Below are 115,343 nucleotides of genomic sequence, written 5' to 3' on the forward strand. Positions count from 1 at the left end.
TGGAAGCGGTCGACGCCAAACTCCCGCTCGTGATCTGCATCACCGAAGGCATTCCCGCGCTGGATATGGCGAAGGCATGGCCGGTTGTGAAGGGTTCGCAGTCACGCCTGATCGGACCGAACTGCCCCGGCGTAATTTCGCCTGGTAAGGCGAAGATCGGCATCATGCCCGGCCGCATTCACAAGGAAGGCAGCGTCGGTATCGTCTCGAAGTCGGGCACGCTGACGTACGAGGCCGTCTACCAGCTCACGACCCGCGGCATCGGCCAGTCAACGGCCATCGGCATCGGCGGCGACCCAATCATCGGAACCACGCACATCGATGCGCTGAAGCTGCTGCAGGACGATCCGGAGACCGAGGCGATCATCATGATCGGCGAGATCGGTGGATCGGCCGAAGAGGCAGCCGCAGCCTTCATCAAGGAACATGTCACCAAGCCTGTGGTCGGCTTTATCGCCGGTCAGACGGCGCCTCCGGGACGCCGTATGGGCCACGCCGGTGCGATTATCTCCGGCGGCGAGGGAACGGCGCAGAGCAAGATGGAAGCCATGCGTGCGGCCGGCATCCACGTGGTGCAGTCGCCCGCAGAGATGGGCGAGATGATGGCCAAGGTGCTGGGTAAGGCTTAGTTCCGGTAACAGAGTCAGGTAAGGGCGGCTTCGGCCGCCCTTTTCATTTTGCGCGGTGCAATGTCAGGAACATCGTTTTGGACTACACTTCCGTCGGTACGGTTACTTAACGGACCGACTTCGCTTTGGAGAGAACGAGATGACAACGTCAAACCGCATTGCCCGGTTTTTCTTCCCCCTGCTCCTCGTACTGCCCTTTGCCGCAACTGCTGTGGCGGATGCACAGAAGTCGCAGTGGTCTAACGAGGATGCTTCGCGGATTGCGAGTGAGGTGCAAAAGCAACTTCTGCGATTGACCAATTACAGCGTCTTCGACAGCCTGCACTTCGGTCTGCGCGGCGGTGTGGTGACGCTGGGCGGCTATGCCAGCAGGCCCACGTTGAAGGACGATGCGGCGCGCGTGGTGAAGAAGATCGAGGGCGTGACCGAGGTCGATAATCAGATCGAGGTTCTGCCGAATTCGCCCAACGACGATCGTATCCGTATGGCGGTCTATACCAACATCTACAGGCAGCCTGCGCTTCGCAAGTACACGTCGAACTTTCCGAACGCGGCGCTGACGCCTTCGATTCCGCGTGCTGCCGGCGGCATCACCTGGGATCCGCCGCTCGGCTATCACGCCATCCACATCATCGTGAAAAACGGCAACGTGATTTTGGCCGGGGTGGTGAATAGCGAGAGCGATTCCATCATTGCGCAGATGCAGGCAAACTCCACGCCGGGTGTCTTTGGTGTCGAGAACCAGCTGATTGTGCCTGGGCCACAGAAGAAGAAAGAGAAGTAGCAAGTACCAGGTAATCTGTAGGGCGGCGGCTTCGCGCTAGAGCGTTTTCCCTGTGGGTGTCGTGTAGGGTTTCCTTATCTATGGGCGTTTTCCGCAATGAAAACGCCGCTACACTCTCTTCCGGGATATCCAGCAACAGGGAAACGCTCTATGCTTGCAAACATGATGCAAGCTGACGAGTCCCGCCGCCGCTTTCTTGGCGTGTGCGCCAAAGCTGGTGTGGGCGCCACGTTGTTTCCTGGTGCACTGTATACGCTGGCCGCTCAGGCACAGCAGGGTGCAGGGCCTGGTGCTGATCTGGCCACCTTTGCGAAGATCAGTCCGGAGATGATCGACCAGGCTGCCGCCATGGCGGGGCTGACGATCACCGAGGAGCAGAAGAAGCAGTTGCTCGATGGTGTCGTCGAGCAGCGTGATTCCATCCGCCAGCTTCGCGATCTGCATCTTCCAAACCGCGTCGCGCCGGCGTTCTCTTTCGATCCCGTGCCTTCGGGGATGAAGCTTGAGACGGCGAAGAAGCCCGCAGTGCTGTCCACTGTGCCCGATGTTAGCGGGCTCTCTCTGAGTAATGAAGAGAAGCTGGCTTTTGCCACAGCGCGCGAGTTGGGCGAGCTGGTGCGGACCCGGAAGATTTCGAGTGTCGATCTGACCAAGATGTATCTGTCACGCCTCAAGCGCTTCGATTCACAACTGCACTGCGTTATTACGTTCACTGAAGAACGTGCGTTGCAGCAGGCGGCGGAGGCCGATCGGCAGATCGCGGCGGGTAAACATCTGGGACCGCTGCATGGTGTTCCATGGGGTGCGAAAGATCTGCTCAGCGTAAAGGGTTGTCGCACGACCTGGGGCGCCGCCGGTTTTGAAGAGCAGCAGTTCGATACCACGGCGACAGTTGTTGAACGGCTCGACAAAGCCGGAGCGGTGCTGCTCGCCAAGCTGAGTATGGGGGCCCTGGCGCAGGGCGATCTGTGGTTTGGTGCGCGTACACGGAATCCCTGGAATACAAAGCAGGGTTCAAGCGGATCGTCTGCCGGTTCAGGCTCGGCGGTGAGCGCTGGCCTGGTGGGCTTTGCTATCGGGACAGAGACACTGGGCTCGATCTCGTCGCCTGCAACGCGCTGCGGTGTCACGGGACTGCGTCCGACGTTTGGTTTTGTGCCGCGCACGGGAGCGATGGCGCTGAGCTGGACGATGGATAAGATCGGTCCCATCTGCCGTAGCGTTGAGGACTGCGCGTTGGTAATGGACGTCATTCACGGCCCTGATGGACAGGACCGCATGGTCAAAGAGGCAGCCTTCTCCTGGGATGCGCGCTTTGACTGGAAGAAACTCCGTGTTGGTGTGTTGTCGGCGGCGTTTGAGACGCCGAAGTTCGAAGAACCGAAGCGCAAAGAAGGCGAGGCGGATGCAGCGTTCACCGAGCGGGTGGCGATGGCGAAGCGAAACTATGAGCGGTCTGTTTATGACAACCATTACGACCGGGTATCGCTGGATGCATTGAAGAAGATGGGCGTGACCTTGATCCCAGTAGAGCTGCCGAAGCTTCCCTGGGGAGCGATTACTCCGGTTCTGGAGGTCGAGGCGGCAGCCGCGTTCGATGAGCTCACCTTGAGCGGCCGCGATCGTCTGCTGACTGGGCAGAGCTCCGGCGACTGGCCCAACACCTTCCGCATCGCGCGTTTCTACTCCGGGGTGGATTATGTGCAGGCGATGCGCGCACGCACTCTCGGCATCGAACAGATGGCGGAGCTCTTTGCGAAGGTGGATGTGATTGTGACTCCCTCCGGCGGGGCACAGCTTCGTGCCACCAATCTGACGGGGCATCCGGCAGTGATCGTTCCCAATGGCCTGCGTGGTGACGATGCGCCGCTGCCGTGGAAGACTGGAGACGGTGACCCGGGGAATAACGGCGGTCCGGGTACGATGACGAGTATTACGTTTCTCGGTCAGCTTTACTCCGATGCACGGCTGGCCGCACTTGCTCGCGCGTACCAGGAGGCTACCGGCTTCCACAAACTCCATCCAAAGCTTGCCTGATATGTCTTTTGTCATCGCTCAGAACCTCGTGAAGGAGTACCCGGCGAAGAACGCCGCCGGTAAGGTGCGTGTTGTGGACGATGTCTCGTTGACGATCGAGCGCGGCGAGACCCTTGGGCTGGTGGGTGAATCGGGCTCGGGTAAGAGCACGGTGGCCCGCATGCTGCTGCGGCTGGTGGAGCCGACGGCGGGCTCTGTGCACGTGGATGGCGTCGACGTGCTGGCGGCGGGACGCGCGGGCATGCATGCTCTGCGGCGCCGTATGCAGGTGGTCTTTCAGGATCCTTACTCCGCGCTGAATCCGCGGATGCGTGTGCGGCAGATCCTGCTGGAACCATGTGCGATTCATGGTGCGCCGGAAGGCATGCGGCCGGAGGAGAGGGTACGGCAGCTATTGCATGAGGTTGGGCTTGATGCGTCGGCACTGGACCGCTATCCGCATGAGTTCTCCGGAGGACAGCGGCAGCGCATAAACATTGCCCGAGCATTGATGCTAAGGCCGGAGTTTTTGGTGCTGGATGAGCCTGTGAGTGCGCTGGATGTGTCGGTGGCTGCGCAGGTGGTGAACCTGCTGCGGGAGCTGCAGCGGAGCTATGGGCTGACGTATCTGTTCATCTCGCATTCCATGCCGCTGGTGCGGTATCTGTGCGACCGTGTGGCGGTGATGCAGCGCGGAAAACTGGTGGAGATTGGGGAGGCGCTGGAGGTGTGCGATCACCCGCGTGAGGCGTATACGCAGCAGTTGATTGCTGCTACGCCGGAGCTGCCTGTGTGATCTCGCCTCCTGCCCGTAATTTGCCGGTAGAGAAGCAGATTTCTCCGCTGCCGCTACGAAATGACAAAACAAAAAAGACAGAGATCAGCTCTGAATCGGTCCCCGTTTTGCACAACCTTTGCAGCAGTACCATTCCGGAATGACCCAGCACCACGTTGGCCGGCTGGAGGTGATCACCGGCCCTATGTTCTCCGGAAAGAGCGAGGAACTGATCCGTCGTTTGAAGCGCGCCAAGATTGCGAAACAGCGAGTTGCCTGCTTCAAGCCTGATATCGATTTGCGGTATCACCGCACGGCGATCGCATCGCACTCCGAGCAGACACATGACGCCGCCGTCGTTACGCCGACCTCCGAGCGGCTGAAGGCGACACTCTTTGAGAACGATCACATTCACGAGGTCGATGTCATCGGTATCGATGAGGTGCAGTTCTTCGATGAGGCGGTGATTCCGCTTGTGATGGAGCTGGTGCATCTGGGCAAGCGGGTAATTTTGGGCGGTCTGGATACTACCTTTGCCAATGAGCCCTTCGGTCCGGTGCCGAATCTGATGGCGCTTGCCGACGAGGTGACGAAGCTGTCGGCGGTGTGCATGGTCTGCGGGAATCCGGCGATTCACACGCAGCGGCTGGGACAGAGCCAGGAGCTGGTAGTGGTGGGAGCCGCCGGGCTGTATGAGGCGCGCTGCCGCGAGCACTTCCAGCCCTTTATCGATGAGAACCACAGCGAGCAGATGGAGCTGCCTGCGGTTGCCCGGTAGGCCACGTTTTGCATGGTGACGCATCCTATACGTATCCTGCGGGATATAAGGAGATTCACTATGCGTCTTGCATCCGTTGCTGCGGCTGCCCTTCTGGTTGCCGTTCCCGTTTTTGCTGCCGCACCCCAGCCCGTCAAGGTCATGTTGAAGGACGCGAACGGCAAGGACGCCGGTTACGTCACCTTCTCGCCGGCTAAAAGCGGTGTGAAGGTCATGGTTATGCTGGCGAACCTGCCCGCCGGAGAGCATGCCGTGCATGTGCACGCCGGGGCGACCTGTGAGGCTCCGAGCTTCCAGTCCGCGGGCGGTCACTTCAACCCTGAAAACAAGCACCACGGTTTCAAGAACCCCGAGGGACATCACGATGGCGACTTCCCCGAATCGGTAACGATGACCGGGGGCATGGGCCACAAGACCTTCGACGCGGACTATCTGTCGCTGGACCCGTCGGCGCCGAACTCCATCTACGGCCACACGGTGGTCGTGCATGAGAAGGCCGACGATCAGATGACTGACCCGGCTGGAAACGCCGGTAGCCGGCTGGCCTGCGGTGTGATTGAAAAGCCCGCGATGTAGAAGGGCAGTATCGGGCAGAAAAATAAAGGGGCTGGAGACGTTCTGTCTCCAGCCCCTTTGCTTTTGCTGGCCACGGAATCTTTCTGTTTGTCATCCCGTAGGGATCTGCTTTTCCTTTCGTCAGGATTGAAGTCTGGGTAGAAAAGCGGATTTCTCCGCTGGCGCTACGAAATGACAAAGGGACACGATCTTGCCTCTTACCGTGGTGTTGTCGCAGCTGCCGGCGGTGTTGGTCTGCGTACCGCACCTTCCGGCAGCGGCTTGCCCTCGGCCAGCAGCTTCATGTTTTCGAGCATCTGGGTAAACCGTGTGCGGCGGTTTTCGATGTCCTTCTGCTTTGCGGCGTCGTCCGGCAGTGCGGAGTTGTCGTAGAGCAGGGTGTAGTTCAGGCGGGTGGTGGTGGCGGTCAGGGGCTCGGCTTCGAGGTCGCCGTGGTACATGATGTAGTTGCTGCCGGCTCGTTTCGGTTGCGTGTAGATGTAGCTGTACTTTGTCTTGCCGACAAGCACCTCGTTGCCGATGGTGCGAATGGCGCCCAGCTCTCCGTCTTTGCCGGAGGTGATGGTGCAGCCGGGGAAGCCCCATTCGCCAATATCGCAGTACTTCCCGATGCGGGCCCAGACTTTGTCTGCCGGAGCGTTGACGTCGATGCTCATGGGGATGGTGACGTAGTGCGGCTCAGCCACCAGCCAGGGCGCCGTCGAGAGCACTGGAGGAGGCGCGGTCGGCTTTTCCAGTTTGCCGCCTTCGGACAACGTCTTCATATTCTTCAGGAAGCCGGTGAAGCGCATCTTCCGGGTGGCAATCTCAGTGTTACGAGCGGCATCGTCCGTGAGCATGGAGTTGTCGTAGAGGAAGCTGTATTCCAGCCGGGAGGTCTTCGCCGTGACCGGAACCACCTCCAGCGTGGCGTGGTAGAGGTTGTAGGTCACTCCCTGTCGCGGAGCCTGGGCGTAGGTGTAGCTGTACCTGGTTTTGCCGACCATCACCTCGTTCTGGATCGACCGAACGGAGCCAATCTCATTTCCTGGTCCCTGGAGGATGGTGCAGGGAAATCCCCACTCACCGATGTCGCAGTATTTGCCAACCCGGGCCCAGACCGTGTCGGCTGACGCATTGACATCCTGGGTCAGAACGAACGAGACGTAGTGCGGGTTGGGGCTTTCCAGGGGCGGGGGTGCCGGGCGTGCGGCTGGGGCGGCCGCCGGCGCCTGGGCCAGGGCGATGGCCGAGCAGGCCAGCAGAGCACAGGCAGACAGGGAGAGATGGACCTTGAACATGGGTCTCCTTGAAACGGGTGGAAATGAGTGGGTTTGTGCTGCAGGAGCATCAGACTCCGGCGAACTGACCACTGTCAACGCGCGTCCCTCTTTTGGGTCAGATTTTCCAGGACATCCCGGGGAACTGCTCAGATACGTTTTTCGTATAGAAACACATGGGCGTTTTACACATGGCGATTCCCGCGCACGGCTTGCCGGTCATACCGGTAAAGCGGGCCATGCTGCTGGGACCGGATCCTCGAAAGGGCCAGGTTCCACCCTCCGCGCCTGTGCCGCAAGTTACACTCGATCAGACAGATAAGCAGGCTGAGGAACGTATTGTGGAGCGCACGCCCGAGCAGGAGGCGATGGAGAAGCTGGTTCGTCAGTGCATGGCGGGGGACTCCCATGCCTGGCAGCAGCTCGTTGCCTCACAACACCGGCGGATTTACGCCATCTGCTACCGCTTTACGGGATCGCCTACAGACGCCGAAGATCTGACGCAGGACGTTTTTCTGAAGCTATACCGGAACCTGGACAGTTTCGATGCCTTCAAGGGCAGCTTCCAGACCTGGATTACGACGCTGGCGCGCAATCTGCTGGTGGATCACTTCCGCCGCACGCGTATGGACCGGGTCTCGGATTCGATGGATGCAAGTTTTGACGGGGAAGACGACGGACCGACCTTCGCCGATCGGCTGGCCGATACACGCAAGACCCAGCATGAGCATGTCGCCGGTCTGGAGCTGAAGACCCGTATCCAGACGGCGCTGAAACAGCTCTCGCCAGAGTTGCGCGAAGCAGTTATTCTGCGCGATTTGGAAGACATGGATTACAAAGAGATTGCGGCGGTACTCAAGGTGCCCGAGGGCACCGTCAAAAGCCGCATCAACCGCGGACGCGGTGAGTTGGCAAGAATTCTAGGAAAAACCGAAAGGCAGGTGGTGTAAGTGGCGGAGATGAACCAATTCGGAGCGCAGAACCCGGGCAGCCGCGCCGGAGGGATGGGGTGCGCCGAGTGTGAGGCTATGCTGACGGACGCAATCGACGGCCTGCTTACACCAGAGCAGCGGGCTCGGTTCGATCTTCATCTGCTGGGTTGCGAAGACTGTGCGATGGCGTACGAAGACGCCCAGCGGGGTGCAGCCTGGCTGGAGATGCTCAAAAGCGATCGTCCGCAGCCAACGGCAGACCTGATGGCTCGCATCCTGGCTCAGACCTCGGGTGCGCAGATGGCTCAGCCGGCTTACGTGGCCGCAGTGGAGCCGGTAATGGCGCCGCCGATCGCGGCACGGTGGTCGACCCGGGTACGCGCCTTTTTCAACCTGAAGAATCTGGGACACTCGCTGCTGCAGCCGCGCCTGGCAATGACGGCGGCGATGGCATTCTTCTCGATTGCCCTGACGATGAACCTGGTCGGCATCCGCATTACCGATCTCAAGGCAAGTGATCTGAAGCCCAGCAGCCTGAAGCGGACCCTCTACCAAACCAACGCGCGTGTGGTGCGTTATTACGACAACCTGCGAGTGGTCTATGAGCTGGAGTCGCGCCTGGGTGAGTTGCGGCGCAACGACGATACACCGGCGGGAAGCAATAATAACCAGAACCAAAACCAGAACAACGCCCAGCCGAAGAATCAGCAACAGAATCAACAGCAGCAGAAGAACGAAGAGAAGCGGCCGCGCAACGGATCGAGCCTGAAGGAAAACATTCGTCCGAGCTATGTGCTGACCGCTCAGGTCGAGCTCAACCTGATCGACTCAAATCAGATCGATCCGAAAGTTTTGCAGTACAACTCCCATGGTGTAGTAGCCAACGCCGTCCGCGCGGGCGGTAAAACGGAAAGAGGCACGGTATGATGTGCGCCAACCATAACGATCGCGAAAACGTGGCGTTTTGCCAGAACTGCGGCAAACCGCTCTGCCAGGAGTGCACACGTACCGTCGGCTCGGCTGTCTTCTGTGAGCCCTGCCTGGCGGCCAAGCTGAGCGGTGCTGTTCCCCCGCCACCTGCGGGTGCGGGCTGGCAGCCAGTCTCAGGCGGTACGGCCTACACCGCCGTTCCGCCGGTTTCCAGCGGGCCGAATCCCGGTCTTGCGGGGCTGCTGGGTGTGATTCCAGGCGTTGGCGCCATGTATAACGGTCAGTTTGCCAAGGGCATCGTTCACCTCGCCATCTTTGCCGTTCTCGCCTCGATGAGTGACCACGTCAGCGGTTTCTTCGGAATCTTCGTTGCAGGTTGGATCTTCTACATGGTCTTCGATGCTTATCAGACAGCGAAGGCCCGCCGCGAGGGCACGCCGCTGCCCGATCCCTTCGGTCTGAACGACGTGGGTGAGAAGTTTGGCTTTGGAAAGGCCTGGCCTTCGAACAATGCCACCGGCCCTACCGGTCCGGTTCCTCCGCCGCCTCCTGTGGAACCGGCAGCACCGCCGCCGCCCCCCTCCGGTTGGAGTAGCTCCCCCTACCCGCCCGCCGCGAGCTACAGCGTGCCCCCGGTGCCTCCTGCGCCTCCCGCCACTCCTGCGTATGACCCGAACTGGCAGCCTGCCCCGGTCAACCGTTTCCCTACGGGAGCGATCTGGCTGATCGGCCTGGGTGTGATTTTCCTGATCGGCAGCTCCGGGATTCTCGGCGAGATGAGCATGAACTACCTCTGGCCGTTCCTCATCATCGGGTTCGGTGTCTGGATCTTCCTCCGCAAAATGACGGAGAGCGGCTTGACGCTGGGTGACGATGGCAGTCTGGGATATCGCCTGCGGGTGCTGCGTGCGCTCCGCGGCTCAGTATGGATCATCCTGGTGGGTGTGCTCTTCTTCCTGAACCAGGTGCACGTGCTGACCTGGGGACATAGCTGGCCGATCTTCCTCATAGTTGTCGGTCTGCTGGCGATTGCCGAGCGTGCCGCCTACTCTGACGCTGCGGCGGCGCAGTACTACACGCAGCCTGCTGCCCCAGGTACGACAGCCGCGGCTCCGGCCGGGACCCCCACCGTGCCTTCTTCGGGTACGGAGTCTGTGGATCACGAAGGAGAGGCCAGGTAAGAGCATGGCTACGATTCCTCCCATCGATCCTCGTTTTCAGCGTGAGCAGTGGCGTCAGCAGCAGCGTATAGCCCGCGATCAGGCAAAAGCGCAGCGGGATGCATGGCGGGCTCAGGCCCGGTTACAGCGTGAACAGATGCGCTGGCAGATGCGGCAGTATCGCCGGGGATCCATCGTCGGCCCGCTGCTCCTGGTGGCCATCGGCATCGTCTTTCTGCTGATCCAGACGGGACGTATTGCAGCGAACCAGTTCTGGAACTGGTATGGACATTTCTGGCCGCTGGTACTGATTGCGATCGGTGTGCTGATGCTGGCCGAGTGGGCTGTGGACCGCTACTTCCGGGCTGGAGATGCTCCGCCGGTGCGGCGCAGTGTAGGCGGCGTAGTCTTTCTGGTGATCCTGCTGGCGTTTGTCAGCCTCGCCTATACCGACTCGCGCCGCGTCAATGGATGGGTTGCTCGCAGCTTCCATGTCAGTAGTGATAACTGGGACGAGTTTACGGGTGACAAACACGAGAGCGATCTGACGCCGGTGGAGCAGGCTTTTCCTGAGGGCGGAACTCTTACCGTCGACAACCCGCGCGGCGACCTGACGATTGCCGGCACCAGCGATGACGGCAAGTTGCATATCAGCGGTCACAAAGAGGTTTACTCCGACAGCGACTCCGAGGCTGAGCGCAAGGCGAAGGCGATCGATCCCAATATTTCCGCCAGCGGCAACAGCGTGGTGGTGAATATCGCGGCGGAGAAGGGATGCAAGCTCGACCTCGAGATTACGGTTCCGGCCACTGCGCTAGTGACCGCAACCGCGAATCACGGTGAGCTGCATGTCCGCAATCTGAAGGCTCCGGTGAATCTGACGGCCAATCACGGCAACGTCGATATCTCGGCCATTACCGGAACCTCGAACGTGCATATCAACAACAACGATTCGTCGCTGAACGCACATTCTCTGACGGGTTCACTCAATATTGAAGGCAAGATCGACGAGCTCAGCATCTCCGATGTGAATGGGCCGGTGCAGATGAATGGAGACTTCTTCGGTGCGGGGCGCATCGAGCGTGTCCAGGGGCCGTTCCAACTACGCACCAGCCGCACCGAGTTCCGCTTTGTCCGCCTGGATGGACATGTCGATATCGATCCGGACCACGACATGACGGTGGAAGATGTGCTGGGTCCCGTCGTTCTGAATACGCGCAGCCGCGACATCGTCATGAACCGTGTTGCCGGCGATGTGACGGTAACCAACAAGAATGGCACCGTCGAGATCGGTGTTGCGCAGCCCGTTGGCAATGTTACAGTGACCAATCGCAGCGGCGATGTGAAGCTTACGGTGCCGGAGAAGGCTGGCTATACCATCTCCGCTGAGACGAAGAACGGATCGACCGATACAGACCTTCCGCTGGACCGGAACTCGAGCGGGGATCGCCGGACGCTCTCAGGCTCCATCAACGGCGGCGGCAAGCAGATTCGCATCCTCAACTCTGAGAGCGATATCTCCATCAATCGCAATACGCTGCCGCCGATTCCGGCTACTCCGCCGGCGCCACCGAAGATCACCATGGAAAAGCCCGAGGTTCCGGAAAAGCCCGAGCGTCGAGAAAGGCCCGAGCCTCCGGCTCCTCCGGCAGGAATAGATATCAGAGACGCGAACGGCACCCGTGTCATCATTAATCAAAACGGTGTGGTTGTTCATGAGGGCAGTAAGACGGCCTCGAAGCAGAAGAATAAAGAAAAGAATAAGAGCAACGACAACGATTTCTAAGGAACGAGTCAGGTCGATGCGATTCGAATCAGTCGTCTGCCGTAGTTTTCTAGGGGCGGCGATGCTTGTAGCCCCGTTGGCATCTCCAGCGCAGAGCGCCATCCATCGCTTGGATGGTACGACGCTCACGGCAACGCAGGCAGAGGCTATGGTGCGTACGACGCTCGCCACAGGGAATATTCCCGGAGCGCAGATCGCCATTCTGAACCATGGCAGGCTGGTGTGGGTGGAGAGCTTCGGTCTGCGAAACGTGGCGCAGAAGCAGGCCATGGACAACGATACGGTGATGTGGGCGGCCTCCATCACCAAGAGCGTCTTTGCGACCTTCGTCATGCAGATGGTGCAGGCGCATGAGCTCGACCTGGATACGCCAATCGCAACCTATCTTCCAAAGCCGCTGCCCGAGTACGAGAAATACAAAGATCTTGCAGATGATCCCCGCTGGCAGAAGATCACACCGCGGCATCTCTTATCGCATACAGCCGGGTTCGCTAACTTTGCCGCGCTGGAGCCGGACCACAAACTGCACATCCACCACAACCCCGGGACACGCTTTGCCTACTCCGGTGAGGGACTGAATCTCTTGCAGTTCACCATCGAGCAGAAGACGGGCCGCAGCCTGCGCGAGATGATGGAAGAGCGCCTGTTTATACCGCTCGGCATGACGCGCACCGACATGAGTTGGAAGGATAGTTTTGCTTCGGATGTGGCTGATGGATACACCCCTGACGGTAAGCTGGTCCCACATACGCATCGCACCAATCCGCGTGCCGCGGGGTCGATGGATACCGACATCAATGACCTGGTGAAGTTCACCCAGGCGCTGCTGGCCGGCAAACTGCTCAACGGCGCGGTTCAGGCGCAGATGCTTTCGCCGCAGGTCCAGATCCATACGGCGCACCAGTTTCCCACCCTTGCAGAAGAGACCTCGGAAGAGCCGATGCAGGTAGGTCTGGCGTATGGCCTGGGGTGGGGTCTGCTGACGAATACGAAGTATGGCCGGGCGTTCTTCAAAGAAGGTCACGGCGACGGCGCACAGAACTACATGATCTGCTTCGAGAAGACGGAAGACTGCATGATCATGCTGACCAACAGCGAAAACGGCGAGTTTGCCTTCAAGCCGTTGCTGGAGAAGCTGCTGGGCGATACGGTGACGCCATGGGAGTGGGAAGGCTATACGCCGGAGCGAATCCGCGCACAGCAGATGAATGAGCATCCCGAGCTTGCTCCGCCTCCGCCTGCGAAGCCCCAGAAGAAGAGCTGGGTGCGCAAGGAAGCGGACAAGCTGAAGAAGCACGTGCCGAAGTAGGGGGCATGCACCTTCGATAACCATACGTGTAGTTCCCGGCAGCATCGGCATCCTTGCGTCTGCGATACAGTCAAAGCTTGGCGAACCTACCTCCGGTAGTGGAACCCGTACCGCATCTCCCCGATGTCCTCGCGGAGAATCTCGATGCCGTGTTCTGCGGCATCAATCCTGCGCTGAGTGCCGCCATCGCAGGTCATCACTTCTCCAATCCCAGCAACCGCTTCTGGCGGACCCTGCACCTGGCAGGTTTCACGCCACATCTCATCCCAGCAACGCAGGACTACACCCTGCTGCGATACGGTTATGGCATCACGGCCGCGGTAGCTCGTCCCACCGTCAGCGCCGGTGACCTGGCGCCACGCGAACTACGAGCCGCAGTACCGGATCTCGAGCGGAAACTTCTGTACTACCGTCCTCGAGTGATCGCGTTCCTTGGAAAACCGGCCATCAGCGCCATCGTCCGTAAGCCAGCCGTTGCATGGGGACAGCAGGCATTCACCTTTGCCGGATCCTCTGTGTGGGTGTTACCCAATCCCAGTGGTCTGAACCGGGCTTTTTCGCTCAATGCACTTGTCTCCGCCTATCGCGAACTTCGTGAGGCCCTCTAAGGGGCATTCACGCTAGACGAACTGTTTTGTCATTCCGTAGTGAGCGGGCTCCGACCAACTCGCTGGTTGGGGGAGTACAGCGAAGGAATCTGCTCCTCTACTCTTGAATTTGTAGTGCGAATCGTACAAAAGCAGATCCCATCAGGTATGACAAAAATAAGATCGAACCACGCCCGATCCCACCATTCCGCTGCATCCTTTTCCCCCTCTCAAACGTCCTCTCATCACGTGCAAAAGAAGGTTCATCGGCTCCCCGATCCCCGCGGGACAACTCGCGCGCCTTCGTCTGCCCAACCCGCACTGCCACCTCTGATTCAGGAGATTCCATGACGCACGTGTGTGCCATGCGCCGCGCCTTTATCGCGGCCACTCTTTTCGCTTCCGCCGCAATGATGGCCGCTCAGCCGCCCCAGGGGCAGGGCCGCCGTCCGCAGATTCCAGATACCGGCGGACGTTCCGCCACATATGACCCGCTGAAGACCTTTGCACCGTATGCCATGCCGCAGCCGGTCACGAGCTATCGGGGCGCAGATGGCGCCCCCACGCCGACGTACTGGCAGAACTCGGCTGACTACGAGATGCACGCGACGATCGATCCGGGGACCAAAACGCTCTCGAATATAGAGACCATCACCTACACCAACAACAGCCCGGTAGCCCTCAACAGCCTATGGCTTCAGGTAGAGCAGAACACGTATCGTGCCGATGCCCGTTCGCGTGCCTTCTCTGGCGGCAGCCGCCAGCGGCCGGAGAATATCAACACCGACGGCACTGTCTTCGAATCGATGGAACTGCTCTCAACGGTGAAGAGTGCGAAGCCGGTGAAGGCTGAGTATGTCATCAGTGATACGCGGGCACGGATCGATCTGCCTACACCGCTGCCGCATGGAAGTAGCATCAAGATTCTGATCAAGTACCACTACACGGTTCCCGGCATTTGGGGCGGACGTACCTCCGTCGATGATGTCAAGGATGGGCCGATCTATGACATCGCGCAGTGGTATCCGCGGATGGCGGTCTATGACGACATTCACGGCTGGGACACGCAGCCCTTCCTGGGCAACGAGTTCTATACCGAGTTCGGCAACTACGACTTCTATGTGACCGTGCCCTCTAACTATCTGGTCGCCGGTACCGGCTACCTTGTGAACGGGACGGAGGTGCTCACCAAAACGCAACAAGACCGCCTGAAACAGGCTGCAACAAGCGATAAGACGGTCTTCATCCGCACGCAGGATGAGGTGCACGATCCCGCCAGCCGGCCGAAGAAAGACGGCACCCTGACCTGGCACTATCACATGGACCACACCCGCGATGCCGTCTTCTCTGCTTCGCCTTCATTTATCTGGGATGCCGCAAAGATCAATCTTCCCAGTGGAAAGACCTCGCTGGCGGAGAGCTTCTATCCGGCTGAGGCTGCCGGCGATGACGGATGGGGACGGTGCACCGAGTATCTGAAAGATGCCGTCGAGCACTTCTCGCAGGACTGGTATGTCTATCCGTATCCTGCAGGCATCAACGTTGCCGGCTTCTCTTCCGGAATGGAGTATCCGGGCCTGGTCTTCGATGGCATCCGGTCGAAGGGCAAGGGCCTCTTCGTCGTCACCGCACATGAGATCGGTCATACCTGGTTTCCGATGGTGGTGCAGTCGAACGAGCGCCGCGATGCCTGGATGGATGAGGGCTTCAACACCTTCATCGACATCTACGAGTCTGACCAGTTCAACCATGGTGTCTGGGGTCCAAAGCGCGATGGTGAGTACGCTCCCGGTGGCGGATATCCAGCGGACGAGATCGCCAAGGTCAATGCCGATCCGGAGGCTCCGCCGATCCTGATGCGCTCTGACGCCATCCGGGAGAAGTATCGCCACCCCGTAACCTACTTCAAATCGGCAGAGGGGCTGTATCTGCTACGCGAAGAGATCCTGGGCCACGAGGTCTTCGACCGAGCCTTCCGCAAGTACATCAACGACTGGGCCTTCAAGCATCCCACGCCGTCAGACTTCTTTCGTGAGATGGAGAGCGAGGCCGGAGAAGACCTGAGCTACTTCTGGCGGGGATGGTATGAGAACAACTGGACGATGGATATGGCCGCAAAGGATCTGAAGTACAACGATCCTTCCGATCCGTCGAAGGGGGCCCACGTCATCATCGAGCAGAACGGACAGTTGGTTCTACCGGCGTGGGTGCAGGTGAAGTACGACGACGGTACGGACCTGAAGATCAAGCTGCCGGCGGAGACCTGGATGCAGAAGGCGACGTACACCATGCCTCTGCCGACGACGAAGAAGATTGCCGAGGTCATGATCGATCCAGAACACCGCATTCCTGATGGAAACCGGGCGAATAATACGGCGAAGCCGTAGTCGTTGCTATGTCCTAAAGGCAAAGGCCGCACGAGATGTGCGGCCTTTCGCATTCCGCAAGCGCCACAAAGACTCTATAAATGGAGGATGACAAGATCGTTTGTTGCGACGACAGGTTCGGGACTCGTACTGAAGCGTCTCCAGCCCTCGTCTGAGTTGGAGTTCAGCGATCTGCTCAGCCTCTATGAGGAGGCGTTCCCAAGCTCCGAACGTAAGCCGGTGGCGGTACTGCGCCGCATGCTTTCTGTGGAAGAGTACTATTTCCTTCTTGCAACGGAGAATGAAGTAACAGTCGGTTTCGCGATCGTGCGTGTACTTTCCGGCGGCACAGCGGCGCTGCTGGAGTACATGGCCGTTGCGCCGTCAGAACGGCGCCGCGGGATTGGCGGTCAGATCGTTCTTGCTGCCGCTAGGGCCGCGAATGCACCTTCGGTAACGCTTCTGCTGGAAGTGGAATCCGATCGTATTGAAGATGAGGACAGGCTGCTGCGCACGAGGCGGAAGCAGTTTTACCGTTCGTTGGGTGCACGCGAGCTTTGCGACCTTAACTGGATCATGCCCCCGGTCATAGCAACACTGCCTCCACCCATGGAGATGATGGCTTTAGGCAAGATAGTGAGTTCTGTTCCACGGCATCAGGTACAGCAGTGGTTGACGGAGATCTACGTGGATGTCTACGAACAGAGCGCGGACGATCCACGCATCGAAGCGATGGTGAGGGAGCTTCCGGGTGAGGTGAGATTTGTCTGAGCCGGCAGTCGTAGGAACATCAGGGGTTTTAGCTATCGCTTTGAAGTTAGTCGAGGACGACGATACCCGTTCTATAGAACGGGCCTTCAGCCCTAAATCGTCTCTTTGTGCTTGAAACCTGGGGCTGCGCCCCAGGCTGTTATAGAGCGCATCTTTGGTGCTTTCTAGAAGCCACAAATCCTTTGTTTGTCATTTCGTAGCGCAGCGGAGAAATCTGCTTTTCTACCGATAGTCTTTCAAGCGATCGAGCTCCGCTCGATACCCCACGCTAAGCCCCTGCGAACTAGCTCGCAGGGGACCCCATTCTTTCGCTTGCAGCGAAAGAATGGGGCGACGAGACCGTGGCTCTTACAATGCGTCACTACTTCTTGTTCAGCTCGTTTTCGATTGCACTAATCACTTCAGGGGAGTCCGGCTTGATTGCCGGCTCGAAGCGATTCACCGGTGTCCCGTTGCGTGCGATCAGGAACTTGGTGAAGTTCCATTTGATATCGCCGCCGATAGCCGGATTCGCGGTCTTGTCCGTCAGGTAGTGATACAGCGGTGTCTGATCTGCGCCGACGACCGAAACCTTCGACATCATCGGGAAGGTCACGTGGTACTTGCGGTTGCAGAAGGTCTTGATCTCTGCTTCGGTGCCGGACTCCTGGTTGGCGAAGTTGTTTGCTGGAACGCCAACGACGACCAGTCCCTTGTCCTTGTACTTCTCATAGATGGCTTCCAGCGCGCTGTATTGCGGGGTGAATCCGCATGCGCTTGCCACATTCACGACCAGCAGAACCTTGCCCTTGTACTTAGCCAGTGAGGTAGGCTCACCATCGATCGTCTTCAGACGGTAGTTGTAGACCTGCGTTGCTGTTCCGGCAAATGCCGCGATCGTAAAGCAGAGCAGGGACAGTATCAGTCGTTTCCGCACAGGCTTCTCCATTCCGGTGGCCAAAGATGGCGTGTGCGGCCATTATAGAGATTGCGTTATAGGGAGATGTCACAGGCTGATCTTCCAGCTTTGCTCTTTGCGCAAACGATCCAGCTTTTTCTGAACTGCATCTCCTTTCGCTCCCAGCTTCAGAGCCTGTTCGAAGGCGGCAATTGCTCTTTTGCGATCCTTCTTCTGGAGATAGGCTTCCCCAAGGTTGTCGTAGGCATCCGCTGATTGCGGATTCTCCCGTACGATCTGGAGAAACACAGGTAAGGCATGGCTGTAGTTGTCGACCTTCAGAAGTTCGTATCCCAGCCAGTTCATGTCATAGACCACGTCGGCATCTTTGCCTTCGGCGCTGCCGCGAAAACTGCTGTAGGTGGCCATCATCTGGCTGGGAGTGTCGTGGTTTGCCTGTTCGAGCATCTTCAAGGCAATGGCGGTGATGCCCGATGGATGAACTTCAGGCGCCTGAAAGATTGCAGGATCGTTGAGGGTGTTTGCTTCGATGGAGGTCCATTCCACGCCGTCGATGACTTCGCCGGTGTTGAAGTTCACCTCTTCCTCCCGTGAGAGGAGGCGAACGCCGTTAACCTCAAGGCTTTTCGTATAAACAGCAACGGTGTCGACGGCATCGCCACGCGCGTGAATCGGAAGCTTAGCCCGCGTCATGCGAATGGCATAGGTCTGCGGATCGAAGTAGTACAGCATGCCCGATCCGCAATCCGGCCGGTCGATCTGAATGGTTTCGACATCCATGCCAAGAACGTGCTGGGTGCCGAGATAGGTTGCATGAAATCCTCGCTCTTTGTAGTCGATGAAGAGATAGTCGAAGGCAGCTCCGCAGTGCAGGGCGTGTTCAGCTTTATTGACAGTGCGCACCAGCCGTTGCTTCGGCCAGTTGAGCTCCCATCCACGCTGACCGTCGAAGCCTTCGACGATCCTGCTCCACTGTCCGTGGCACTCGGGTATCTCTGGCCTGCACCCAACCAGGCGCAGTCCGGGGCGCATGCGCACCATTACAGAACTTGAGGTCTTGGTCTGCACATATTCCTGCTGATAGCTGCCTTCGTAGTGGAACCCGCGATAGATAAGGCTGTGCAGAGCATGAATCTTCTCGAAGCCGCCCATAGCGGTGATCGCCTCCCGGACGACCTCATCCGCCTTCGTGTCCTGTGCCATCATGCATGGCGCCGCGAACAGGATTGCTGCGAGCATCCACAACCGTGCCATCGTCGTCTCCCGTGCCACTTAGACAAGCGGCGGGTGCGCCGGTTAGGGAAGAAAGCGGCGTATGACGATAAACTGGAAGTTCCGCACGCGGAACCTGCATGCCTGCTGAAATCATCCTCCAGCAAACTCCGGACGCCGCCGCCCTGCTCGACAGGCGCGAGCAGCTTGCCGGCGTTCGCTCCAGGCTGGCCGAGTGCGAATCGGAACTGGCGCAGCTCCGTGCCCAGCTCAAGGCGTTCGAAGGCCGCTATCTCCGCCAGGTTGGCATTCTTTACGCGGAACTCGATGATCTGGAAGCGCGCATCGCTGAGCGTGAAGTCGCTCTGTATGACTCGGACTCGGCCCGCCAACGTGCCCAGGAGGCTCGCCAGCGAGCGCAGGAGACGCACGATGCCGCATTCGGTGCAGCGCGCGAGGCGGAAGAGTTCGATCCGCCTCCCAATCTCAAGACCCTTTTTCGCGATGTCGCCAAACGTATCCATCCGGACTTCGCCCGGGATGAGGCCGAGCAGCAACACTTCACCTTGCTGATGGCCCGCGCCAACCAGGCCTATCGCCGCGGCGATACAGAGACCCTGCAGCGCATGCTCGACGACCATCTCGAGATCAATGCATCCATCGCGGGCGAGGACGCTGCCGCGGAGCTCCTTCGCATCAGCCGCCAGATCCAGCACGCAGAGCGCGATATCGCTGCCCTGGAAGCAGAACGGCACGCGCTGCTCGCCAGCGAGATCGCCCAACTATTCCTCGATACGGAGGTTGCAGCACGCGAGCATCGCGATCTGCTCACGGAGCTGGCCACCAGCCTTCAGGAGCAGATCGCTGACGCCAAGTATCGCTTTGAGTTTGTCAACCGCCAGATCAATGCCTATGGAAGATAAGACCAAAGGCGGTTTGCAACACGTCCCCACCGGAGCTGCGCTGTCGCTGCATTCCACGCGTTCCGGTTTGATTGCCCGTGGCCGTCGTGATGCTGCCAGTGCAGCCGCGAATCCTCACTACCAGCAGGCAATCATCGCCTACAAGGCTGGCAACTTCACTGAAGCCGCAGCCGGTTTTCGCCTTGCCGCCGAACAGGGCCATGCTGAGTCACAGTATCTCCTCAGCACCATGTATGGCGAAGGACAGGGGCTGGCGCAGGACGATGCGGAGGCGGCACTCTGGGAACGCAAAGCTGCGGAACAGGGCCATGCTTACGCACAGGCCAATCTCTCTTTTCGTTATTACTCCGCTGGAGACTTCGCGGAGGCCTTTGCATGGTGTCAGCGCGCTGCGTACAGCAGTCTTGCCTGGGCACAGTACAACCTCGGCCTGATGTATCAGAAAGGAGAAGGCGTTTCGCAAAGCAACGCTGAAGCTGCTCACTGGTATCGTCTGGCGGCCACACAGAATTTCCCCGACGCCCAGCAGAAGCTGGCTGGCCTTTACTACTTTGGCCAGGGAGTCCCGCAGAGCTATGCGCAGGCGGCTACGTGGTATCGCAGGGCTGCCGATCAGGGCAATGCCGAAGCGCAGTTCCAACTCGCTCATCTTTATGCCATCGGGCAGGGCGTTGAGCATGATTACGTGCAGTCTCGCTACTGGACGCGAAAGGCTGCTGAGCAGGGACACGAAGCGGCAGTTCGCGAGCTCAAGCGCCGTGAATATCGCGATCCATAGATATGTTTCAATCTCAACTGGATATTGGCGGTCCTAAGAAAAGCGGGTCCTTCGCTATGCTCAGGATGACACCGTTTGATGAGAACTTCCGGAACACCACACTAGATCCGCCTATCACATTTAAGGGGCGTGATCGCGGACCCGATTCCGACATTTCCTCACCGCAACTTCCATTAAGATCAGTCGAGGACTATGGCTGAATCGAAGTTTCCCGCGCTGGCTCTTCCCCTGTTGCAACACATCTCCAACGAACTCAATGTTTCGCTGCGCAGCCTTGTGGCTGTGATCGAACTGCTGGATGACGGCGGTACAGTTCCGTTTATTGCCCGCTACCGTAAGGAGGCGACCGGAAACCTCGACGAAGTACAGATCCGTTCGATCGAAGAGCGCGTGACCTACTTCCGCGAGCTGGTTGCCCGCCGGGAGACGATCCTCGCTTCCATCGCGGAGCAAGGCAAGCTCACCGACGATCTCAAGGCTCGCATTGAGGCCGCGATGGACAAGAGCGAGCTCGAGGATCTCTATCTCCCGTACCGTCCGAAGCGCCGCACCAAGGCCACCATTGCGCGCGAAGCCGGGCTGGAGCCGCTGGCAGAGTATCTGTGGGCGCAGCAGCGTGGCGAGCAGGATCTCGTCACTCTCGCCGCCACTTTCGTCGATGCAGAGAAAGGTGTCGCCGATGTGGAAGCTGCATTGGAGGGCGCTCGTCACATCGTTGCCGAGCGCATCAGCGAAGACGCTGATCTGCGCAAGGAGCTGCGTCAGGTTCTGTTCGATGAAGGCATGATCGTTTCGCGGAAGGTGATGGAGCTTGAGGGCGATGCTCCGAAGGATCCGCAGGAAAAGTTCAAGATGTATTACGAGTACCGCGAGCCGGTGAAGACGATTCCGTCCCACCGTATGCTGGCGGTTCGCCGCGGTGAAGAAGAGGGCGTGCTCTACTTCCTGATCGAGAGCGATCAGGAACGCATTCTGGCATTGTTGCGGGCACGCGTCCTGCGCGACCAGGGAGATTGGACCTCGCACATGACGCTCGCGCTGGAAGATGCGTGGACGCGCCTGATGAAGTCATCGATCCAGAGCGAGATACGTCTGGAGCTGAAGCGCCGTTCCGACAAGGAAGCGATCGAGGTCTTCCGCGAGAATCTGCATCATCTGCTGCTGGCTCCTCCCGCAGGTCCGCTTGCCGTGCTGGGCATCGATCCAGGTCTGCGCACCGGATGCAAGCTTGCCGTGGTCGATGAGACCGGCAAGTTCCTGGCGCACGATGTGATGTATCCGCACACCGGCAAAGCCCAGGTGGAGCAGGCCAAGCAGAAGGTCGCAACGCTGCTGAAGGGGCACAACGTGCGTGCCATCGCCATCGGCAATGGAACCGCATCGCGTGAGACCGATCAGTTTGTGCGTGAGTTCCTGCGCGAGCATCATCTGAACACCGTCTTCTCGGTCACAGTAAGCGAGAGCGGAGCCAGCGTTTACTCCGCATCGGACATTGCGCGGCAAGAGTTTCCTGACCTCGATCTGACGGTGCGTGGAGCCATCTCGATTGCGCGCCGTCTACAGGATCCTCTCTCTGAGCTGGTGAAGGTTGATCCCAAGGCGATCGGCGTCGGTCAGTATCAGCACGATGTCGACCAGAAGGCGCTGCAGGAGTCGCTGGAGCATACGATTGAGAGCTGCGTGAACCGCGTGGGGGTTGATCTCAACACAGCCTCATGGACCCTGCTGCGTTATGTCTCCGGTATCAGCGAGCGTACGGCACAGAGCATCGTGAATCACCGCGATAACAACGGCAAGTTTGTCTCGCGCCAACAATTGCTGGAGGTTTCCGGCGTTGGACCGAAGACCTTCGAACAGGCCGCAGGCTTCCTTCGCATTCGTGGCGGTGTGAACCCGCTGGATTCGACGGCGGTGCACCCAGAGAGCTATCGAGTCGTCGAGCAGATTGCTTCTGCCATCGGAACGCCAATTGAAGATGTCATCAGGAATCCACAGTTGCTGGAGAAGGTTGATCGCTCCCGCCTCGATGCGGGATCCTTCACCTTGAATGACATTCTGGAAGAGCTGCGCAAGCCTGGACGCGATCCGCGTGAGAAGTTTGTCGCTCCCAGCTTTGCTGAAGGCGTGAACGAGTTGAGCGATCTGCAAGAGGGCATGGTGCTGGAAGGTGTCGTCACCAACGTCACCAAGTTCGGCGCGTTTGTCGATGTTGGTGTGCACCAGGATGGACTGGTTCACATCAGTGAGCTCTCGAACAAGTTCATCAAAGATCCGCATGAGGCGGTGAAGACCGGGCAGATTGTGAAGGTCAAGGTGCTGGGAGCAGACGAGAAGACACGCCGCATCTCGCTGTCGATCAAGCAGCTTGAGGCTCCTGCCGGACCGAAGGTGAAGAATGGAAGTGCTGCCCCCAGCGGAAACGGACCGAATCGGGCAGCCGGCGGAGCCAGGCCTCCTGCAGGGAAGCCGCGTTCCGCTGCTCCTTCGCCACCGCAGACGATGGAAGAGAAGCTTGCTGCCCTCGGCGGCAAGTGGAAGACGCGATAGAGCATTTCCCTGTAGGTGTCGTGTAGGCCTTCCGCATCTATGGGCGTTTTCCGCAATGAAAACGCCGCTGCACTCCTCTTCCGGGATACCCAGAAACAGGGAAAATGCTCTAAAAAGTTAGGCCCGGCGAAATTGCCGGGCCTTTTTTGCGGAGAGAAACCTTGTCTTAGACGTTCAGCACGCCGCCGGAGACGAGCAGCGTCTCACCGGTTACCCAGCGGGCATCGTCGGAAGCGAAGAAGGTGACTGTCGGAGCGATGTCTTCCGGCTGACCGATGCGGCCGAGAGGTGTCTTCGCAACCACGTCCTTTTCAATATCGGTACCCAGGAAGTCTGCTGTTCCCTCGGTTGCCACCAGGCCGGGGTTTACCGCGTTCACGCGAATCTTCTTCGGCGCAAGCTCCTTGGCGAGTGAGAAGGTAATGGTATCGACTGCACCCTTTGTTCCGGCGTAGATGGTCGCGTTCGCAAGACCGGTGCGGACGACAGAGCTGATATTCACGATGCTTCCACCCTCTGCGGGGAAGAGCGGCACGGCCGCCTGCGTCACCTGTAGCAGGCCCAGGACGTTGGTGCCGTATTGCTTCTGGAAATCTTCAGCGGTGACGGCTTCAATGGGAGCGAATCCGTAGATGCCCGCATTGTTGACCAGTACATCTACGCGGCCGAACTGCTGCTTCACATCAGCAAAGAGCTTCGTCACGTCGTCCTTGTTCTCAACACGGGCGCCGATGGCGACGGCTTTACCGCCAGCCTTGGTGATGTCATTGACGACCTTCTCCGCGCCCTCGCGGCTGCTGGCATAGTTCACCACTACCGTCGCGCCCTCTTTGGCGAGATCTTTCGCAATCGCCGCGCCAATGCCTTTGGAAGCTCCCGTCACCACTGCTACCTTGTTCGCCAGACGTCCCATGATCTTCTCCTTTAATCGTCCCGTCATCATTTCAACGTTTCGATAGTCGTCTAAATGGATGGCGGGTTTGGGAAGAACGATTCAACTCTTTTTTCAAGTCTGACGGCGGCGCGGTATGCTCATGAAAAATTTCCGGTATCAGGAGCACTTCATGCACATCGATCGCAGATCTGTGGTTGCCTCTCTATCTACTCTCGGGCTTGCTCTGCTGGGTCCGTTTGCGAAGGCGGAGGCAGCCTTGCGTAAGAAGATCTTCAGCGCGAACCCGCCATCGACGCAGCCGGCGGTTTATTCGCCCGCGGTCGCGTATGGGAATCTGTTGTTTCTTGCCGGGAAGAGTTCACGCAGCGCTGCGCCGGGAGAGATTCACGCCGATGCGAAGTGGGTCTTCGACGAGTTGGAGAAGGAGCTGAAGAATGCCGGCTCGTCCATGGAGAAGGTTTTGAAAGTGAATGTAGCGCTCAGCGATATCAAGGACTACGCGGCCCTGAACGAGATCTTTGCCGCACGCTTTCCGAAGGAGCCGCCGGTGCGGACGACGATTGTTGCTGCCAATCCGCGGGGGACGACGGTTGAGATCGATCTGGTTGCGTACATTTAGGTCGTCTGTCGTCGCCCTCACCGAACGTACTATTCAACCATTCAACCGAAACAGAAAAGCCACCTCATTAGGTGGCTTTTCTGTCTTCAACGATTCAACTAGCTTTTACTTCTTAGCCTTCTCGAAGCGCTTGTTGACCTCGTCCCAGTTGACGACGTTCCACCAGGCGGCCAGGTAGTCCGGGCGCTTGTTCTGGTACTTCAGGTAGTAGGCGTGCTCCCACACGTCGTTGCCCAGGATCGGAAACAGGCCGTCGGTGAGCGGTGAGTCCTGGTTGGGCTTAGTGACGATCTCGAGCTTGCCGCCCTTGTAGACCAGGAAGCCCCAGCCGGAGCCGAACTGCTTCGCGGTGGTCTCATTGAAGGTCTTCTTGAAGGTCTCAAAGTCGCCGAAGTCCTTCGTGATCTGGTCGGCGATGGCGCCGGTCGGAGCTCCGCCGCCGTTCGGCTTCATGATCTCCCAGAACATGGTGTGGTTGACATGGCCGCCACCGTTGTTGCGGACGACGGTATGGATGTCCTCCGGCACGCTCGCCAGACCGGCCACAAGCTCTTCCGGCGACTTTGAACCCAGCTCCGGATGCTTCTCGATGGCGCCATTCAGGTTCGTCACGTAGGTCTGGTGGTGCTTGTCATGGTGCAGCTTCATGGTCGCCTCATCGATATGGGGCTCCAGGCCGGCGTAGTCGTAGGGAAGAGGGGGTAGTTCGTATGCCACGTGAGATCTCCTGTCGGGTCGTTTCGGTTCAGGGTTAGGATGCGGCGATTGAGCACTGCGATGCGCAGTACGTCACGGACTCTGATGATATCGCAGCGAGCCGAAGGTCTGCTTCGAGACGAAGTCAGAGGCAGAGGCAACAATATGCCTCAGAAATAGTGCGACTCGCACGCAAACCGGTCGACATTTTTCCTTCATTTGCGGTTACCTGCGTTCCAATGGTTTTTAATCAGTAACAATGAACGCTCTCTCCGCTGCGTATCGCTGGCTGGACGACCAGGGCATGGCCTTTGGCGCGCCGGGTCTTGAACCTCGCTGGACCTCCTCAAAAAAAGACGCAGTCTGTACGGCATATGCCGCTTCGTCGCGAGTCTGGTTTACTGTCTCGCACGGCACGCTGAATGAGGTCTACTACCCCACCATCGATCGTCCACAGATCCGTGACATGGAGTTTCTGTTCACCGATGGTGAGACCTTCTTCCACGAAGAGAAGCGTGACTTTGAGTACGACTTCCATTATGTGGACCCGGACGCGCTTGCTGTCCGCGTCGTTGCCACCGATCTGCAGGGACGATACCGCGTCACGAAGGAGTTTCTCTGCGACCCGCACCACCCGGTGGTGCTGGTCCGCGTGAAGATTGACGGGGAAGAAGACCTGCTGCAGCGCCTGAAGTGTTATGCCCTGCTGGCGCCGCACGTTGAAGGTGGCGGCGCGGGGAACTCCGGTCGATCGATTGAAGTTGCCGGTCAGCGTGCCCTGATTGCGTGGAAGAACGGAACGTCGCTGTCGATGGGCGCTTCCTGCGGATTTACACGTTCGTCCTGTGGTTTCGTCGGCTCGTCAGACGGCTACCAGGATCTGATCCAGAACATGAAAATGGACTGGCAGTTCGGGCAGGCTCTGAATGGCAATATCGCTCTGATGGGCGAGATCGATGTCGCCCGCAACCGTGAGTTCACCGTGGCCATCGCCCTGGGAGAGGGCCATCACGCTGCTCTTGCCGGAATGATGCAGTCGCTCTCGACTCCTTACGAAGCGCATATGAAGCGCTTTATCGAGCAGTGGTATCGCGCTCCCGCTCCCGAATATTTGGCCGGAAAGTCTACCGATGGCGGCCGGCTGATGCGCATCAGCCACAACGTTGTGCTGGCGCACGAGGATAAGACCTACACCGGAGCGTTCATCGCTTCCGCATCCATTCCCTGGGGAGCGTCGAAGGGCGATGACGATCTGGGCGGCTACCACCTGGTCTGGACGCGCGATATGGTGCAGTCTGCCAGCGCGCTGCTGGCCTGTGGACGCGTCGATACGGCGCGCCGGGCGTTGGTATATCTGGCCTGCTCGCAGCGGCCCGACGGCAGCTTCCCGCAGAACTTCTGGATCGACGGAACTCCGTACTGGACCGGCATTCAGTTGGATGAAGTTGCGTTCCCCATCATCCTGGCGTGGCGTTTGTGGAAGCTTGGAGGACTGGGCGGCTTCGATGTCTTTCCGTTTGTCGAAAATGCCGCGGCCTTCCTTGTGCACTATGCTCCGGTGACGCAGCAGGAGCGCTGGGAAGAGAACGCCGGATACTCGCCATCGACACTGGCCGCGGTGATCAGCGGCCTTATCTGCGCCGCCGATATCGCGCGTGGTCATAAGGCGCCGGAGCTGGCGGAGTTCCTCGAAGTCTACGCCGACTGGATTGAGTCGCATCTGGAAGAGTGGACGACGACGACCAACGGTGTCCTGCATCCGGACGTGAGATATCACTACGTCCGTGTTGTTCCCCCCTATCCCGGAGATCCTTTCTACAATCAGGCGATCGGCGATGGACGCCTGAACCTGGCTAATCGCACTCCGGGGGAGCAGTACAACTTCGCTGCCAACGAGATTGTGGACGCCGGCTTCCTGGAGCTTGTGCGTTACGGTGTCCGCCGCGCGGATGATCCGTTGATCGTTAATTCGCTGAAGGTCATCGACAAGGTATTGCGTATCGATACCCCCTACGGCCCCTGCTGGCGGCGTTACAACCATGATGGCTACGGCCAGCAGAAGGATGGAGGCCCGTTCCTGCATTACGGACAGGGACGCGCCTGGCCTCTATTGACCGGCGAACGTGCGCACTATGAACTGGCGGCGGGCAAAGACGTGACCCCGTTCATTACCGCGCTGGAGCGCTTCTCCAGCTTCGGCGGCATGTTGCCGGAGCAGATTTGGGACTACCATGACCTTCCCGAAGAAGGGCTGTTCTTCGGCCGGTCCGCCGGCGCGGCGCAGCCGCTGGTGTGGGCGCACTCCGAATATCTGAAATTATTGCGTTCCTCAACTGACGGTCAGGTCTTCGATCGCATCTCATGTGTCGCCGAGCGTTATGCAGCGCCATGTGAGCAGCGCAGGGGCGGCTGCCAGATTGAGATCTTCAAGATCATCCGTCCGGTGCATACCGTCGGTGCAGGAAAGCGGCTCAGAATTGTGGATCGCGACCAATTCCAGGTGATCTGGACAACAGATGGTTGGACCACTCGTCAGGCCGCCGATTCAAAATCGGCGGGCTATCCGGGTTTCTTCGCTGAGATTGCAACCCAGTCAGGACAGCAGGGCCACATCGAATTCACCCTCTACTGGCCGCAGCAGCATCGGTGGCTCGGCTATAACTTCACGGTGCAAGTGGGCTGACCATTCAGGGGAGGTCGGCAGAGCCTGTACACTGGAAGTGAATAACGAAAACCCTTACCAACACGAGCGCACTAGGGCTTTTGCCTGGTGCCCGAGGAATACATGAGCGACCTGGTTCAGAAGTCCATCAATACCCTTCGTCTTCTCGCAGTCGATGCCGTGGAAAAGGCCAAGAGCGGCCATCCCGGCGCTCCGCTGGCGCTTTCGCCGCTGACCTACCTGCTGTACCACGATGTGATGAAGCACAATCCCGCGGACCACAAGTGGATCGATCGTGACCGCTTTGTGCTGTCGAACGGCCATGCCTCGGCGCTGCTGTATAGCGTGCTGCATCTCTCCGGGTACGACGTTCCGCTGGATCAGGTGAAGAGCTTCCGTCAGTGGCACTCCATCACTCCAGGTCACCCTGAGTACGGTGAGACCCCCGGCGTTGAAGTCACCACCGGTCCGCTGGGCCAGGGCCTTGCGATGTCCGTCGGTCTGGCGATCGCTGAGAAGCACATGGCTGCTCGTTTCAACCAGCCGGAGATGAAGATCGTCGATCATCACACCTATGTGATGTGCGGTGACGGCGACCTGATGGAAGGTATCTCGCACGAGGCCGCGTCGCTGGCCGGAACGCTGAAGCTGGGCAAGCTGATCGTCTTCTACGACGACAACCTGATCTCGCTGGACGGACCGACCGAGCTTTCGTTCACCGAAGATGTGACCAGGCGTTTTGAAGGCTATCACTGGCAGGTGTTGCACGTTGCCGACGGTAACGATCTGGACGCCCTTCGTAAGGCCATCAAGGAAGCTCAGGCAGAGACTGAAAAGCCGACCCTGGTGCGCGTGCGCACGGTCATCGGCTACGGCAGCCCGCACGCCGGCACCAGCAAGGTGCATGGCGAGGCTCTGGGTGCTGAGAACACGAAGAAGACCAAGGAAGCTCTCGGCTTCCCGCCGGAGGAGTCGTTCTACATTCCTGAGTGCGCCGCGGCCGACTGGGGCACCATCAAGCCCAAGGGCGAGCAGAGCCAGGAGGAGTGGAAGGCTCTCATCGCCAAGTACAAGGTCGCGCATCCTGACCTGGCCAATGAGTTCGAGCGCACCGTCAAGGGTGAGCTGGCTGCTGACTTCGCCAAGAACATCAAGCCCTTCTCGATTGAGAAGCCGGTGGCAACCCGCAACGCCGGCCAGGTTGTGATGCAGGCTCTGTACAACACGGTTCCTGAGCTGATCGGCGGCGCCGCCGACCTCACTGCCTCCACCAAGACCATCTTCAAGGAGTCGACCAACTTCCACATCGACCCGAACGGCCGCAACATCTTCTTCGGCGTTCGCGAGTTCGGTATGGCTGCTGCTGTCAATGGTATGGCCGCTCACGGCGGTCTGATCCCGTTCGGTTCGACCTTCTTCGTCTTCTCCGACTACATGCGCAACGCCATCCGTCTGGCGTCGTTGATGAGCACGCACTCGCTGTTCATCTTCACGCACGACTCGATCGGCCTGGGCGAAGACGGCCCGACCCACCAGCCGGTGGAGCAGCTCATGAGTCTTCGTGCCATTCCGCAGCTCACTGACTTCCGCCCGGCGGACGCCAATGAGACCGCCGAGTGCTGGAAGATCGCGCTGCAGCGCAAGTCGGCAAGCTTCATGGCTCTCTCGCGTCAGGACCTGCCGGTTCTGGATCCTGAGAAAGCCAAGGGCGCCAGCAAGGGTGCATATGTGCTGGAAGACGCCGCCGATGCGCAGATCGTGCTCATCGCGACCGGTTCGGAAATTTCGCTGGCGCTGAAGGCCCTGCCGGAGCTGAAGGCCGCGGGCATCTCGGCCAAGGTTGTCTCCATGCCGAGCTTCCGCCTCTTCGATGAGCAGGATGAGGCCTACAAGGCCAGTGTTCTGCCCGCAAACCTGCCCAAGCTGGCCATCGAAGCCGGCGCCACCATGGGCTGGTACAAGTACCTGGGCGGCAATGGCGCTGTGATCGGCATCGATCGGTTCGGCGCATCGGCCCCAGCGCCAATTGTCTTCGAGAAGTTGGGCTTCAACACAGCAAACATCGTTGAGCACGCAAAGAAGCTCACCGGTAAGTAAAAGAAGGAAGGGAAGGGCCTCCGGGAACGGAGGCCCTTTCGCAAGACAGGCAAACGGGCATTGCCTTCCGGCTGGTTCAGGTTTCTTTGAAGACCGCTGCGACCTCCGCCTGCTCCGGAATACAAACTGCGCCGCAAGCTCCGCCATTGTTCGGAATGGTGGATGGGTTCCTCAAAGAGGCCTCTTGAACCGTCCTGCAGACGCAGAGCATCGAACGTAACGATGGGTGCGACTGGAGATAATTCAAAAACGTCTTAATGGTTGTGAATTCTTCGTACTGGTTTTACGGAAACATATAAAAATAAAGCTACGTTAGGAGTCGAGATGGAAATCGGCCTCATTGGTCTGGGAAAGATGGGTGGCAACATGGCGGAGCGTCTTCGCCTTGCCGGCCATAAGGTAGTCGGATTCGACTTTAACCCACAGGCAACCGCTAAACTGACGGCGACCGGGTCGGTCGGCGTAAATTCACTGGAAGATCTGGTAGCGAATCTGACGACCGGAAAGCGCGCCATCTGGATCATGGTTCCGGCAGGCGATCCGGTAGACGAGACCGTTGCCAAACTGAAGCCGCTGATGAAGCAGGGCGACATCTTTATCGACGGTGGCAATTCGAACTACAAGGACACCATCCGCAGGCACGATGAGCTGAAGCCGCAGGGCTTCGATTTTGTGGATGTGGGCACCTCAGGCGGCGTTTGGGGGCTGCAGGAAGGCTACTCGCTGATGATCGGCGGCGATGAGGAGCCTGTGAAGTATCTCTCGCCTATCTTTGAGGCGCTCGCTCCGGCTGCGGATAAGGGTTGGGGGCATGTCGGACCTACCGGTTCCGGCCACTTCACCAAGATGGTGCACAACGGCATCGAGTACGGCATGATGCAGGCCTTTGCCGAGGGTTTTGCGATTCTGAAGGCCAAGGAGAGCCTGAATCTTGACCTGGCGCAGATCTCCGAGATCTGGCGTCATGGATCGGTCGTTCGCTCGTGGCTCCTCGACCTCACTGCAGAGGCGCTGAAGGAGAATCCGAACCTGGAAGGTCTGGCGGCGTACGTTCCGGACTCCGGCGAGGGCCGTTGGACGGTTTTCGAGGCGATCGATCTGAATATCTCGGCTCCGGTCATTACAGAAGCCCTGATTCGGCGCCTGCGTTCCCGTGAGGACAATAACTACACGGACCGTGCGCTCTCCATTATGCGCAATGCGTTCGGCGGCCATGCCGTCAAGAAGTCTTAACCTCGTTTAGCCTTGAAGTAGTAAGGAGCTGGTGTAAGCCCATGGCGACTGCCGAAGTAACTGTATCTCCCGCGACCGTGAATGAACAGCGCAACGAGCGCAAGCCTGACCCATGCATCGTGGTCATCTTTGGCGCGTCGGGCGACCTGACCAAACGTAAGCTGCTGCCGGCGCTGTTCCACCTGGAACAGGAAGGTCTTCTGCCGGAGGAGTTTGCGGTGGTGGGGGTAGCCCGCCGCGACCTGTCGGCCACCTTTGCGAAAGACATGCGTGATGGCATCCTCAAGGGCGGAGGTGTGGATGACGACGACCCGAAGCTGAAGGAATTCGTCGACCGCGTCCACTACTTCACCACAAACTTTGATGACGATCAGGGTTTCCAGAACCTGAACGCCACTCTCTCCGATCTCGATACCAGGTACGGCACCAAGGGCAACCGCCTGTTCTATCTGGCAGTGGCTCCTGAGTACTTCTCCGACATCATTCACCGGCTGGGCAAGCACAAGATGGCCAAGCCGGAGAGCGATGCCTGGGTACGGGTCATCATCGAAAAGCCCTTTGGCCATGACCTGCAGTCGGCGCGCGAGCTGAACGACGAGGTCAACCAGGTGCTGGACGAAGATCAGATCTTCCGTATCGATCACTACCTCGGTAAGGAGACGGTGCAGAACATCCTCGTCTTCCGCTTCGGCAATGGCATCTTCGAGCCGGTGTGGAACCGTACATACATCGACAACGTGCAGATCACCGCGGCGGAGTCGATCGGTATTGAAGGCCGCGGACCGTTCTATGAGAAGGCCGGCGCATCGCGCGACATTCTGCAGAACCACATGATGGAGGTTCTCAGCTACGTTGCGATGGAGCCACCCGACTCGTTCGAGGCTTCCACTATCCGTGTCGAGAAGTTGAAGGTATGGCGCGCAATCGAGCAGTTGAAGCTCGAGGACACCGTTCGCGGGCAGTACGGCCCAGGCACTGTCGACGGCCAGCAGGCGATCGGCTATCGCGAGGAAGACCGCGTCGATCCGAACTCGCAAACGGAGACCTTCGCCGCTCTGAAGCTCGAGATCGAGAACTGGCGCTGGGCGGGCGTTCCGTTCTATATCCGTGCCGGCAAGCGTCTGGCCAAGCGTGAGACCGAGGTGACTATCACCTTCAAGCAGCCGCCGCTGCATATCTTCAAGGGAACGACCAATGACTGCGGCACGCAGGTCACGCCGAACATCCTGACCATGCGTATCCAGCCGGATGAGGGTATCAGCCTGCGGTTCGGCGCCAAGGTTCCTGGACCGACGACCAACATCGCTCCGGTGACCATGAACTTCAAGTATGCCGATGCCTTCGGCAAGTCCACGGCCAACGGCTACGAGCGTCTGCTGCTCGACGCCATGCTGGGCGATGCGACGTTGTTTGCGCACCGCGATGGCGTGGAGGCAACCTGGGCGCTGTTCACTCCGCTGTTGGAGAAGTGGGCCGAGACTCCGGTTTCCGACTTCCCGAACTATGATGCCGGAAGCTGGGGACCTGAGGCCTCGAACGAGCTGCTGGCGCGCGACGGCCGCTGCTGGAAGAGCTGCTAACCACCTGAGTAGAAGGAACTGAATGGCTCGTACGACCCTGGTAACGTTGGATGTCTCGCCGGATGCGGCGGCTGTGGCAAAGAAGGCGGCAGAGCACTTCGCCGCAACAGTTAAGCAGGCGGTAGCGGCGCGCGGAATGGCGCGCGTCGCTATCTCCGGCGGATCGACTCCGAAACGCATGTTCGCGGTGCTCTCACAGGAGCCTTTTCTCAGCGATCTTCCCTGGGACAAGCTTCACCTCTACTGGGTGGATGAACGCTGCGTTCCACCGTCGGACCCTGAGTCCAACTACGGTGTGACCAAGGAGTTGCTGCTGGATAAGGTCCCGCTGCCGGCTTCTCAGGTCTACCGGATGGAAGGCGAGCTCGACCCTCATGAAGCGTCCTCGCGGTACGAGGCGCTGATCCGCAATACCTTCAAGCTGGAGGGAGCGGAGACTCCCGTCTTTGACCTGGTGCAGCTTGGGATGGGGGACGATGGTCATACCGCATCGCTGTTCCCGCATACCGAGGGCATCGACGAGCTGGGCCGCATTGCTTTTGCAAATCATGTGCCGCAGAAGAATACGTGGCGCATCACGCTCTCGTGGCCGGTGATCATCGCCGCTCGCGAGGTGGTTTTCCTGATCGAGGGCGCCGCCAAGACCGAGGTCTTGGCGCGTGTGCTGACCGGTCCGAAGGATCTGGAGACGCTGCCCTCGCAATTGATTCGGCCCGCAAATGGTAAGCTGCTCTTCTTGCTGGATACGGCCGCGGCAGCGAAACTGCCATCGCCGCATGGCGGCACCATGGAGTGGGTTGGATGATTCTTGCAGGCGACGTCGGCGGTACCAAAGCACATTTAGCGCTGTTTGATTTCACGAGTGGACGCTTGCATATGCTGCGCGAGCATAAGTTCGCGTCGCGCGACTTCACTTCTGTCGAGGATGTCGTGCAGGCATTCATCGCCCAGGACAGCACGGGCGACACGCACGGCATTACCGCAGCCTGCTTCGGCGCTCCAGGCCCCGTGATCGATCAGCGCATGGAGCCCACCAACCTGCCCTGGAAGCTGGATGCGCGCGTCATCTCACGCACCTGCGATATTCCGCATGTGCTGCTGTTGAACGACCTGGAAGCCAATGGGTACGGTATTCCCGAACTGGAGCCAAAGGACCTGGTCACGCTCTACCAGGGCGATCCATCGGCGGTGGGCAATGCCGGTCTGATCTCCGCCGGTACCGGGCTGGGAGAGGCACTGCTGGTCTGGAACGGAAAGCGGCATATTCCCGTAGCCAGCGAGGGCGGCCATACCGACTTCGCCGCCCGCACGCCGGATGAGATTGCACTGCTGCAGCATCTGACAAAGAAGCTGAACGGCCGTGTCAGCTACGAGCGCGTGATCTCCGGGCTGGGGCTGATCAACGTGTATGAGTTCTTCCGTGACATAAAGAAGATAGACGAGCCGCAGTGGCTGAAGGATCGCATGGCGAAAGAAGATCCGAACTTCGTGATCGGAACCTGTGGCGAAGACGGTTCGAGCGAGCTCTGCGCGGCGACCTTAAATCTGTTCGCGGGTGTCTACGGCGCGGAGGCCGGCAATATCGCGTTGAAGGTGCTGGCGCGTGGCGGTGTGTACCTGGGTGGTGGCATGTCGCCCAAGCTGCTGAAGACGCTGCAGAACGGAACATTCCGTAAGGCCTTTCTGGACAAGGGACGGCTCTCCCCGCTCCTCGAGACGATTACGGTGCGCGTGATTCTGAATCAGAGTTGTGCGCTCCTGGGAGCGGCGGCCTATGCGGAATCGCGTGCGGCGGAGTTCTCCGGGATGAGCGAGCGCGCGGCGTCGCGGAACCAATAGTTTTGGGAAGGTGGGTCCCTGCGGGATTATTGTTTTTCAACCCGCAGGGATCTGCTTCTCTACAGTTTGGGTAGAGGGGCGGATTTCTCCGCTGCGCTCCAAAATGACAAGAATGGGTGGTTGCTCGGCCTTTTATAAGGTGTCCCGATACTGAATCAGCCGAAAAGTTTTTTGTTTGTCATCCCGTAGGGATCTGCTTTTTGCTCAACGGTGCGCACCGCTCTAGAATGAGAACCCATGGCGCGCGAGTACGTCTTTGATGTCTATATCCTCGCGAGCCGCTCCCGCACACTTTACATCGGTATGACGAACGGTATCGGCCGCCGGCAACGGCAGCATGCCATGAAGCAGCCTGGGTCCTTTACAAGCCGATATAACATCTACCGGCTTGTCTACTACGAGCGGCACCAGTATGTGCTCAACGCGATTGCTCGGGAGAAGGAACTCAAAACCTGGAGCCGACAGAGGAAGATTGAGCTGATTGAGAGGGAAAATCCTGCCTGGGTTGACCTGTCAGAGGCCTTTTATCGGAATTACAAAGGGGAGCGGATAACGTAAGGGGTCTGTGCTCCAGATAGGGGTTTGGTAGAGAAACGGATTTCTCCGCTACGCTCCGAAATGACAAAGGATCGTTGCAGCTGACAAGTGAGCTGCCCGGGAGTCTGGGTAGAGAAGCAGATCCCTTCGGGATGACAAACAAAAAGACTTCTCGACCAATTCAGCAGTCGGGACACCTTAGGCTATGTAAGTAGCCCATAATTTTGTCATTTCGGAGCGTAGCGGAGAAATCTGCTTCTCTACCAAACACTGAAAATCTTCCAGAAGCGCGAAAATTCCCAACAAGCGCAAAAATCCCCACAAAAAGCCGCGCCCGACTGAATAGGCGAGCGAAACCTGCCGATCTTTAGTATCGTCAACTCATTTAACAGATGCGATTTTGGCTTTCCCTCTTTGTTGCAGCACTTTCTCTCATCACCTCCGCACAGGCCCAGCGTCTCCCGTCGAACGTCCGTCCAACGCATTACGCGTTGGCCATTACGCCTGACCTGAAGGCCGCGACCTTTGCGGGCGAGGAGAACATAGATCTCACGCTGGATGCTCCCGCGACAGAGATCACGCTGAATGCTGCGGAAATCACATTTACGTCCGTACGCGCCGCCGGGCAGGTTGCTGGGGTGTCTCTGGACGATGCGAAAGAACAGGCGACGTTTACTTTCGAGCATGCCCTGCCCGCCGGGCCGGTTACGTTGCGGATCCGGTATACGGGCATCCTCAACGATAAGCTTCGCGGCTTTTATCTTTCGAAGACGCAGCAGCGCAGCTATGGTGTAACCCAGTTCGAACCTACCGATGCGCGGCGTGCCTTTCCCAGCTTTGACGAGCCGGCGATGAAGGCGACTTTTGATATCGAACTGGTGCTCGACGAGGGTGATACCGCGATCTCGAATACGCAGATCGTCAGCGATACCCAGTTCGGCAGTGAGAAGCATCGTGTGAAGTTTGCGACGACGCCAAGGATGTCCACGTACCTGGTGGCGTTTCTGGTTGGCGAGTTCGCATGTTCTACCGGGAGGGCAGACGGTGTGCCCATCCGTGCGTGCTCCACGCCCGACAAGGTGAAGTACACGAAGTATGCGGTGGATGCGGCTCAGTACATCCTGCACTACTACAACCAGTACTTCGGCATTCCGTATCCGATGCCAAAGCTCGACATGGTCGCGCTGCCGGACTTCGAAGCGGGCGCCATGGAGAACTTCGGCTGCATCACCTATCGCGAGACCGATCTCCTGGTGGACTCAAAGAACGGCTCCGTGCCGGCGAAGAAGAATGTTGCCGAGGTGGTCGCGCATGAGATGGCGCACCAATGGTTTGGTGACATGGTGACCATGCAGTGGTGGGACAACCTGTGGCTCAACGAAGGCTTCGCCACCTGGATGGAGAAGAAGCCGCTGGCGGCGTGGCATCCGGAGTGGAACATGCAGCAGGAGCGCGCGGCCGAGCTGAACGAGACACTCAACTATGATTCAGACTCCGCGACACGGCCCATCCGTGCTACGGCGAATACTCCCGATGAAATCAACGAGATGTTCGATGGCATCGCCTACGGCAAAGCTGGCGCTGTCCTCGCCATGGTGGAGCACTACGTTGGTCCCGAGGTCTTTCGCCAGGGAGTTCACAACTATCTGGCCGCGCATCTCTATGGCAATGCCACTGCGGAAGACTTCTGGACGGCACAGACAGAGGTGAGCCACCAGCCGGTCGATCGCATCATGGAGAGCTTCATCAACCAGCCTGGCGTTCCGCTGCTACGTTTTACCGACAAGGCAATGGATGCACCGCGGAGCCGCTTCTATCTCTCTCCACTGACGATGCGTGCGGCGCTGGCGGAGCAGGTTCAGAGGTGGGACGTTCCGACTTGCCTGAAAGGTGTCGCCGCCGATCTCTGTCGTGTGATGGAGCCGGATGGCGCGAATAACACAATCCCGTCGCCGTTCTTCTTCGCAAACTCCGGAGCTACCGGCTACTATCGCGCGACTTATTCGCAGCAGCAGTACAGCAGCATTCTGCAATTACTGGAGACGCGCTTCTCTCCGGCGGAGCGAATGTTGTTCCTGGGAGAGCGTGAGGCTTTGATGCGGGCGGGGCTGATCCAGCTGAGTGATTACCTGAACCTGCTGCGCATGGTGAAGAAAGATGACAGTGCTGCGGTTCTGGAGACGGCCGCCGGCGGCATCTTGGGTGTCGATGCCCGCATTGTCTCGGACGAGGATCGCGCACGGCTACAGGCCTGGATCTGCATGCAGTATCGTCCGGTCTACGATGCGCTGGGCAAACCATCGAAGCACGACAGCTTTGAGAAACAGAGCCTGCGGGCCACGCTCTTTGGTCTGCTGGGCTTTGCCGGTGACAAAGAGATCATTGCCGAGGCAAACGGTTTCATGGATCAGCTCTTCCGTGGCAAGCTCTCGATCGATCCAGCGATGACCGGCACCGCACTGGCCATCGCAGCACGTAACGGAGATCCATCGCTCTACGAGAAGATACGGAAGGCCTCGCAGATCGTGAGAGATCCAGGCTTGAAGACTGACTTTCTGCACACGCTGGCTCGCTTCACGAATCCGGCGCTGGTGGAGGCGACGTTGAAGTACGCCATCTCCGGCGAGGTGCGGACGCAGGATAGCTGGGTGCTATTAGCGATTCTGCTCTCGCGTCCGGAGACGCATGCACAGACGTGGGCTTTCATTCAGGAGAACTGGAAGCAGGTGCAGGCGACGCTGACAGAGAGCTCCGGTGCACGCATCGTTTCAGCTGTCGGGAGTTTCTGCACCCAGGATGAGCGCACGCAGGTGGAGCACTTCTTCGCCGAGCATAAGGTCGACGCCTCTGAACGCACGCTGAAGAAATCGCTGGAGTCGATCGATGCATGCATCGCCCTGCGCAAGAGTCAGCAGAGCGAGCTGTCGCGGTGGCTGGGAACAAATGCAAATTGAATAAGTGAATGATTGAATCATTGAAGAATGCCGCTCCGCTCCAATAGCGCAATCGTTATTCACTTATTCAATCATTCATTGATTCAATTGAGCTCAGCGTCAGCGGTTCCAATGCGTCCTGTCGCGGCCATACGCAATGTGAAGCGGACGCGCACAGCTTTGTCGTTGCGTTTCATGTGGTAACGCAGATTGAGTGGGCGCACCAGAGGACCGGTGGGTGGAACATCGCTTCCGGCTGAGATCTTCATGCTGCGAGCGTCACGGTCAATCTCTTTGCCTTTCTTGTCGAACTGCGTACACATCAGGATGAGTTCAGCGTGACGCGGCTCTGTATCGGTGGCATAGTTCCAGGCGACACCGCGTGCATCCACGTGTAGCAGGTACGTGTTGGACTCGGTCGAATCTTTTTCCAGCGTCACAGGAATGCCGTCGTAGACCATCTGGCTGTTTTCTGCAGCCACAAGGTCTGAGACCAGTCGGCGCGAGGGATTGGTAGGATCGACGCGGCCCGGACCGTAGGAGAGGTAGTAGCCCTCGCGGGTGAGGACCTTTGCTCCCGGATAGTTGACGGTGACCACGATCTTGCGGAACTTCTGCATGTCACGCGAGCTATCGGTCGGCCGGTAGGTGAGGGTATAGAAGGTCGCGCCGTCTTTGATGGCGGTGCCAATCTCGGTGTCGACATCATTGCGGCCATAGAGCGCGGCCCCACCGGTTGCCTTTGCCAGAGCGGAGAACTGGTAGTTGCCGCCCAGCGGATCGTTGAACGCAGCGGCGTTGCCATACTTGCCGGGATCTACCATCACACCTGCCGGATCGATGGTGTAGAGAGTGATCCGCGCATCTCGTAGTGTGTTGACCGCGTCCTGGATCGCGTTATCCACGCGGTGCTGCTGATCGACCGGGGCATTGACGAAGTTGAAGGGCGGGAAGCCACGGCCGACCCAGATCATATTCTTGTGGCCGAAGTGACCGGTGGTGGCTTGCGCGACGCGGCGCAGGGTGATGAAGGCGGTAGCGTAACGTTCGCCGATCCAGGAGTAGTTGTGTGTCTGCCATGGATACGCGACGAAGTGTTTATCCAGGGACTGCAGGATAGCCTGCTTATCCTGGGTGTAGTCCTTCAACACGGTGAAGTGCTGTAAATCGACCGCGAGCAGCATCGTGGGAACTTCGAGCTTGTCCGGCTGCTTCTCCAGGAACTTCTTTAGCGAGTAGCGCGCGAAGGCCATGTCTTCAAAGCGCGTATTGAACTCGTCGAGAACGATGATGTTCACAGGCGCGCGCGGCGTCAGCTTATCAAGCTCACCGGTCGAGTTAATGGTGACGGAGGGCGGCGGAATGGTCGCGCCTGCCTGCTCGAAGTTCAGCACCGTCTGCGGTTCGCCCATCTCGGAGACAGAAAAGTCTTCCTTTTTCAGGCCCGGGATGGGGTTGCCTTTGCCGTCGACAACGACAGCGTCGAGAATCACCAGGCGTGCATTGCGCTGAATGGTATAGGCGCCGTTCTGCTGCTGGGCAGTGACCGGACTTTGCTGCGAAGACGGCGACTGTCCAGCGGCAGATGGCTGGGGCGCCGGTTGTTGCGTGGATGGAGTCTGTTCCTGAGTGGGTTGGGTGTTGGTACCGGAGGGCTCCTGCCCAACGGAGATCGTCGCCGCTGTTGCCAGAACAGCAGCCCAAAGCATCGGTCGCATCGGTGTCACCTCTGTCGTGTGTTGCCGAGTGCCGCCAGGGGAACAGCGGCATCCTGAAGATGACACGAAAGCTGGGAAGAGGTTGCGATCTGATATGGAGATAGCGATTAATGCCGGCTATGTGTTTGAAACCATGACTTCTTCTTGAGAAGTGGTGGAGGACACCGGCGCAGAGGATTGAAAGAGCCACTGCTGCACGCCGATAGCCGCCAGTGCTCCCAGCACCTGAGCAACGATGAAGGGAAGAACATCGGCCGGACGGATTGAGGCGAAGGTGTCGGTCAGGCAGCGGGCAAGCGTTACTGCGGGGTTGGCAAAGGATGTCGATGAAGTGAACCAGTACGCGGCGGTGATGTATGCGCCGACGGCATAGGGAACTGCTGCCGGGCGGACGCGAGAGCAGCTGAGCACGACCATCAGAAGACCGAAGGTGGCTACGAACTCCGAGAGCAGTAATGCTGGTCCACTGCGGATATGGGTTCCGTGCTGCAGCAGAGACTGGCCGAAGATGGCATGCGCCAGAACAACGCCACAGCAGGCGCCTGCGGCCTGTGCGAGGACGTAGAGTGCAGCCTCTCTGCGTGGCAGTGAGCGATCGAGGACCGCTGCCATGGTGACGACCGGATTCATGTGAGACGAGAGATCGCCAAAGGTGAGGATCAGGGCAACCAGACCTGCGCCTGTAGCCAATGAGTTGGCGAGGAGCGCTATCGCCTCATTGCCCTGATCCAGCCTCTGACCCATGATTCCGGAGCCGACAACAACGGCCAGCAGAAGAGTGATACTGAGAAATTCTGAAACGGCGCGGCGGCCGAGAGTTGTGTTCACAAAGAACCTGCTTCGGATAGAGCTTCAGGTGTAATGGTCTTCAGGTCGAGCAGACGGTGGATGCGCCGATCGAGCGTGTCGAAGGCTTCCACATAAGCGTGCGCAATAGCCTCTTCACCGCCTTCTACTGCTGCGGGATCGGGAAGACCCCAGTGCGCGGTTGCGGGATGGCCGGGCCAGAAGGGACAGGGCTCCGCTGCAGCGTTGTCGCAAACGGTGAGAATGATGTCCATCTGCGGCCCGCCGGGCTGTGCGAACTCGTCCCAGCTCTTGCTGCGCAGACCCTTGGTGGCGATGCCTTCCTTCCGGAGCTGGCGTAGCGCGCCCTCGCGCACCAGGCCGGCCGGCTGGCTGCCGGCGCTGAAGGCGCGGAAACGGCCCGCTCCACGATGGTTCAAAAGCGCCTCGGCAAGGATGGAGCGCGCAGAGTTTCCTGTGCACAGAAAGAGAACGTTGATCATGCGTGTACTTCCGTTGGTTTGGTGGCACGCACGAAGGCGCTGACAAATTTGTCTTCCACCTGCGAGGCGATGGAGTCCACATCGACACCGGCTTCGGTGAGGAAGTGGCGAGCGTCTTCGATGCGATAGACGCGTGTGATTTCGAGGTCGATGCCGGTGAAGCCTGCAGCGGCGAGCTTCCCGCGATACTCCTGCTCTTCCAGAGCTCCGGCGATGCAGCCTACCCAGAGCAGCATGCTCTGCCGGATCTCATCAGGGACGTGTCCACGAACGACAACGTCGCTGACAGCAAGGCGGCCGCCGGGTTTGAGCACGCGGAAGGCCTCGCGCAATACACGGTCCTTATCGCTGGAGAGATTGATCACGCAGTTGGAGATGATGACGTCTACGCTCGCGTCAGGAAGTGGAATCGCTTCAATGTGGCCCTTCAGGAACTCGACATTCGTGACGCCTGCCTTCTGCTGATTCTCGCGGGCGAGCTCCAGCATCTCGTCTGTCATGTCGAGGCCATAGGCTTTGCCGGTGGGGCCGACGCGTTGCGCTGAAAGCAATACATCAATACCTCCACCCGAACCGAGATCAAGGACGGTCTCACCCGGTCGGAGGTCGATCAATGCCGTGGGATTGCCGCAGCCGAGGGAAGCCAGGACGGCCTTTTCCGGCAGAATGCCGTGCTGGTCGGAGCTGTAGAGGTTGCGGGTGATAGGGTCGCAGCACTGCATCAGCGGATCACAGCACGCGGGCTCATTTTGCTTAACGGCACGCGCAAGCGCGCCGTACTTGTCCTTCACGGCAGAGGTGGTATCCATCGGTTCCTCCCTACATATCTGCTTAAGCAGATGTATCTGGTTTGGACATATCTGTCAAGGCGGATATAATGAATTTGGCATGACGGCGAGAGGCAGAACGGAGCAACTGGCGCAGATCTTTACCGCGCTCTCTGACCCGACGCGTCTGCGCATCCTTAATCTTCTGAACGGGCGTGAGGTTTGCGTCTGCTATTTCGTTGAGATTCTCAACGAGCCGCAACCGAAGATCTCGCGGCATCTGGCGTATCTGCGAAGTGCGGGCATGGTGGCGACTCGCAAAGAGGGTAAGTGGGTGCACTACAGCATCGCCTGGCCTGAAGAGAAGGATCTTCGGAAAGCGCTAAGCGCGGCCCTGCGGGCGTTGGAAGATGACAGGAAGATGCAGGCGGACCTGCGGCATCTGGAGATGGCCTGTTGCTCTCCGCAGAAGTTTGTCACGCTGGAAGGTGCGCCGGTTCCGGCGCGTGCCGTGGAGTAAAGGCAAAACAATTCGCGCTTTGCGCGAACTCCCAGGTCCCAGAAACGGGACCCGGGGCACCCGGTACATCAATTCGTCATGCGGTATGGGGCCTCTATATTTCGAGGCGGGGGACAGTGACGCCGAGTTGGTCGGCGATAGCGGTTACGACGATTTCATGATCTTCCGGCTGCGTCAGGCCGCTGAGGACGATGGCTCCCAGGCATCCTGAGCCGCGGAGGGTAAGAGGGAATCCGCCTCCGTGCGCGGCGTACTCGGCGAGCGTGAGTCCCTGGCGCACTTCAAGGGTCGTGTTCTGTCTGGCCAGTTCCTTGCCGACGCGGAAGCTGGACTTAGCAAAGCGGACGACGGTGTTGCGCTTGCGGCGCACCCAATCTTCGTTGCCCGGAGCGACGTTGGGCGTCGCGGCGTAGAAGAGAGTCTGACCGCCCATCCAGATGCCGAAAGCGGTAGGACGGCTGTCTTTCACGACCAGGGTGCGCAGGCGGCTGCCCAGCTCCCAGGCTGTGTCGGCGTTGAAGGTGGAGAACTGCAGAGCGGCTTCCTGCTCGGTAATGATCCGGATCTCGTCGTCGAGTGTCATAGCTTCCTATAAAGTTATCTCGTGCCCGACAGTGTAACGACCCTCAGCCCTGGGATTTCCAGTGTGGCTGCCCCCGCTCCCGCTTCCAGCCCGGTGCGCCCTTCCAGTCCCGTGCGCCGCTGGCTGCCTGCCATCGCCATGCTGCTGCTGTCGTTTATCTCCTATGTCGACCGCAGCGTGTTGTCGATCCTGTCGCCGACCATTCTTGCCGACCTGCATCTCTCAGCGCAGCAGTACGGCGAGGCGATCCTGGTCTTCTCGCTCTGCTACATGGCGGCAAACCCCATCTGGGGATGGGTGATGGACCGCAGGGGCCTGTTCTGGACCTGCTTTGCGGCCGTTGGTCTGTGGTCGCTGGCTTCGGGAAGCCATGCCATGATGACCGGCCTGCTGACGATGAGCGTTTTCCGCGGCGTGCTTGGATTCGGTGAGGGAGCGACTTTCCCGGCGGGCCTGAAGACGGTGAGTGAAACACTTCCGGCAGAACAGCGGTCGTTCGGCCTGGCTCTGGCCTACAGCGGAGGCTCCCTTGGCGCGGCGCTGACGCCGCTGATCGTTACGCCGCTGGCAATCCATTACGGCTGGCGCGCTGCATTTGTCTTTACCGCCGTCGTCGGAGCGTTGTGGCTGGTGCTGTGGCTCGGCCTGCGTATCGCCGGAATCTATCCGCCGAAGCATGTACAGCCGGTGGAGGAGGCGGGTAGGCTCGTCGCCCGCTGGAACCGCGATCTCTTTGCTACGGCGGCAATTTATGGCCTTGGAGCGGCTCCCCTGGCCTTCGGACTGTATGCGACGCCCTTGTACCTTTCGAGGGTGCTCCACGTCTCGCAGGCGTCTTTGGGGCACATGCTGTGGGTACCTCCGGCGGGCTGGGAGGTGGGCTACCTGGTCTTCGGCCGGCTGAGCGACCTGCGTCGCCGCCGGACCACCTCGCGGCCGTTCGGTGTCTTTCTCTTCCTGATGGTGGCCAGCTTCCTGATCACGGTGGTGCCGATGTTTACCTCGGTGCCGGTAGTGTTGACGCTCTTCTTCCTGGAGATGTTCTTTGCCGGAGGCTTTGTAGTCTTTGCTCTGGCAGATGGCGCCAGCGTGCAACCGAAGCAGAATGCGGCCTTTCTGGCCGGATTTTCGATCTCGAGCTGGGCGCTGCTGACGGGGTTGTTGCTGCCCTGGCTGGGCCGTCTGTTCGATCAGAAACACTACTCGGCGACCTTGTGGATTGTGAGCCTGTGCCCGCCGGTGGGTGTGGCGCTGTGGCGGTTGCTACGGCGGGCTGAGGTGCATCAGTAGGGCGCTTATACGGTTAGGGTAGAGAAGCAGATTTCTCCGCTACTCTTCACCCCAGCTAGCAAAGCTGGCCGGGGACCTGAGCGTTACGAAACGACAAACAAACTGCGGTTCGCGCTTTCGCGCGAATACCCAGGTCCCAGAAACGGGACCCGGGGCACCCGCGTACGGGCATCAGGCCACTTTTCCACCCAAATGACCCCTTTTCCGAAGGCGGAACAGGCGTAATCTCAGCCGAGTGCGGTGTTAACCGGACTGTAAACTTCGCTTCTGGCGTGGCTTTTTGAGGACTTCCACAGCGAATTTGGGCTGATTTTGAGCCTCGGCCTGTTTCGGGCCGCGATTCGCGGGGTATTCACAAAGCAACTACAATAGATTGTATAAGCCGGTTGACATGCCCTACAGACAGCGTTACTTTCACAACTGCTTCCTCTTCAGGGGCCCCGGCAAGTCGCTAAGAAATAACGGAAGCGCGTAAGTCCGAAGATCTGTACAAGTACATCTAAAACGTCTCCTAGGAGTTCCCCTATGGCTGAAAATCGTAAGGCCGCTGCTGTCGCTGACTCTGTCGCCGCCTCGGCTCCCGTTGCAACCAAATCTTCCACCAAGTCTGCCCCCGGGCTGACCTGGCAGCGCTATTTCTCCAGGCCCGGCGTCAGCCCCTACGACGAAGTTGTCTGGGAGAAGCGCGATGCCGTGATCCAGGACTTCAAGGGCAAGACGATCTTCGAGCAGAAGGACGTCGAGGTTCCTTCGGACTGGTCGATGACGGCGACCAACATCGTTGCCAGCAAGTATCTGCACGGCCAGCTCGGAACTCCGGAGCGTGAGACCGGCGTGCGTCAACTGGTAAGCCGCGTAGCGGAGACGATCCGTGACTGGGGAAAGAAAGACGGCTACTTTGCCACCGATGAAGACGCGGCTGTCTTCCATGACGACCTGGCGCACCTGCTGATTCAGCAGAAAGCCGCCTTCAATTCGCCGGTGTGGTTCAACGTCGGCTGCGATCGGCTGGAGCCGAACTCCGACGCGCAGAACTGGCACTGGAATGCGCACACCTGCGCCATTGAGTTTTCCGTGACCGGCTACCGCAAGCCGCAGTGCTCGGCCTGCTTTATCAACGCCGTGAATGATTCGCTGGACTCCATCCTGACGCTGGCCAAAACCGAAGGCATGCTCTTCAAGTGGGGATCGGGCACGGGATCGAATCTGTCGGCCATCCGTGGTTCTATGGAGACCCTTTCAGGCGGCGGCACCGCCTCCGGCCCGCTGAGCTTCATGCGTGGTTTTGACGCCTTTGCCGGCGTCATCAAGTCCGGCGGCAAGACCCGGCGCGCGGCCAAGATGGTGATCCTGAACGTGGAGCACCCGGACATCATCGACTTCATCGAGTGCAAGCAGAAGGAAGAGGCCAAGGCCTGGACGCTGGTGCAGGCCGGCTATGACGGCTCGGGTCCAGACTCCGAGGCTTACTCCTCGATCTTCTTCCAGAACGCGAACAATTCGGTGCGTGTAACCGATGAGTTCATGCACGCGGTGGAGCGCGATGCCCAGTTCACCACGCTGACCGTGAAGGACCGCAAGCCGGTCAAGGAGTACCGTGCCCGCGACATCATGACCAAGATTGCCGAGGCGACCTGGCAGTGCGGCGATCCGGGCATGCAGTACGACACCACCATCAACCGGTGGCACACCAGCAAGAACACGGCGCGCATCAATGCGTCGAACCCCTGCTCGGAGTACATGTTCCTGGATGACTCGGCCTGCAACCTGGCCAGCTTCAACCTGTTGAAGTTCCTCACGCCGGGCGGGCAGTTTGATATTCAGGCCTACCGCGCGGCTATCCGCACGGTGATCACGGCGATGGAGATCCTGGTTGACAACTCCGGTTATCCGACTGAGGCGATCGCGAAGAACTCGCACGACTACCGTCCGCTGGGTCTGGGCTATGCCAACCTGGGTGCTCTGCTGATGGCCTTCGGCCTGCCGTATGACTCCGACGCCGGCCGCGACTTTGCCGCGACGCTTACCGCCATCATGTGCGGCGATGCCTACTGGCAGTCGTCCCGTGTGGCTGAGCTGTGCCAGCCTCTGGCTGCCGCGACTCCGCTGACGCAGTCCGCCACCCGTGAGGGCGGCGCCTGCCCGGGCTACTACGTCAATCGCGAACCGTTCCTGGATGTGATCCGTCTGCACCGCGCCAGCGTGAATGAGATCGGTACGTCGAAGACCTCGGAAGAGGGCTTCGTTGCTCCGCAGCTCGATGAGCTGATTGAGGCGAGCAAGGACTCGTGGGATGGCGCTCTGGCCCACGGTGAGAAGTTCGGCTACCGCAACTCCCAGGTGACGGTGCTTGCCCCGACCGGAACCATTGGCTTCATGATGGACTGCGACACCACCGGCATTGAGCCCGACCTGGCTCTGGTGAAGTACAAGAAGCTGGTCGGCGGCGGCATGATCAAGATCGTGAACAACACGGTTCCGTCGGCTCTGTTCAAGCTCGGCTACGACAACGACCAGGTGAACTCGATCGTCAGCTACATCGATTCCACCGGCACCATCGAAGGCGCGCCCGGCATCAAGCCGGAGCATCTGGCGGTGTTTGACTGCTCGTTCAAGCCGGCTAAGGGCACGCGTTCCATCCACTACATGGGCCACATCAAGATGATGTCGGCGACGCAGCCCTTCCTTTCAGGGGCAATCTCGAAGACGGTGAACCTGCCGCACGATGCGACGGTGGACGATATCGCCGAGGCTTACATCGAGAGCTGGCGTCAGGGCCTGAAGGCCGTGGCCATCTATCGCGACGGATCGAAGGGATCGCAGCCGCTGAACGTCTCTGCCTCCGACGGCAAGGCGAAGAAGGAAGGCATCGCCGACAAGGCGACGGCCGCCATCAACGCCACGGCTGAGCCGGCTGTCGATCCGGCCGTCGTTGCGGCGAAGGAAGCCCGCATCGCTACGCTGGAAGCGCAGATGGCGCACCTCATCGCGCAGTCGAACCAGAACACTGACGCAAGCGATGCCACGGCTCCGCCGCGCGCGGTACGGCACCGTCTGCCCGCCGAGCGGGCCTCGGTGACCCATAAGTTCTCCATCGCCGGCCACGAGGGCTACATCACGGTCGGTCTGTATCCCAATGGAGCTCCGGGCGAGATCTTCATCCGCATGGCGAAGGAAGGCTCGACGGTTTCCGGCCTGATGGACTCCTTCGCGACAGCGGTCTCGCTGTCACTGCAGCACGGTGTGCCGCTGAAGGTACTGAGCGAGAAATTCGCTCACACCCGCTTCGAGCCCTCAGGCTGGACGGGCAACGAGCAGATCGGCTACGCGAAGTCGATCATGGACTACCTCTTCCGCTGGATGCAGCTCCGCTTCCTCAGCGGCCAGCAGCTTGACCTCTTCCAGGGCCTGGCTCCGGCGAAGGCCGTGCCGGTGACGGGAGCGATCGAGGGCGAGCAGGCCACGGTAGTACCGAGCCTGTCGGCTGAGGTCTACGGTCCGCGCACCACGCCTCCGATTGAGGGCATTGCACCCGATCCGACGGCGATGGGCGCGGCTCCGGTGGCAAGCTACGGTGTGGAAGACCGCGGCATAGCGAAGACCGTTCACGCGGCCGATGCGATGAAGAGCATGTACGACATGGGCGATGCTCCGTCGTGCTCCACCTGCGGCGCCATTATGGTGCGGAATGGTAGCTGCTACCGCTGCATGAGCTGCGGTTCTACGAGCGGCTGCAGCTAGGGGACTGGCCGTCCAGGCAAAACGCGCTTCGCGCAAAACTAGAAAGCCCCGTCGTCAGGCGGGGCTTTGCTTTGGAGTGATAAAAGCCGTCCGTGCTTTGTACGAACGAAGGAGAGTGGGGCGGTTCTATTTCACTTCTTCGCCAGCGACCGTACGTAGATCACCATGTTCCATAGGTCGTCGTCCTTTAGTCGGTCACCGTCGCCGGGCATCTGGCCTTTGCCCGTTTTGATGATGGCGAAGAGGTCGGCATCGGACATGTCTTTGAGTGACGACGGATCGGTAAGGTCTTTCGGCGCCGGTTTCATAGCGATGTCGCCTTTGCCGTCTCCGGTCGGGCCGTGGCACATCGCGCAGTCGTAGCCGTACATCTTTTTCGCTTTGGCTTGAGACTCGGCTGTGGGCTTGACGGGGTTGGCCATATTCCCGGTTGCGGGCGCCGGAGTTGCGGGGACGGGTTGCTGTGGTGGAAACGCCAGAACCACCAAGGCAGGTAGAGCAAAGAAAGGCTTCAGCATTCGAGCCTCCTAATTAGGAGGCTGAATCGTACGCCGGGTGGTGGTTTGGAGGGAAGAAGAATTTTGGGGTGGTGTAGGGGAAGGTAACTCCGGGGATAGACTTTAGGGCTATAAGGGTGCTCGACGGGCCGAGGTCACTTTTGTTTGTCATCCCGCAGGGATCTGCTTTTCACAACCTTATGGGGAGAGAAGCAGATTTCTCCGCTCCCTTCGGTCGCTACGAAATGACAAACAAAATTGCGGCTGACTAGCCCAGAAGCTCGGCGTAGACGAAGCCGTCGCGTTCGACTCGTTCGCCGGGTTCGACCAGGATTTCTTTATGCAGCATGGGGCCGGCGGTGACGAAGGTGTGGAACTCGCCGTTTTCCCCGCAGGGGTCTACGCCTGCCGGGAGTGAGGAGATGAGGTCGCGGTCCCAGCTGCGGCCGGCGAGCTCTGCCGGGAGTTTCCGTGGGTCCAGGCAGGTGAGGCGGGCTTTGACGCCGGCAGAGAGCATCTCTTCGGCAAGCTGGTCGGTAGGGATGCCCCAGACCGGAAAGAGCGGCTGCAGGCCGGTACCAGCAAGCATGCGTTCACGGTAGGCGCGGATCTCTTCCAGAAAGAGGTCGCCAAAGGCCACGGCAGTAAAGCCCTCAGAGACAGCGCGTTCGCAGACTGCCGCCATGCGGCGCTCGTACTCGTCGTTCGGGCATGGCCAGGGAAGGGGAACCTTCCAGAGTGGGAGTCCGGCGGCCTCAGCCTGGCGGTCGAGCAGGTCCTCGCGGACGCCATGAATGGCGATGCGGCGGAAATGTTCGTTGACCGACGTAAGAAGGGCTCCGACCTGCCACTCACCCTGCTCGCGCAGCAGTTTTAAGGCCCAGGCAGAGTCTTTTCCGCCGCTCCAACTGAGGATGCACTTGACGGACATGACTGTTTTTCAGGTTACACAATCTGGTGCAAAAGGCGCGGAATTTCCAATGATTTCGGCCTTGTTAACGGAACATTCACGATTTCGTTAACGGGTCGTAACGGGGGCTGGCGAAGCTCGAAGATATATGAAACTCATCAGGCTTGCCCTTCTGCTTGCCATCTTCTGCATTCCGTCATTTGGCCAGATGACGACCGCCCGTCTGGTAGGTACCGTAACCGACCAGAGCGGCGCTGTGATTCCTAACGCAACCGTAGTCGTGAAGAACATCCGTACCGGCGAGAGCCGTACGGTGACGACCAATGAATCGGGTCTCTATATCATTCCGTCGCTCGTGCCCTCTGAGTATGAGGTGAAGGTCACGGCGAGCGGCTTCTCTGACGCCGAATCCAAGGGCGTGGTCCTTGCCGTCGGCCAGGAGCTGGTGAAGGACATCAGCCTGCCGGTAGCCGGCAGCGCAACCTCGGTGCTGGTCGATGCCGGCCAGCTCGTCGCTCTGGATACTTCTTCAGCACGTATCGGCGCCAATATCGCCAGCCGCGAGATCGAAGACCTGCCGATCAATGGACGCCAGGTTTCGCAGCTTTACCTTCTGGCTCCGGGCGCGACCAACGTCGGCTCAGGCAACTTCGGTGAGATCCGCTTCTCCGGCCGCGCCGTAGAGCAGAACATCCTTCGCCTGGATGGCGTGGAAGCTACTGCCATTATCGACGCCGCTCCCGGAAACTTGAACGGTGAAGCCAACTCGATCTTCCGTCTGCAGCAGTCGCTGGAAGCCATCCAGGAGTTCCGTGTCGACTCCAATAGCTACCCCGCCGAGATGGGTACCGGAACCGGTGGGCAGATCAGTTTCGTGACCAAGTCGGGTTCGAACGCATTCCACGGATCGGTCTTCGAGTATCTGCGTAACGACTTCTTCGATGCCCGTAACACCTTCAACGCCAAGAATGTCGCCAACAACTCGCCAAAGTTCCGTCTGAATCAGTTCGGCGGTTCGGTGGGCGGTCCGCTCATCAAGGACAAGCTCTTCTTCTTCGGTGTGTATGAAGGTCTGCGTCAGTATTGGAATGTCGCCTCGACCGGCAACACGATCTCGAACTACACCATCTCCCGCATTCCCGCCAACTCACCCATCCGTAATGTTGTGGGCGCCTATCCTTTGGATCGGAATCCGATCGCGATCGAGCAGCCAGGCGCAACTTTCAGCGACGGTACCGTCAATGGAGCCACCGGACGCGAGCTGGTCTCGGTCAGCCGCTCAGTGCCTTTCTCGCTGACGGAGAACTTTGCGGCCGTTCGTTTTGACTACCACTTCAATGAGAAGTATTCGTCCTACGTTCGTTTTAATCGCGACCAGGGTACGGCGAACCAGACGCAGGATCCGGCGCTGGGCCTGACGCAGAACAAGTATGTTCCGCAGAACGGCGTAATCGCGCTGAACCAGGTGCTTTCGGCTTCGATGTTCAACGAGACCAAGGTTGGCTTCAACTATGCCAAGACGCGCGTCAACGGCGTCAGCGGACCGAGCCCCAATGCGGACCTGAGCGCCAGCCTGTTCAGCATCGCCAATGCCGTCAAGCCGGGTGGTCTGGTTACGACCTCTTCCAGCTTTACCGGTCGTGGCGCGCCCTATACCGCGTGGAGCATCTCGCCGATCGACAACTTCTCGATCATCAAGGGCAACCACAACCTGAAGTTTGGCTTTGAGTCGCGCATCATCAAGATCTACAACGACCAGCTCGGCGGCACGCAGTACACCTTCAACAGTGTCAGCAACTTCGTGAACAATGTTCCGGACACGACTGCATTCAATGGTGACCTCAGCGCTCTGAGCCCGTTCAGCGGCCTCTCGGGTAATGCGCAGATGCGTCAGAACTACTACATCGGTTACGGTCAGGATGAGTGGAAGCTCCGTCCTACGCTGACCCTGGCCTATGGTGTGCGTTACGAGTACTTCCAGCCGCTGCACGAAGTCAACGACAAGTACGTCTTCTTCGACATGTCGACGGCTACGCTGTACTCCAGCGGCCGCGTCGCGGCATTCCCCAAGTACAACAAGAGCTGGTTTGGCAGCTCGACGAAGAACATCGGACCGCGTGTGGGCCTGACCTGGGCTCCTGCCGGTCTGCATAACAACACCGTGGTCCGCGTCGGCGCCGGCATCTTCTTCGGCCCCGGCCAGACGGAAGACCAGGTGCAGCCGGAAGCAAACGACCGCGTAGGCCGCAGCTTCTCCAACGGTGCACAGCCCTATCCGGTGAACACGTCGGCGCTGCTGTCGAGCTTCGACGCCAACAATCTGTCGGGCTTCCAGCCGCGTGCCTATGCCCCCTACTATCACCTGCCGGAGCGTGTGGCGACCTACACCTTCTCTATCCAGCAGCAGCTTCCGGGACAGATGCAGATGATGATTGGCTATGTCGGATCGCAGGGCCGTAACCTGTTCCTCCGTTCGATCACCAACCGCATCAGTGGTGTGACCACCAACGCTTCGACTGGCGCCGGCACCGCTATCCGCGAGTTCGGCAGCCGCTACGGCGAAATCGACTACAAGACCTCGGGTGGTACGAACCATTACCACTCCCTGCAGTCGACGCTGCAGCGCCGCTTCCGCCAGGGCCTGTCGCTGGGTGCGCAGTACACCTGGGCGAAGGAACTGGGCACCACCAGCGGATCGAACGAAGCCAGCACGGCGCAGAATCCTTACGACTTCAACACGGAGTATGGCCGTGGCAACTTCGATATCCGCCACAGCCTGAATGCGACGGTTCTGTATGATCTGCCGATCGGTCATGGCAAGTCGATGGACTTCGGCGGCATCGGCAATGCGCTGCTCGGTGGCTGGCAGGCTGGCGGTATCGTGAACTTCCGCTCGGGCCTCCCGGTGGATGTGCTGATCACCCGTCCTGACATCGCCTACGTCGGTACGCCGACCTCCGGCACCTATGCCGGCAAGGTCTACTCCTCGCCGGTGCTCTCCTCCTCGTGCCCGGCTTACTCCAGCGGCACCACGAATGTGAATGCGGGCGTCTGCACCACGGCTGTGGTCAACGTTCCGGGCGGCGGTAATACCCGTAACATCCGTCGTGTGAACCTGGTGCCTGGCGTCAATCCGTATATCAACGTCGGCAAGCAGTTGCTGAATCCGGCGGCCTTCACCATTCCGGCCCCCGGAACCTTCGGCACCCTGCGCCGCAATGCTCTGAACGGAGCCTCGCTGGCCCAGCTGGATATGACCCTGGAGAAGACCTTCACGATCACTGAGCGCGTAAAGTTTGACTTCAAGGCGGAGGGCTTCAACATCCTCAACCACCCGAACTACGCTGTTCCCGGCGCCATTCGCCTGGTGCAGGGCATTGGGACCGGCGGCAACACTGCTTCGCCGACGACGCCGACGATTGCTCCAGGTGTACAGCCTGGACAGGCGTTCTCGGCCGGAACGGCCGGTACGAACTTCGGCACGTTTACCAACACGGTCGGCAACCAAGTGGGTCAGGGCGCGAACCGCCAGCTCCAGCTTTCGGGCCGTATCAACTTCTAACCTGACGAAAACACAACTCCCCGCGGCGTGCCCCAATCAGGGCACGCCGCATTTTTTTTGCCGGTTTTTTCGCTTGACTCCTGTTTTTACGGGGGTTACTCTTTGCGCAACTTCATTGGCAGCTCTCGCCAACCCGGTCCGGCTCCCGTTAGCGCTAAGCGCAGCGCGGCGGCTGGATGCGGCATCTAATTCCCAGAGTCAGTCAACCTTCACCGCCGTATCTGCTGACGGAGGTCAGCAAACTGCTTGATGAAAAAAGCGCTGGAAATTACGCCCAACATCGAGCCCCTGTTCGGGACCCGCGACGAAAACCTTCACCTGATGGAAAAGGCCCTGCGTGTTGCCATTGACCTGCGATCGGATGCGGTAATGGTGACGGGCGATCCGGAGAGTATTGAACGGATCGAGAAGATCTTCACGGACTACGACCAGCTTTGCAACCAGGGCATCGTCCTGCAGAACGGCGAGTTGCATGGCATGTTGAAGCTGGTTGTCTCAGACCCACGCATAACCCTACGCGGACTGGTCGAAAGCGGACGGCAGCGCTCCACCGGTGTAAAGCGTATGGTGCAGCCGCGCTCGCCCAATCAGCGGAAGTACATTGAAACCATCGAACAGAACGACATGTCGTTCGGCATTGGACCGGCCGGTACCGGCAAGACCTATCTTGCCGTGGCTATGGCCGTCTCCGCGCTGATGGCGAAGAGGATCAGCCGTATCATCCTGGTGCGTCCGGCGGTTGAAGCCGGCGAGCGCCTGGGCTTCCTGCCCGGGTCGCTGCAGGAGAAAGTAGACCCGTACATGCGTCCGCTGTATGACGCTCTGTACGATCTGCTGGATCCGCCGCGCGTGGACAAGATGCTGGAGACCAATGTCATTGAGATCGCGCCGCTTGCCTTTATGCGCGGCCGTACGCTGAATGACGCCTTCATCATCATGGATGAGGCGCAGAACACCACCAATGAGCAGATGAAGATGTTTCTAACCCGTCTTGGCTCCAATTCCAAGGCGATTATCACCGGCGACCTGTCGCAGATCGATCTACCGAATCCCAAGAAGAGCGGCCTGCTCGAGGCACTGCGGGTGCTGGATGGTGTGGAAGGCATCGGCTTTATTCACTTTGAAGACGCGGACGTCGTACGCCACCACCTGGTGCAGCGTATCGTGCGTGCCTATGACAGCTACAGCCGGGAGCAGCAGGAGCTTCCGCTGGGACTGGAATCTCCGCTGGGTGAGCCGATGTCGACGGCAGCTCCAGTCAAACGAGTCGCAAAGCCGCAGTAGACGGCAGCGAATCGGGTAACATCATGGAAAGAGGGCGTTACGCCCTCTTTCCTGTTTCTGCATGATTCGCATCGAACCACAAGAGATGCCTGCTGCCGCGGAGATCAATCGGACCCGCCTGTCGCGTTACCTGCTGCGCGCACGCCGCGCCGTATGCCTGGAAGGCCAGGTGGATGTGCTACTTACCGACGATAAGACGGTAAAGCGGCTGAACCGCGACTTCCGCGGTAAGAACAAGGCGACGGATGTGCTGTCATTTCCCGCAGGCGATTTTGCCGAGGGAATCGTAGGCGACCTGGCTGTCTCGCTCGACACCGCCGCAAAGCAGGCAAAGCGCTTCGGCCTCACCCTGGAGGACGAGATAAAGACGCTCTTGCTACACGGTCTGCTGCATTTGGCAGGCTATGACCATGAGACCGACAATGGCGAGATGGCTGCCGAAGAAATACGCCTGCGGGCGAAGTTACGGCTGCCCAGCAGTCTGATTGCGCGCGTGGAGGGTGTCCGGCGATGAGCTATTGGATCCTGGCATCGCTGCTTCTGTTGCTGATCGTACAGACGCTCGCCTCCTACATCGACCGTGTGTACTCGGAGATGGGAAAGTTCCTCTCGCGCGACTTCCAGGAGAACGTCGATGCCTGGACGCGTGCGGTGGAGCCGAAGATGATCCTCGGCCGGGACACGCTGGCGCTTTCGGCCTCGGTTCTGCGGCAGATCACTTTGACGGGGATCGCTGTACTGTTCGGCGCCAAACTTTATAGCTCGCTGACGTTGCTGCCGATCCTGCGGCATGGCCCGCGTCTCCCCGATTTTGCGATGACGGCGGTCGAGCTGGTAAGCATCGTCATCCTCTTCGACCGCCTGATCCCATATCTGCTCTTTGTCCGGACGAAGGGACTGTGGATCGCACGGCTGCGGCTGCCGCTGGTATTGATCTTTCTGGTTCTGTTGCCCATCACGGGTCTGCTGAGTCTGCTGATCTCCATTGTTGCGCTGGCGGAGCCAGAGGAGCCGGAGGAGGAAGAGAACTCCTCGGAGGGCGTGGATGCGCTGCTGGATGCCGGCAAGGAAGAGGGCATCCTGGAGGAGAGTGATCGTGAGCTGGTGCGCAGCGTCGTAGAGTTCGGCGATAAGGTTGCGCGGGCGGTGATGACACCGCGTCCGGAGATGTTCTGCGTTCCCGGAACCATGACGCTGGACGAGTTCACGAACCTGATGGCGAAAGAGGCGTATTCGCGCGTACCGGTCTATGGCGAATCCATCGACATCATTACCGGCATTGCGTTTGCGCGCGACCTGCTTGGCGTAGCCGACTCCGAGGCGGCCCGCCAGACAGTTGCGAGTATTCAGAAGCCGGTCGCATTTGTTCCTGAGACCAAGAAGGTGAATGAGCTGCTGAAGGAGATGCAGCGGGCCAAGCAGCACATGCGCATCGTGGTCGACGAATACGGCGCGGTCGCCGGGCTCATCACGATTGAAGATCTTCTGGAGGCGATTGTCGGCGACATCGAGGACGAGCACGATGTCGAAGAAGAGACCAACGAGCCGGTCGGCAATCCTCAAGAGGGATGGTCGGTTCCTGGACGTTTCGAGGTCTCGCGCCTGCGGGAGCTCTTTGAGAGCCAGAACGATGAGCTGCCGGTCGATCTGGAGCTCCCTTCCGCGGTGGAGGCGACGACGGTCGGCGGCCTGGTAAGCGAATTAGCCGGTCATATTCCGCACTCGGGAGAGGTGGTGGAGGCCGGGCGCCTGCGCCTGGAGATACTGGCCTCGACCGACCGGCGGGTGCAGCGTGTGAAGGTCCAGATGGCTGCTTCGCCCGAGACGGCGGATAATCAATAACGATGCCTATTCGTTCCGGATTCGTTTCCATCGTCGGCCGCCCCAATGCCGGCAAGTCGACGCTGGTGAACGCGCTGCTCGGCCAGAAGCTGGCCATTGTGACGCACAAACCACAGACCACACGCAACCGCATTCAGGCGGTGCTGGAGGTTCCTCTCAAGAAGAAGACGACACGCCATCCCGGCCACCCGGCGGCGCAGATCATCCTGGTGGATACGCCGGGAATTCACAAGCCCTCTACGGAGCTTGACCGTCGCATGATGCAGGAGGTGCATGACGCCCTGGAGAGCCGCGATGCGGTGATCTTCATGGTAGACGTGACCCACCGCCTGCCACAGGAGGGCGAAACAGTAACCGGCAAGGCGAAGCTGTCGCTGGACGAGCACAACTTCACGCTGGGCCTGGTGAAGAAACTGGACTGCCCGGTGATCCTGGCGCTGAACAAGATTGATGAGCTGCAGCGTGATCAATTGCTGCCGCAGATCGCCTACTGGCAAAAACAACATGAGTTCGCTGCCGTTATTCCCATCTCGGCAAAGAAGAAGGACGGCCTGGAGCGGTTGATCGAGGCCATCATCGCCGTATTGCCGTTAGGTGAGCGCTACTTCCCCAAAAACCAGATTACGGACCAGCCCGAACGTTTCCTGGTGGCTGAACTGATCCGCGAAAAGGTGCTGCTCTATACCGGCGAAGAAGTGCCCTATGCGGCGGCAGTTGTGGTGGAGCGCTTTGAAGAGCCGATAAAGAAGGGCGCGGCGACACGTATCGCGGCGGCGATCTACTGCGAACGTGACGGACAGAAGGCCATTCTGATCGGCAAAGGCGGAGCGATGCTGAAACAGATCGGAACTGCCGCGCGCAAGGAGATGGAGTATCTGTTGGGCGGCAAGGTCTTTCTGGAGTTGTTTGTGAAGGTGCAGTCGGAGTGGAGGTCGTCGCGTGGATTTATCGATGATCTCGACTGGCGCAAGCAGCTTGAGGATTTAGCGATCAAACAGTCGAACGAAAAGTAGGGAAATTCTAAGGACGGGGAGTCAACTTCGTTCTAGCTGCGTACTACATTCGTTGCCCCATTCTTTCGCGCGAAGCGAAAGGGTGGGGTATCGAGCGAAGCTCGACCGCTTTTCTTTGTTATCAGTCTTGGCTACCAAAAGGCATCGGTAGAGAAGCAGATTTCTCCGCTTCGCTACGAAATGACAAACACAAAAAAGACGATTCGAGCTGTGCTCGAACAACCCACATAAGCTTCGCGTATGTGGGCACCCGGTTCTCGCTATCCGGCGTAAATGGTGTTCTCCAAAAACTCGTTCAGAAACTTGCCCTTCGGGTCATAGTGGTAGATCAGGTTCTTGAAGCGGGTCAGGTTTGGCAGCCGGCGCTGCAGGACGCGCGGGTCCATGGTGAAGAACTTTCCCCAGTGCGGAATGGCTCCGAAGGGTGAGAGCACGGCTTCAATCTGTGGAACCAGGCGTGCCACGGCTTCCGGCTCGGCCTTCCAGGTGAAGTGAATGCCGAGCGAGTCGCGGCGATAGTTGGGGCTCATCCACAGGTCGTCGGCAGCGATCGCGCGCAGCTCGGTGACGTGCAGATGCGGTGTGATCTCGTTCTTCAGTGTCTCGACGGCGAGGATGGCGTCGTAACCCATATCAATGGGAACAAAGAGCTCGGTCTGAATCTCTGCGCCGGAGCTGGGGGTGAACTCCATACGGAAGTGCGGCAGACGTTCGTGCCACGGACCGGGGACACCAAGCTGCTGGGTGCAGTTCACAGGATCGTGTCCAGCGAGTGGATGCAGATTCGTGGTGGCTCGTGTCGCTCCATAAAACTCTGCCGGCGCAGCAACACCGTCATCTACGCGTTGCTTCAACCACACCTGCGTGGCCCGATGGTCTTGCCAGGTAGTGAAGAGAGAGACGGAGTAGGCTGCGTCCATGATGGTGCGCAGGTTGTCTTTCAGGTGGTCGAAGGAGAGGTTCTCGTAGACCGTCTGCGCCACCTCGAAGGTCGGTTCAACCTGCAATGTGATTGCAGTGACAATGCCGAGTGCACCGAGGCAGACAACGGCGCCAGGGAAGGTGTCCGGGTTTGCATCGCGTGTCAGTGTGACCAGGTCACCGTTGGCGTTCAGAATCTCCAGGCCAACGACTGCGGCAGCCAGATTACGGTTTCGCAATCCCGATCCATGCGTCGCCGTCATCACCCCGCCCACGACCGAGATGTGCGGCAGCGAGGCGAGGTTATGAATGGCATAGCCGCGGCTATGCAGCCAGACGGCCAGGTCGCCGTACCGAACACCCGCGCCCAGTGTGACGGTGCGGGCGGTTTCATCGAGCGTGATGGCGTTCAGATGTTCCAGCGAAATCTGTATGCCGTCGCTGTCGGCAATGCCGTGAAAGCAGTGCCGCGTGCCCAGGGCGCGTAGTTGCTGCGTCTGCCGCACCAGTTCCTGTGCCTCCTCTATAGAGGCAGGGATCAGCAGATCGCCGGCGTTATAGGTGTAGTTTCCGGCCCAGTTGGTACGGGGTGCTGCATTCGTCATGGTCTTGCTTATTCCTTGATGTTGATGGCGAGGGCCTTCATCTTGCGGTAGAGGTGTGAGCGTTCCAGGCCAAGGAGCTCGGCCGCGCGGCTTACATTGCCGTGGACGTCGTCCAGTTTTTTCAGGATGTAATCGCGCTCGTAGGCCTCACGCGCCTGCAGCAGGGTGGGGAAGTCTTCCGTTCGACCCGGTTTGCCGGGCTCGCGGTAGACCAGCACGGGAAGATGCTTGCGTTCGATGCGCTGAACGCGCGGGTTCAGGATCAGCACACGCTCGATAACATTGCGCAGCTCGCGCACGTTGCCGGGCCAGTGATAGTGCTGCAGCGTGGCGACGGCGTCGTCGGCGATCTCCATGCGGGGGCGGCCGTACTGCCGGCCGAACTCGAGCAGGAACTCGCGCACCAGCAGGGGAATGTCTTCCTTGCGGTCACGCAACGGCGGAACGAAGAAAGGAATCACGTTCAGGCGATAGAAGAGATCCTCGCGAAAGTTGCCGCGGGCGATCTCTTCCTGCAGGTCTTTATTGGTGGCGGCGATGACGCGCACATCTACAGAGATGGGCGAGGTGGCGCCTACCGGTGTGAAGCGCTGCTCATCCAGAGCGCGCAAGACCTTAGCCTGCGTCTTGAGGCTCATGTCGCCGACCTCATCGAGGAAGAGTGTGCCCAGGTGAGCGCGCTCAAAGGTGCCTGGTTTGTTCTGCATTCCATCGCCTCGTTGGCCGAAGAGCTCGGCCTCGATGAAGTCCTCGGGGATGGCGGCGCAGTTGAGCTCGACGAAGGGATGTTCCTTGCGCAGTGATTCGCCATGCATGGTGCGGGCGATCAGTTCCTTACCTGCGCCGGACTCGCCATAGATGAGAACACGGCCGTTGGTCGGCGCCATCAACGCGATCTGCTGACGCAACGCCTTCAATGGGACGGACTGTCCGGTAAGTGTGGCGCTGGTGGCGAGCTGACGCTTGAACTCCTGGTTCTCAAGCCGGAGTTGGCGGGCCTGGATTGCATTACGCAACACGAGCAGCGTGCGGTCGAGCGAGAGGGGCTTTTCGAGGAAGTCGAAAGCGCCCAGTTTGGTAGCGCGCACCGCGGACTCGATGGTGCCGTGGCCGGAGATCATGATGACCTCCGGCGGCGAGGAGAGATTCAGCGCACGAAATTGCGCCAGAAGATCGAGGCCGTCAGCATCCGGAAGCCAGATATCGAGCAGAACGGCGTCCCACGTGCCGTCCTGCAACAGCGCCAGGCCTTCGGCTCCGGTAGCGGCGCTGGCGACGTGATATTGCTCATCGCTGAGGATGCTTTCGAGTGAGGTGCGGATAGAGGCTTCGTCGTCGATGACGAGAATGTGATTCATGGGGGAGGGCTCAGTTGCTGGCTGTGAGTTGCTGGTTAGGTTGTGTGGGCTGGTTGTCTGATTCCGATGCAGACGGCAGCTCGATGATGAAACGTGCGCCGACCGGTGTGGCGTTCTCAGCACGGATGGTGCCGTGGTGCTCTTGTACGATCTTAGCGGCGATGGCGAGACCGAGTCCGGTGCCACGTTGTTTGGTGGAGAAGTAGGGAAGGAAGAGCCGTTCCCTCATCTCGTCGGTTACGCCGGTGCCGGTGTCTTCCACGACCAACTCCACCATGCCCGAAGACAGAGGTGATGTAGAGATTCGCAGCTCGCGCAGAAGCTGGTTCTGCATAGCTTCGAGAGCATTATCGATCAGGTTGGAGAGGGCACGCTTCAAGGCCTCCGGGTCCGCCAGTACGAGAGGCAGAACACGGGAGAGGTTTTGACGGATGCGCACGTTCTGGGTGCGTCCGGCGAAGAGTGCCAGCGAGTTTTCGACGATGGTGTTCAGGTCCGCGGGGCGCGGGCGCGCCATCGGGAACTCAGCGAGGGAGGAGAACTGATCGACGAGCGTACGCAGGCTCTCAACGGCGGAGAGAATAGTGCCAGAGCTGCGGCGAATCACTGCAGGCGATGGTGACTCGAGGTGCGCTTCCTGGAGCTGGGTTTCAATGCGGCCGGCATGACGCTGGATCTGCTCGGCCGAGAGCGAGATGGGCGTAAGCGGATTTTTGATCTCGTGCGCGACGCGGCGGGCGACTTCCTTCCAGGCAGATTGACGCTGGGCGCGCAGCAGTTCGGTGGCATTCTCCAGAACAAGGACGTAGCCGCGATGGTTGCGCTCAGCGGACTCCAGTAGAGCGACCGTAACAGAGAGGTTCAGCCCCATCATCTCGATCTCAGTCGATGCCGAGCCCATGCGATGCGACCGCCGGAAGAGCCGCTCAAACTCCGGCATATGTTCAGCGGGGATGACGGAGGAGAGGGCGAGACCGGTGAAGGCGCGCTGGCCGCCGGGATCAAGCATCTCGCTGAAGGCGCGGTTCGCCAGCACGGCGCGCTGGTGTATATCGAGCATGACGACGCCGTTGGGAATGGTCTCGAGCATCGTCTCCAGCTCTTTACGGCGGGCTTCCAGAGCGGCATTGGCGAGGGAGAGCTGCTGGGTTGATTCGGTGATCTGGGTGCGGGAACTCTGCAGGTCGGTCGCCATGTGATTGAACGATCGCACCAGTTCACCCAGCTCTTCGGTGGCGCTGGCCTCCACGCGGCGGGCGTAGTTGCCTGCGGCAATGTCTTCCATCGCATCGGCCAGGGTTTCTACCGGCCGGGTAACCTGCCGCGAGAGGTGCAGACCGAGCCAGACCGAGGCGAAGAGCGCCAGGCCGGTGATCATGAGCAGCAGCAGCATGTACTGGTTGCGGATGGAGCGTCGCGTGCGGAAGAGCGTCCAGTAGGTGTCGGCAGCGGTGCGGATGCGGCTGACGGTGTCAGACATGCCTGCCGGGAGAGGAAGGCCGACGACGACGATGTCCCCATTGGGTTTGACCCATGCCGTACCCAGAGCGAAGTCCTGGTTGCCTACGGAATAGAGGGGGTCGTCAGAACGGAGCGCCGTCTGGAGCAGCTCCGCGATCGAGGCCGACGCCGCAGCGCTTCCTTCCGGAAGAAGCTGTTTGATGACGACATGGCCATTCTGCTCCTGCGGCAGATGGACAGCTGCGACCAGGGTATTGTTGCGGTAGATCGCGGCGAAGCCGCCCTGCAGGGTGATCTCGTGTTCCTGCAGCTTCCTGAGCAGATCCTTATTGTTGTTGGGGAGGGAGGTGGCAATCGCCTGAGCCTCGGCACGTGCGTTGGCAGCGGCATAGCGGGAGAGCTCCACGGCGAGCGAGTTGGAGTCATCGCGGAGCTGCGTCACCGGCTGTGAGAACCAGCGCTCGACCGCGCGATTCATCAACAGGTAGCTGAAGGCGAACATGAAGGCGATGGGCAGCAGCGACAGGATGACGGCTCCCCAGACCATGCGGGCCCGAAGCCGGGAGCCGAGAAGGCGCGAACGGTGCTCCGCATAGAGCTTCAGCAGATTGCGCGTCAACAGGATCAGGACCACCACAAATAGAAGGAAGGCGATGGTCGACAGCGCCGTAAAGAGAAAGATCTGCGGCGTGGAAGATGGGTCCAGGAAGTCGAGTTTGAAGGCGTTAAGGGCCGCCAGGGTGAGGAACAGGACCAGCAGGCACACCCCGAGAACGATGGTGAGGGCCTTACGCGTTGGCGTGGCAGGGCTCATGCGGTCCGTGAAGATTATGGTACAGAATGCTGTATGGCGACGGTGGCAATGTTCAGTGCACGGGAAGCGGCTCGGATGCTCGGCATCAGTTATCCGACGATCAAACAGTGGATTCTAAGCGGCAAGTTGAAGACAGTGACGACCCCCGGAGGGCATCACCGTATTCCGGAGCCGGCACTGAAGCCATACCTTGCTGAGGACCGGAGACGGCCCCAGGAGGAGTCGCGTGAGCGGTATCGGCGGGTCTCCGGACGGAACCAGATTGTTGGGAAGGTTGTCAGCGTCCGGATCGAGGGTCTGCTGGCGCAGGTGGTTCTGGCGATCGGCGAGCAGCGGATCAACAGCATTATCACCGCCGAGGCGGCACGCGAACTCGGCCTGAAGAAGGGACAGACTGCGGCGGCCCTGGTGAAGTCGACCGATGTGATGATTGAGCGGTTGGACTAGGGGCGTGCCGCGTTTCCGGTGGGAGCAGCGGGCTTTTAGCTCGCTGATAAAGGGAATTAAAAGAGAAAGGGCTAAAGCCCATCTCTCTTAGAGTTTGTAAACCGTGGGCTGAAAGCCCACGGCTCCCACCCGATTAAGCTCCGCTCGAATATTTGATGTCGCGCTGAGATGGATGCCAACTCCCCTCCATGCAATCCGCGCCAATCTGCGTGTCGAGTCGATTTATACGATTCAAATCGTATAAATTCGTCCTATGTTCAGATTTCCGCGTACGTCTCTTCTGATCGCCTTCGCCTGCCTGCTTGTCCTTTTCAGCCGTGCAGACGGACAGGTTCTTGGTGAACTGAAAGGGCGTGTCGTGGATGCAAGCGGGGCCGCAGTGGCGGGGGCAAAGGTCACTCTCACACAGACCGCGACCGCGATTGCACGGGAGACCGTATCGGGATCATCGGGTGAGTTCTCGTTTACGCAACTCACCTCCGGGAGCTACAGCCTTGCTGTGGCGCAGACAGGATTCGCCCGCCTGGAGCGTAGTGGTGTGACGGTCACCACTGGACAGACCGTGACGCTGGATCTGCAACTGAAGGCTGGTGGAGCGGGCGAGTCGGTCACGGTGAATCAGGATGCTCCGCTCCTGCAGGCATCGACCAGCGATATCGCGACTACGATTCCAAGTCACGCGATTGTGGCGCTTCCGCTGAACTCACGGAATTTTATCCAGTTGACCCAGATGGCTCCGGGGGTGGAGCTGCCTCCGGGCACGGTGCTGCCGCGTATCAATGGTGGTCGCCCGCGTACGAATGAGTATCTGTACGACGGCATCTCCGCGCTTCAGCCAGAGCCTGGACAGGTCGCTTTCTTCCCGATCCTCGACAGCATCGCCGAGTTTACGGTTGCGGCGAACAATGTTCCTGCTGAGTTCGGCCGTTTCAACGGCGGCGTGGTGAACGTTGCCACGCGCAGCGGCGCCAATGCCTTTCATGGCAGTGTCTTCGAGTTCTTTCGTCATGAGGCGCTGAATGGGCGCAACTACTTCGCCTCCTCCACGGCCCGAAAGCCGCAGTATCGCCGCAATCTATTTGGCGCAACCCTGAGCGGACCGATCAAGCGCGACCGTCTTTTCTTCTTCACGGACTACCAGGGGATCAAGCAGCGCATCGGTGTCACCCGCATCTCTACTGTGCCGACAGCGGCAATGCGGCAGGGCATCTTTACGGGCGTTGCGAAGATCTACGATCCGTCATCGACGACCGTGGTGAACGGCCAGGTGCAGCGCAAGGAGTATACGAACGACGTCATCTCCTCGGCGTTCGATCCCGTGGCGCAGCGGTTGCTTAGCCGTATTCCCACACCGACCAGCAGCGGCTCGGCGAATAACTACACCCGTACGGCTCCGGATGATGATCATCAGAATCAGTTCGACATTCGCCTGGATGGGGCCTTCAGCGCGAAGGACAGCGGTTTTGCCCGTTACACCTACTACCACGAGGTTGAGCGGCCAGTGACGCCGCTTGCAGATGGCTCGGGCTCGATCTCAGGCTCGGTGCTTGGAACCGGCAATGTCTCCGGCCTCACGGATGTTCTGGGGCAGCAGGTGGTGCTGAATGAGACCCATCTCTTCTCACCGCGTGTGCTGAATAACTTCCGGCTGGGATATACGCGCCGCGGCAACTCGCAGATCGGCGTATCGCTCGCAAATTCGCCATCGGCCGATCTGGGGATTCCGGGTATTCCGGTCAACGCGGCGTTCAACAATACGCTGCCGCTCTTCACCTTCACCGGACTCCAGCAGCTCGGCGCCAACGCCAGCACCTCGGCACGGTATCAGACCTCCGTTAGCGAACTGATCGACATGGTGGTATGGACCCACGGCGGCCACTCCCTTAAGGCCGGTGGCGATTTGCGCCGGTATGAGCTGAACGCCATCTCGCCGCCGAACCCGACGGGTTCCTTCGCCTTCACAACGACCGGCACAAATACCACCGGGACCAGCGGCGCCAGCGGAGGCAACGCCTTTGCCAGCTTCCTGCTGGGGCAGGTGGATACCTTCTCCATCGATCTGCAGACAAAGACGATTCGCCCGCGCGATTATATCCACGAGTTCTTCCTGCAGGACGACTGGCGTGTCACGCCTCGTCTGACGCTGAACCTGGGTGCGCGCTGGACCCTGCACATGCCATCCACCGAGGCGCACAATCAGGGAGCCGTCTTCAACCTGGCAACACAGCAGCTCGACTATCTGGGTGTGAATGGCTACTCCCGTAGCGCGCGCCAGTTGCACTGGGCCAATGTCGCACCGCGTGTCGGTCTGGCCTACGCGGTCGATTCGAAGACAGTGCTGCGCAGCGGCTTCGGCATCGTCTTTATCGACCAGAGCGGTATCACGACGCCATTCACGACGCCACAGTATCCCTTCATCCAGAACGTGCAACAACGCACGCAGGATGGCTACGTGGCTCCATTCAAGCTGAGCAGCGGGCCGGCTGTTTCGTCGATTCCGCTGACGCCGGATGCCGGCCTGGGACAGAGCGTCTACACCGCGAATCGCAACGCGGGATCGGGATACGTGGAGCAGTGGAACCTTGCTGTCCAGCGTGCCATTACGAAGAACATGTCGCTGGAGCTGGCCTACGTCGGATCGCACATCGTGCACGTCGGCATTCCGGACTCGAACCTGAACCAGCTCACGGCCGCTCAGCTTGCGCAGGGTACGGCGCTGACTGCCCGTGTCACCAATCCCTACTACGGACAGTTGCCCGCGGGCTCAACGCTCAACACACCCACCATTGCAGCGGCACAGTTGCTGAAGCCGTATCCCCGCTTCCAGAATGTGGCGACGTATCGCAACAACTCCGGCACCAGCAACTACAACGCGTTGCAGGCAAGACTGGAGCAGCGGCTCGCCAGTGGCTTGTATCTGCTGGTGAGCTATGCACACTCCAAACTGATTGACGATGCATCGTCAGTATTTTCCTCGACGGTGTTGTCTTCGCCCAACAGCTCGTCACTGATTGCGGCAGATACCTTCCGTCCTTATCTGGAGCGTGATTCGTCGAGCGGTGATATGCCGAATGTGCTGACAGCCAGCGTGGTCTATGACCTGCCGAAGTTCCGCGGGCATGGAGCAGCTACGGCTCTGCTGGGCGGATGGACGGTGAATGTCATCGGCACGATGCAGAGCGGCATGCCGGTCACAGTGACCCAGGCGACGAATAACAACTCGTTCGCTGGCATTGTGCTGCAGAGGCCGAACATGGTGGCCCCGCCTTCGCTGCCTGCCGGCCAGCGCACACCGCAGCGTTTCTTCAATACCGCGGCATTCCAGACGGCCCCTCAGTTCACGTTTGGTAACGCCTCGCGTAACCCGGTACGCGGCCCGGCGTATCGCGATGCCGATCTGGCGCTGGTGAAACATGCCTCTGTCGGAGAGCGGACGGATGTCGAGTTCCGGGCGGAGCTGTTCAATGTGACGAATACCCCCGCGTTCTCGCAGCCGAACGGCTCGTTTGGCTCGTCGGCATTCGGCAGCATTACCAGCACGACGACCGATCCTCGGGTTGCGCAGTTTGCGGTAAGGATTCGGCGGTAGCGGCGAGATTACCCGGCAGAGTTGCGGAGGCGCCTCCAATCTTCCGGGTGGCTCGGTAATGGCTATGTCATTGTGAATGAATAACTTATCGATACACCGCGGGTATGAGGTAGCGAGTGTCCTGCGGGCAGGCAAGATAGAACAGCGCCGCGGGCAAAAGCACGCGGCGCTGTATGTTTATGAACCGAACCTACTGAATCAATGAGGAGATAGGGGTGTACTCGCGGCCCTGGTCCTTTGCGACCGCGCCGTAGGTGCAGTGTCCCCGGTAGGTGTTCACGCCCTCGGCGATGCCCTTGTCCTGACGGATAGCGGCCTCTGCCCCGAGCTGCGCCAGACGCATGACGTATGGGAAGGTCGCGTTGGTCAGGGCTAGCGTGCTGGTATTGGGAACGGCGGCAGGCATATTGGTCACGCAGTAGTGCACCACGCCGTTGACTTCGTAGGAGGGATCGGAGTGCGTGGTCGGGTGCGCTGTTTCAATGCATCCGCCCTGATCGATCGCCACGTCGACGATGACCGCGCCCTTCTTCATGGTGGCGACCATCTCTTTGGTGACCAGCTTGGGTGCCGCTGCTCCTGGAATGAGTACCCCGCCGACCAGCAGATCGGCCTCTGCGGCGGCGCGGGCGATGTTGTAGCTGTTGGAGGCAACCGTGGCTACCCGGCCGCCGAAGATGTCATCCAGCTCGCGCAGGCGCTGCAGCGAGAGGTCCAGGATGGTGACCTTCGCTCCCATGCCGACGGCGATCTTGGCGGCGTTGGTGCCGACGATGCCACCGCCGATGATGGTGACGTTCCCCGGAGGAACCCCCGGGACGCCTCCCAGCAGAAGACCGCGGCCGCCATGCGCTTTGGTGAGGTACTCGGCGCCCACCTGAACGGAGAGCCGCCCGGCGACCTCAGACATGGGAGTGAGCAGCGGAAGGGTGTTGAAGCGGTCGCGTACGGTCTCGTAGGCGATGCCGGTGACGTGCTTATCCAGCAGCTTCTGGGTGAGGTCCTTGAGGGGAGCCAGGTGCAGGTAGGTGAACAGCGTCAGGCCTTCGCGGAAGTGGCCGTACTCCTTTTCGACGGGCTCCTTCACCTTGACGACCATATCGGCGAGTCTCCAGGTGTCATAGGCGGAGCCAACGATCTCGGCTCCGGCGTTCTGGTAGTCGTCGTCGGGAAAAGCAGAGAGCTCGCCGGCGTTGTGTTCCACAAGTACCTTGTGGCCGGCTTCGGTGAGGGCTCGTGCACCGGCTGGGGTAACGCCGACGCGCGTTTCGTGATCCTTCACTTCTTTGGGGACGCCAATAATCATGGTGTACAACTCACTTTCCGCTTAAGGATATCAACCGGGCCACACCGTGCCGCTTTTGATGACACCTTGACAGTAGCTGTGCTTTCTTAAGCTTGTTCGCGGTATGGTGCAGATACGTTCGATCGGGCCGCGGTTTTCTTGTGATCCTCAGACCCAAAGCTGATTTTGTAGCCTTACAATGGAACTACTCTACGGATCAGGACTTCAGCTTCAAAATGTCGTCAAACGGTTTCCAGCAGCGCACATCGCGGGGGCGCACCCTCCGTTCTCTTTTCAGCCTATTTTCCAGCGATCTCGCAATCGATTTAGGCACCGCAAACACCCTGGTCTATGCCCATGGGAAGGGAATCGTTGTGAATGAACCCTCGATCGTCGCGATCAATAAGTCGACGGGTGAGGTGGAGGCTGTGGGAAAAGAGGCCAAGGAGATGCTTGGCCGTACTCCGGGCAACATTGTTGCCATCAAGCCGATGAAAGACGGTGTGATTGCCGACTTCAAGGTGACGGAGAAGATGCTGAACTACTTCATCCAGAAGGCGCATAACCGCAAGCGCATGGTGCATCCGCGCATCATCATCGGTGTGCCTTCTGAGATCACGCAGGTGGAAAAGCGTGCTGTTGAGGACTCCGCCTATCGCGCCAAGGCGAGTGAGGTCTACCTGGTCGAGCAGGCGATGGTGGCCGCGATCGGTGCAGGGCTGCCGATCACGGAGCCGGGCGGCAACATGGTTGTGGACATCGGCGGTGGAACCACGGATATCGCGGTGATCTCGCTGGCCGGTATCGTCTACTCGCGCTCGGTCCGCATGGCCGGCAACCAGATGGACGAGTCGGTGATGAACTACCTCAAGCGCAAGTACAACCTGCTTATTGGGGAACGCACCGCGGAACAGATCAAGATGGAGATCGGCTCGGCGTATCCGTTGGATAAGCCGCTGACGATGGAGATCAAGGGCCGCAACCTGATCGAAGGCGTTCCGAAGACGATTTCGATCGATGATTCAGAGATTCGTGAGGCGCTGGGCGAGTCGATCGCAACCATCATGAACGCCATCCGTGTGGCGCTGGAACGTACGCCGCCGGAGCTGTCCGCCGACATCAGCGATCGCGGTATTGTGCTGACGGGTGGCGGGGCATTGATCAAGAACCTGGACAAGCGGATTCGCGAGGAGACGGGGCTACCGGTCTCGATCGCCGACGACCCGCTGGCTTCCGTGGTTCTGGGCACGGGAAAGATGCTCTCGGACTTCAAGCTGCTTCGTAAGATTTCTATCGACTAGTCGCGGTCAAGAGGACGGCCCCTCGGGCTGGGATCTCACGTCATGGATGGGTTCTTTGCCAGGTATAGAAATGCTCTCGTACTGATTGCCGTGCTGGTGGTGTTCACCATCGGTCTGGCAGTGCAGGTGCGGCGGCCCGACTATGGCTCGCGTGAGGATGGGAAGCACGTCCGTTTCTTCCGGTACTGGGCCGTGGCCCTGGTCTCTCCCTTCGAGCGCCTGTTCCGTGCGACCGGCCAGGGTATTCGTGGGACCTGGCACAACTACATCGACTTGCGGGATGTCCGCCGGCAGAACGAGCAATTAAAGAACGATCTGAACCGCATGCGGCTGTACCAGGCCGCCATGGCGGAGGATGCCCGACAGGGCCAGCGGCTGCAGGCATTACTCGATTTCAAACAGCAGTACATCGCGAAGACGGTTGCGGCGCAGGTAATTGGCACCAGCGGGAGCGAGCAGTCGCGCGTGCTGTATATCGACAAGGGCATCGCAGACGGCCTGAAGCCGGATATGGCGGTAATTACCCCGGATGGCATTGTGGGCAAACTGCGTGACGTCTTTCAGCACTCGGCGCAGGTTCTGCTGATCAGCGATACAACCTCCGGCGCCGGTGTTGTGCTGGAGACAACGCGAATCCGCGGCGTGCTTCGCGGTACGACCGATGGACGGCTCCGTATTCTGGATGTGCTGCCTGACAGCCGCATCAAGCCGGGCGAACCTGTGCTGACCAGCGGCGGCGACCAGGTTTTTCCCCGTGGTTTGAAGGCCGGTGTGGTGGAAAACATTGGCCAGGATCGCAACTATGCACTGGTGACGGTGAAGCCCACGGCGAACCTCGCGCGGCTTGAAGAGGTCCTGGTCGTAGTGGAGAAGGGTGCGGTCGCTCCGGAGCAGGTGGCCTCCACGGAGGATGAACCAGAGACCGGAGCGCGCGGAGAGCATCTACCCCAGTTGAAGCCCGAGACTCCCGACGAAGTGGCGAAGAATGCGAAGGAAGCTCCGCTGCCGCGACCTACGCCGGCTATTCGCCAGGACACGTACAGTCCCGGGGCCACGCCGTCGGCTGCGACGCTGACGCCGGGTGCGCGTCATGACAATGCTGCCCCTGCTCCGTCTACAGAAGCAGGCGGTGACCAGCACTGATGGCCGCCTTGGGAAGGATGTACAGCTCCCGCCGGGAGATGGATGAGCATGTCTTCCATCCTGCGGTCAGTCTTCTGGTGCCGCTGGTTGCTGTGTTTGCCGGGGCGTATCTGCCGAAGCTGGCCCCCTGGTTGATGATTCTGGACCTGCCGTTGGTGGTGGTGATCTTTTTCGCGGTAGCGCGGCGCAGTCCGATCTCTGGCGTGATGACGGGGGCTCTGGTCGGCGTGTTGCAGGACCTGCTGCTGAACCAGCCGATCGGCATCAACGGCATGGTCAAGGCGGTAGTGGGATATGTGGCGGCGTCGATCAGCCTGCGCGTGGATGTGGATGCGCTGCCAACGCGCGTGGTGATGAACTTCAGCTTCTGCCTGTTGCAGAGCCTGATGTTGCTGGGGATCTATCAGTGGCTGTTGCAGGACGCGAATGTGCATACGAGCTGGCTGCATGAGTTGTTGCGTGCGGGAGTAAATACGGTGGTGGCGATCCCCCTGTTTTTCCTCCTGGACTACGCGAAACAGAGCGCATAGTAGGAAGAGAATCTGGAGAACGGAAGCGATGATGGAGGAGGAGAAGCTAACAGCCCGCGAGGAGAAGGTCTCCCCGCTGAAGCTGAACTCGGTGCAGTATGTCGTCGCCCTGCTTCTGGTGGTGCTGCTCGCCGGGTTGTGGCGGCTGCAGGTCGTCAGCGCGGACAACTACCGCGTGCTGGCCGAACAGAACCGCGTCCGCAAGGTTCCCATCATGGCGCCGCGGGGCAAGATCTTCGATCGCGAAGGCCGCCTGCTGGTGGACAACTATGCCTCCATCTCCTGCTACCTGCTGCGCGAGCCTGCCCGCGACTGGGACGCTGACCTTCCCATGATTGCCCAGGGCCTGCACATGACTGTCGACCAGATCCAGTATGTGTTGCGCCGCTATCAGTTTGCCCCGAAGTATCAGCCGATTCCGCTCAAGCAGGATCTTTCCCCGGACGAGGTTGCGTTTATTGAGGCGCACCGCAATGAGTTGCCGGAGCTGGAGACCCTGGACGAACAGCGCCGCCTCTATCCCAATGGAGGCTTCGCCGCGCACCTGATCGGGTATGTGGGTGAGATCAGCGAGAACGACCTTAACAAAGAGAAGTATGCCTTCTATCAGGCCGGCGACGTGGTTGGGAAGTCGGGCGTGGAAGCGACCTATGACGCTGTGCTGCGCGGTACGGACGGATCCCGCGATGTGGTGGTCGATAGCCGGGGCCGCGAGGTCGGCCAGCTCGGCCAGCAGGATCCTGTCCCCGGTAAGGACCTCAGGCTGAGCATCGATCTGGATGTGCAGATGGCCGCAGAGAAGGCGCTGGAAGGTAAGACTGGAGCTATCGTCGCCATGGATCCCCATACGGGCGAGATCCTCGCCATGGTCTCCCGTCCCACCTATGACCCGAATCAGTTTGCAGTGCGGCTGACGAAGGAATATTGGAACAAGATTCTGAACGACCCCGACCACCCAATGATGAATAAGACCATCCAGGCACAGCTCGCGCCGGGGTCCACCTTCAAGATCATCATGTCTTATGCCGGCCTGGAAGAGGGAGTCGCCCAGGATATGCACGTGAACTGTGCCGGGGGCGGGACCTTCTTCGGCCACTTCTTTGCCTGCGATAAGCACCACGGCGGTGTGGACATCTACCATGCCATTCCCTGGAGCTGCGATACCTTCTACTACACGCTGGCGGAGCGGCTGCAGATCGATACGATTGCGAAGTATGCGACCGCAGTCGGCATCAGCCAGAAGACGGGCATCGATCTTCCAGATGAGGCTACAGGCACCATGCCATCAACGGCATGGAAACTGAAGAACTTCCACGACAAGTGGTACGCCGGTGAAGTGATCTCGGTCGGCATCGGCCAGGGCGCTGTTCAGGCCTCGCCCATTCAGCTTGCGCGGGCGTTGAGCGGCCTTGCCTCCGGTGGAGCTCTGAAGCGGCCACATGTCATTCTGGACGGCCAGATTTCGCAGCAGTATCAGCAGGCGATTCTGGATACCTATGCAGGCAGCGGTGAGAAGCAGGTCAGTCTCAAGACCGAGAACTGGCAGATCATCACCGACGCTATGGCCGAGACCCTGAATTCCGGGACAGCCGCTGCGTCGCATCTGGAAGGTGTGGACTTTGCCGGGAAGACAGGCACCGCGCAGGTGATGAGCCACGCGGCTCTGGCCAGGAGTGGTGGCGGCCATAAGACAGTTCCCAATGCCTGGTTTGTAGGAATGACTCCGCGGCGGAACCCGGACATTGTGGTTGCCGTTCTGTGGGAGAACGGCGATTGGGGAGCCAACGCCGCCAAGCTGGGCGCGCAGGTAGTGAACACCTTCGTGGAAAAACAGCGGAAGAAGGCCGGGAACCTGATGAAGGTTGCCGAAGCTCCGAAACCGGCCACACCGCTGGAGAATGCCGCAAAGAAAGAAGAGCCTGTTACGAACTAGTGCGGAGGCCGTTCATTGCCTTCATGCTGCCACTGCTGGATACCGTTACACTGAAACTGCCTGATTCATGCGCCGTTTTTCTTCGTTCCGTGACTTTGACTGGGTTCTCCTTGGCTTCGTGCTCCTGCTGAGCGTGATCTCAGTCCTCGAGATCTATTCTGCGACGATGCACACGAAGTTCCACGGCTTTGAGAAGAAGCAGCTTGAGTACCTCGCCGTTGGCCTGGTGCTGATGTTTATCGTCTCGCTGATCGACTACCACCAATTGCTGGAGATTGTTCCCTGGGCGTACGGTACCAGTATTCTTTCGCTTGTCGCCGTGGCGGCGGTGGGCACCAGGGTGCTCGGAGCGAAGCGGTGGATCAAGTTCCCCGGTGGCATTCATTTCCAGCCGAGTGAATGGATCAAGCTGGTGCTGGTTGTGGCGGTGGCAAGGTATTTCTGGAGCCTGGGCGGCCGGGATCTGACCTGGAAAGACATCGGTAAGGCCTTCCTGCTGGTGGGCATTCCCATGCTGATGGTACTGAAGCAGCCTGACCTGGGAACGGCCCTCACTTACTCACCGATCCTGATCTGCGGTCTGTTTCTGGGCGGCATCCGGTTCAAGCAGGCTGCCATCCTCATCCTGGGATTTCTGCTGCTGGTCGGTGGCGTGTGGAGGACCGGGAAACTGCTGAAACCCTACCAGAAGGCCCGTCTGACCAACTTTATTAATCCGGATAACGACCCCAAGGGCTCCGGTTACCAGATCCGCCAGTCCCTGATCGCCGTCGGATCGGGAGGTGTCTGGGGCAAAGGCGCGACGAAGGGAACGCAGACGCAGGGAGACTTCCTCCCTATTCCCTATACCGACTTCATCTTTGCCGCCTTCTGCGAGGAGCACGGGTTTGTGGGCGCCCTGGGGGTGCTGCTGCTTTACTTTCTGATCCTGATGCGGCTGATCCAGAACGCCCAGACGGCTCCAGATCCACCGGGAACGTTCATCGTGATGGGTATCGTGGCGATCATCATCTTCCAGATGGCGGTCAATATCGGCATGGTGATCGGATTCATGCCGGTGACGGGAATTCCGCTGCCGCTGATGAGCTATGGCGGATCGTCGGTGCTGTTCACCTTCATGGCGCTGGGGATTGTGATGAACGTGCGGATGCGGCGGTTTGTGAACTGAAATCCCGCGAAGATTAAAGGCCGATTTAGACGCGGCACCCGGGATAGTGCATACTATGGGCAGGACCTGCCCGAGGCGAGACTTCCGGCAGACGGCCTACAGCCGTCCTAGCGGCGCTACGTGAGCGCGGGCGGCAAACAAAGATTTTATGTGATTCCGGCCAGGCGAAGACCATTCCGCCCGCTGGACAGGATTGAAGAAGAAGCGATGAACGTACACGGACCGCGAACGGCCGCACCTCAAATCGAGGCAGCACAGGTCACAAAATCCGTCTGCGTTTTCCCGGTTGTAATCCCCTCAATGTCAGTTTCAACACACTTCGGGGCTCCCCCAGGACGGGGCGGGCACGGGGCGAGGGCGTAGCACGGGTTTTTCTCCTTTCCTGTTCGGCAGGTAATTGATTCGCCTGGTCTTAGAAGAAAGAGACCAGATATGTCGAAGGAAATTTTTATCTCCTCAACGCCGCATGAAACGCGGCTGGCCATCGTGGAAAACGAGGCGCTTTCGGAGATCTACTACGAGCGCGAGAACGAATACACCCTCGCCGGCTCCATCTACAAAGGCAAAGTAACCCGCGTTCTACCCGGTATGCAGTCGGCGTTTGTCGACATCGGACTTGAGCGCGATGCCTTCCTCTACATCACCGATTTTCTGGAAGAGACTCCGGATTCAGAAGAGTTTGAGACAGAAGGCAGTGCTACGCCCGTTGAGAATGGCGCCGGTTCCGGAGACCAGCGGGAGCGTGGCGGCCGCCGCCGTGGCCGTGGCCGCCGTGGGCGGGATCGTGGAGAGCGCGGTGGTGAACAGCAGGGCGGGCAGGAGGCTGTTCCAACGGGCGAGACCCTGGTCCTTGAGGGCGGTTTTGGCGAGGAAGAGACCATTGAGATTACCGGGTCCGCAGACCAGGGAGAGGTCGAGGAGCGTCCCGCCGAGGATCAGGGAGAGGGTGGCAGCCGCCGCTGGCGTGGCCGTCGTGGACGCCGCCGTGGCCGTGGACGCCGCGAAGAGTCGCAGACGCTCAGTGGAGAGCCACGCTCTGAGTACGAGTCCGATCCGGTGGAGTTTGAGCCTGAGGCGCATCCGGCGGAGCAGCCAGAGCCCACAGCTCAGGTAGCCGCCGATCTGGAAGCTCCGTTTATCCTCCCGGGCGAATCGCTCTCGAAGTATCGCCGCGGGGAGGAAGCAGCCGCTGCCGCAGTCGAGGAGAAGCCCGTGCCGGCTGCCCCTGTAATCTCGGGTGTGGCGAAGCCCGCAACGCTGGTGGAGGTGATCGACACTACCGGCTGGGATGGTGGATTTGCGCTTCCTGGCGAGTCGTTGAGCCGCCGCCGTAGTGCCCCGCAGGCCGCTGCTCCCGTTGTACCGGTTGCTGCGGTCGTTGAAGAGGTCCCGGTGGTTGCCGAGCAGCCTGCCGAGGTTCTGGGGACGGCGACGGATCTGGAGTTTGCTCCAGCCGCCGCAGAGGCTCAGGAAGTGGCCCAGGCTGACCCGGTTGAGGAAGCTGCAGCAGTGGAGCAGAAGTCTGAGGAGCCGGTAACGCCAGCGGAGTATGAGCCCACCGAGGGTTCGGTGTCGTTCCGTGTGGATGCCGGCCAGAGCGAGTTTCGCCAGAAGGCGGAGCCGGAGTTTGAAGAAGAGGTGATGGTTGAGGAGGCTGCGGCGGAGGAGAATTCCGCGGTTGAGCATGCCTTTACCACGTTGCAGCCGACCGGCGAGATGATCTCCGAAGTGGAGACGCCGGAGGTTCCATCCTCTCCCATCGAGCATGAGGCTGCCGTGCAGTCGGTGACTCTGGCGGAAGCGGAGCATCCGGTAACACCGGTGGAAGCAGCTACGGTCGAGTCATCTGTCGTCGAGGCACTGCATGAGGGCGAGTTCGAGGAAGAACTGATCGACGAAGACGAGTACGAGTTCGAGCCTCTGGCGATGCATACGGCCGATGAGGAATATCTCGAGGACGACCTGGAAGAGGAGACGCTGGAAGGCGCCGCGGATCTGGGTACGATGCTCCGCGATATGTCCATCGACGAGGCGACACAGACTGAGGAAGAAGAAGGGGAAGAGGAGCAGGATGAGCCTCTGATCGAAGGCGAGTTCGAAGAGACGTCTGAGGATGAGGGTTCCTCGGAAGAAGAGACAGAAGAGGTAGCGGCTGAAGGTGAGGCACAGCCCCGCCGTGAGCGTGGAGGACGGCGCGACCGTCGTGGACGCAGCGGGCGAGACCGCGACCGTGGCCGGGATCGTGGACGTGGCGGACGTGGTCCGAGCCGGGCCTCGATGCAGACCACCAACCTGCCGGCGATCAGCGATCTGCTGAAGCCGGGACAGGAGATCCTGGTGCAGATTGCCAAGGAGCCGATCGCGAAGAAGGGTGCGCGCATCACTTCGCACATCGCCCTTCCCGGCCGCTTCCTGGTCTTCATGCCCACGGTCAACCATGTGGGGGTTTCCCGCAAAATCTCGAGTGACGAGGAGCGCCGCCGCCTCAAGCAGGTACTGCTGAGCGAAAAGGCCGAGGCGACTGGCGGGTTTATCGTGCGTACGGCTGCGGATGGCGCCAGTGAGCAGGAGCTGCGTAGCGATCTCCGCTTCCTCATCAACCTCTGGAACGATATCAAGGGGCGGTCGGATTCCTCGAAGTCGCCAGCGCTGATCTATCACGACCTGAACCTGGTAGAGCGCATTTTGCGTGACCAAGTAACGGATAACTTCTCCCATATCTGGGTTGATAGCGAGACCGAGTATGAGCGTGTGTTGCGCTTCCTGCAGCGCTTCGAGCCTTCGCTGATTCGCCGGGTGAAGCTCTACAGCAAGGAAACACCGCTATTTGAGCAGTTCGGTATCTCGGAGGAGATCAACAAGGCGCTGCGTTCGAAGGTGTGGCTGAAGTCAGGCGGATCGATCGTGATCAACCAGACTGAGGCTCTGGTGGCCATCGATATCAACACCGGCAAGTACGTTGGTAAGACGGCCCGCCTGGAAGACACCATCGTGAAGACGAACCTCGATGCTATTCCGGAGATCGTGCGGCAGATTCGCCTGCGCGATCTTGGCGGCATCATCGTGATCGACTTTATCGACATGGATGAGCGTAAGAACCGGCAGAAGGTGCTGACCGCGCTCGAAGAAGAGCTGAAGAACGATCGTGCTCCTTCGAAGGTGCTACAGTTCAACGATTTTGGCTTGGTGGCAATCACCCGTAAGCGTGTGAAGCAGTCGCTGGAGCGCACTCTGAGCACGCAGTGCTCCATCTGCACCGGCACGGGCATGGTGAAGTCACCGGTCACGGTCGCTAACGAAATCTACATCGAGATGCGCAAAATGTACCGCCATATCGAGAAGGGCGACATCATGTTGCGTGTGCATCCGGAGGTCGTCAAGCAGTTGAAGACCAACAATGCAAGCTGGCTGCATGAGATGGAAGAGCTCACGGGCAAGACCATCCTGGTGAAGAGCGATCCGAGCCTTCATCCGGAGCAGTTCGACATCCACTAATCATATGGAAGAGGCGGGTCCTGTGTTGCTGACGCAGGACCCGCTTTCCTTTTGTGACGAATCCATTTGTCGTCGAAGAGCGTCCTACACAACAACCGGAAAAAACCGGTGTCTGAACAGGCTGAGGGCGGTTCCTCCCCGTCCTTTTGAACAAGGAGCGTATGTACATGCTGATGAGCACTGAGTTTACCGGCCGGCGCATGGCGCGGATCGTAGGTTTATTTGCCTTGGCGGCTGGTTCATTGGTTGCGAAGGCGCAAAGTGCGAGCGAACCGAAGCTGGATCTTACTCCGACTCTCCCTTCGCTCAATGAGTACCTGCACGACACGACGCCGTCAGCGTCTTATAGCTCGTCAGTCGTGGCTTCGGTAGAACCGGAGATGAACTTCTCCAGCGAGATGCAGCCGCCACCGCGCCGTCAGTACGGCCGTCCGCGCTATAACGACCGGAATCATAATCCTGATGGATCGAACCGGTACACCTTTATGGTGGGCGGAGGTTTCGTTTCGCCTGTCGGCTCCACAAGCAACTATCAGACGATCGGCTGGAAGATTGCTGTAGGCGGCGGAGTGAACTTCAACAAGTACTTCGGCGTGCTGCTGCAGTACGACTATGACCGGATGAATATCCCGAGCTACATCCTGCGGAAGATGATCTCGGATTATTCGGCGATCGGTTTCGATGCGACCGGCCTCGATGGCAATACACATCTCTGGTCGATTACGCTGAACCCGATTATTACCTTCATGCAGGATGAGTCTTCCAGCGCTTATGTTACGGGCGGCGGTGGTTTCTACCGGAAGGTAACGAACTTTACTCTGCCTCAGGTCGGCTATTACTGCGACTACTTCTACGGTTGCTACCCAGTTCAATCCAACCAGACCTTCGATCACTATTCGAACAATGCTGGTGGCGTGAATATCGGTTTGGGCTTCACGCACAAACTGTCTCACTACAGCAACCAGAAGCTGTTTGCGGAGGCGCGCTATACATGGGTGGACAACCAGCCCAATAACAACATCTATTACACCCCGAACAACTACCGTACGAGCTATATCCCGGTGACGTTCGGCTTGCGTTGGTAGAGTATGCAGCTTGCTTGAAAGCCGTGAGCGAAGGCTCTCGGCTTTTGGCTTTAACGGTAGAAGGTGGGTGGACAAGACGGAGCGTCTGATCCGCTGATTTACAACCTCTAGAGAGCCAGGCAGAGAGCAGTACCGCCGGCGATGCCGAGGGCTGCAAGCAATGTCTGACCGATCCTCGAACGATTCAGTTGTCCTGTGTTGGTAAAGACGATGTAGCTGACCGTTAGAAGCAGAATTCCTGCGGGCAGAAAGGTCTGGTAGCTCTTGTTGACCGGAGACAGGACTGTGGCCACATATCCTCCAGCGAAGCCGCATACCGCCCAGAGGAGCGCATGCAAGGTCGTATAGGCGCTGGTGAAACGGCCCTTCTGCATCACGAAGGTCGGCATCAGCGATGTGATGACAAATGTGACGATGAGATACGCGAGAATAACGGCAAAGTATCCAGCCAGTACCGCAACAGCCATGAAAAGTATGGGCTTAGTCATCGTTTTCGATCCTATCTCATTCCCGCTTCTACGCTGTTTGTGTCAACGGGGAGGTTCGTAGTGAGGTTTACCAGTTTGCCGTCTGCATCGACGTAGTAGGTATCTTCGATGCGAATACCGATCTTTTCTTCTGGGATATAGATACCAGGCTCGATAGTAAAGACATTTCCCTTGTCGAGCGGTTTGGCAGGGTCATAGGGATCATGTACGTTGATGCCGACGTGATGGCCTAGTCCATGCAGGAAGTACTTGCCGAGAGGTTCGCCGTGTAGATCTTTGCCATGGGTGTTGATGTACTCGTAGGCGATCTTGTCGAGCGTGTCGGTAACTTCGGGGCCTCGTTGGTTGACGCTGCCGAGTCGCATCTTGCCGGCGACGAAGGCCGCAGCGGCTGCGCGGTGGGCTCCCAGGACAATCTCATAGAGTTCCCGCTGCCGCGGTGTGAACTTGCCTCCAATGGGCATGGTGCGGGTGATATCGGAGGCGTACATGGAGTACTCGCAGGCGGCGTCGATAACAACGACATCGCCCTTCTCCATCGTGGCTTCATTGGAGGAGTAGTGCAGCGTCGTGGAGTTGATGCCGCTGCCGACGATGGGAGCATAGGAAGGGCGTTCGCATCCGCCCTCCAGCATCTTCGCAAGCTCCAGGCCGGCAATGGTGCGTTCGCGCACACCGGGTCTGATGGCTTTCATGCCGGCTTTTTGTGCCGCGGCAGAAGCTACGGCAGCTTTGCGCAGCAGATCGATCTCGGCGTCAGACTTAACCATGCGCTGCGGAATAAGCAGCGGACGTACCTCTTTTGCCGAAAGTCCCGAGTTGCCGAGCGTAGTCCCTGTGAACTCCACGGCAGCATGGGCGGAAGGCATATCAGTCTGGGTGAACAGACTGGAGGCACGGCGGCGATCTTCAGCAAGAAAGCTGCCCAGGACCTGTGGCAGCGAGGACATGGACATGACCTCGGCGAAGCCGGTCTTTTCGGTGACGTCCTTGGTGGCGGCGTCCATCTTGGTGCCGGTGTACTTCTCCGTCACCAGGTTGCGGGCCGGCAGAAAGAGGACCTCGCGATAACTGTGCTCGGGAATCTGTGTTCCGAGCCGGTCTATGGAAGCCGGCCCCGCGCTGATGATGAGGAGAGCCGCACCAGGCTCGTTCCAGCCGGAGAGATAGTAGAAGTCCTCATCCTGCCGGTACGGCATAAAGTCCAGTTGCGGTTCTTCGGCGGCGAAGAGCAGAGCCGCGCCGCCCTTCAGCTTCTCGGCGAGAGCGATGCGGCGCTGACGGTACTCGGACTGAGGAACGGAGTCCAGAGCGTGAGCGACGGTGGCGGCGAGCAGAAGGAACAGGGCAGCAAGATGCGGCTTACGCATAGGTCTCATAAGCAATCCATGAAGATTGAAGCGTCAGTGAGCGAGGTGGTACATCAACGTGCGTGAAAACAGCGATAGAGCGAAATCCTACTAAATGCCCACTGGATACGGCTTTTCGTGTATCTCTGAGCTGCTGCCGGCTGCCAGCCTGTCGAAACGCCCTTGAAGCAGGCTGAGCAGACCCGTGTACCAGTAACCCAGAACGAAGAGAAGAAGGAAGGGCACGGTGAAGTAGTTTTCGCTTTCGACGGCATACCAGACGGTGAAGGCGAAGTAGCATCCGAGCGCCAGCTCGATCCAAGGAATGACGCCGAGGCGCTTGCGGTACTTCTGTGCCTTGTTCTTCTCGCCCTTCTTCTGGACGCGGTACTTCGGGGTGCGTGCAAAGGCCGACTTCATGCCGAAGAGAGCCTCCATCACTGCCTTAGTGTTGGTAATGGTGAGGCCGACGCCGAGCGCCATCAGGAAGGGCAGATAGAGGAAGGTGCGGTACCAGGTCTTGGGGAAGAGTTCCTTCTGGCTGACCAGATAGAAGCTGGAGATCGAGAAGGTGCTGGCCATGAACAGAGGGAAGTCGATGAGCAGCATCTGAATATAGCCCTGCCAGCTACGGATAATCATGGCGGGCATCAGCAGCGTGGAAAGGATGATCATCAGCGGATAGCTGATGTTGGCCGTCAGGTGATACCAGGCTTCCAGCTTGGTGTGGAAGGGAGCGTCTGACTTGAGAACGCGCGGAAGAATCTTCTTGCCGGTCTGGATGAGGCCTTTGGCCCAGCGTGCCTGCTGGGTCTTGAAGGCAGTCATCTCAATGGGGAGCTCGGCAGGGCACTCAACATCCTGCAGGTACTTGAAGTGCCAGCCCTTCAACTGGGCGCGGTAGCTGAGGTCAGTGTCTTCCGTGAGTGTGTCGTGTTGCCAGCCACCGGCCTCGTCGATGGCGGTACGGCGCCACATGCCAGCGGTGCCGTTGAAGTTGAAGAAGACGTTGGCGCGATGGCGGCCGCCGTGTTCCAGAACGAAGTGACCGTCGAGCAGAATGGCTTCCACCTGGGTGAGGAAGCTGTAGTTTCGATTAAGGTGGGTCCAGCGGGTCTGCACCATGCCGACATTGGGCTCGGCGAAGTGATGAATCACCTTCGTCAGCCAGTCGCTAGGCGGCACGAAGTCGGCGTCGAAGATGGCGACCAGTTCGCCTTTGGCGCTCTTCAGGCCGGCATCGAGCGCCCCGGCCTTGTAGCCATAGCGATTCTCGCGGTGATGGAAGCTGATGGGCTGCGGCGGCATGCCCGGGAACCCCTCGGCATAACGGCGGACGATCTGCTCGGCGACCTCTTTGGTCTCGTCGGTGGAGTCGTCGAGAAGCTGGATCTCGAAGCGATCACGAGGGTAATCCAGCTTGCAGCAGGCGTCGATCAGCCGGTCAATGACGTACTGCTCATTGAAGGTGGGAAGCTGGATGGTGACGAAGGGGAGTTCGTCCTCGGGGAACCGCGATGGGGGCTCGCTCGATTTAGCGGCGTTCTTGCGGTGCTTGTAATAGAGATAAACGAGCTGATAGCGGTGGATGCCATAGAAGGCGAGGATCACCATGACGATGAAGTAGGGCGCAAGGAGCCAGGTATCGAAGGCGTTCCAGCGATAAAGGGTGCCGTACTGACGAAAGGTGTTGTCCCAGTAATGAGACCGGACGTAGTGGCCGAGGCCTTTCGGGGCCAGGAGCAGGCTCGCAATCAGGTTGAGATAGGCGATCAAGGGTCTGAAAACTCGAAGAAAACTATTGTTTGATCTTACTTGAGCGCAGGCAGAGATGTCCGTAGTGAGATTGTTAGGATTTGACGCATGCCGGCGCTTGAGAAGAAGAACACTCGGCGGGCGATCCTGGCCCTGCTGAGCCTGGGGTATTCTCCGCTATGAAGGCGGGTGCAGATTAGTTCAGAAACATGGTCTGGTAGAGAGTGTCGCGCTGGACCGGGCGGAAACCGGCGTCGCGGATGATGCGGCGAAGTTCCTCTTCGGTGGTGCAATTGGCCGTTCCAGCGGCCTTCACGACATTTTCTTCCAGCATGACGGAACCGACGTCATTTCCGCCAAAGCGCAGGCCCATCTGCAGGACTTTCAGTCCCTGCGTGACCCAGCTCGACTGCACATTTTCGATGTTATCCAGGAACATGCGGCTGATGGCGAGGGTCTTCAGGTATTCGACCGAAGTGGCTTCGTCCCAGCCGCGGCCGCCGAGAGCGGTGTTCTTCGGCTGGAAGCTCCAGGGGATGAAGGCGGTGAATCCGCCGGTCTCTTCCTGCAGGCGGCGCACGACCTCAAAGTGGTTCACACGCTGTTCAAAGGTTTCGCCGACACCGAACATCATGGTGGCGGTGGTGCGCATGCCGAGCTCGTGGGCAGTACGGTGGACGCTGACCCAGTCCTCAGTCCTGCACTTCAGGCGGGCGATGCGGTGGCGCACCTCATCGTCGAGAATCTCAGCGCCGCCGCCGGGGATGGACTGCAGGCCTGCGTCGCGCAGACGCATGATGGTGTCGCGCAGAGAGAGCTCAGAGTATTCGGCGATGGCCAGAATTTCGCTGGCGGAGAGGCAGTGCAGCCAGATCTGGGGAAAGCGCTCCTTGATGCCACGGAACAGGGACTCAAACCATTCGATCTTCAGGTCGGGGTGAATGCCTCCCTGCATCAGCACACCAGTGCCGCCCATCTCCACGGTTTCGGCGATCTTCTGGTAGATGGTCTCGAAGTCGAGGATGTAGCCCTCGCTTGCGAGTTTGCCCTTCAGGGGCCGGTAGAAGGCGCAGAAGGTGCAATATTCCGTGCAGAAGTTGGTGTAGTTGATATTGCGGTCGATGATGTAGCTCACGATGCCGTGAGGATGCAGCTTGCGGCGTACGGCGTCGGCTTCCATGCCGATGCCGATCAGATCGTCCGAGCGGAAGCATTCCAGGGCCTGTTCGCGAGTGATTCCCATATCTCCTTAAGGATAGCGCAGGGATGGGCGGGACGCCGGAATGGTTTGGCCATGCTGGATTTTTGCCGAATGATAACCGAATGCCCGCTGGCGCGTCTCAGCAGGAGCCTGCTAGGCTTTTCCCGCGGAAAAAGGAGACCTCGTAATGAAGTGTACCCAGATTGCAGTCATGTTGATGGTGCTCGGCGGTGTTGCCGTGGCACAGGGCCCGCCACAGGACGCGAACCGTAAAGTAGAGCATGGTGGTATCTTCGTGCCCGGATGGAAGGGCGTGGTCGATGATCTCTCCGCAAAGCGCGGCGAGACGATTGAGAACTCACGGCTGGCGATGGACGGCAAGAATCTGCATGTGACGACCGGACCGGCGACGACCTACTGGAACGTCTCCGATATGGCGAAGGGCGATTACACCGTCTCGGCGACCTTTCGCGAGCCGCACTACATGAACCTGAACGACCACCCTCATCCCTACGGCATCGTGATCGGCGCGAACGACATGGGAACGGAAAACCAGAGCTTCCTCTATTGCGCGGCATATGGCAGCGGAAAGTTCATCGTGCGCGGCATGGGACCGGGACCGTTCCAGATGAACGGACGTACAGGGCAGGAGAACGAGGCGGTACACAAGGCGGCGGCTAAGGACGCCGAGGTAGTCCAGCAGATCTCCATGCAGGTTAAGGGCGACACCGTGAGCTGCAGCATCAACGGCACGCAGGTCTGGTCGGCCAGCAAGACCGACGTAATGGCCTCCGGCAAGCTGAAGTCCACGGACGGAGCGTATGGCATACGCTCCGCACACAACACCGAGGTAGAGGTCATCGATCTGAAGCTCTCGAAGTAAGCAGTAGTTTTGCAAACAACGCCCGGCATTGTGCCGGGTGTTTGTTTTTAAAGCGCTGCATTCAATTGAGGTATTCGCGTGAGCGAATTTGTTGAAAGCTCTTTCGTTCATTCGGCTGTTCAGAAGACATGTGATGTAGATCACAGCTTGGGATGAATGCAGGACCAGAAGATGTCTCTTGAGGGGGACATCTTCTCTATGGTTCCGGTGTGCAGAAATACGGTAGCGTCATGGGCTATGCATCCGTGCAGCGGTCACTGCCCGGGTTACGGTTCCCGTGAGGGTTGTCCTCCATTGATTGTGATTGCCGTCCAGCAGCAGACAGCAAAGCCTTCCGTGGAGGGGAGCAGACAATGAGCACCGCGGTCGTGAGCCCGGATATCGTGCAGGAGCAAGAGGCTCGTTCGCCGCGAGTCAACTATTTGAACGCAACCCAGGGGCTGAAAAGCTGGCTACTTACAAGCGACCATAAGCGCATCGCCTTGTTGTACCTGATGGGTGTCAGCTTCTTCTTCCTGGTGGGCGGCCTGCTGGCGATGGCCCTTCGCATGGAGCTGCTGACGCCGGATGCCGACATGATGGCCATGGACACCTATAACAAGGTCTTCACCATGCACGGCGTGGTGATGGTGTTCTTCGTCCTGATTCCGGCTGTGCCGGCGGTGATCGGCAACTTCGTCCTGCCGATGATGCTGGGAGCGCGCGACCTGGCGTTTCCGAAGATCAACCTGCTGAGCTGGTATCTCTACGTGATTGCAGGCCTGCTGTTGGTGGTGACGGTGGTGAACGGCGGCGTGGATACGGGATGGACCTTTACTGCTCCGCTCAGCACGCGCTTCGTCAATACGAACGTCATCACCGCCGGACTCGCGGCATTCGTGGCTGGGTTTTCTTCCATCCTGACCGGTCTGAACTTCATCGTCACCATTCACCGCATGCGTGCGCCGGGGTTGACGTGGTTTCGCTTGCCGTTGTTCGTCTGGGCAAACTATGCGGCGGCGATCATCATGATTCTCGGTACCCCTGTGGTGAGCGTGACCATCGTGATGGTGGCAGTGGAGCGCATCTTTCACTTCGGCTTCTTCGATCCAACGTTGGGCGGTGATCCGCTGCTATTTCAGCACCTGTTCTGGTTCTATTCGCATCCCGCGGTATACGTGATGCTGCTGCCATCGATGGGCGTGATCAGCGAGATCATCGCGTGCTTCAGCCGCAAGCGCATCTTTGGATATACGGCAGTTGCTTTCAGTTCTGTATCGATCGCGGTCTTCGGCTTCTTCGTGTGGGAGCACCACATGTTCATCATGGGTGTCAGCCAGTATTCGGCGATGGTCTTCAGCCTGCTGACCATGCTGGTGGCCGTGCCTTCGGCGATCAAGACTTTCAACTGGGCGACAACACTCTATAAGGGGTCCATCGATTTTTCGGCGCCGATGATCTATGCGCTTGGATTTATCGGGTTGTTCGTCATCGGTGGATGCACGGGGATCTTCCTCGGCAACCTGGGGACGGATATCCATCTGACGGAGACGTATTTCGTCGTGGCGCACTTCCACTTCGTGATGGTGGGCGCCGTTATTATGGGCTATCTCGGCGGATTGCACTTCTGGTGGCCGAAGATCACCGGTCGTATGTATCCGGAGATGCCGGCCAAAGTGGCGGCAGCGCTGGTCTTTATCGGCTTCTTCTTTACCTTCGGACCGCAGTTCATTCTTGGCCATCTTGGCATGCCGCGCCGCTACGCGATGTATCCGGCGGAATGGCAGGTGCTGAATGTGATGTCGACAGCGGGCGCCACGGTGATGGGGGCTGGATACATGCTGGCCGCGGTGTATCTGATCTGGAGTATGAAGTGGGGAAGAGAGGCCGGTGACAATCCATGGCGCGCCTATGGTCTGGAGTGGCAAACACAGTCTCCTCCGCTGACGGAGAACTTCATCGAGACGCCGGTTGTTACCACGGAGGCCTATGACTACGCGTGGATGGACGGTCTGAAGAACAAGACAGAGAACGTTTAGAGCGTTTTCCCTGTTGCTGGGTATCCCGGAAGGGCGTGCAGCGGCGTTTTCATCGCGGAAAACGCCCATAGGATGCGGGGCCCTACATTACACCCACAGGGAAATGCTCCAGGTTTGCGGCAGCGGCTGGGCCAAACGATTGCAAGGCCCGGCCGCTATTTTTTTACTCAGTCAACGCCGCGAGACGATCAGGGCGGGGAATTTCAAGAAACGCGCCGCGCCGATGAATGAGGGCTTCGCGTTCGAAGCGGGCCAGCAGGCGAGAAGTAGTCTCGCGCGTAATCCCAGCCATCGAACCCAGCTCTTCGTGCGTGAGAGTCATGGCAAAACGTGCCGGAGCGCTAAGGTCGCGGGGGTGCGCCCATTCAATCAACGTATTTGCAAGACGGGCAGCGGCCGAGCCTGAGAGAGCCAGGCGGCGTGCCGAGATAAGCGCCTGCTGATACTCTGCTGCTGCTTCATTGGCGCAGTTCTGGCTTACCTGCGCGTGACTATGCATGAACTCCAGGAATGCTGACTGGGGAATGCGCTTCAGACGGCAGGGCTCAAGGCTTTCGGCTGAGGCCTCATATGGAACATTGCGCAGCACAGCGGCCAGGCCGATCACATCGCCGGGGCCGGCGATGCGCAGCAGAAGCGAGTGGCCGCTCTCGGAGGAGACAACCACCTTCAGACGGCCGGCGCACACGACATACAGATTGCGCGGCTTGCCCTCTTCTTCGACGACGATGGTGCGAGGTTCGACGTCGATCTGTTGGCCGAGGGTATCCAGTCTTTCCAGTGCATCAGGATCCAGAGCGCAGAAGCTGTTGGGATGGCGGACGGCGCAATCCTTACAGCCTTTCTGAAGCCGGTTGATGACAGGCATACAGCTTCCATTCTTTCATGACGCAAAGCGGCCCGCACTGTGGCGGGCCGCTTTGGTGGATGTAGTTCGAACGTTACAGCGCTTTGCAGTCGAGGACGAAGCGATACTTCACGTCGGCCTTGACGACGCGAGTCCATGCTTCTGACAGCTTGGTGAAGCTGGTCATCTCGATGTCCGAAACGATGTTGTGCTGTCCGCAGAAGTCCAGCATCTCCTGGGTCTCCTTGATGCCGCCGATCATGGAACCGGTGACATGCTTACGGCCAAGCACGCTGAAGGCCTGGATGGACAGAGGAGTTTCCGGAACGCCGACCGTGCAGTAGACACCATCACGCTTCAGCAGGCTGAGATACGGGTTCACGTCGTGCGGCGCGGCGACGCAGTCCAGGATGAAGTCGAAGCTGTGGATGTGGTTCTTGGTCCAGTCGGCTTCCTTAGTCAGAATGACTTCATCGGCGCCCAGCTTCTTCGCGTCCTCGATCTTGGAGGGAGAAGTAGTGAACTGCACGGTCTTCGCTCCGAAGGCATGCGAGAACTTCAGGCCCATGTGGCCCAGGCCACCCAGACCGATGATTCCAACCTTCTTTCCGGGGCCGGCGCCGAAGTGCTTCAGCGGAGAGTAGGTGGTGATACCGGCGCAGAGCAGAGGGGCAGCGGCGGCGAGGTCGAGGTTGCCGGGGACCTTCAGCACGAAGGCTTCGTCGGCGACGATGTGATTGGCATATCCGCCGAAGGTGAGGTTGCCCTGCTTGTCCTTGGAGTTATAGGTGAAGACGGTGGCGAAGTTCTCGCAGTACTGCTCTTCTCCGGCTTTGCAGGAGGGGCAGGTGCGGCAGGAGTCGACCATACAGCCGATGGCGGCAGAGTCGCCCACCTTGAACTTGGTGACGGCCGAGCCTACCGCGGCAACCTTGCCGACGATCTCATGGCCGGGAACCATGGGAAACATGGCATTGCCCCACTCATTGCGCGCCTGGTGGATATCGGAGTGACAGATGCCGCAGAAGAGGATGTCGAGCAGGACATCGTTGGGACCGGGATCGCGATGCTCAAAGTTCCACGGGGTCGGGTCAGTGGTCGCATTATGCACGGCGTAGCCTTTGGTGGCAATCATGATGGTTCTTGTCTCCTTACGAGTGGTTCGGTTGGAAATTAGATCATGGCGACGCGGAGTGGGGGTTGCGTCTGCGCGCCGAGATTGGACCGCAGACGAAGCGCCTCCTCCGCAGGGGAAACTCCGAAGAGCCGTTTGAACTCCCGGGAAAACTGAGAGGGACTTTCGTAGCCGACACGGGTTGCCGCTGCCGACGGGCCGATGCCCTCCTGGATCATCATGAGCCTCGCCTTATGCAGCCGCGTTGTCTTCAGGTACTGCAGCGGTGAGGTGGAGGTCATGTTTTTGAAGTGGTGGTGGAAGGCAGAGAGACTCATGCCGGCATCACAGGCCAGCGTAGGGATATCGAGCTGCCGGTCGTATTCAGTGTGAATGCGATGCATAGCCCGATAGACCTGGCTGATGTTGCCTTGCATCGCCAGCAGATCGCGCAGAACCTGTCCGCGAGGCCCGGTGAGGACGCGATAGGTGATCTCGCGCATGATCTGCGGGCCGAGGATCATGCGATCGTTGGGATTTTCGTAGGCTTCCAGGAGGCGCAGTGCAGCCTCGGCAAGCGCTTCCGGCAGCGGTGTGGCATCGATGGTCCTGGGCTGTGGGTTGGCTTGCGCCGGGGCAGGAGGCAGCTTGAGGACGAGGTCGGCGAGGACAGCCATGTCGAGCAGAATAGAGACGCCGCGCAATGGCGCATGAGGCTCGCAGAAGGTCTCACACTCGAAGGGCAGCGGTGCGGCGAGGACCAGGTAGTTTTCGGTGTCGTAGACAAAGCTTCGGCTGCCGACGTAGCCGCGTTTGCTGCCGCTGGTCACCATCACGATGGAGGGCTCATAGAGCACGGAGCTGCGAGGGATGTTCTTATGACACCGGACCGTGCGCAGGCCTGGAAGCTCGGTCGGCCGAATGCCCTCCCCGCTGTCCATGCGGTCGAGGACGCGGTTGATCTGGGCGTGAATGGAGGCCAGGCTGCTCACGAAGAAAAGTCTAGCGAAGCCGGGATACGGGAGACATCATTTCTGCGCAAATCTGCAGAAATAGGCAAGCCTTCCGCAGAAATGTCTACGGAAGGCTTTGGAGTGTGGAAATTCAGGCCGGTTACTCGTTGTAGTGCAGCAGAGAGTAGACGTCGTAGTCCGGGAACTTGGCGCGGCCCTTGAGGAAGTCGAGCTCGACGGCGAAGCCCAGGCCGACCACGATGCCGCCAAGCTGGCGGACGAGTTGGGTGGTAGCTTCCATGGTGCCGCCGGTGGCGAGCAGGTCATCGACGATGACGACCTTCTGCCCGGGCTGGACGGCGTCCAGGTGGATTTCGAGCGAGTCGGAGCCGTACTCGAGGTCGTAGGTGACTTTGGCGGTAGCTGCAGGCAGTTTGCGCGGCTTACGGACTGGTACGAAACCGGCATTCAGGCGATAGGCGAGCGCCGGTCCGAAGATGAAACCGCGGGCTTCGATACCGAGCACCAGGTCAACATCCTTGTCGATGTAATAGGCGGCAAAGGCATCGATCATCTGCGCGAAGCCAGCCTTGTCCTTCAGCAGAGTAGTGATGTCGTAGAACAGAATGCCGGGCTTGGGGAAATCAGGGACAGTCCGCACGAGGGACTTGAGTGGTTCACAGTTAATGGGTGTCGCCATGAGGAAATTCTAGAGGATTGTTGAATGGTGGAATAGTTGAATGGTTGAATCGTGAGGTGTGCCGGTTCAGTGTGTGTAACCGATCGCTTTGAGCTTTATTCAACTATTCAACAATTGAACTATTCAACCGTCTCACCACGCTCCTTCAATCTGGAAGGGGCCGAGCTTGCCGGCTTCGCTGTCATCGAGATCGTGGACCTGGAGGCGGTCGACGCGTGAGCCCCGTGAGCCCTTGCGGAGGTGCGTTTCCAGGTCTTTGAGTTTATCTCCCGAACCTGCGGCGACGCACTCCACTTCACCGCTGGGGAGATTGCGGACCCAGCCATTGAGGTTTAGTTCCGCAGCCTCGCGGTGGACGAACCAGCGAAAGCCAACACCCTGCACGCGACCGGAGATAAGGTAGTGACGCACCATGACTCTGGTCAGTGTAGAGCAAGTAGATAATCGGAATGTGGCTTTGAATTACAGCGTTGTGGCACAGAGTGTGGACGAGGTGCGCGATACCGGCAACTCTCCGTCTGTAAGCATGTGGGAGTTTTTGCAGGCGACGGGGCAGGAGGACTTGCTGCGGACGATCAGCATCTACGGCGAGAGCGGAAAGACACGCGAGCAGGCGCGGACGTATTACATGAATGGTGAGGCGCTGCGAGTGTGGCGGGCGATGGGCAAAGCGCCGACGATCGTGGGAGAGATGCACCGTCCGGCGAAGACTGCAGCGATGGTGTTTGGAGTGCCTTACAGCCAGTAAGGAGAAAAGGCTCGCCATCCGGCGAGCCTTTTCAGAAGGAATAGCGGCCTTAGGCGCGAGACATGTAGGCGCCTTCGGAGGTGTCGATGCGGATCTTCTCGCCTTCGTTGATGAAGGGAGGAACCTGCACCACCAAACCGGTCTCGGTCTTGGCGGGCTTGGTTACGGACGAGGCGGTCGCGGACTTGATGCCGGGCTCGGTCTCAACGACGGTCATCTCCACAACCTGTGGAAGCTCGATACCTACGGCCTTGCCGTCGTAGAAGCTGACGGAGATGCCGATATTCGGGAGCAGGTAGTCCACGGCGTCGCCAAGAATCTCGCGGGACAGGGTGGTCTGCTCGTAGGTAGCCGTGTCCATGAAGATGTAGTCATCACCGTCGTTGTACAGGTACTCCATCGCGATTTCATCGACGACGACGCGGTCGATGGCGTCGCCCGAGCGGAAGCGGTGCTCGAACATGGCTCCGGAGGAGAGGTTGCGCAGCTTGGCCTGGATGAAGGCGCGCAGGTTACCGGGGGTACGGTGCTCCACTGAGAAGACCATGTGGAGCTTGTCGTTGTGCTTGATGATCATGCCCGGGCGCATCTGGGTGGCGGGAATCGCCATGGTGTATCTCCTGAACTGTTCTGATGGTTTTCCGGGCGCAAAGGGCCGGATATGGCAGGGCGTGACGCGCTGCTTTTAGAACCTTCTTCGATTGTAGCTCAGGGCCGAGGATCCGGCCCGAGAGCATTTTCCCTGTGGGTGTAGTGTAGGGCGTACGCATCCTATGGGCGTTTTCCGCAATGAAAACGCCGCTGCACGCCCTTCTGGGATACCCAGCAACAGGGAAAACGCTTTAATCCAGGGCCAGGGGAGCGAACCCGGCAAACATCTGGGCGGCCTCGGGGAGCTGGTTGAGGGGGACGATCTCGCAGGCGGCGAAGTAGCGGTCCCACAGGGCTTTGACCTTCGCGTTATTGTGAGCCTTCTCGATACCGCCCTCCTCCCACTCGAAGACTTCGACGATGGTGCCATCGGCGGCGCGGCAGGCAATGAACTCGCGGCTGGTGGCCAGGCCCTCCGCACGCAGCAGCGGCAGGTGCTCGCGGGTGAGCTGCAGCAGATCGGCTTCTTTGCCGGGTCTAGGGCGGTAGGCGACGATGACGATACTGCGACCCTGGACTGAATTCATGCGAGACAGGGTAGCATGTGTGGAAAGGGCCGTTTCCTCTAGAGCAACGTGTCGCTTGAGATGCGGGCGATACCGGCCCGCTGCATCTCCACATTGACTCGAGCGACGGAGCCGTTGAGGTCGATGGCACGGCAGGCATCTTCAATGACGCAGGCGGTAAAGCCAAGGGAGACGGCGTCCATGGCGGAAAAGTGAACACAGTAGTCATAGGCCAGTCCGCAGAAGGACAGGCGTTGGATGCCACGTTCTTTCAGGGCGCCGCCGAGGCCGGTCGGGGTGGAGTGGTCGTTATCCAGAAAGGCGGAGTAAGAGTCAATGCGCGGGTTGTAGCCCTTACGGACAATCAACTCGGCGCGTGTGGTGTCGAGCTGCGGGTGGAAGGCGGCGCCTGCGCTCCCCTGGAGGCAGTGATCGGGCCAGAGGACCTGGGGGCCATAAGCCACCTGAATGGTCTCGAAGGGCTGGGCGCCGGGATGGGAGGTCGCAAACGAGATATGCCCCGCCGGATGCCAGTCCTGGGTAAGAATGACGTGGCCAAAACGCTCCTGCAGGCGATTGATCAGAGGAACGATCTCGTCGCCGTTTCGAACCTCAAGCGCACCGCCGGGGCAGAAATCGTTCTGCAGATCGATGATGACGAGGGCGTCAGTGGGCTGATGCGTCATGGTGTCTATTGTCCATCAAACGAAAGCGGAGATGATTTCATCGCTCTTTACGGAAGGCGAAAGGGACGGAGAGGTGTCAGTTGACACGTTAGGCGGGATTGTAGAATCTGAAACCGAACGTTACTCTCCCCCGAGAAGGCAGACGTAGAGATGGCAAAGCCCTCAGTAACAACAGTGACGATCGACGGCAATAAATTTAATGCGTTCGCGGTCAACGTGGCGCTTTCTACAGTCAGTGAAGTAGCGGGGATGCCCATGATGGGCTCTCTGAGCTGCAATATCCAGGTAAGTGTGGATATGCACGACAACACCAACATGCCCTTCTCAACGTTGAAGACTCTCTTCGACCTTGCGAATGTGGTGACCCGCGAAAAGATCAAAGACATCAAGGTCGAGTTCTGGCAGGATGATTCGCAGCAGGACGCTTTGTGCACATATGCGTTCAAGGGCTGGATCAGCCACTGGAATACGGGTAGCGGTGATGGCGCGAACCACACACTGACGATGAGCCTGCAGCCGACGCTGGACACGAAAAACTACGTCGACCTCAGGATGAGCAACTAGGTTCTCGCTGAGACGGCAGTCCTCGGAAGTAGAGGAGTGCCATTGCGTGACACAGATGGCAAATCCCACCGCACCAACCGGAATCAAGGTTGCGCTGAGCCTCGATCCTCCCGGTCCGACGTTTTACATCGGACGGAACGCGTGCATGCCCCAAATCCGCGCCACTGCGACCGTTACGGGCGCGGATGCCGTCGCATTACAGGGCGCGACCTACAACTGGGTGGTGACGCTCGTGATGCAAAACAAGAAAGTCCCTCTTTCCATGGGACGATCGGTGGCGCATCCGCCGATCAATCGAACTGGAGGACCGACCCTTGTGTTGCCGTTCACTAAAGTGCGCGGAGGGCAACTGACCGTGACAGTTACTGTGCGTGCACCAGGACTGGTATCACCGACCACTCCAGCTCTACCGCCGTCTGCTCTGACGGCGAGCCGGTCAGACCTGCAGATTCTCGGGACGAACCCTACGGAGAACGATCTGATTGCAGAAGGCGCCAGTGATTTGATGATCAAGATTATCCGGCATGAGTCGTCAACACGGCAGTTTCTGGAGGCGGGCAGTACGGCCCCTGGCTATCCACTGTTCAGCCAAGACCATAAGGGGGGCGTGGGCTTGACGCAACTTACGAGACCAGCGCCAAGTGATGACGAGATCTGGGATTGGAAAGCTAATCTCCGTGGCGGTATAGCTGTGCTGGCGAAGAAGACCCGGTACGCACGGAACTATTTGATCGGTTATGCGAGCAGTTCCGAATTCACGGAGTTGGTGAAGGCGTACAACGAAGCAAGAGCACGTGTGGTGATACCAAAACCAGGTATGCCGCCGGCTTCTCCGGCCACGCCTCCGCTACCGCTCGCAGTTACGCTACCGGCTCCTACGTCTGATCAGATCGATCGCGAAACGCTCCGCGCGTATAACGGTTACGGCCGCGGTCTCACTGATCCGGATTCAAAGACTGTCTATTATCTGCCGGAGTATGTTGCAAAAATTGGCACGGACGGTCTGCTCGAAGTAGCGGTGGGAGCAGATGGTAGAACTGGTGCGGCACACTGGCATGAAAATACAGCGGCGGATCGAGAGAAGTTCTGGCGCGATAAGAAACTGATCGAGCCAAACTCTAAAGGGCAGTATATCTATCCGGGAGATCCCGATTATGTAGCCAATGTTCTCAAGGTTGCCATTACCGATCCTCCGGCGCCAAGAGTTCAATCGATATCGGGCGCGTTGCTGTCGACACCTGAAAGGTAACCATGATGAAGCTTGTGCGATTGGTTTTGTTGGTTGCGACGGTATGGTGCGGGGTAGCCGGCCATGCGCAGTTCTTTTATGAGGCGAGTTGCAACGACGTCGAGAAATACGATGTCACCACCGGGAAACACGTGGCGACGATAAGTCTGGCTTCCCGTACTTCATTGTTTCCTGACGAGAGTCCGCGGACAGCCTTCTGCGATATAGACAACATGAAGTACGACGCAGCGCGTTCTATTGCGATAGTTGAGGTAAATGACGGGCGGTATCAGGTTTTTCGCCGGCTGGTCTTTACGGTTCCGCAGTTTCGTCTGGTCTCAGGACGTGTGTTATCTCGTAAGTGGCACGATGTTGGAGCGGGCGAGGAACCTGCGACAGATATGGTTGCGAAACTTGCGTTGCCAGGGATGTCGACTGACCCAAATCAAAGGGGGTGGCTGATGCTGGATGGTTATCAAGCCGACACCGATTTGGTGCAATGCACAGCATACGGACAAGGAAAGATGTTGTTATCGACTCCCGTAGAGAGCGCAGGAGATAAGGTGATCCTTCGAGTGACCTGCGCTGAAGGAACGAGGTTCCTCACCGCAAGAGGTGACACAAAGCAAATTATGTCTCTGAATCTGCCGCTCGAAGCCGGGTGGGGAGTCGCTTATACGACTAGCGACGCTCGCTATTTGTTGATTGCCGGTCGTCGCGAGTACGTGACGCAAGGTGGCGACAAAGCGTGGCTGGTGGATCTACAGACCAGCAAGCTCGTCGGACAATGGACTGATCCTCGTATGACACATGGGCGATTCCTAGGATTCGCTCGCAATGGCAATCTGCTTTTCCTGACTCATGGAGAGAACCTCGTGTTGAAGACGGGACTGACATTCCAGCCAACTCCGGAAGGGGATGCTTTCTTCGCCGACCGATGAATCCATTGCGGAATGAGCTCCTCAGTACACTAGCTGTATGCCAGCACCGACAGCCGAAGCACGTATCCGGGTCCGCTATGCCGAGACCGACCAGATGGGCGTGGTGTACCACGCGAACTATGTTGTCTGGTTCGAGGTTGGTAGAGTGGAACTTCTGCGCTCAATCGGCCTGCCGTACAAGCAGCTTGAGGAAGAGGGCATCCTGATCGCTGTAGCGGAGGTAAACGCACGCTACAAGCGTCCGGCGAGATATGACGATGAGATCGCGGTCCGTACGACCGTGAAGCAGGTTCGGGGATCGATCATCCGTATCGGCTATCAGGTCGTCCGCGTTACGGATGAGGAACTGCTCTGCGAGGGGGAGACGGTGCACGTAGTGATCGACCGCGAGTTCAAGCGGGCGAATCTGCCAGATGCGTATGCTGCCCGGATGGCAGGGGAGCAGTAAACCCTGGGGTGTTGCCCCGGGCTGATATAGAACGCGTCTCCACGCCAGCGAACAAGTTTGCCGAGGACCCCGGCCTTCAGCGCTTATATGGCCGGGCGCTCCACCCCTCACAACCTTAGGGTGGGCTCGGAATACCCAAAATCGAATTTGTCGATGCGCCCTAGGGTAGAGAAGCAGATTTCTCCGCTCCCTTTGGTCACTGCGAAATGACAAAAAAAGAAAGCCCGGCTAAGCCGGGCTTTCTCTAACCCATGGATCGGTTATTTGCTCTGGTGGCCCCAGCGATAGACGAGACCGGCGTTGAAGCCGACGTTGTGCTGCAGGGTGGAGCCGAAGGTCGTGATCTGGTAGGTCGGGGCGATGCGGAAGGCCAGGTTCGGGTAGAAGCTGTAGTCCACGCTGCCGCCGAGGGCGAAGGCGCCGGCGTTGCCGGTCTTCCATAGGCCCAGTGCAGGAGCGGGAACGCCCTTGGAGCCGCCATCGAAATTACCCATCGCCATACCGCCAAGCACGTTGACGTTCGCGCTCAGACGTTCCTTGCGATAGAAGCGGTACTGCGGTCCGCCCATGAAGGTGTAGTGCGTGATGAGCGGATCCCAGATGTTATAGGGGTTGTTGCCCGTCTTGGCATTGCCATAGTGGCCGCGGACATCACCGACGACCGCCCAGCGCGGGTTCAGGTAGTAGTTCCCAGCAACCTGCCAGCTGATCTCATTGTTGCGCTGCAGGAAATCACCCGAACGGAAGCGCAGGTAGCCGACGCCGCCGAAGACCTCGTACTTGTGAGAGTAGGTGTCCTCAATCATTTTGGCGATACGCGCCTGGCGATTGGCGTTCATGCGCCGCTGCCGGCGGTCCTGTTGTGCCTCGCCGTGAAAAGCCGTTCCCACAAGCGCGGCCAAGGCCAGCGCGCACACGATCCGCTTCAAACCGAACATCAAACGATACCCCTGCAGCCTTCTTGCTCTGTTAGTTTCAAACCAGGTGGACCGGCATTTGCGGCACACCCTTTTATTAGAACATCCCCGGCGCGGAATTCATGGCCAAACGATCCAGTAAAGGCTCTTCCAGTACATCCGGCTTGCTGCTTGGCGCGCTGCTGGGTGGCGGACTTGTTGCGGGTGCAGGATATTTGTATTCGCATCCGGCGGCGCTGCGCGGTGTCCGCAACTCCGTAGGAATCCACGGCGACTATCCAGGAGCAGAGGGCGGGGGAGCAGAGAAATCAGGCTCTGAGGCCGCGTCTGCAGCGAGTCGGCCGCCAGTGACGAAGCCTCAGGATAAGTCGCGTTCACAGGTGGAGACGCCTGCTCCGTCCGAGGTGGCGCCTCCGAATCCGGCTGCCGTTGCCGCCGGGCAGCCTCCCTTTGCCGCCAGCGAGGATGTCTTTGAGGCTGCGGCGCCGATCTACCGGAAGCAATGTGCTGCGTGCCATGGAACGCCCAGCGGAAAGCCACGGGTGGGAGGAGCTCCGCAGTTTTGGGTTGCGGGTGCGCCCGGTGTGGGCCATAAGGCGCCATCGGCGATTTATACGGTGATTGCCAAAGGGAGTCCCAAAGCCAGCGGTCATGCCTTTGCCGGCAAACTGACCAGCCAGCAGATCTGGCAGCTCACGTTGTTGCTGAAGGAAGCGGGCAACGATCTGCCCGATCCGGTTCGAAATCTGATGGGAGATTAAAACGGAAAGCCCGCATCTCGAGGATGCGGGCTTTGGTTTTAATCTGGCTACGGAAGAGTGTAGGTTACGCCAGTGATGAACTGGAAGGTGTTCTTTTTGAAGCCTGGCGATGGGTTGTTCAGGAAGGAGTCGCTGGCGGCGATGCTCATGCCGAGCTTTTTGAAGACCGGCATCGCTAACCCGGTACTGAAGTTTGCCGAATAAGCCTTGGGTTCGTTGAAGGCCGGCAGGAACTGCAGGGTTTGGGTGAAGATCATGGAACGCGGCAGGGTTCGCTTGTAGGCCTCACCAATGCTTGCGCCGATCAGGTTCAGATTGCTGGTTGAATCCTCAAACTGCTGTTTCTCGTAGTGAATATCGCCTTTGACGTCGAGTTGTTGTTTCGCGTCCAGGACGGGGGTCCAACCGACGCCGGCGCCGTAGATTTGTTGCAGATCCAGGCCGGAGGAGAAGTTGTGATCGAAGGCCAGAGTGCCCAGGTAATAGAACTTCTTCGAGACGTACTGGTCGCGTTCGACATCCGTGTGGAAGATGCTGGTTTTGACCACGGAGTCAGGCGTTGGTGGAGTCGTTTGCGGAATCACCGGCGTGGTGAGTTTTCCGTAGGCCTCTGAGAGGTCGAAGATGGTGCGATTCCGTGTCTGCAGATAGGGCACTGAAGGGATGGTGCGGACCAGTTTCACGCCGGCGGTAAAAGTGCCGCCGTGCTGGGTGCTCTGAACAAAGGAGGCGCCGCCGGTGACGGTGCCTGCCCATCCATAGAGAGGGCCGGCCTTCTTTTCGAGTTCGCGGTCGTAGACGCTCTGGTCGATGATGTAGGCCACGTTGCTGACCGGGACCGTCTCAACCTGTCCCATGGGATGCATCAGGGTGACGGTGTGGTCGTCGACGGTGACCATGCCGGTCTGGGTATTGGTACGGGTCGCAGGGGTGTCTTTCTTGAGGACGGCGAAGCTGCCGTTGGAGCGGAGCTCCTTGATCTTGCTTAGGGGAATGGTGACTTCCCCGACAATATCGCTCTTGAAGATGATGGAATCGCCGACGCCGCGCACCAGGGTTCCGGTTAATTGATCGCCATTCTTGAAGACGATGACGTCGGGGTTTGATTTTTCTGTGTTCGGTTTATCTGCGGCCGGCTTATCTTCCGCCGGCATGATGGCTGGGGCCAGAATCAGGAACAGCACCACTCCGCGCACACGTTTGAACAGGGACATGAACTCGCGATTTCCTCTCAACAAAAAATAGGTTTTCGTGCGGTTTGTCTCGGGTTACGGGACCCTCATCCCATAGCCACATCAACGGGCATTCTCATAAGATGATGTCATCTTTCCCTTACGCAGACGAGGGCACGCGCCATGAAGTCTCTTATCGATATGATCGTTCGTATTCTTTCCCTCGTAGGTATCTCGAACCCCGAGGACTCGCGCAAACGCCGGGAGGCAAACGGGCCAAGCTGGCGTGACAAGCTGCCTGAGGACGGAAAAAAATAGCCCATGCTGCCCGCGCTGCCGCATGCTCCTATCCGCAGCTCTACGATCTCGACCGTCATTGAGTATCTGGCGCTGGGAGTCGGTGCGTTTGCAGGAGCGTTGGCGGTACGGCGCGACCAGCGCTACCACTATGACTGGATAGGGGTGCTGGGTCTGGGAATGATCTCCGGTGTGGGTGGTGGTGTAACCCGCGACATCATCCTGCAGCAGGGCGTACCGCTTTCGTTTGACCACCCGTCTTATCTCACCTGCGCCCTTGGAGGCGCGAGCCTGGCGCTGTTCTTCGGCTCGGTGGTGGGAGCGCGCGTGCAGCGTTTCATCTTTTTTATCGATGCACTCTCCCTGGGTCTGTTTGCGGTCGCCGGGGCGACCCGGGCGCAGGACGCCGGCCTGGCGTTCTTACCATGCCTGCTGCTGGGAATTACCACGGCCGTCGGCGGGGGAGCCCTGAGGGATGTCTTCAGTGGCCGGACACCGGCCGTCTTTGAGAGGGGCGAGCCATATGCCCTGGCTGCAACCGCTGCTGCTGCAACCTATCTGACAGCCGAACGGCTGGGATTGTCCCCGGAGACCAGCTCAACCCTGGGATCTGCGATGGGTTTCCTGCTGCGCCTTTTATCGAATTTCTTCGCCTGGCGAACTCCCTCCATGCGCCTGAACCGCAAGGGATAAAGGAAAGACCGGAAGAAGGCCCCCGGTGCCTTCGGTTTTTTCTTCAAACCCGCAACAAAACATCTGCTTGCCAAACGTTGTATGGCGGGCATAGTATCCGTTTCGCAATCGGTTCAGTCCACCGTAGTGGTCGAACCAGCTGCCAAACGTCGTTGAGCTTTACCGCACTTTATACGTCGATAACGGCCGAAGGGATGTATCTGATTCCTAAGGTTTTATGCGGAGATAATATGTCTTGGTATGCATACTGTATCGCTGAACGTCAGGCGTTTCCGGAACTTTCGCGGCATCGTCGTCCGATGCCCCTGGAGAACGTAAAGGGCCTCTTTGGAAATCAGGTATTCCTCTTTCCGGCGAGCGACCTCGCCGTTCTGGTTTCTGAGCACTCTGAGGAAGATGCAGCCCGCATCGATCAGCAGTGCCAGAAGGATCACGCACGCGTGATCGCCGACTGTTTTAAACAGACGACGCTTTTGCCATTTCGTTTCAACACTACGTTTACGGATGACGACGCGCTGCGGCGGTCGATCCGTTCCAACCATCGCCACTTTGTCGCCAACCTGGAGCGCTTCCAGGGCAAGGCGGAGATGCATCTGAAGGTCCTGGTCGACGACGTCGAAGGCGCCTCCAAGATGCAGACCTGCTGTGCCGGCAAAGAGTATCTGGCTGGTCTGCGTGAGCAGGCTGCCCGCCAGCGTGAGCGTCAGGCTCGCGCCCGGGCACTGTCGGTACAACTGAACCGTATGTTCCTGCCGCTGGCGGAGGAGATCTCCTGCAAGCGCCTGGACTCCGGCAAGCTGTTGATCGACATCGCTCACCTGATCGATCGCAAGTGTGTGGAGCGTTACCAGAATAAGTACGTCCAGGCGCAGCAGACGATGAAGGATTGCCAATTCCAGCTTTCCGGCCCCTGGCCGCCGTATCACTTCGTGCATCGTCCTCAGACCGGGCATCAGACCCACCAGCCGGCGGTTCCGGCTCAGGTGGTCGCTGCCGCGGCACGTGTGCCGGTGGCTGCTGTCAGCGCATAACTTTCGAAAGAACTCCGCACAAAAGCCCCGCTGAAGGCGGGGCTTTTGTTGTTATGAGCGAAGGAAATATAACAAATATTGTTATAATACAGAAGATGACCGGCGAAGAGCTCAAAATAGCCCGTTCCGCCCACCACTGGACTCAGGTCGAGGCAGCGAAGCACCTTGGTGTTACCCAGGCCTACCTATCTATGGTTGAACGTGGATCTCGTCCGGTTTCGGAAGAACTCGCCGAGACTGCGCTCAAGGTCTATGCTCTTCCACCGACGGCACGCCCCATGGGGCATGGGAAGTTGCTCGGAGGAGGGGGCTTTCAGAGCGCTCTGGGAGAACTGGGCTACCCAGGCTTTGCTTACCTGAGGGGAGGTTTGCAGCTTAATCCAGCAGAGCTGCTTTTTCTTGCTCTCGATACCGAGGAGCTGGATGCGCGCGTGACAGAAGCATTGCCCTGGATTCCGTTTCAGTTCCCAGAGATGGACTGGGAGTGGTTGATAGTGGAGGTGAAGCTTCGAGACCGGCAGAATCGCATGGCGTTTGTGGTCCAACTGGCAGGTGCGGTAGCGGAGGCAGAAGGCGATTCTTCCCGCGCCGGAAGTCTTGGCTCGAAGGTCTCAAAATTGGAGCGTTCACGGCTCGCCATGGAGGATACGCTCTGCAAGGCATCGCTATCTGAGGCCGAGCGCCGCTGGCTTCGATCTCATCGTACAAAGACTGCAGCGCATTGGAATCTGCTTACCGATCTGAAAGTGGAGGATCTCAAGCATGTCTACGAAAACACATCCTCCTGAACCCTGGCACTCCTTTTTCCATGATCTGGATGATGCTGCAGATACTGTGGTGCGGCTGGATTGCATCGGCGGCTTTGTTGTGACGCAGATGTATGGCCTGGAGCGATCAACGGCCGATATTGATGTGATCGAAATTGCGCCTCGAACCGCTTCCGATCGTCTTATGGACCTGGCCCTGCAAGGTCGCCCGCTGCATAAGAAGCATCGTATCTATCTCGACCGAGTGGCAGTGGCGTCGATTCCGGAGAATTATGAAGATCGCCTGGTTGAGATGTTCCCTGGAGCATATCGCTATCTCAGGCTCATGGCTCTCGATCCATACGACATCGCCCTGTCGAAACTGGAGCGGAACAACCAGAAGGACCGCGATGATGTTCGTTTTCTTGCTCATTCGATACCGCTGGATCTTTCGGTATTAGAAGAACGCTACAAGGCAGAGTTACGTTGGCAGCTAGGGCGTCCCGATCGGGAAGACCTCACCATGCGCCTCTGGCTGGAGATGTTGCATGAGTGAGGGACTTGTGCCCTAGCTGGCTCGCTGGGGGCCCGACGCGCCGGGCAGGATCTTCTTCTTTTTGCGGCTGAGGACGAAGGACCGGCGCTTGCGGCGGATTTCGGACTTAGTGTCGATCTTCTTCCAGAAGCCGACGAAGTAGTCCACGGCCGAGATGATCGAGACGATGGCCATCCAGTAGATCGCGGTGATGGCGACCAGGTGCCAGTCGAAGATGAAGCCATAGATATTCCAGGTCTGCCAGCCGTGGTTCATGATGGCAGCCGTTACGCTGACGATCTGGAGCACCGTCTTGAGCTTGCCGATCTCGCTGGCTTCGATGGTGAAGCCCTCAGTGGACGCGATGGATCGCAGGCCGTTGACCAGGAACTCGCGGCCAATGACCAGGACAGCGATCCAGGCCTTCACGACGGAGGGCGTATAGCTGACCAGGCAGATGTATCCCGAGGTGATCAGGAGTTTGTCTGCCAGGGGGTCGAGCAGTATGCCGAGTGTGGTGACCTGGCCTCGTCGCCGGGCGAGATAGCCGTCGACGCCATCGGTGATGGAGGCGAGGATGAAGATGATCGAGGCAGTAATCTCCTGTGCACCAGGAATGTCCTTCCAGGGAAAGACCGGGGACAGCGCCCAGATGAGCAGGGGGACGCTGGCAATGCGGCTCATCGTGATGGAGTTCGGGAGATTCACGGCAACTTTATTCTAGTCACTCGCCCGGGATTGCCGCCAAGCAAAACAGTGGATCGCTCGATCCACTGTTTTGCTTGAGCGTTAAGCGTAGATGCCGCGCTGGCGGATGTTGTAGGCAACGCGATCGATAGCCAGCATGTAGGCTGCGATGCGGTTGTTGACGTTGTGGGCCTGGGCATAGCGGACGACGTCCGCGAAGCTCTCGGCCATGGTTTTGTCGAGGCGTGCATTGACCTCTTCCTCGGTCCAGAAGAGGCCCATGCGGTCCTGCACCCACTCGAAGTAGCTGGTGGTGACACCGCCGGCGTTAGCCATGATGTCAGGAATGACGAAGATCTTCTTGTCTGCGAGGATCTCGTCGGCGATGGGAGTAGTGGGGCCGTTGGCGCCTTCGCACAGGATGCGGGCCTGGATGCGCTCCGCATTGCGGCTGGTGATGACGTTTTCGGTGGCTGCGGGAAGAAGGATGTCGGTCTTCCAGGTGAGCAACTCCAAAGGATCAACCGCCTCGGCGTCCTTGAACCCGACGACGGTGCCGGCTTGCTGCTTGTACTTCAGCAGGGCATGGATGTCGAGGCCATTGGCGTTATAGACGCCGCCGTCGTGCTCTGCGATGCCGATGACGTCGTAACCCTTCTCACAGAGAAGCTTGGCGGCGTTGGAGCCGACGTTGCCGAAGCCCTGGACGATGACCTTGCAGCCTTCGCGGGCGATGCCGAGGTGCTTCAGGGCTTCATCGCAGACGACGCTGAGGCCGCGTCCGGTAGCAGCGGTACGGCCGCGAGAACCGCCGATGTTGACCGGCTTTCCGGTAACGACGGCGGTTACGGTCTGGCGCATGTGCATGGAGTAGGTATCCATGATCCAGGCCATGGTCTGCTCGTTGGTGTTAATGTCCGGGGCGGGAATGTCCTTTTCAGGGCCAATAAACTCCATGAGCTCTGCAGTAAAGCGGCGGGTGAGCCGTTCGAGCTCGCCCTGGCTCATCTTGTGCGGGTCGCAGATAACGCCGCCTTTGGCGCCACCGAAGGGAATGTTGACGACGGCGCACTTCCAGGTCATCCAGCTTGCCAGGGCTCGCACCTCATCGAGAGAGACGTCCGGGGAGTAGCGGATACCGCCCTTGGCCGGACCGCGGGCCATCGAATGCTGCACGCGGTAGCCGGTAAAGACTTCAATTTTTCCGTTGTCCATCAGAACGGGGAAATGGACGATGATCTCGCGACTTGGCTGACGTAGAACTTTTTGTAGACCTTCTTCGAGCCCGAGTTTTTCTGCCGCTTCATTGAAGCGGGCTTCCTGCGCTGCCCAGGGGTTGGTTTCCTGGTCAAGCGTCAAAATTTCGTTCACCTGCATTTTTTTGTCCTTCATGGTTGTCGCTGTCAGCAGCGTCTCTCCGGCCGTCGTGCTGCCACGGTATAGATCGGCAGCGGAACTGGTTCGACCAGACCGGTCGGTGGCCAAACCGCACGAGTATAGGACGCCAAAAACATGAACTGCAACCTACAAAAGGGGATAAAAGGCATTGAATAATTGAATGATTGAATTAAGCCTCAGCAGCCCTCAGGGAGGGGCATTATTCAATCATTCAATTATTCAATCCTCTTCAATCCCCTCGTACCAGGTACTCGTCGGCGATAACGGCCACAAGGGCGGCGGTGGGGACGGCTACCAGGGCTCCGACGATGCCGGCGACGGCGGTGCCGCAGAGCAGAGCGACCAGGACGGTGATGCCCATCAGGTCGACGCTGGAGCGCATGATGCGGGGTACCAGCCAGGCATTTTCTACCTGGGAATAGATGACGTAGAAGAGCAGGACGAGGAAGGCCTTGGTCCAGGAGTCAACCGCGGCGACGCAGAACACAATGATGATGGTGATGAGGTTGCCGGCCACGGGAATGATGTTGGTGATACCCATCAGGACTCCCAGCAGCATGAAGTAGCGGACGTGCAGCGAGAAGAAGACGATGATGCTGTACACCCCCTGGATGGCCATGAGCGAGAGTTGGCCGATGAGCCAGCGGCTGACGCGCAGCTCTGCCTTTTGCAGAGTCATATCCAGGCGGATACGGTAGATGGCTGGCACCATGGAGAGGAAGTAGCGGTAAACGGTATCGCCCTCAAGGATGAAGTAGATCGTGAGGATGACCGCCATGATGATGTCGGCGATACGGGCGATCCATTTCGGCAAGCCGGCGACGATGTAGCCGGCAGTGGCGGAGAGAACCTGCTCGACATGTTGGGTGACCGAATCGATGCCAAGCCTGTCCGCCATGGGAATGCGCTTGACTTTGGCAATTGCTCCGGGAATCCGGGCGGGGAGGTCTTGCGCGAAGTCTTTCAGATCGGAGATGACCGGTGGAAGACCGAGCCAGAAGAGCAAGGTCAGCAGACCGAAGATGCCGATCATCAGAACGAGAACGGAGACCCCTTTGTTAGGGCTCCAGCTCCAGACCTTCCAGCGCATGATGGCATGTACCACCGGCGTAAGCACCACGGCGAAGATGGCTGAGACGTAGAGGATCTCGAACTCGTGCATCAGCTTCCAGGCGAGGAAACCGGCGAGCATGACCAGAAAGGTAAAGAGGATATAGCCGCGAATCTCGCGGGCTCGGTCTTTCGGGGGATTGATGATGGGTGGTTCCACCAGGCGCAGGTCTCCGTGCAACGCAGCTTTCGTCAAAGCATACGATGCAGGAACTGCGCCTGGCGGGGAACTTAACGCGTGCGCAACTCCTCAATCAACCGGGCGACGGTCTCAGCCGGGGTGAGCGGCTCGGTGTCCACGATGATGTGGGCGGCGCGCTGGTATTGCGGACGACGTGCCTTGAAGCGGGCAGCGGCAGTGTCCGGATCCTTGAGCACAGGACGGATTGCGGCATCCGGCTGAAGCACGCAGCGATCGAAGAGGATCTCGAACGGAGCATCGAGGAAGACCGTAAGGGTATTGGGCTTCTGTTCGAGAAGGAGGCGATTGGTGAGCGACTCCAACGCTCCGCCACCGAGGGCGATGACAGCGTTGTGACGGCCAAGAGCTGCCGCCAGGGCGCGGGTCTCGAGCTGCCGGAAGCCGGGCTCACCGTGTTGGGTGAAGAGCTCGGCGATGGTGGCGGCGTGCGTAGTTTCGATGAGGTGATCGAGATCGCAGAACTCCCAGCCAAGCTCCCTGGCCAGGGCCCGGCCAACCGTCGATTTGCCGGCTCCCATATAGCCTGTCAGCACCACGCGTTCGGCGGTGGTGGCAGTCGGTGATGGAGTTTGGGGTTGGGGTTTATTTGCGCTTTCGACGGTCACCATTTCATTGTCCTCTTTTGTGGCTGGATTTGGGTAAAACAAAAGCCGCGACCTTGGTGGTCGCGGCTCGGGTCTTGAAACTTGGGCTTTCTGCTGGATTTAGGGTTTTATCCCTGGAACGCACGCCCGCGCTTCGCCTGAGCCGCTACTGGCCACCAGTAGCGGTAGGTAAAGCAAAAGCCGGGCTGGAATGCGCGCATCCGCATGTCAGTTGTAGAGACTAGCCTCCAGAACGGGAAGTTGCAAGAAATAGTTCTGGTTTGGGGCTGGCCCGCGACTTTAGGGGTGGTTCGGCGTCTGACTGGGAAATGAGGTAAGTATGATGCGTTTGTTGGGTTTAGCGGTGCTGGTGGCATGGGCGATACCGGTAATGATTCCCCAGCGGGCAGTTGGGCAGGGAAGCGGTAATTCCCTGACGGAGCGCCAGCGCCTGGTGAAACAGGCGCAGGAAGCGTTCGACCGGGAAATGGCGCGTGAAAAGGCCGGGGATTGCCGGGGAGTCTCGACGACTCGCGAGGTGCTTGAATGTCTCGAGAAGGAAGGCAATACCAGCGAGGCCAATTACAAGGCCTTTACCGGCGCACTTCGGAAGATGCTCGCATCGTACGGCGATGATGCTTCTGGATCACAGGAGTTGGTGCAGGAGTTCGACGCGATTGAAGGCGCATGGAGAGGGTATAAGAAGCAGATGTGTATGGCTGCTTACGACCTGAATAAGGGCGGGACGATTGCTCCGGTGAATGAAGGAACGTGTCATCAGACACTCTTGCGCGGCCATATGCGTGAGCTGCGGGATGTGTACGACCACCTGTGGATACAGTGATGGCGAAGTGAAGGTCGAGCCCCTGTCCCTAAGGGGACAGGGCATCCGCAGCCGAGGTTATTTCTTAGATCGTCTCGCGAGGTTCGGTCATCTTTTGCGGGTCGAGGATCTCGGTGATTTGTTCGTCGGTGAGGAGTTCTTTTTCGCGGGCGAGGGAGAGGATACCTTTGCCGCTGGCGATGGACTCTTTCACCAGTTCTGCCGCCTTGGCATAGCCGATGTAGGGATTGAGTGCCGTCGCCAGGGAAACGGTGGACTCTGCATAGAAGGCGCAGCGATCTTCGTTGGCGGTGATGCCGGCGATGCAGCGCTGATCGAACTCACGCAGCGTGTTGGTCAGAATATGGATCGACTGCAGTGTGTTGTAGGTGATGGTGGGCATCATCACGTTCAGTTCAAGCTGTCCTGCCTGCACGGCATAGCCGATGGCGGTGTCGTTGCCGATGACCTGGAAGGCGACCATGGCGGCAAGCTCTGCCAGCACCGGATTCACCTTGCCGGGCATGATGCTGGAGCCGGGCTGCAGGGCGGGAAGTTGAATCTCATTCAGGCCGGTGTTGGGGCCGCTGGCGAGCAGGCGCAGGTCGTTGGAGATGCGGATGACCTCAAGAGCAAGCGTGCGCAGCGATCCTGAGAGGTCCGCCATCGCTGCACAGCTCTGCATGGCATAGCGCATATCGGGCGCGGGGCAGAGCGGCTGCCTGGTCAGTGTCGAGAGGTTCTGGATGGCCAGAGCACGGTACTGCGGGTGGGTATTGAGCCCGGTGCCGACGGCCGAGCCTCCCAGGCCAAGCTCGCGCAGGCTCGCAGAGGTGCGGCTGATCGTGCGGCAGGAGTGGGCGATGGCCAGACCGTAGGCCGCGAACTCCTGCCCCAGGCGGATGGGCGTCGCGTCCTGCATGTGGGTGCGTCCGGACTTGAGGACGTGGTCGAACTCCTCCGCCTTCTTCGCGAACGTGGCGGAAAGCGACTTCAGCACCGGGTAGAGGTCTTCGAGAGCCAGCAGCGCGGAGAGGCGCATGGCCGTCGGAAAGACATCGTTGGTCGACTGGCCATAATTGACGTGGTCGTTGGGATGCACCTTCTCGTAGCTGCCGAGCTTCGCGCCCAGGATCTGGTTGGCGCGGTTGGCGATAACCTCATTGGTGTTCATGTGGAAGCTGACACCGGCGCCGGCCTGGAAGACGTCGACCACGAACTGGTCATGGTGCTTGCCGTCGAGAATTTCCCTGGCGGCTGCCATGATGGCGTTGGCGCGATCGGCGGTGACTGTGCCCAGGTCGCGATTGGCCTCGGCCGCTGCCATTTTGATGGCAGCGATGGCGCGGATGAGAGCGGGATGAGCACGCATGCCGCTGATGGGGAAGTTGCGGATGGCGCGGGCAGTCTGTGCGCCGTAGAGGGCATCGGCCGGAAGTTCGATGGTGCCGAGGGAGTCTTTTTCAGTACGAGTTTTCATGAGGGCTCAGCCGGTCCCTATTATCGCTTGCGGGCCTGCGAATACCCACATCCCGGCGTAGCCGAGACACCACCCCAACGAGCAAGCTCGTTGGGGACCCCGGATATGGGCACCCAGACCTAAGGTTTGATTCTAAGCCGTCTACTTCGTGGAGAAGGCGTAGTCGAAGGTGTAGGAGTGTTTGCCTGCGCTATCGATGAGGATATGAAAGGCGCCGTAGATGCCGGAGAGATCCCCTGTCCCTGAGCCGGGGACGACGATGATCTTCAGGTCGTACGGCTGGCCGGGAACCATGGTGCCGGTGTGCATCAGGGCAAAGCTGCCGATCCTGCCGCTGAGCTTACCGGTGACGCGCTCTATGGCGACATAGCCGCCGAGGCCGGCCTTCTGGTCTCCGGCGGCGAGCATCTCGCCCTTGGTGGTGGCCTCGAGGTCCCCGTGGATCTGTTTATCAATCGAGAGGGAGCTGATGGTGGGTTCCGGATCGTGTCCGGTCGGCGCAACTTTGACCTCGAAGGTGCCGGTGGCGTGGTTCATAGCGGGAGATTGTCCTTGAAGGAGAGTCGTGGAGAGCGAGAGGGCAGCGGCAAGCAGGAGTTTGCGCATAGTCAGTCCCTGGGAGATCTGGCGCGGCAGGTAACGGTTTCGCGGCCGCGCCGCGAGTACAACGATCTTATCCGAGCCGTAAAATGGATACAGGAACCTATCCGATGGCCACAATCAAACAGGAAGACCTTATCCAGAGCGTTGCCGACGCGCTGCAGTACATCAGCTACTACCACCCGGTGGACTACATCAAGAACCTGGCTCGGGCGTATGAGCTGGAGGAGTCGGTTGCGGCCAAGGACGCAATGGCGCAGATCCTGATTAACAGCCGTATGTGCGCCGAGGGCCACCGCCCCATCTGCCAGGACACCGGCATTGTCACCGTCTTCCTGAAGATCGGTATGGGTGTGCAGTGGGAGGGCGCGACCATGGACGTGCAGTCCATGTGCGACGAGGGTGTTCGCCGGGCCTATAACCATCCGGACAACCGTCTGCGCGCCAGCGTTCTGGCCGACCCGGCCTTTGGGCGTAAGAACACGAAGGACAACACGCCGGCGGTGGTGAATATTGAGCTGGTGAAGGGTGATGGCATCGATGTCATCGTTGCGGCCAAGGGTGGTGGAAGCGAGGCGAAGTCGAAGTTCGCCATGCTGAATCCGTCAGACTCAATCGTGGACTGGGTCGTGAAGACCGTGCCTTCGATGGGCGCCGGATGGTGCCCGCCGGGCATGCTGGGCATCGGTATTGGTGGAACGGCGGAAAAGGCGATGCTGCTGGCCAAGCAGGCTCTGATGGAGCCGATCGACATGCAGGAGCTGATCGCGCGCGGGCCGCAGAACAAGCTGGAAGAGATGCGTATCGAGCTCTACCGCAAGATCAATGCGCTGGGAATCGGAGCCCAGGGACTGGGCGGCCTGACGACCGTGCTCGATATCAAGATCCTCGACTATCCGACGCACGCGGCCAACCTGCCGGTGGCGATGATCCCGAACTGCGCGGCGACGCGTCATGCTCACTTCCATCTGGACGGCTCGGGACCAGCGCACATTGACGCTCCTTCGCTCGAAGACTGGCCGGAGCTGACGTACTCTCCTGCGAATGCACGCCGCGTCGATCTCGATACCGTAACCCGCGAAGAGGTAGCAACGTGGAAGCCGGGAGAAGTGTTGCTGCTGAACGGCAAGCTGCTGACCGGCCGCGATGCCGCACACAAGCGGATGATCGACATGCTCAACAAGGGCGAGACGCTGCCTGTCGACTTCACCGGACGCTTTATCTACTACGTTGGACCGGTCGATCCGGTGCGCGAGGAGGTTGTTGGCCCGGCGGGTCCGACAACAGCGACACGGATGGATAAGTTCACGCGCCAGATGCTGGAGCAGACAGGTCTGCTGGGCATGGTGGGTAAAAGCGAGCGTGGACCTGCGGCGATCGAGGCGATTCGCGATAACAAGGCTGTCTACCTGATGGCCGTTGGTGGAGCCGCGTATCTGGTCTCGAAGGCGATCAAGGCATCGCGCGTGCTGGCCTTTGAGGATCTGGGCATGGAGGCCATCTACGAGTTTACGGTCAAGGATATGCCGGTGACGGTGGCGGTGGATTCCAATGGCGTCAGCGTGCACGAGACTGGACCGGCCGAGTGGAAGGCGAGGATTGCCGGAGAGTTTGAGGGAGTGGCGATTCTGCGGTAGAGATTGGGGCTTTGGAGTGAAGTTGTTGAGAAGCGGATTTCTCCGCTGCGCTACGAAATGACAAAAAGTTCGCGCATTGCGCGAAGGCCATGTCCCCGACGGACACCACCCCAACGAACAAGTTCGTTGGGGACCCCGGACATGGGGCACCAAAGTATGGGCTCACCGAGTTGTCATTACGAGTCCAGAAAGCGGGTCCTTCGCTTCGCTCAGAATGACAAGGTCTTGTAGTGGTTTGTTAGAAAGGCCCGCCGGTGGCGGGCCTTTCTTGTTTAAAACTTTGCCGGCTTGTCCCATTCGGAGAAGACGTAGCTATCGAAGGGCTTGCGCTTGCGGGAAGCCAGTTCCTGATCCTTCATGCCGCCCTGCAGCGTATTCGGGTCGCCGAGATATCCCAGGGCCCATACGGCGCCTACGTCGAAGTCCTCGGGGATCTGGAAGACCTCGCGGGCCTTCTTGTGGTCGAAGCCGCCCATGCCGTGGGTGTGGATGCCGAGAGCGATGGCCTGTAATGCTGCCGTGGCTGAGGCAGCGCCGGTGTCGTGCAGATTGTGGTAGTCCGGGTGACCGTTGGCAGTGAAGGTCTTTTTGGCGGCGGTGAGATAGAGCACGGGAGCGGACTTCGCCCATCCCTGGTTGAACTCGACCAGCGTAGAAAAGATCTTGTCGTAGGTGCTGTCGCCCTTGATGCCTACGATGAAGCGCCAGGGTTCTTCGCCATACGAACTCGCCGCCCATCCGGCGGCAGTAAAGATCTTCTTCAGGTCTTCTGCGGCAACGGGCTTATCGGAGAAAGCGCGGGGGCTCCAGCGCTTGAGGATCAGGTCGAGGACGCCAGTCTCCGAGGGACCGTGCTTGATGTGTTCGAGATCGGGCATTGTACAGATGCTCCTTCGAGATAGTGATGCCTTTGGGTTGGATGCGGCGGCTACTTCGGCGTCGCAGCATCTTCTATAAGATTAAAAGATATGGCCTTGAGCGGGATTTTCGATGTACTGGTGATCGGAGCAGGTCCGACAGGTATGGCCTGCGCGATTGAAGCGCAGCGTGCAGGCCTGAAGGCTGTCCTGGTGGACAAGGGTTGTCTGTGCAACTCGCTCTTTAACTATCCGGCTCACATGACATTCTTTACAACGCCGGAACTGCTGGAGATTGGCAACATACCCTTCTCGAGCCCGAACCAGAAGCCAACTCGGAGCGAAGCCCTGGAGTACTACCGCAAGGTTGCCGAGAACTATCGGCTGGATGTGCGCCAGTACGAGCGTGTGGACAAGGTAACCGGGAGCGATGGGCAGTTTGTCGTTCATACCGAAGATCGTTTTGGCCGCACGCTACAGCACCAGGCGAAGAAGATTGTGGTGGCTACCGGGTACTACGATCTGCCGAACTATCTCGGTCTTCCTGGGGAAGACCTTCCCAAGACCATGCACTATTACAACGAGCCGCATCCGTACTTTGGGCTCGATGTGCTGGTGATCGGCGGAAAGAACTCGGCAGCGATTGCAGCGCTGGATCTCTGGCGTCATGGAGCACGTGTCACTCTGGTGCATCGCGGACCTGCGATGCATAGTCATGTGAAGTACTGGATTCTGCCTGACATCAACAACCGCATCAAGAACGGAGAGATCAAGGCGTACTTTTCGAGCGTGGTGAAGCTGATCAACGAGGACACGGTGACCCTGACGACTCCTGAGGGCGAGACGACGATTGCGAATCACTTTGTCTTCGCTCTGACGGGGTATAGGCCCGACTTCGAGTTTCTGGAGGCTTTGGGCGTCAGGCTGGATGAGAACAACAGCCGATGCCCGGTCTGCGATCCGCAATCGCTGGAGTCGAACGTTCCGGGAGTCTATCTGGCCGGAGTCATTATCGCTGGTGAGCGCACCAACGAAGTATTTATCGAAAACGGGCGTTTCCACGGCGCGCAGATTGCCCGCGATTTGACGAGCAAGCTCTCGTGAGGGAAAAGCTTTCCACGGAACCCGGACGGGTTTAGCCTTGGAACCATCTCATGCGCCGTATCCTGCCAAGAACGATCCAGGGGCAACTGATCTTTGGCACCATCGTGGTGCAGACGGTGCTGCTTGTCGTCTTTCTGACCTATACGATCTCCGCGCAGCGCTCCGTTACGCGGGCACGGGCTCGCGAACGGCTGTTGCAACAGGTTGAGCGTCTGGCTGGAGCGTGTAGCGTTCCGCTGAGCCAGAATCACATGGACGCGTTGAAGGAGATCCTGGAGACGGCGCGGATTACACCGACGATCGACGGTGCGCGTGTCACGGATCTGAGTGGCAGAACCCTGGCGGTATCCGAGTCGAACGCTGATGCGCCATTAAGCGCCGAAGAGCGGCGCGAGCTATTGGGACCAGCGAAGGCGCGGCTGTTTATGACAGCCCAGGGACGAACGGAGGGCGTCGCTCCGATCTTTGTCAACGGGAAGCCCGTTGGACTGATCTGGCTGGAACCAAGCTCGTCCGCGCTTGCAAGCAATATCGGCATCATCGTGAAGAGCGGGCTCTGGTACGGCTGCCTGGCGCTGCTCTCAAACCTATTGCCGATTCTATTAATTGTGCGCGGCGTGAGCCGGCCCTTGCGCAAGCTGCGTGAGGCGACGCAGCAGATCATCCGCGATCCAGAATCGAATGCAGGTTTTCCGTTGGTGGTGACTGCCTCCAACGAAGTAGGCGAGCTGACACGCAGCTTCAACACCATGGTGCGTGAGCTGGAGGATCAGCGGTCAGGCTTATACGAGACGCTGGCGCTGCTGGATTCCATGCTGGGGAATGCGCCTATCGGTTTTGCGTTCTTCGATCAGAAGCTGCGATACGTACGGTTGAATCAGTTTCTTGCGGATATCAATGGATTGCCAATCAACCGCCACCTTGGTCGAAAAATGACGGAGGTCTTTCCAGGACCGCTCGCCGAGCGGGTAGAGATGCTTCTCTCGACGGTCTTCGACTCAGGAGAGCCGGTGCGGGATATCGAGATGAAGGGAGAGCTGCCCAGCCTGCCGGGCGTGCAGCGTTCCTGGATCTGCAACTGGTATCCCGTACGCACGCAGCAAGGCGTGGTGCGATGGGTTGGCGTTGTCGTGATGGAGATCACGCAGCGTCTGCAGGCTGAGGAGGCGCTGCGCAAGACGGAGAAGCTGGCCGCAGCAGGACGGCTTGCCGCAAGCATCGCGCATGAGATCAACAATCCTCTGGAAGCTGTGACGAATCTTCTGTATCTGTTGCAGACTCATCCGGAGCTCGATTCCACGGCACGTGAGTATGTGTCTACCGCACAAGCTGAACTGGCGCGTGTCTCGGAGATCACACAGCAGACGCTGCGTTTCTACCGGCAGTCAACCTTTCCTGTGCAGACGCAGGTGGCTGAGGTGCTGGACTCGGTGTTGGCTCTGCATCAGTTGAGGCTTGGCAGTGCGCGTATTACGGTGGAGCGCGAGCTTGATCCCACGGTAGCGCTCTTTGGTTTCAGCGGAGAGCTGCGTCAGTTGTTTGCCAACCTGATCGGGAATGCGATTGATGCGATGGTCGGTGGCGGCAGACTGATTGTGCGTGCCCGCTATGGCACGGGACGTTCTCTTCGCGGCACCTGGTGCGAAGGCGTGCGCGTAACGGTGAGCGATACCGGTACTGGGATGAGCGAAGAGACGCGCCGTCGGCTCTTTGAGCCGTTCTATACCACCAAGGATGCTACCGGCACTGGGCTTGGCCTGTGGGTGAGCGATGAGATCATCCGCAAGCACTCCGGCACCGCGCGTGTGAAGAGCCGGCAGGGCGAAATTTCAGGAACCACCTTCGCGATCTTCTTTCCCAAGGATGGGCTCAACGGGGTACGGTCACTATCCAATGACGCGGCGAAGGAAGCCGCGAATGCCTAACCACGTCAGCAGAACCAGGAAGAAGCTCAGCATGCCAAGAATGGCGGCTGGATGCATGTGCGGCAGTGCAGGCGTAAGCGATGCGCGCAGACCTTCGCTCATGTAGACGATCGGGTTGAAGAGCACGCCGTACCGCAACCACGGGATGTGATCCAGCTTTGCCCACGGATAGTAGACACAGCCCAGGAAGGTGATGGGCATGACGACTACGCCGAAGATCAGACCGATTTGCTGCGGTTTCACGGTCGTGCCAATGGTGAGGCCAAGAGCACCAGCGGTAAGTGAGGCAAGGATGAGCACCACGATCAGCAACGGCCAACTGGTGACGTGGGCCGAGACTGGCGTGCTGGGGATGTAGTATGCCAGCGGGAAGACGATGCAGGCGGCAATGATGCTCTGCATGGCTGAGAAGACGATCTTCTCCATGGCAACTGCGCTGACGGGCAGCGGGCACATGACGCGATCGTCGATTTCACGCGTAACGCCGAACTCCTGCGCCAGGGGAAGAGCCACGGCCGCAATGCCGGAGAACATGATGGCCACGGCCATCAAGCCCGGAAGCAGGACAGTGGAGAAACTGACGCCTGTGCCTTCGGCCATGCCGGCGGTCGGGTTCATGGCGGAACCGCCGGCCATGTGCGGCATGATGTAGGTGAACACGAACAAAAAGAGGATCGGGTTCATGCAGATGCGGATGAGGAAGGGAAACATCTCCCGCCGCAGCACATGCAGGTCGCGCAGGAAGAGTCCGCGAAAGGCGTGAGCGTATTGGTTAGCGTTGCTCATGGTTAGTCTCTCAGGTCGCGGCCGGTCAGGCGGATGAAGACGGTTTCGAGCGTGGGCTCGGTGATGGAGAGATCACGAAGACCGAAGGGATTGGCGGCGGTGACGATCTCCGGGAGAAGGCCATCGGAGGCTTTGGCAAGCACACGTACGCCGTTGGACGTGGTCTCGACGCTGGCGACGCCATTGAACGAGCGAAGTTGTGTAGCGAGCGAGTGTGCCTGTTCAACCTCACGCAGATCGAGCTGATAGATCGTCTCTGCTCCAATGGAGCTCTTGAGGGCAGCAGGCGTGTTCTGTACGAGGATCTTGCCGTGGTCAATGATGGCGACGCGTCCGCAGAGCGCGTCGGCTTCTTCCATATAGTGCGTGGTGAGTACGACTGTGATGCCCTCCGTGTGGAGGCGGCGGACGATATCCCACATGGCGATACGCGATTGCGGGTCGAGGCCGGCGGAGGGCTCATCGAGGAAGAGAACTTTGGGGTGGTGTGCGATGGCACGCGCGATCTGAAGGCGCTGCGCCAGTCCGCCGGAGAGCTGCTGCGGATAGGCTTTGGTGCGTTCGCTCAGGTGGAACTGTTCCAGCAACTGGGAGGTGCGAGCCTTGGCTTCTGATGAAGAAGCGCCAAAGTAGCGGCAGTGAAAGTAGATGTTTTCGAAG

At 59.2% G+C, this 115,343-nt stretch carries 98 protein-coding genes (2 of these 98 running past the window's edge); 59 read left to right on the forward strand and 39 right to left on the reverse strand.

All coding sequences use genetic code 11. The features are described from left to right. From sucD to FTW19_RS06970, 6 genes are all read left to right on the forward strand, one after another. Positions 1-629, forward strand: partial view of a succinate--CoA ligase subunit alpha gene (sucD, locus tag FTW19_RS06945; protein ID WP_147646943.1) — the 3' portion only. 247 nt of this gene lie to the left of the window's left edge; 629 of the gene's 876 nt are visible here — the last part of the coding sequence; the start codon falls outside the window, past its left edge; the stop codon is at positions 627-629. Between the two features lie 139 nt (positions 630-768). Then, positions 769-1,413, forward strand: a complete 645-nt coding sequence (locus FTW19_RS06950; protein WP_147646944.1) for a BON domain-containing protein — start codon at positions 769-771, stop codon at positions 1,411-1,413. Positions 1,414-1,563: 150 nt separating this feature from the next. Next, on the forward strand, positions 1,564-3,450 hold the full coding sequence (locus FTW19_RS06955; protein ID WP_222705540.1) for an amidase: 1,887 nt from the start codon (positions 1,564-1,566) through the stop codon (positions 3,448-3,450). 1 nt (position 3,451) lies between these two features. After that, positions 3,452-4,225, forward strand: a complete 774-nt coding sequence (locus FTW19_RS06960; protein WP_147646945.1) for an ATP-binding cassette domain-containing protein — start codon at positions 3,452-3,454, stop codon at positions 4,223-4,225. A gap of 139 nt (positions 4,226-4,364) precedes the next feature. Beyond that, entirely contained in the window at positions 4,365-4,982 is a 618-nt protein-coding gene (locus FTW19_RS06965) for a thymidine kinase (RefSeq protein ID WP_147646946.1), read from the forward strand. A 60-nt stretch (positions 4,983-5,042) separates the two neighbouring features. After that, positions 5,043-5,558, forward strand: a complete 516-nt coding sequence (locus tag FTW19_RS06970) for a superoxide dismutase family protein (RefSeq protein ID WP_147646947.1) — start codon at positions 5,043-5,045, stop codon at positions 5,556-5,558. Between the two features lie 197 nt (positions 5,559-5,755). On the opposite strand, the gene FTW19_RS06975 is transcribed toward FTW19_RS06970, so the two are convergent. Then, positions 5,756-6,838: an SRPBCC family protein gene (locus FTW19_RS06975; RefSeq protein ID WP_147646948.1), complete on the reverse strand. Its 1,083-nt coding sequence runs from the start codon at positions 6,836-6,838 to the stop codon at positions 5,756-5,758. A 170-nt stretch (positions 6,839-7,008) separates the two neighbouring features. On the opposite strand from FTW19_RS06975, the gene FTW19_RS06980 reads away from it, so the two are divergent. The 8 genes from FTW19_RS06980 to FTW19_RS07015 all read left to right on the forward strand — a co-directional run bounded on the left by FTW19_RS06980 (position 7,009) and on the right by FTW19_RS07015 (position 16,658). After that, entirely contained in the window at positions 7,009-7,767 is a 759-nt protein-coding gene (locus FTW19_RS06980; RefSeq protein ID WP_246153622.1) for an RNA polymerase sigma factor, read from the forward strand. Between the two features lie 9 nt (positions 7,768-7,776). Then, on the forward strand, positions 7,777-8,676 hold the full coding sequence (locus tag FTW19_RS06985) for an anti-sigma factor family protein (RefSeq protein WP_147646949.1): 900 nt from the start codon (positions 7,777-7,779) through the stop codon (positions 8,674-8,676). Next, complete coding sequence (locus FTW19_RS06990; protein ID WP_147646950.1) at positions 8,673-9,860, forward strand: B-box zinc finger protein; 1,188 nt, start codon at positions 8,673-8,675, stop codon at positions 9,858-9,860. The genes FTW19_RS06985 and FTW19_RS06990 overlap by 4 nt, the downstream gene beginning before the upstream one ends. Before the next feature lie 4 nt (positions 9,861-9,864). Next, the gene (locus tag FTW19_RS06995) at positions 9,865-11,625 is read left to right on the forward strand and encodes a DUF4097 family beta strand repeat-containing protein (protein ID WP_147646951.1); all 1,761 of its coding nucleotides are present in this window, start codon (positions 9,865-9,867) and stop codon (positions 11,623-11,625) included. A gap of 16 nt (positions 11,626-11,641) precedes the next feature. Continuing rightward, entirely contained in the window at positions 11,642-12,934 is a 1,293-nt protein-coding gene (locus FTW19_RS07000; protein WP_246153623.1) for a serine hydrolase domain-containing protein, read from the forward strand. 77 nt (positions 12,935-13,011) lie between these two features. Next, the gene (gene mug, locus FTW19_RS07005) at positions 13,012-13,542 is read left to right on the forward strand and encodes a G/U mismatch-specific DNA glycosylase (RefSeq protein WP_147646952.1); all 531 of its coding nucleotides are present in this window, start codon (positions 13,012-13,014) and stop codon (positions 13,540-13,542) included. A gap of 326 nt (positions 13,543-13,868) precedes the next feature. Then, positions 13,869-15,908, forward strand: a complete 2,040-nt coding sequence (locus tag FTW19_RS07010) for a M1 family metallopeptidase (protein WP_147646953.1) — start codon at positions 13,869-13,871, stop codon at positions 15,906-15,908. 87 nt (positions 15,909-15,995) lie between these two features. After that, complete coding sequence (locus FTW19_RS07015) at positions 15,996-16,658, forward strand: GNAT family N-acetyltransferase (protein ID WP_147646954.1); 663 nt, start codon at positions 15,996-15,998, stop codon at positions 16,656-16,658. A gap of 361 nt (positions 16,659-17,019) precedes the next feature. Here FTW19_RS07015 and FTW19_RS07020 read toward each other — a convergent pair whose 3' ends face one another. Continuing rightward, the gene (locus FTW19_RS07020) at positions 17,020-17,574 is read right to left on the reverse strand and encodes a glutathione peroxidase (RefSeq protein WP_432445168.1); all 555 of its coding nucleotides are present in this window, start codon (positions 17,572-17,574) and stop codon (positions 17,020-17,022) included. A gap of 69 nt (positions 17,575-17,643) precedes the next feature. Then, positions 17,644-18,810: a tetratricopeptide repeat protein gene (locus FTW19_RS07025; protein WP_147646956.1), complete on the reverse strand. Its 1,167-nt coding sequence runs from the start codon at positions 18,808-18,810 to the stop codon at positions 17,644-17,646. Between the two features lie 98 nt (positions 18,811-18,908). On the opposite strand from FTW19_RS07025, the gene FTW19_RS07030 reads away from it, so the two are divergent. From FTW19_RS07030 to FTW19_RS07040, 3 genes are all read left to right on the forward strand, one after another. After that, positions 18,909-19,691 carry a hypothetical protein gene (locus tag FTW19_RS07030; protein ID WP_147646957.1) on the forward strand — a complete coding sequence of 261 codons (783 nt, stop codon included), beginning with the start codon at positions 18,909-18,911 and terminating at the stop codon, positions 19,689-19,691. After that, a complete protein-coding gene (locus FTW19_RS07035; protein WP_147646958.1) occupies positions 19,681-20,469 on the forward strand; it encodes a tetratricopeptide repeat protein in 789 nt (262 codons plus the stop codon). Before FTW19_RS07030 ends, FTW19_RS07035 begins: the two co-directional genes overlap by 11 nt. A 192-nt stretch (positions 20,470-20,661) precedes the next feature. Further along, positions 20,662-23,016 carry a Tex family protein gene (locus tag FTW19_RS07040; RefSeq protein WP_147646959.1) on the forward strand — a complete coding sequence of 785 codons (2,355 nt, stop codon included), beginning with the start codon at positions 20,662-20,664 and terminating at the stop codon, positions 23,014-23,016. 166 nt (positions 23,017-23,182) lie between these two features. Here FTW19_RS07040 and FTW19_RS07045 read toward each other — a convergent pair whose 3' ends face one another. Continuing rightward, a complete protein-coding gene (locus tag FTW19_RS07045) occupies positions 23,183-23,929 on the reverse strand; it encodes an SDR family NAD(P)-dependent oxidoreductase (RefSeq protein WP_147646960.1) in 747 nt (248 codons plus the stop codon). A 151-nt stretch (positions 23,930-24,080) separates the two neighbouring features. Between FTW19_RS07045 and FTW19_RS07050 the strand changes: the two genes are divergently transcribed. After that, complete coding sequence (locus tag FTW19_RS07050) at positions 24,081-24,530, forward strand: RidA family protein (protein ID WP_147646961.1); 450 nt, start codon at positions 24,081-24,083, stop codon at positions 24,528-24,530. Positions 24,531-24,635: 105 nt separating this feature from the next. Here FTW19_RS07050 and FTW19_RS07055 read toward each other — a convergent pair whose 3' ends face one another. Further along, positions 24,636-25,247, reverse strand: coding sequence for a superoxide dismutase (locus FTW19_RS07055; protein ID WP_147646962.1), 612 nt, complete (start codon positions 25,245-25,247; stop codon positions 24,636-24,638). Between the two features lie 238 nt (positions 25,248-25,485). On the opposite strand from FTW19_RS07055, the gene FTW19_RS07060 reads away from it, so the two are divergent. From FTW19_RS07060 to FTW19_RS07095, 8 genes are all read left to right on the forward strand, one after another. After that, positions 25,486-27,909, forward strand: coding sequence for a glycoside hydrolase family 15 protein (locus FTW19_RS07060; RefSeq protein WP_147646963.1), 2,424 nt, complete (start codon positions 25,486-25,488; stop codon positions 27,907-27,909). Between the two features lie 102 nt (positions 27,910-28,011). Beyond that, positions 28,012-29,985 carry a transketolase gene (gene tkt / locus FTW19_RS07065; RefSeq protein WP_147646964.1) on the forward strand — a complete coding sequence of 658 codons (1,974 nt, stop codon included), beginning with the start codon at positions 28,012-28,014 and terminating at the stop codon, positions 29,983-29,985. A gap of 324 nt (positions 29,986-30,309) precedes the next feature. Further along, positions 30,310-31,218, forward strand: coding sequence for a phosphogluconate dehydrogenase (NAD(+)-dependent, decarboxylating) (gnd, locus tag FTW19_RS07070; protein ID WP_147646965.1), 909 nt, complete (start codon positions 30,310-30,312; stop codon positions 31,216-31,218). Between the two features lie 41 nt (positions 31,219-31,259). Then, positions 31,260-32,798: a glucose-6-phosphate dehydrogenase gene (gene zwf, locus FTW19_RS07075; protein WP_147646966.1), complete on the forward strand. Its 1,539-nt coding sequence runs from the start codon at positions 31,260-31,262 to the stop codon at positions 32,796-32,798. A 22-nt stretch (positions 32,799-32,820) separates the two neighbouring features. Then, entirely contained in the window at positions 32,821-33,603 is a 783-nt protein-coding gene (pgl, locus tag FTW19_RS07080; protein WP_147646967.1) for a 6-phosphogluconolactonase, read from the forward strand. Continuing rightward, positions 33,600-34,637 (forward strand): glucokinase, encoded by a 1,038-nt coding sequence (gene glk / locus FTW19_RS07085; RefSeq protein ID WP_147646968.1) that lies wholly within the window; start codon positions 33,600-33,602, stop codon positions 34,635-34,637. Before pgl ends, glk begins: the two co-directional genes overlap by 4 nt. A gap of 237 nt (positions 34,638-34,874) precedes the next feature. Next, a complete protein-coding gene (locus FTW19_RS07090) occupies positions 34,875-35,195 on the forward strand; it encodes a GIY-YIG nuclease family protein (protein ID WP_147646969.1) in 321 nt (106 codons plus the stop codon). 371 nt (positions 35,196-35,566) lie between these two features. Beyond that, a complete protein-coding gene (locus FTW19_RS07095) occupies positions 35,567-38,128 on the forward strand; it encodes a M1 family metallopeptidase (protein ID WP_147646970.1) in 2,562 nt (853 codons plus the stop codon). Between the two features lie 83 nt (positions 38,129-38,211). Here the strand turns inward: FTW19_RS07095 and FTW19_RS07100 are convergent, their stop codons facing one another. The 4 genes from FTW19_RS07100 to FTW19_RS07115 all read right to left on the reverse strand — a co-directional run bounded on the left by FTW19_RS07100 (position 38,212) and on the right by FTW19_RS07115 (position 41,923). After that, complete coding sequence (locus tag FTW19_RS07100; RefSeq protein ID WP_147646971.1) at positions 38,212-39,825, reverse strand: VWA domain-containing protein; 1,614 nt, start codon at positions 39,823-39,825, stop codon at positions 38,212-38,214. 117 nt (positions 39,826-39,942) lie between these two features. After that, entirely contained in the window at positions 39,943-40,653 is a 711-nt protein-coding gene (locus FTW19_RS07105) for an aquaporin (RefSeq protein WP_147646972.1), read from the reverse strand. Beyond that, complete coding sequence (locus FTW19_RS07110) at positions 40,650-41,114, reverse strand: arsenate reductase ArsC (RefSeq protein WP_147646973.1); 465 nt, start codon at positions 41,112-41,114, stop codon at positions 40,650-40,652. Before FTW19_RS07110 ends, FTW19_RS07105 begins: the two co-directional genes overlap by 4 nt. Further along, on the reverse strand, positions 41,111-41,923 hold the full coding sequence (locus FTW19_RS07115; RefSeq protein ID WP_147646974.1) for an arsenite methyltransferase: 813 nt from the start codon (positions 41,921-41,923) through the stop codon (positions 41,111-41,113). The genes FTW19_RS07110 and FTW19_RS07115 overlap by 4 nt, the downstream gene beginning before the upstream one ends. 79 nt (positions 41,924-42,002) lie before the next feature. Here FTW19_RS07115 and FTW19_RS07120 point away from each other — a divergent pair, with 79 nt between their 5' ends. Continuing rightward, the gene (locus FTW19_RS07120) at positions 42,003-42,401 is read left to right on the forward strand and encodes an ArsR/SmtB family transcription factor (protein WP_147646975.1); all 399 of its coding nucleotides are present in this window, start codon (positions 42,003-42,005) and stop codon (positions 42,399-42,401) included. A 94-nt stretch (positions 42,402-42,495) separates the two neighbouring features. On the opposite strand, the gene FTW19_RS07125 is transcribed toward FTW19_RS07120, so the two are convergent. Next, complete coding sequence (locus FTW19_RS07125; RefSeq protein ID WP_147646976.1) at positions 42,496-42,984, reverse strand: heme-degrading domain-containing protein; 489 nt, start codon at positions 42,982-42,984, stop codon at positions 42,496-42,498. Between the two features lie 63 nt (positions 42,985-43,047). Here FTW19_RS07125 and FTW19_RS07130 point away from each other — a divergent pair, with 63 nt between their 5' ends. Together FTW19_RS07130 and FTW19_RS07135 are read left to right on the forward strand one after the other, a co-directional pair. Then, positions 43,048-44,274, forward strand: a complete 1,227-nt coding sequence (locus FTW19_RS07130) for an MFS transporter (RefSeq protein ID WP_147646977.1) — start codon at positions 43,048-43,050, stop codon at positions 44,272-44,274. 525 nt (positions 44,275-44,799) lie between these two features. Further along, on the forward strand, positions 44,800-48,015 hold the full coding sequence (locus FTW19_RS07135; protein ID WP_147646978.1) for a vitamin B12-dependent ribonucleotide reductase: 3,216 nt from the start codon (positions 44,800-44,802) through the stop codon (positions 48,013-48,015). A gap of 131 nt (positions 48,016-48,146) precedes the next feature. On the opposite strand, the gene FTW19_RS07140 is transcribed toward FTW19_RS07135, so the two are convergent. Beyond that, a complete protein-coding gene (locus tag FTW19_RS07140) occupies positions 48,147-48,533 on the reverse strand; it encodes a c-type cytochrome (protein WP_147646979.1) in 387 nt (128 codons plus the stop codon). Positions 48,534-48,780: 247 nt separating this feature from the next. Continuing rightward, a complete protein-coding gene (locus tag FTW19_RS07145; protein WP_147646980.1) occupies positions 48,781-49,443 on the reverse strand; it encodes an adenine nucleotide alpha hydrolase in 663 nt (220 codons plus the stop codon). A 127-nt stretch (positions 49,444-49,570) separates the two neighbouring features. Between FTW19_RS07145 and FTW19_RS07150 the strand changes: the two genes are divergently transcribed. From FTW19_RS07150 to era, 5 genes are all read left to right on the forward strand, one after another. Next, a complete protein-coding gene (locus tag FTW19_RS07150; RefSeq protein ID WP_147646981.1) occupies positions 49,571-52,984 on the forward strand; it encodes a TonB-dependent receptor in 3,414 nt (1,137 codons plus the stop codon). 246 nt (positions 52,985-53,230) lie between these two features. Next, the gene (locus tag FTW19_RS07155; RefSeq protein WP_147646982.1) at positions 53,231-54,268 is read left to right on the forward strand and encodes a PhoH family protein; all 1,038 of its coding nucleotides are present in this window, start codon (positions 53,231-53,233) and stop codon (positions 54,266-54,268) included. Positions 54,269-54,353: 85 nt separating this feature from the next. Continuing rightward, on the forward strand, positions 54,354-54,782 hold the full coding sequence (gene ybeY, locus FTW19_RS07160) for an rRNA maturation RNase YbeY (RefSeq protein ID WP_246153624.1): 429 nt from the start codon (positions 54,354-54,356) through the stop codon (positions 54,780-54,782). Then, on the forward strand, positions 54,779-56,110 hold the full coding sequence (locus tag FTW19_RS07165) for a hemolysin family protein (RefSeq protein ID WP_147646984.1): 1,332 nt from the start codon (positions 54,779-54,781) through the stop codon (positions 56,108-56,110). Before ybeY ends, FTW19_RS07165 begins: the two co-directional genes overlap by 4 nt. A gap of 2 nt (positions 56,111-56,112) precedes the next feature. Beyond that, positions 56,113-57,123: a GTPase Era gene (gene era, locus FTW19_RS07170; protein ID WP_147646985.1), complete on the forward strand. Its 1,011-nt coding sequence runs from the start codon at positions 56,113-56,115 to the stop codon at positions 57,121-57,123. A gap of 260 nt (positions 57,124-57,383) precedes the next feature. Here era and FTW19_RS07175 read toward each other — a convergent pair whose 3' ends face one another. The 3 genes from FTW19_RS07175 to FTW19_RS07185 are packed head-to-tail and all read right to left on the reverse strand — an operon-like array spanning position 57,384 to position 62,282. Then, positions 57,384-58,649, reverse strand: a complete 1,266-nt coding sequence (locus FTW19_RS07175) for an FAD-binding protein (RefSeq protein ID WP_147646986.1) — start codon at positions 58,647-58,649, stop codon at positions 57,384-57,386. Positions 58,650-58,657: 8 nt separating this feature from the next. Continuing rightward, complete coding sequence (locus FTW19_RS07180; protein WP_147646987.1) at positions 58,658-60,007, reverse strand: sigma-54-dependent transcriptional regulator; 1,350 nt, start codon at positions 60,005-60,007, stop codon at positions 58,658-58,660. Between the two features lie 10 nt (positions 60,008-60,017). Beyond that, positions 60,018-62,282, reverse strand: coding sequence for a sensor histidine kinase (locus tag FTW19_RS07185; RefSeq protein ID WP_147646988.1), 2,265 nt, complete (start codon positions 62,280-62,282; stop codon positions 60,018-60,020). Between the two features lie 33 nt (positions 62,283-62,315). Between FTW19_RS07185 and FTW19_RS07190 the strand changes: the two genes are divergently transcribed. Then, entirely contained in the window at positions 62,316-62,729 is a 414-nt protein-coding gene (locus FTW19_RS07190) for a helix-turn-helix transcriptional regulator (protein ID WP_246153625.1), read from the forward strand. Positions 62,730-62,982: 253 nt separating this feature from the next. Beyond that, positions 62,983-66,318 carry a TonB-dependent receptor gene (locus tag FTW19_RS07195; protein ID WP_147646989.1) on the forward strand — a complete coding sequence of 1,112 codons (3,336 nt, stop codon included), beginning with the start codon at positions 62,983-62,985 and terminating at the stop codon, positions 66,316-66,318. A 190-nt stretch (positions 66,319-66,508) separates the two neighbouring features. Here FTW19_RS07195 and ald read toward each other — a convergent pair whose 3' ends face one another. Next, positions 66,509-67,624 (reverse strand): alanine dehydrogenase, encoded by a 1,116-nt coding sequence (gene ald / locus FTW19_RS07200; protein WP_147650521.1) that lies wholly within the window; start codon positions 67,622-67,624, stop codon positions 66,509-66,511. Positions 67,625-67,839: 215 nt separating this feature from the next. Here ald and FTW19_RS07205 point away from each other — a divergent pair, with 215 nt between their 5' ends. From FTW19_RS07205 to FTW19_RS07235, 7 genes are all read left to right on the forward strand, one after another. Beyond that, positions 67,840-68,904, forward strand: coding sequence for a rod shape-determining protein (locus FTW19_RS07205; protein ID WP_147646990.1), 1,065 nt, complete (start codon positions 67,840-67,842; stop codon positions 68,902-68,904). 42 nt (positions 68,905-68,946) lie between these two features. Continuing rightward, the gene (gene mreC, locus FTW19_RS07210; protein WP_147646991.1) at positions 68,947-70,047 is read left to right on the forward strand and encodes a rod shape-determining protein MreC; all 1,101 of its coding nucleotides are present in this window, start codon (positions 68,947-68,949) and stop codon (positions 70,045-70,047) included. 17 nt (positions 70,048-70,064) lie between these two features. Further along, complete coding sequence (gene mreD / locus FTW19_RS07215) at positions 70,065-70,577, forward strand: rod shape-determining protein MreD (protein WP_246153626.1); 513 nt, start codon at positions 70,065-70,067, stop codon at positions 70,575-70,577. 28 nt (positions 70,578-70,605) lie between these two features. Further along, positions 70,606-72,510: a penicillin-binding protein 2 gene (mrdA, locus tag FTW19_RS07220; protein WP_246153627.1), complete on the forward strand. Its 1,905-nt coding sequence runs from the start codon at positions 70,606-70,608 to the stop codon at positions 72,508-72,510. Between the two features lie 67 nt (positions 72,511-72,577). Beyond that, the gene (gene rodA, locus FTW19_RS07225) at positions 72,578-73,678 is read left to right on the forward strand and encodes a rod shape-determining protein RodA (protein WP_147646993.1); all 1,101 of its coding nucleotides are present in this window, start codon (positions 72,578-72,580) and stop codon (positions 73,676-73,678) included. A 432-nt stretch (positions 73,679-74,110) separates the two neighbouring features. Continuing rightward, entirely contained in the window at positions 74,111-77,173 is a 3,063-nt protein-coding gene (locus tag FTW19_RS07230; protein ID WP_147646994.1) for an Rne/Rng family ribonuclease, read from the forward strand. Positions 77,174-77,340: 167 nt separating this feature from the next. After that, a complete protein-coding gene (locus FTW19_RS07235) occupies positions 77,341-78,258 on the forward strand; it encodes an outer membrane beta-barrel protein (RefSeq protein WP_147646995.1) in 918 nt (305 codons plus the stop codon). A gap of 107 nt (positions 78,259-78,365) precedes the next feature. Here the strand turns inward: FTW19_RS07235 and FTW19_RS07240 are convergent, their stop codons facing one another. The 4 genes from FTW19_RS07240 to mqnC all read right to left on the reverse strand — a co-directional run bounded on the left by FTW19_RS07240 (position 78,366) and on the right by mqnC (position 83,093). Beyond that, a complete protein-coding gene (locus tag FTW19_RS07240) occupies positions 78,366-78,746 on the reverse strand; it encodes a hypothetical protein (RefSeq protein ID WP_147646996.1) in 381 nt (126 codons plus the stop codon). Between the two features lie 11 nt (positions 78,747-78,757). Further along, positions 78,758-80,116 carry an aminopeptidase P N-terminal domain-containing protein gene (locus FTW19_RS07245; RefSeq protein WP_147646997.1) on the reverse strand — a complete coding sequence of 453 codons (1,359 nt, stop codon included), beginning with the start codon at positions 80,114-80,116 and terminating at the stop codon, positions 78,758-78,760. A 90-nt stretch (positions 80,117-80,206) separates the two neighbouring features. Continuing rightward, positions 80,207-81,709, reverse strand: coding sequence for a cellulose synthase family protein (locus FTW19_RS07250; protein WP_246153739.1), 1,503 nt, complete (start codon positions 81,707-81,709; stop codon positions 80,207-80,209). 337 nt (positions 81,710-82,046) lie between these two features. Then, positions 82,047-83,093: a cyclic dehypoxanthinyl futalosine synthase gene (mqnC, locus tag FTW19_RS07255; RefSeq protein WP_147646999.1), complete on the reverse strand. Its 1,047-nt coding sequence runs from the start codon at positions 83,091-83,093 to the stop codon at positions 82,047-82,049. A gap of 145 nt (positions 83,094-83,238) precedes the next feature. Here mqnC and FTW19_RS07260 point away from each other — a divergent pair, with 145 nt between their 5' ends. Both FTW19_RS07260 and FTW19_RS07265 read left to right on the forward strand, forming a co-directional pair. Then, entirely contained in the window at positions 83,239-83,934 is a 696-nt protein-coding gene (locus FTW19_RS07260; RefSeq protein ID WP_147647000.1) for a hypothetical protein, read from the forward strand. Between the two features lie 353 nt (positions 83,935-84,287). After that, positions 84,288-85,952, forward strand: a complete 1,665-nt coding sequence (locus tag FTW19_RS07265; RefSeq protein WP_147647001.1) for a cytochrome c oxidase subunit I — start codon at positions 84,288-84,290, stop codon at positions 85,950-85,952. Between the two features lie 163 nt (positions 85,953-86,115). Here FTW19_RS07265 and FTW19_RS07270 read toward each other — a convergent pair whose 3' ends face one another. The 5 genes from FTW19_RS07270 to FTW19_RS07290 all read right to left on the reverse strand — a co-directional run bounded on the left by FTW19_RS07270 (position 86,116) and on the right by FTW19_RS07290 (position 89,980). Next, the gene (locus tag FTW19_RS07270) at positions 86,116-86,820 is read right to left on the reverse strand and encodes a Crp/Fnr family transcriptional regulator (protein ID WP_147647002.1); all 705 of its coding nucleotides are present in this window, start codon (positions 86,818-86,820) and stop codon (positions 86,116-86,118) included. A 73-nt stretch (positions 86,821-86,893) separates the two neighbouring features. Then, positions 86,894-87,934 (reverse strand): NAD(P)-dependent alcohol dehydrogenase, encoded by a 1,041-nt coding sequence (locus FTW19_RS07275; protein ID WP_147647003.1) that lies wholly within the window; start codon positions 87,932-87,934, stop codon positions 86,894-86,896. 38 nt (positions 87,935-87,972) lie between these two features. Next, on the reverse strand, positions 87,973-88,905 hold the full coding sequence (locus FTW19_RS07280) for an AraC family transcriptional regulator (RefSeq protein WP_147647004.1): 933 nt from the start codon (positions 88,903-88,905) through the stop codon (positions 87,973-87,975). A 121-nt stretch (positions 88,906-89,026) separates the two neighbouring features. Then, positions 89,027-89,566: an adenine phosphoribosyltransferase gene (locus tag FTW19_RS07285; protein WP_147647005.1), complete on the reverse strand. Its 540-nt coding sequence runs from the start codon at positions 89,564-89,566 to the stop codon at positions 89,027-89,029. A gap of 132 nt (positions 89,567-89,698) precedes the next feature. Then, positions 89,699-89,980 carry an acylphosphatase gene (locus FTW19_RS07290; RefSeq protein WP_147647006.1) on the reverse strand — a complete coding sequence of 94 codons (282 nt, stop codon included), beginning with the start codon at positions 89,978-89,980 and terminating at the stop codon, positions 89,699-89,701. Positions 89,981-90,017: 37 nt separating this feature from the next. On the opposite strand from FTW19_RS07290, the gene FTW19_RS07295 reads away from it, so the two are divergent. Continuing rightward, positions 90,018-90,314 (forward strand): hypothetical protein, encoded by a 297-nt coding sequence (locus FTW19_RS07295; RefSeq protein WP_147647007.1) that lies wholly within the window; start codon positions 90,018-90,020, stop codon positions 90,312-90,314. A gap of 49 nt (positions 90,315-90,363) precedes the next feature. Here FTW19_RS07295 and efp read toward each other — a convergent pair whose 3' ends face one another. From efp to pncA, 3 genes are all read right to left on the reverse strand, one after another. Beyond that, on the reverse strand, positions 90,364-90,924 hold the full coding sequence (gene efp, locus FTW19_RS07300) for an elongation factor P (protein WP_147647008.1): 561 nt from the start codon (positions 90,922-90,924) through the stop codon (positions 90,364-90,366). 232 nt (positions 90,925-91,156) lie between these two features. After that, a complete protein-coding gene (locus tag FTW19_RS07305) occupies positions 91,157-91,492 on the reverse strand; it encodes a hypothetical protein (RefSeq protein ID WP_147647009.1) in 336 nt (111 codons plus the stop codon). A gap of 38 nt (positions 91,493-91,530) precedes the next feature. After that, on the reverse strand, positions 91,531-92,157 hold the full coding sequence (gene pncA / locus FTW19_RS07310; RefSeq protein ID WP_147647010.1) for a bifunctional nicotinamidase/pyrazinamidase: 627 nt from the start codon (positions 92,155-92,157) through the stop codon (positions 91,531-91,533). A gap of 150 nt (positions 92,158-92,307) precedes the next feature. Here pncA and FTW19_RS07315 point away from each other — a divergent pair, with 150 nt between their 5' ends. Genes FTW19_RS07315 through FTW19_RS07330 form a run of 4 tightly spaced genes read left to right on the forward strand, consistent with a single transcriptional unit; the run spans position 92,308 to position 95,338 of the window. After that, complete coding sequence (locus FTW19_RS07315; protein ID WP_147647011.1) at positions 92,308-92,721, forward strand: hypothetical protein; 414 nt, start codon at positions 92,308-92,310, stop codon at positions 92,719-92,721. A gap of 46 nt (positions 92,722-92,767) precedes the next feature. Next, positions 92,768-93,970, forward strand: a complete 1,203-nt coding sequence (locus tag FTW19_RS07320) for a hypothetical protein (protein ID WP_147647012.1) — start codon at positions 92,768-92,770, stop codon at positions 93,968-93,970. Between the two features lie 2 nt (positions 93,971-93,972). Continuing rightward, a complete protein-coding gene (locus tag FTW19_RS07325) occupies positions 93,973-94,890 on the forward strand; it encodes a hypothetical protein (protein ID WP_147647013.1) in 918 nt (305 codons plus the stop codon). 37 nt (positions 94,891-94,927) lie between these two features. Continuing rightward, positions 94,928-95,338 carry an acyl-CoA thioesterase gene (locus FTW19_RS07330; RefSeq protein ID WP_147647014.1) on the forward strand — a complete coding sequence of 137 codons (411 nt, stop codon included), beginning with the start codon at positions 94,928-94,930 and terminating at the stop codon, positions 95,336-95,338. Between the two features lie 260 nt (positions 95,339-95,598). Here the strand turns inward: FTW19_RS07330 and FTW19_RS07335 are convergent, their stop codons facing one another. Further along, complete coding sequence (locus tag FTW19_RS07335) at positions 95,599-96,276, reverse strand: porin family protein (RefSeq protein WP_147647015.1); 678 nt, start codon at positions 96,274-96,276, stop codon at positions 95,599-95,601. Positions 96,277-96,377: 101 nt separating this feature from the next. Between FTW19_RS07335 and FTW19_RS07340 the strand changes: the two genes are divergently transcribed. Next, a complete protein-coding gene (locus FTW19_RS07340; RefSeq protein WP_147647016.1) occupies positions 96,378-97,016 on the forward strand; it encodes a c-type cytochrome in 639 nt (212 codons plus the stop codon). Positions 97,017-97,063: 47 nt separating this feature from the next. On the opposite strand, the gene FTW19_RS07345 is transcribed toward FTW19_RS07340, so the two are convergent. Further along, positions 97,064-98,230 carry a DUF481 domain-containing protein gene (locus FTW19_RS07345; protein WP_147647017.1) on the reverse strand — a complete coding sequence of 389 codons (1,167 nt, stop codon included), beginning with the start codon at positions 98,228-98,230 and terminating at the stop codon, positions 97,064-97,066. 279 nt (positions 98,231-98,509) lie between these two features. Here FTW19_RS07345 and FTW19_RS07350 point away from each other — a divergent pair, with 279 nt between their 5' ends. From FTW19_RS07350 to FTW19_RS07365, 4 genes are all read left to right on the forward strand, one after another. Beyond that, on the forward strand, positions 98,510-99,178 hold the full coding sequence (locus FTW19_RS07350; RefSeq protein ID WP_147647018.1) for a trimeric intracellular cation channel family protein: 669 nt from the start codon (positions 98,510-98,512) through the stop codon (positions 99,176-99,178). A 230-nt stretch (positions 99,179-99,408) separates the two neighbouring features. After that, complete coding sequence (locus FTW19_RS07355; protein WP_147647019.1) at positions 99,409-100,209, forward strand: GvpL/GvpF family gas vesicle protein; 801 nt, start codon at positions 99,409-99,411, stop codon at positions 100,207-100,209. 53 nt (positions 100,210-100,262) lie between these two features. Next, complete coding sequence (locus FTW19_RS07360) at positions 100,263-100,997, forward strand: helix-turn-helix domain-containing protein (protein WP_147647020.1); 735 nt, start codon at positions 100,263-100,265, stop codon at positions 100,995-100,997. Further along, complete coding sequence (locus FTW19_RS07365) at positions 100,972-101,511, forward strand: DUF6036 family nucleotidyltransferase (RefSeq protein ID WP_147647021.1); 540 nt, start codon at positions 100,972-100,974, stop codon at positions 101,509-101,511. Before FTW19_RS07360 ends, FTW19_RS07365 begins: the two co-directional genes overlap by 26 nt. A 12-nt stretch (positions 101,512-101,523) precedes the next feature. On the opposite strand, the gene pgsA is transcribed toward FTW19_RS07365, so the two are convergent. The 4 genes from pgsA to FTW19_RS07385 all read right to left on the reverse strand — a co-directional run bounded on the left by pgsA (position 101,524) and on the right by FTW19_RS07385 (position 105,495). Further along, positions 101,524-102,198 (reverse strand): CDP-diacylglycerol--glycerol-3-phosphate 3-phosphatidyltransferase, encoded by a 675-nt coding sequence (pgsA, locus tag FTW19_RS07370; protein ID WP_147647022.1) that lies wholly within the window; start codon positions 102,196-102,198, stop codon positions 101,524-101,526. Between the two features lie 81 nt (positions 102,199-102,279). Then, positions 102,280-103,569 carry a Glu/Leu/Phe/Val family dehydrogenase gene (locus FTW19_RS07375; protein ID WP_246153628.1) on the reverse strand — a complete coding sequence of 430 codons (1,290 nt, stop codon included), beginning with the start codon at positions 103,567-103,569 and terminating at the stop codon, positions 102,280-102,282. 235 nt (positions 103,570-103,804) lie between these two features. Beyond that, positions 103,805-104,845, reverse strand: a complete 1,041-nt coding sequence (locus FTW19_RS07380; protein WP_246153629.1) for an AI-2E family transporter — start codon at positions 104,843-104,845, stop codon at positions 103,805-103,807. A gap of 71 nt (positions 104,846-104,916) precedes the next feature. Next, complete coding sequence (locus FTW19_RS07385) at positions 104,917-105,495, reverse strand: shikimate kinase (RefSeq protein ID WP_147647023.1); 579 nt, start codon at positions 105,493-105,495, stop codon at positions 104,917-104,919. Positions 105,496-105,811: 316 nt separating this feature from the next. On the opposite strand from FTW19_RS07385, the gene FTW19_RS07390 reads away from it, so the two are divergent. Continuing rightward, on the forward strand, positions 105,812-106,315 hold the full coding sequence (locus tag FTW19_RS07390) for a lysozyme inhibitor LprI family protein (RefSeq protein ID WP_147647024.1): 504 nt from the start codon (positions 105,812-105,814) through the stop codon (positions 106,313-106,315). 64 nt (positions 106,316-106,379) lie between these two features. Here the strand turns inward: FTW19_RS07390 and FTW19_RS07395 are convergent, their stop codons facing one another. Both FTW19_RS07395 and FTW19_RS07400 read right to left on the reverse strand, forming a co-directional pair. Beyond that, positions 106,380-107,774, reverse strand: coding sequence for an aspartate ammonia-lyase (locus FTW19_RS07395; RefSeq protein ID WP_147647025.1), 1,395 nt, complete (start codon positions 107,772-107,774; stop codon positions 106,380-106,382). Between the two features lie 141 nt (positions 107,775-107,915). Beyond that, positions 107,916-108,380 (reverse strand): DUF3224 domain-containing protein, encoded by a 465-nt coding sequence (locus FTW19_RS07400; protein WP_222705541.1) that lies wholly within the window; start codon positions 108,378-108,380, stop codon positions 107,916-107,918. Positions 108,381-108,484: 104 nt separating this feature from the next. Here FTW19_RS07400 and FTW19_RS07405 point away from each other — a divergent pair, with 104 nt between their 5' ends. After that, positions 108,485-110,011: a fumarate hydratase gene (locus FTW19_RS07405; protein WP_147647026.1), complete on the forward strand. Its 1,527-nt coding sequence runs from the start codon at positions 108,485-108,487 to the stop codon at positions 110,009-110,011. Positions 110,012-110,283: 272 nt separating this feature from the next. Here the strand turns inward: FTW19_RS07405 and FTW19_RS07410 are convergent, their stop codons facing one another. After that, complete coding sequence (locus FTW19_RS07410) at positions 110,284-110,889, reverse strand: nitroreductase family protein (RefSeq protein ID WP_147647027.1); 606 nt, start codon at positions 110,887-110,889, stop codon at positions 110,284-110,286. Between the two features lie 90 nt (positions 110,890-110,979). Between FTW19_RS07410 and FTW19_RS07415 the strand changes: the two genes are divergently transcribed. Both FTW19_RS07415 and FTW19_RS07420 read left to right on the forward strand, forming a co-directional pair. Then, positions 110,980-111,972, forward strand: coding sequence for a YpdA family putative bacillithiol disulfide reductase (locus FTW19_RS07415; protein ID WP_147647028.1), 993 nt, complete (start codon positions 110,980-110,982; stop codon positions 111,970-111,972). Positions 111,973-112,022: 50 nt separating this feature from the next. Beyond that, the gene (locus FTW19_RS07420) at positions 112,023-113,897 is read left to right on the forward strand and encodes an ATP-binding protein (RefSeq protein ID WP_147647029.1); all 1,875 of its coding nucleotides are present in this window, start codon (positions 112,023-112,025) and stop codon (positions 113,895-113,897) included. On the opposite strand, the gene FTW19_RS07425 is transcribed toward FTW19_RS07420, so the two are convergent. Both FTW19_RS07425 and FTW19_RS07430 read right to left on the reverse strand, forming a co-directional pair. Continuing rightward, on the reverse strand, positions 113,859-114,683 hold the full coding sequence (locus FTW19_RS07425) for an ABC transporter permease (RefSeq protein WP_147647030.1): 825 nt from the start codon (positions 114,681-114,683) through the stop codon (positions 113,859-113,861). The genes FTW19_RS07420 and FTW19_RS07425 overlap by 39 nt on opposite strands. Positions 114,684-114,685: 2 nt before the next feature. After that, positions 114,686-115,343: the 3' portion of an ATP-binding cassette domain-containing protein gene (locus FTW19_RS07430; protein WP_147650526.1), read on the reverse strand. Its footprint extends 284 nt past the window's final position; 658 of the gene's 942 nt are visible here — the last part of the coding sequence; its start codon lies off the right edge, out of view — the gene reads right to left on this strand; its stop codon occupies positions 114,686-114,688.

It is taken from the genome of Terriglobus albidus (genome assembly GCF_008000815.1).
Taxonomy (GTDB): Bacteria; Acidobacteriota; Terriglobia; order Terriglobales; family Acidobacteriaceae; genus Terriglobus; species Terriglobus albidus_A.

Coding starts and splice junctions, on each gene's coding strand:
- FTW19_RS06950 (WP_147646944.1), top strand. CDS start 769: ATGACAACGTCAAACCGCATTGCCCGGTTTTTCTTCCCCCTGCTCCTC.
- FTW19_RS06955 (WP_222705540.1), top strand. CDS start 1,564: ATGCTTGCAAACATGATGCAAGCTGACGAGTCCCGCCGCCGCTTTCTT.
- FTW19_RS06960 (WP_147646945.1), top strand. CDS start 3,452: ATGTCTTTTGTCATCGCTCAGAACCTCGTGAAGGAGTACCCGGCGAAG.
- FTW19_RS06965 (WP_147646946.1), top strand. CDS start 4,365: ATGACCCAGCACCACGTTGGCCGGCTGGAGGTGATCACCGGCCCTATG.
- FTW19_RS06970 (WP_147646947.1), top strand. CDS start 5,043: ATGCGTCTTGCATCCGTTGCTGCGGCTGCCCTTCTGGTTGCCGTTCCC.
- FTW19_RS06975 (WP_147646948.1), bottom strand. CDS start 6,838: ATGTTCAAGGTCCATCTCTCCCTGTCTGCCTGTGCTCTGCTGGCCTGC.
- FTW19_RS06980 (WP_246153622.1), top strand. CDS start 7,009: ATGGCGATTCCCGCGCACGGCTTGCCGGTCATACCGGTAAAGCGGGCC.
- FTW19_RS06985 (WP_147646949.1), top strand. CDS start 7,777: ATGAACCAATTCGGAGCGCAGAACCCGGGCAGCCGCGCCGGAGGGATG.
- FTW19_RS06990 (WP_147646950.1), top strand. CDS start 8,673: ATGATGTGCGCCAACCATAACGATCGCGAAAACGTGGCGTTTTGCCAG.
- FTW19_RS06995 (WP_147646951.1), top strand. CDS start 9,865: ATGGCTACGATTCCTCCCATCGATCCTCGTTTTCAGCGTGAGCAGTGG.
- FTW19_RS07000 (WP_246153623.1), top strand. CDS start 11,642: ATGCGATTCGAATCAGTCGTCTGCCGTAGTTTTCTAGGGGCGGCGATG.
- FTW19_RS07010 (WP_147646953.1), top strand. CDS start 13,869: ATGACGCACGTGTGTGCCATGCGCCGCGCCTTTATCGCGGCCACTCTT.
- FTW19_RS07015 (WP_147646954.1), top strand. CDS start 15,996: ATGACAAGATCGTTTGTTGCGACGACAGGTTCGGGACTCGTACTGAAG.
- FTW19_RS07025 (WP_147646956.1), bottom strand. CDS start 18,810: ATGGCACGGTTGTGGATGCTCGCAGCAATCCTGTTCGCGGCGCCATGC.
- FTW19_RS07030 (WP_147646957.1), top strand. CDS start 18,909: ATGCCTGCTGAAATCATCCTCCAGCAAACTCCGGACGCCGCCGCCCTG.
- FTW19_RS07035 (WP_147646958.1), top strand. CDS start 19,681: ATGGAAGATAAGACCAAAGGCGGTTTGCAACACGTCCCCACCGGAGCT.
- FTW19_RS07040 (WP_147646959.1), top strand. CDS start 20,662: ATGGCTGAATCGAAGTTTCCCGCGCTGGCTCTTCCCCTGTTGCAACAC.
- FTW19_RS07045 (WP_147646960.1), bottom strand. CDS start 23,929: ATGGGACGTCTGGCGAACAAGGTAGCAGTGGTGACGGGAGCTTCCAAA.
- FTW19_RS07050 (WP_147646961.1), top strand. CDS start 24,081: ATGCACATCGATCGCAGATCTGTGGTTGCCTCTCTATCTACTCTCGGG.
- FTW19_RS07060 (WP_147646963.1), top strand. CDS start 25,486: ATGAACGCTCTCTCCGCTGCGTATCGCTGGCTGGACGACCAGGGCATG.
- tkt (WP_147646964.1), top strand. CDS start 28,012: ATGAGCGACCTGGTTCAGAAGTCCATCAATACCCTTCGTCTTCTCGCA.
- gnd (WP_147646965.1), top strand. CDS start 30,310: ATGGAAATCGGCCTCATTGGTCTGGGAAAGATGGGTGGCAACATGGCG.
- zwf (WP_147646966.1), top strand. CDS start 31,260: ATGGCGACTGCCGAAGTAACTGTATCTCCCGCGACCGTGAATGAACAG.
- pgl (WP_147646967.1), top strand. CDS start 32,821: ATGGCTCGTACGACCCTGGTAACGTTGGATGTCTCGCCGGATGCGGCG.
- glk (WP_147646968.1), top strand. CDS start 33,600: ATGATTCTTGCAGGCGACGTCGGCGGTACCAAAGCACATTTAGCGCTG.
- FTW19_RS07090 (WP_147646969.1), top strand. CDS start 34,875: ATGGCGCGCGAGTACGTCTTTGATGTCTATATCCTCGCGAGCCGCTCC.
- FTW19_RS07095 (WP_147646970.1), top strand. CDS start 35,567: ATGCGATTTTGGCTTTCCCTCTTTGTTGCAGCACTTTCTCTCATCACC.
- FTW19_RS07100 (WP_147646971.1), bottom strand. CDS start 39,825: ATGCGACCGATGCTTTGGGCTGCTGTTCTGGCAACAGCGGCGACGATC.
- FTW19_RS07110 (WP_147646973.1), bottom strand. CDS start 41,114: ATGATCAACGTTCTCTTTCTGTGCACAGGAAACTCTGCGCGCTCCATC.
- FTW19_RS07115 (WP_147646974.1), bottom strand. CDS start 41,923: ATGGATACCACCTCTGCCGTGAAGGACAAGTACGGCGCGCTTGCGCGT.
- FTW19_RS07120 (WP_147646975.1), top strand. CDS start 42,003: ATGACGGCGAGAGGCAGAACGGAGCAACTGGCGCAGATCTTTACCGCG.
- FTW19_RS07125 (WP_147646976.1), bottom strand. CDS start 42,984: ATGACACTCGACGACGAGATCCGGATCATTACCGAGCAGGAAGCCGCT.
- FTW19_RS07135 (WP_147646978.1), top strand. CDS start 44,800: ATGGCTGAAAATCGTAAGGCCGCTGCTGTCGCTGACTCTGTCGCCGCC.
- FTW19_RS07140 (WP_147646979.1), bottom strand. CDS start 48,533: ATGCTGAAGCCTTTCTTTGCTCTACCTGCCTTGGTGGTTCTGGCGTTT.
- FTW19_RS07145 (WP_147646980.1), bottom strand. CDS start 49,443: ATGTCCGTCAAGTGCATCCTCAGTTGGAGCGGCGGAAAAGACTCTGCC.
- FTW19_RS07150 (WP_147646981.1), top strand. CDS start 49,571: ATGAAACTCATCAGGCTTGCCCTTCTGCTTGCCATCTTCTGCATTCCG.
- ybeY (WP_246153624.1), top strand. CDS start 54,354: ATGCCTGCTGCCGCGGAGATCAATCGGACCCGCCTGTCGCGTTACCTG.
- FTW19_RS07165 (WP_147646984.1), top strand. CDS start 54,779: ATGAGCTATTGGATCCTGGCATCGCTGCTTCTGTTGCTGATCGTACAG.
- era (WP_147646985.1), top strand. CDS start 56,113: ATGCCTATTCGTTCCGGATTCGTTTCCATCGTCGGCCGCCCCAATGCC.
- FTW19_RS07175 (WP_147646986.1), bottom strand. CDS start 58,649: ATGACGAATGCAGCACCCCGTACCAACTGGGCCGGAAACTACACCTAT.
- FTW19_RS07180 (WP_147646987.1), bottom strand. CDS start 60,007: ATGAATCACATTCTCGTCATCGACGACGAAGCCTCTATCCGCACCTCA.
- FTW19_RS07185 (WP_147646988.1), bottom strand. CDS start 62,282: ATGAGCCCTGCCACGCCAACGCGTAAGGCCCTCACCATCGTTCTCGGG.
- FTW19_RS07190 (WP_246153625.1), top strand. CDS start 62,316: ATGGCGACGGTGGCAATGTTCAGTGCACGGGAAGCGGCTCGGATGCTC.
- FTW19_RS07195 (WP_147646989.1), top strand. CDS start 62,983: ATGTTCAGATTTCCGCGTACGTCTCTTCTGATCGCCTTCGCCTGCCTG.
- ald (WP_147650521.1), bottom strand. CDS start 67,624: ATGATTATTGGCGTCCCCAAAGAAGTGAAGGATCACGAAACGCGCGTC.
- FTW19_RS07205 (WP_147646990.1), top strand. CDS start 67,840: ATGTCGTCAAACGGTTTCCAGCAGCGCACATCGCGGGGGCGCACCCTC.
- mreC (WP_147646991.1), top strand. CDS start 68,947: ATGGATGGGTTCTTTGCCAGGTATAGAAATGCTCTCGTACTGATTGCC.
- mreD (WP_246153626.1), top strand. CDS start 70,065: ATGTACAGCTCCCGCCGGGAGATGGATGAGCATGTCTTCCATCCTGCG.
- mrdA (WP_246153627.1), top strand. CDS start 70,606: ATGATGGAGGAGGAGAAGCTAACAGCCCGCGAGGAGAAGGTCTCCCCG.
- rodA (WP_147646993.1), top strand. CDS start 72,578: ATGCGCCGTTTTTCTTCGTTCCGTGACTTTGACTGGGTTCTCCTTGGC.
- FTW19_RS07230 (WP_147646994.1), top strand. CDS start 74,111: ATGTCGAAGGAAATTTTTATCTCCTCAACGCCGCATGAAACGCGGCTG.
- FTW19_RS07235 (WP_147646995.1), top strand. CDS start 77,341: ATGCTGATGAGCACTGAGTTTACCGGCCGGCGCATGGCGCGGATCGTA.
- FTW19_RS07240 (WP_147646996.1), bottom strand. CDS start 78,746: ATGACTAAGCCCATACTTTTCATGGCTGTTGCGGTACTGGCTGGATAC.
- FTW19_RS07245 (WP_147646997.1), bottom strand. CDS start 80,116: ATGCGTAAGCCGCATCTTGCTGCCCTGTTCCTTCTGCTCGCCGCCACC.
- FTW19_RS07250 (WP_246153739.1), bottom strand. CDS start 81,709: ATGGTGATCCTCGCCTTCTATGGCATCCACCGCTATCAGCTCGTTTAT.
- mqnC (WP_147646999.1), bottom strand. CDS start 83,093: ATGGGAATCACTCGCGAACAGGCCCTGGAATGCTTCCGCTCGGACGAT.
- FTW19_RS07260 (WP_147647000.1), top strand. CDS start 83,239: ATGAAGTGTACCCAGATTGCAGTCATGTTGATGGTGCTCGGCGGTGTT.
- FTW19_RS07265 (WP_147647001.1), top strand. CDS start 84,288: ATGAGCACCGCGGTCGTGAGCCCGGATATCGTGCAGGAGCAAGAGGCT.
- FTW19_RS07270 (WP_147647002.1), bottom strand. CDS start 86,820: ATGCCTGTCATCAACCGGCTTCAGAAAGGCTGTAAGGATTGCGCCGTC.
- FTW19_RS07275 (WP_147647003.1), bottom strand. CDS start 87,934: ATGATTGCCACCAAAGGCTACGCCGTGCATAATGCGACCACTGACCCG.
- FTW19_RS07285 (WP_147647005.1), bottom strand. CDS start 89,566: ATGGCGACACCCATTAACTGTGAACCACTCAAGTCCCTCGTGCGGACT.
- FTW19_RS07290 (WP_147647006.1), bottom strand. CDS start 89,980: ATGGTGCGTCACTACCTTATCTCCGGTCGCGTGCAGGGTGTTGGCTTT.
- efp (WP_147647008.1), bottom strand. CDS start 90,924: ATGGCGATTCCCGCCACCCAGATGCGCCCGGGCATGATCATCAAGCAC.
- FTW19_RS07305 (WP_147647009.1), bottom strand. CDS start 91,492: ATGAATTCAGTCCAGGGTCGCAGTATCGTCATCGTCGCCTACCGCCCT.
- pncA (WP_147647010.1), bottom strand. CDS start 92,157: ATGACGCATCAGCCCACTGACGCCCTCGTCATCATCGATCTGCAGAAC.
- FTW19_RS07315 (WP_147647011.1), top strand. CDS start 92,308: ATGGCAAAGCCCTCAGTAACAACAGTGACGATCGACGGCAATAAATTT.
- FTW19_RS07325 (WP_147647013.1), top strand. CDS start 93,973: ATGATGAAGCTTGTGCGATTGGTTTTGTTGGTTGCGACGGTATGGTGC.
- FTW19_RS07330 (WP_147647014.1), top strand. CDS start 94,928: ATGCCAGCACCGACAGCCGAAGCACGTATCCGGGTCCGCTATGCCGAG.
- FTW19_RS07335 (WP_147647015.1), bottom strand. CDS start 96,276: ATGTTCGGTTTGAAGCGGATCGTGTGCGCGCTGGCCTTGGCCGCGCTT.
- FTW19_RS07340 (WP_147647016.1), top strand. CDS start 96,378: ATGGCCAAACGATCCAGTAAAGGCTCTTCCAGTACATCCGGCTTGCTG.
- FTW19_RS07345 (WP_147647017.1), bottom strand. CDS start 98,230: ATGTCCCTGTTCAAACGTGTGCGCGGAGTGGTGCTGTTCCTGATTCTG.
- FTW19_RS07350 (WP_147647018.1), top strand. CDS start 98,510: ATGCTGCCCGCGCTGCCGCATGCTCCTATCCGCAGCTCTACGATCTCG.
- FTW19_RS07355 (WP_147647019.1), top strand. CDS start 99,409: ATGTCTTGGTATGCATACTGTATCGCTGAACGTCAGGCGTTTCCGGAA.
- FTW19_RS07360 (WP_147647020.1), top strand. CDS start 100,263: ATGAGCGAAGGAAATATAACAAATATTGTTATAATACAGAAGATGACC.
- FTW19_RS07365 (WP_147647021.1), top strand. CDS start 100,972: ATGTCTACGAAAACACATCCTCCTGAACCCTGGCACTCCTTTTTCCAT.
- FTW19_RS07375 (WP_246153628.1), bottom strand. CDS start 103,569: ATGAAGGACAAAAAAATGCAGGTGAACGAAATTTTGACGCTTGACCAG.
- FTW19_RS07385 (WP_147647023.1), bottom strand. CDS start 105,495: ATGGTGACCGTCGAAAGCGCAAATAAACCCCAACCCCAAACTCCATCA.
- FTW19_RS07390 (WP_147647024.1), top strand. CDS start 105,812: ATGATGCGTTTGTTGGGTTTAGCGGTGCTGGTGGCATGGGCGATACCG.
- FTW19_RS07395 (WP_147647025.1), bottom strand. CDS start 107,774: ATGAAAACTCGTACTGAAAAAGACTCCCTCGGCACCATCGAACTTCCG.
- FTW19_RS07400 (WP_222705541.1), bottom strand. CDS start 108,380: ATGCGCAAACTCCTGCTTGCCGCTGCCCTCTCGCTCTCCACGACTCTC.
- FTW19_RS07405 (WP_147647026.1), top strand. CDS start 108,485: ATGGCCACAATCAAACAGGAAGACCTTATCCAGAGCGTTGCCGACGCG.
- FTW19_RS07410 (WP_147647027.1), bottom strand. CDS start 110,889: ATGCCCGATCTCGAACACATCAAGCACGGTCCCTCGGAGACTGGCGTC.
- FTW19_RS07415 (WP_147647028.1), top strand. CDS start 110,980: ATGGCCTTGAGCGGGATTTTCGATGTACTGGTGATCGGAGCAGGTCCG.
- FTW19_RS07420 (WP_147647029.1), top strand. CDS start 112,023: ATGCGCCGTATCCTGCCAAGAACGATCCAGGGGCAACTGATCTTTGGC.
- FTW19_RS07425 (WP_147647030.1), bottom strand. CDS start 114,683: ATGAGCAACGCTAACCAATACGCTCACGCCTTTCGCGGACTCTTCCTG.